This window comes from Chloroflexota bacterium, assembly GCA_020161265.1.
Lineage (GTDB): Bacteria > Chloroflexota > Chloroflexia > Chloroflexales > Herpetosiphonaceae > Herpetosiphon.
In genome coordinates this window covers 173014-288356 of sequence record JAIUOC010000008.1, presented here as the reverse complement: position 1 = coordinate 288356, position 115343 = coordinate 173014, and the positions used below count along the sequence as shown (strand labels likewise).

At 50.3% G+C, this 115343-nt stretch carries 105 protein-coding genes, 2 tRNA genes and 1 pseudogene (2 of these 108 only partly in view); 42 read left to right on the top strand and 66 right to left on the bottom strand.

The features are described from left to right. The 3 genes from LCH85_19000 to LCH85_18990 form a co-directional block, all read left to right on the top strand. Nucleotides 1–28 carry the 3' portion of an MBL fold metallo-hydrolase gene (locus LCH85_19000; GenBank protein MCA0354089.1) on the top strand. The gene continues 653 nt to the left of window position 1, outside the view, so the window shows 28 of its 681 coding nt (coding positions 654–681); its start codon lies beyond the left edge, outside the window; the stop codon is at nucleotides 26–28. A 207-nt stretch (nucleotides 29–235) separates the two neighbouring features. Then, nucleotides 236–1366 (top strand): WXG100 family type VII secretion target, encoded by a 1131-nt coding sequence (locus tag LCH85_18995; protein MCA0354088.1) that lies wholly within the window; start codon nucleotides 236–238, stop codon nucleotides 1364–1366. 94 nt (nucleotides 1367–1460) lie between these two features. After that, the gene (locus tag LCH85_18990; protein ID MCA0354087.1) at nucleotides 1461–1901 is read left to right on the top strand and encodes a hypothetical protein; all 441 of its coding nucleotides are present in this window, start codon (nucleotides 1461–1463) and stop codon (nucleotides 1899–1901) included. A 199-nt stretch (nucleotides 1902–2100) separates the two neighbouring features. On the opposite strand, the gene LCH85_18985 is transcribed toward LCH85_18990, so the two are convergent. The 4 genes from LCH85_18985 to LCH85_18970 all read right to left on the bottom strand — a co-directional run bounded on the left by LCH85_18985 (nucleotide 2101) and on the right by LCH85_18970 (nucleotide 5601). Beyond that, nucleotides 2101–3162, bottom strand: a complete 1062-nt coding sequence (locus LCH85_18985) for a M42 family metallopeptidase (GenBank protein MCA0354086.1) — start codon at nucleotides 3160–3162, stop codon at nucleotides 2101–2103. A 537-nt stretch (nucleotides 3163–3699) separates the two neighbouring features. Further along, nucleotides 3700–4479, bottom strand: coding sequence for a class I SAM-dependent methyltransferase (locus tag LCH85_18980; protein ID MCA0354085.1), 780 nt, complete (start codon nucleotides 4477–4479; stop codon nucleotides 3700–3702). A 161-nt stretch (nucleotides 4480–4640) separates the two neighbouring features. Continuing rightward, complete coding sequence (locus LCH85_18975; protein MCA0354084.1) at nucleotides 4641–5018, bottom strand: Asp23/Gls24 family envelope stress response protein; 378 nt, start codon at nucleotides 5016–5018, stop codon at nucleotides 4641–4643. 10 nt (nucleotides 5019–5028) lie between these two features. Continuing rightward, complete coding sequence (locus tag LCH85_18970; protein ID MCA0354083.1) at nucleotides 5029–5601, bottom strand: hypothetical protein; 573 nt, start codon at nucleotides 5599–5601, stop codon at nucleotides 5029–5031. 170 nt (nucleotides 5602–5771) lie between these two features. On the opposite strand from LCH85_18970, the gene LCH85_18965 reads away from it, so the two are divergent. Continuing rightward, nucleotides 5772–7238 carry a HAMP domain-containing protein gene (locus LCH85_18965; protein ID MCA0354082.1) on the top strand — a complete coding sequence of 489 codons (1467 nt, stop codon included), beginning with the start codon at nucleotides 5772–5774 and terminating at the stop codon, nucleotides 7236–7238. On the opposite strand, the gene LCH85_18960 is transcribed toward LCH85_18965, so the two are convergent. The 18 genes and pseudogenes from LCH85_18960 to dprA all read right to left on the bottom strand — a co-directional run bounded on the left by LCH85_18960 (nucleotide 7235) and on the right by dprA (nucleotide 28803). After that, nucleotides 7235–9175 carry a protein kinase gene (locus LCH85_18960; protein MCA0354081.1) on the bottom strand — a complete coding sequence of 647 codons (1941 nt, stop codon included), beginning with the start codon at nucleotides 9173–9175 and terminating at the stop codon, nucleotides 7235–7237. The genes LCH85_18965 and LCH85_18960 overlap by 4 nt on opposite strands. A gap of 225 nt (nucleotides 9176–9400) precedes the next feature. Then, on the bottom strand, nucleotides 9401–11329 hold the full coding sequence (locus tag LCH85_18955) for a protein kinase (GenBank protein ID MCA0354080.1): 1929 nt from the start codon (nucleotides 11327–11329) through the stop codon (nucleotides 9401–9403). 219 nt (nucleotides 11330–11548) lie between these two features. Beyond that, nucleotides 11549–13681: a protein kinase gene (locus tag LCH85_18950; protein MCA0354079.1), complete on the bottom strand. Its 2133-nt coding sequence runs from the start codon at nucleotides 13679–13681 to the stop codon at nucleotides 11549–11551. A gap of 15 nt (nucleotides 13682–13696) precedes the next feature. Next, on the bottom strand, nucleotides 13697–13951 hold the full coding sequence (locus tag LCH85_18945; protein MCA0354078.1) for an FHA domain-containing protein: 255 nt from the start codon (nucleotides 13949–13951) through the stop codon (nucleotides 13697–13699). A 267-nt stretch (nucleotides 13952–14218) separates the two neighbouring features. Beyond that, nucleotides 14219–14593, bottom strand: a pseudogene (locus LCH85_18940) (zinc ribbon domain-containing protein). Nucleotides 14594–14665: 72 nt separating this feature from the next. Continuing rightward, entirely contained in the window at nucleotides 14666–15760 is a 1095-nt protein-coding gene (gene hisC, locus LCH85_18935) for a histidinol-phosphate transaminase (protein ID MCA0354077.1), read from the bottom strand. A 68-nt stretch (nucleotides 15761–15828) separates the two neighbouring features. Continuing rightward, on the bottom strand, nucleotides 15829–16620 hold the full coding sequence (locus LCH85_18930; GenBank protein MCA0354076.1) for an inositol monophosphatase: 792 nt from the start codon (nucleotides 16618–16620) through the stop codon (nucleotides 15829–15831). An 87-nt stretch (nucleotides 16621–16707) separates the two neighbouring features. Next, a complete protein-coding gene (locus LCH85_18925; GenBank protein ID MCA0354075.1) occupies nucleotides 16708–19899 on the bottom strand; it encodes a hypothetical protein in 3192 nt (1063 codons plus the stop codon). 132 nt (nucleotides 19900–20031) lie between these two features. Next, nucleotides 20032–21015 carry a hypothetical protein gene (locus tag LCH85_18920; GenBank protein ID MCA0354074.1) on the bottom strand — a complete coding sequence of 328 codons (984 nt, stop codon included), beginning with the start codon at nucleotides 21013–21015 and terminating at the stop codon, nucleotides 20032–20034. A 101-nt stretch (nucleotides 21016–21116) separates the two neighbouring features. Next, nucleotides 21117–21578 carry a nucleoside 2-deoxyribosyltransferase domain-containing protein gene (locus tag LCH85_18915; protein ID MCA0354073.1) on the bottom strand — a complete coding sequence of 154 codons (462 nt, stop codon included), beginning with the start codon at nucleotides 21576–21578 and terminating at the stop codon, nucleotides 21117–21119. Between the two features lies 1 nt (nucleotide 21579). Further along, nucleotides 21580–22374 carry a Dam family site-specific DNA-(adenine-N6)-methyltransferase gene (locus LCH85_18910; protein ID MCA0354072.1) on the bottom strand — a complete coding sequence of 265 codons (795 nt, stop codon included), beginning with the start codon at nucleotides 22372–22374 and terminating at the stop codon, nucleotides 21580–21582. Between the two features lie 54 nt (nucleotides 22375–22428). Further along, nucleotides 22429–22977 (bottom strand): DUF1349 domain-containing protein, encoded by a 549-nt coding sequence (locus LCH85_18905; protein ID MCA0354071.1) that lies wholly within the window; start codon nucleotides 22975–22977, stop codon nucleotides 22429–22431. A gap of 56 nt (nucleotides 22978–23033) precedes the next feature. After that, nucleotides 23034–23924 (bottom strand): metalloenzyme, encoded by an 891-nt coding sequence (locus LCH85_18900; protein MCA0354070.1) that lies wholly within the window; start codon nucleotides 23922–23924, stop codon nucleotides 23034–23036. Beyond that, entirely contained in the window at nucleotides 23921–24760 is an 840-nt protein-coding gene (locus LCH85_18895) for a PHP domain-containing protein (protein MCA0354069.1), read from the bottom strand. The genes LCH85_18900 and LCH85_18895 overlap by 4 nt, the downstream gene beginning before the upstream one ends. A gap of 76 nt (nucleotides 24761–24836) precedes the next feature. Beyond that, nucleotides 24837–25928, bottom strand: coding sequence for a DUF4349 domain-containing protein (locus LCH85_18890; protein MCA0354068.1), 1092 nt, complete (start codon nucleotides 25926–25928; stop codon nucleotides 24837–24839). 126 nt (nucleotides 25929–26054) lie between these two features. Beyond that, entirely contained in the window at nucleotides 26055–27200 is a 1146-nt protein-coding gene (locus tag LCH85_18885) for an AI-2E family transporter (GenBank protein ID MCA0354067.1), read from the bottom strand. Nucleotides 27201–27229: 29 nt separating this feature from the next. Further along, nucleotides 27230–27673, bottom strand: coding sequence for a transcriptional repressor (locus LCH85_18880; GenBank protein ID MCA0354066.1), 444 nt, complete (start codon nucleotides 27671–27673; stop codon nucleotides 27230–27232). A 20-nt stretch (nucleotides 27674–27693) separates the two neighbouring features. Next, a complete protein-coding gene (dprA, locus tag LCH85_18875; GenBank protein MCA0354065.1) occupies nucleotides 27694–28803 on the bottom strand; it encodes a DNA-processing protein DprA in 1110 nt (369 codons plus the stop codon). Between the two features lie 108 nt (nucleotides 28804–28911). Between dprA and LCH85_18870 the strand changes: the two genes are divergently transcribed. Continuing rightward, on the top strand, nucleotides 28912–31833 hold the full coding sequence (locus LCH85_18870) for a PAS domain S-box protein (protein MCA0354064.1): 2922 nt from the start codon (nucleotides 28912–28914) through the stop codon (nucleotides 31831–31833). Nucleotides 31834–31869: 36 nt separating this feature from the next. Beyond that, nucleotides 31870–32076, top strand: a complete 207-nt coding sequence (locus LCH85_18865; protein MCA0354063.1) for a hypothetical protein — start codon at nucleotides 31870–31872, stop codon at nucleotides 32074–32076. A 73-nt stretch (nucleotides 32077–32149) separates the two neighbouring features. Here LCH85_18865 and LCH85_18860 read toward each other — a convergent pair whose 3' ends face one another. After that, a complete protein-coding gene (locus tag LCH85_18860) occupies nucleotides 32150–32827 on the bottom strand; it encodes a uracil-DNA glycosylase (GenBank protein MCA0354062.1) in 678 nt (225 codons plus the stop codon). Between the two features lie 147 nt (nucleotides 32828–32974). On the opposite strand from LCH85_18860, the gene LCH85_18855 reads away from it, so the two are divergent. Beyond that, entirely contained in the window at nucleotides 32975–35530 is a 2556-nt protein-coding gene (locus LCH85_18855; GenBank protein MCA0354061.1) for a CHRD domain-containing protein, read from the top strand. 53 nt (nucleotides 35531–35583) lie between these two features. On the opposite strand, the gene LCH85_18850 is transcribed toward LCH85_18855, so the two are convergent. Then, nucleotides 35584–35778: a hypothetical protein gene (locus LCH85_18850; GenBank protein MCA0354060.1), complete on the bottom strand. Its 195-nt coding sequence runs from the start codon at nucleotides 35776–35778 to the stop codon at nucleotides 35584–35586. Nucleotides 35779–36214: 436 nt separating this feature from the next. Between LCH85_18850 and LCH85_18845 the strand changes: the two genes are divergently transcribed. The 5 genes from LCH85_18845 to LCH85_18825 are packed head-to-tail and all read left to right on the top strand — an operon-like array spanning nucleotide 36215 to nucleotide 40788. Continuing rightward, nucleotides 36215–36850 carry a hypothetical protein gene (locus LCH85_18845; GenBank protein MCA0354059.1) on the top strand — a complete coding sequence of 212 codons (636 nt, stop codon included), beginning with the start codon at nucleotides 36215–36217 and terminating at the stop codon, nucleotides 36848–36850. Between the two features lies 1 nt (nucleotide 36851). Continuing rightward, the gene (locus LCH85_18840; GenBank protein MCA0354058.1) at nucleotides 36852–37778 is read left to right on the top strand and encodes a glycosyltransferase family 2 protein; all 927 of its coding nucleotides are present in this window, start codon (nucleotides 36852–36854) and stop codon (nucleotides 37776–37778) included. A gap of 16 nt (nucleotides 37779–37794) precedes the next feature. Then, nucleotides 37795–38571: a DUF2270 domain-containing protein gene (locus tag LCH85_18835; protein MCA0354057.1), complete on the top strand. Its 777-nt coding sequence runs from the start codon at nucleotides 37795–37797 to the stop codon at nucleotides 38569–38571. Next, complete coding sequence (locus tag LCH85_18830) at nucleotides 38552–39988, top strand: DUF1957 domain-containing protein (protein ID MCA0354056.1); 1437 nt, start codon at nucleotides 38552–38554, stop codon at nucleotides 39986–39988. The genes LCH85_18835 and LCH85_18830 overlap by 20 nt, the downstream gene beginning before the upstream one ends. After that, on the top strand, nucleotides 39985–40788 hold the full coding sequence (locus tag LCH85_18825) for a protein phosphatase 2C domain-containing protein (GenBank protein MCA0354055.1): 804 nt from the start codon (nucleotides 39985–39987) through the stop codon (nucleotides 40786–40788). The genes LCH85_18830 and LCH85_18825 overlap by 4 nt, the downstream gene beginning before the upstream one ends. On the opposite strand, the gene LCH85_18820 is transcribed toward LCH85_18825, so the two are convergent. From LCH85_18820 to LCH85_18810, 3 genes are all read right to left on the bottom strand, one after another. Continuing rightward, a complete protein-coding gene (locus tag LCH85_18820) occupies nucleotides 40769–41482 on the bottom strand; it encodes a class I SAM-dependent methyltransferase (protein ID MCA0354054.1) in 714 nt (237 codons plus the stop codon). The genes LCH85_18825 and LCH85_18820 overlap by 20 nt on opposite strands. Nucleotides 41483–41543: 61 nt before the next feature. After that, complete coding sequence (locus tag LCH85_18815) at nucleotides 41544–42314, bottom strand: hypothetical protein (GenBank protein MCA0354053.1); 771 nt, start codon at nucleotides 42312–42314, stop codon at nucleotides 41544–41546. Nucleotides 42315–42337: 23 nt separating this feature from the next. Next, a complete protein-coding gene (locus LCH85_18810; protein MCA0354052.1) occupies nucleotides 42338–43663 on the bottom strand; it encodes a hypothetical protein in 1326 nt (441 codons plus the stop codon). Nucleotides 43664–43803: 140 nt separating this feature from the next. On the opposite strand from LCH85_18810, the gene LCH85_18805 reads away from it, so the two are divergent. From LCH85_18805 to LCH85_18795, 3 genes are read left to right on the top strand one after another with little or no spacing between them, the layout of a single operon-like run. Beyond that, nucleotides 43804–44274, top strand: a complete 471-nt coding sequence (locus LCH85_18805) for a DUF3291 domain-containing protein (protein MCA0354051.1) — start codon at nucleotides 43804–43806, stop codon at nucleotides 44272–44274. Then, a complete protein-coding gene (locus LCH85_18800; GenBank protein MCA0354050.1) occupies nucleotides 44274–44747 on the top strand; it encodes a GNAT family N-acetyltransferase in 474 nt (157 codons plus the stop codon). Before LCH85_18805 ends, LCH85_18800 begins: the two co-directional genes overlap by 1 nt. Nucleotides 44748–44794: 47 nt before the next feature. Then, nucleotides 44795–45310, top strand: coding sequence for a hypothetical protein (locus tag LCH85_18795; GenBank protein ID MCA0354049.1), 516 nt, complete (start codon nucleotides 44795–44797; stop codon nucleotides 45308–45310). A gap of 47 nt (nucleotides 45311–45357) precedes the next feature. Here the strand turns inward: LCH85_18795 and pepF are convergent, their stop codons facing one another. The 10 genes from pepF to LCH85_18745 all read right to left on the bottom strand — a co-directional run bounded on the left by pepF (nucleotide 45358) and on the right by LCH85_18745 (nucleotide 54120). Continuing rightward, the gene (gene pepF, locus LCH85_18790; protein MCA0354048.1) at nucleotides 45358–47175 is read right to left on the bottom strand and encodes an oligoendopeptidase F; all 1818 of its coding nucleotides are present in this window, start codon (nucleotides 47173–47175) and stop codon (nucleotides 45358–45360) included. Between the two features lie 43 nt (nucleotides 47176–47218). Further along, the gene (locus LCH85_18785) at nucleotides 47219–47974 is read right to left on the bottom strand and encodes a hypothetical protein (protein MCA0354047.1); all 756 of its coding nucleotides are present in this window, start codon (nucleotides 47972–47974) and stop codon (nucleotides 47219–47221) included. Beyond that, a complete protein-coding gene (gene ruvC, locus LCH85_18780; GenBank protein MCA0354046.1) occupies nucleotides 47975–48472 on the bottom strand; it encodes a crossover junction endodeoxyribonuclease RuvC in 498 nt (165 codons plus the stop codon). 46 nt (nucleotides 48473–48518) lie between these two features. After that, on the bottom strand, nucleotides 48519–49670 hold the full coding sequence (locus LCH85_18775; protein MCA0354045.1) for a carotenoid 1,2-hydratase: 1152 nt from the start codon (nucleotides 49668–49670) through the stop codon (nucleotides 48519–48521). A gap of 79 nt (nucleotides 49671–49749) precedes the next feature. Then, complete coding sequence (locus tag LCH85_18770; protein MCA0354044.1) at nucleotides 49750–50331, bottom strand: hypothetical protein; 582 nt, start codon at nucleotides 50329–50331, stop codon at nucleotides 49750–49752. Between the two features lie 9 nt (nucleotides 50332–50340). Further along, nucleotides 50341–50904 carry a hypothetical protein gene (locus tag LCH85_18765; GenBank protein MCA0354043.1) on the bottom strand — a complete coding sequence of 188 codons (564 nt, stop codon included), beginning with the start codon at nucleotides 50902–50904 and terminating at the stop codon, nucleotides 50341–50343. 38 nt (nucleotides 50905–50942) lie between these two features. After that, a complete protein-coding gene (locus tag LCH85_18760; GenBank protein ID MCA0354042.1) occupies nucleotides 50943–51545 on the bottom strand; it encodes a hypothetical protein in 603 nt (200 codons plus the stop codon). Between the two features lie 22 nt (nucleotides 51546–51567). After that, the gene (locus LCH85_18755) at nucleotides 51568–52158 is read right to left on the bottom strand and encodes a hypothetical protein (protein ID MCA0354041.1); all 591 of its coding nucleotides are present in this window, start codon (nucleotides 52156–52158) and stop codon (nucleotides 51568–51570) included. A 101-nt stretch (nucleotides 52159–52259) separates the two neighbouring features. Continuing rightward, nucleotides 52260–53153: a thioredoxin family protein gene (locus LCH85_18750; protein ID MCA0354040.1), complete on the bottom strand. Its 894-nt coding sequence runs from the start codon at nucleotides 53151–53153 to the stop codon at nucleotides 52260–52262. Between the two features lie 112 nt (nucleotides 53154–53265). Then, a complete protein-coding gene (locus LCH85_18745; GenBank protein MCA0354039.1) occupies nucleotides 53266–54120 on the bottom strand; it encodes a peptidoglycan DD-metalloendopeptidase family protein in 855 nt (284 codons plus the stop codon). Between the two features lie 123 nt (nucleotides 54121–54243). On the opposite strand from LCH85_18745, the gene LCH85_18740 reads away from it, so the two are divergent. Continuing rightward, nucleotides 54244–55404, top strand: a complete 1161-nt coding sequence (locus LCH85_18740) for an acyl-CoA dehydrogenase family protein (protein MCA0354038.1) — start codon at nucleotides 54244–54246, stop codon at nucleotides 55402–55404. A 55-nt stretch (nucleotides 55405–55459) separates the two neighbouring features. On the opposite strand, the gene LCH85_18735 is transcribed toward LCH85_18740, so the two are convergent. Beyond that, nucleotides 55460–56095, bottom strand: coding sequence for a class I SAM-dependent methyltransferase (locus LCH85_18735; GenBank protein MCA0354037.1), 636 nt, complete (start codon nucleotides 56093–56095; stop codon nucleotides 55460–55462). Nucleotides 56096–56448: 353 nt separating this feature from the next. Here LCH85_18735 and LCH85_18730 point away from each other — a divergent pair, with 353 nt between their 5' ends. The 3 genes from LCH85_18730 to LCH85_18720 all read left to right on the top strand — a co-directional run bounded on the left by LCH85_18730 (nucleotide 56449) and on the right by LCH85_18720 (nucleotide 60132). After that, nucleotides 56449–58137 (top strand): AarF/ABC1/UbiB kinase family protein, encoded by a 1689-nt coding sequence (locus tag LCH85_18730; GenBank protein ID MCA0354036.1) that lies wholly within the window; start codon nucleotides 56449–56451, stop codon nucleotides 58135–58137. 188 nt (nucleotides 58138–58325) lie between these two features. Next, a complete protein-coding gene (locus LCH85_18725; protein MCA0354035.1) occupies nucleotides 58326–58634 on the top strand; it encodes a hypothetical protein in 309 nt (102 codons plus the stop codon). 103 nt (nucleotides 58635–58737) lie between these two features. Beyond that, nucleotides 58738–60132, top strand: a complete 1395-nt coding sequence (locus LCH85_18720) for a glucose-6-phosphate isomerase (protein MCA0354034.1) — start codon at nucleotides 58738–58740, stop codon at nucleotides 60130–60132. A gap of 86 nt (nucleotides 60133–60218) precedes the next feature. On the opposite strand, the gene LCH85_18715 is transcribed toward LCH85_18720, so the two are convergent. The 5 genes from LCH85_18715 to LCH85_18695 all read right to left on the bottom strand — a co-directional run bounded on the left by LCH85_18715 (nucleotide 60219) and on the right by LCH85_18695 (nucleotide 66506). Further along, nucleotides 60219–60638, bottom strand: a complete 420-nt coding sequence (locus LCH85_18715; protein MCA0354033.1) for a hypothetical protein — start codon at nucleotides 60636–60638, stop codon at nucleotides 60219–60221. Between the two features lie 94 nt (nucleotides 60639–60732). Continuing rightward, nucleotides 60733–61167: a hypothetical protein gene (locus LCH85_18710; GenBank protein ID MCA0354032.1), complete on the bottom strand. Its 435-nt coding sequence runs from the start codon at nucleotides 61165–61167 to the stop codon at nucleotides 60733–60735. Nucleotides 61168–61279: 112 nt separating this feature from the next. After that, nucleotides 61280–62464, bottom strand: a complete 1185-nt coding sequence (locus LCH85_18705) for a phosphoglycerate kinase (protein MCA0354031.1) — start codon at nucleotides 62462–62464, stop codon at nucleotides 61280–61282. Between the two features lie 155 nt (nucleotides 62465–62619). Next, nucleotides 62620–65094 carry a DNA translocase FtsK gene (locus LCH85_18700; protein ID MCA0354030.1) on the bottom strand — a complete coding sequence of 825 codons (2475 nt, stop codon included), beginning with the start codon at nucleotides 65092–65094 and terminating at the stop codon, nucleotides 62620–62622. A gap of 128 nt (nucleotides 65095–65222) precedes the next feature. Next, nucleotides 65223–66506 carry a hypothetical protein gene (locus LCH85_18695; protein ID MCA0354029.1) on the bottom strand — a complete coding sequence of 428 codons (1284 nt, stop codon included), beginning with the start codon at nucleotides 66504–66506 and terminating at the stop codon, nucleotides 65223–65225. Between the two features lie 440 nt (nucleotides 66507–66946). Here LCH85_18695 and gap point away from each other — a divergent pair, with 440 nt between their 5' ends. Beyond that, nucleotides 66947–67972: a type I glyceraldehyde-3-phosphate dehydrogenase gene (gap, locus tag LCH85_18690; protein ID MCA0354028.1), complete on the top strand. Its 1026-nt coding sequence runs from the start codon at nucleotides 66947–66949 to the stop codon at nucleotides 67970–67972. A gap of 229 nt (nucleotides 67973–68201) precedes the next feature. Here gap and LCH85_18685 read toward each other — a convergent pair whose 3' ends face one another. The 5 genes from LCH85_18685 to LCH85_18665 all read right to left on the bottom strand — a co-directional run bounded on the left by LCH85_18685 (nucleotide 68202) and on the right by LCH85_18665 (nucleotide 72468). Further along, a complete protein-coding gene (locus LCH85_18685; protein ID MCA0354027.1) occupies nucleotides 68202–68948 on the bottom strand; it encodes a response regulator transcription factor in 747 nt (248 codons plus the stop codon). 78 nt (nucleotides 68949–69026) lie between these two features. Next, nucleotides 69027–69923 carry a carbohydrate ABC transporter permease gene (locus LCH85_18680; protein ID MCA0354026.1) on the bottom strand — a complete coding sequence of 299 codons (897 nt, stop codon included), beginning with the start codon at nucleotides 69921–69923 and terminating at the stop codon, nucleotides 69027–69029. Further along, complete coding sequence (locus LCH85_18675; protein MCA0354025.1) at nucleotides 69913–70824, bottom strand: sugar ABC transporter permease; 912 nt, start codon at nucleotides 70822–70824, stop codon at nucleotides 69913–69915. The genes LCH85_18680 and LCH85_18675 overlap by 11 nt, the downstream gene beginning before the upstream one ends. A gap of 68 nt (nucleotides 70825–70892) precedes the next feature. Beyond that, nucleotides 70893–72182, bottom strand: a complete 1290-nt coding sequence (locus LCH85_18670; GenBank protein MCA0354024.1) for an ABC transporter substrate-binding protein — start codon at nucleotides 72180–72182, stop codon at nucleotides 70893–70895. A gap of 209 nt (nucleotides 72183–72391) precedes the next feature. Continuing rightward, nucleotides 72392–72468, bottom strand: a tRNA-Glu gene (locus LCH85_18665). Nucleotides 72469–72660: 192 nt separating this feature from the next. Here LCH85_18665 and LCH85_18660 point away from each other — a divergent pair. From LCH85_18660 to LCH85_18650, 3 genes are read left to right on the top strand one after another with little or no spacing between them, the layout of a single operon-like run. Then, on the top strand, nucleotides 72661–73116 hold the full coding sequence (locus LCH85_18660) for an ATP-binding protein (GenBank protein ID MCA0354023.1): 456 nt from the start codon (nucleotides 72661–72663) through the stop codon (nucleotides 73114–73116). Continuing rightward, a complete protein-coding gene (locus LCH85_18655; protein ID MCA0354022.1) occupies nucleotides 73113–73871 on the top strand; it encodes a guanylyltransferase in 759 nt (252 codons plus the stop codon). The genes LCH85_18660 and LCH85_18655 overlap by 4 nt, the downstream gene beginning before the upstream one ends. 14 nt (nucleotides 73872–73885) lie before the next feature. Beyond that, nucleotides 73886–74926 (top strand): oxidoreductase, encoded by a 1041-nt coding sequence (locus LCH85_18650; GenBank protein ID MCA0354021.1) that lies wholly within the window; start codon nucleotides 73886–73888, stop codon nucleotides 74924–74926. A 39-nt stretch (nucleotides 74927–74965) separates the two neighbouring features. Here LCH85_18650 and LCH85_18645 read toward each other — a convergent pair whose 3' ends face one another. From LCH85_18645 to LCH85_18610, 8 genes are all read right to left on the bottom strand, one after another. Then, entirely contained in the window at nucleotides 74966–75475 is a 510-nt protein-coding gene (locus tag LCH85_18645) for a YajQ family cyclic di-GMP-binding protein (GenBank protein MCA0354020.1), read from the bottom strand. Between the two features lie 67 nt (nucleotides 75476–75542). Next, a complete protein-coding gene (locus LCH85_18640) occupies nucleotides 75543–76343 on the bottom strand; it encodes a DUF4115 domain-containing protein (GenBank protein ID MCA0354019.1) in 801 nt (266 codons plus the stop codon). 316 nt (nucleotides 76344–76659) lie between these two features. Then, on the bottom strand, nucleotides 76660–76911 hold the full coding sequence (locus tag LCH85_18635; protein MCA0354018.1) for a hypothetical protein: 252 nt from the start codon (nucleotides 76909–76911) through the stop codon (nucleotides 76660–76662). Between the two features lie 28 nt (nucleotides 76912–76939). Beyond that, nucleotides 76940–77458, bottom strand: a complete 519-nt coding sequence (locus LCH85_18630) for an FHA domain-containing protein (protein ID MCA0354017.1) — start codon at nucleotides 77456–77458, stop codon at nucleotides 76940–76942. A 9-nt stretch (nucleotides 77459–77467) separates the two neighbouring features. Continuing rightward, the gene (locus LCH85_18625) at nucleotides 77468–78739 is read right to left on the bottom strand and encodes a VWA domain-containing protein (GenBank protein MCA0354016.1); all 1272 of its coding nucleotides are present in this window, start codon (nucleotides 78737–78739) and stop codon (nucleotides 77468–77470) included. Further along, a complete protein-coding gene (locus LCH85_18620) occupies nucleotides 78736–79905 on the bottom strand; it encodes a protein phosphatase 2C domain-containing protein (GenBank protein MCA0354015.1) in 1170 nt (389 codons plus the stop codon). Before LCH85_18620 ends, LCH85_18625 begins: the two co-directional genes overlap by 4 nt. Before the next feature lie 11 nt (nucleotides 79906–79916). Beyond that, a complete protein-coding gene (locus LCH85_18615) occupies nucleotides 79917–82241 on the bottom strand; it encodes a serine/threonine-protein kinase (protein ID MCA0354014.1) in 2325 nt (774 codons plus the stop codon). Between the two features lie 356 nt (nucleotides 82242–82597). Further along, nucleotides 82598–83740, bottom strand: a complete 1143-nt coding sequence (locus LCH85_18610) for a rod shape-determining protein RodA (GenBank protein MCA0354013.1) — start codon at nucleotides 83738–83740, stop codon at nucleotides 82598–82600. 357 nt (nucleotides 83741–84097) lie between these two features. On the opposite strand from LCH85_18610, the gene LCH85_18605 reads away from it, so the two are divergent. The 10 genes from LCH85_18605 to LCH85_18560 all read left to right on the top strand — a co-directional run bounded on the left by LCH85_18605 (nucleotide 84098) and on the right by LCH85_18560 (nucleotide 94043). Then, on the top strand, nucleotides 84098–84841 hold the full coding sequence (locus LCH85_18605; protein MCA0354012.1) for a response regulator transcription factor: 744 nt from the start codon (nucleotides 84098–84100) through the stop codon (nucleotides 84839–84841). Between the two features lie 42 nt (nucleotides 84842–84883). Beyond that, entirely contained in the window at nucleotides 84884–86680 is a 1797-nt protein-coding gene (locus tag LCH85_18600) for an LpqB family beta-propeller domain-containing protein (protein ID MCA0354011.1), read from the top strand. A gap of 69 nt (nucleotides 86681–86749) precedes the next feature. After that, entirely contained in the window at nucleotides 86750–87724 is a 975-nt protein-coding gene (gene corA / locus LCH85_18595; protein ID MCA0354010.1) for a magnesium/cobalt transporter CorA, read from the top strand. A gap of 218 nt (nucleotides 87725–87942) precedes the next feature. Beyond that, nucleotides 87943–88170: a hypothetical protein gene (locus tag LCH85_18590; GenBank protein MCA0354009.1), complete on the top strand. Its 228-nt coding sequence runs from the start codon at nucleotides 87943–87945 to the stop codon at nucleotides 88168–88170. A 54-nt stretch (nucleotides 88171–88224) separates the two neighbouring features. Beyond that, on the top strand, nucleotides 88225–89154 hold the full coding sequence (locus LCH85_18585; protein MCA0354008.1) for a hypothetical protein: 930 nt from the start codon (nucleotides 88225–88227) through the stop codon (nucleotides 89152–89154). Between the two features lie 91 nt (nucleotides 89155–89245). Beyond that, nucleotides 89246–89710 carry a GNAT family N-acetyltransferase gene (locus tag LCH85_18580; GenBank protein MCA0354007.1) on the top strand — a complete coding sequence of 155 codons (465 nt, stop codon included), beginning with the start codon at nucleotides 89246–89248 and terminating at the stop codon, nucleotides 89708–89710. Nucleotides 89711–89779: 69 nt separating this feature from the next. Next, a complete protein-coding gene (locus LCH85_18575; GenBank protein ID MCA0354006.1) occupies nucleotides 89780–90127 on the top strand; it encodes a metal-dependent hydrolase in 348 nt (115 codons plus the stop codon). A gap of 45 nt (nucleotides 90128–90172) precedes the next feature. Beyond that, nucleotides 90173–90331 (top strand): hypothetical protein, encoded by a 159-nt coding sequence (locus LCH85_18570; protein MCA0354005.1) that lies wholly within the window; start codon nucleotides 90173–90175, stop codon nucleotides 90329–90331. A gap of 36 nt (nucleotides 90332–90367) precedes the next feature. Next, on the top strand, nucleotides 90368–92011 hold the full coding sequence (locus LCH85_18565) for an NAD(P)/FAD-dependent oxidoreductase (GenBank protein ID MCA0354004.1): 1644 nt from the start codon (nucleotides 90368–90370) through the stop codon (nucleotides 92009–92011). Between the two features lie 172 nt (nucleotides 92012–92183). Beyond that, on the top strand, nucleotides 92184–94043 hold the full coding sequence (locus LCH85_18560; GenBank protein MCA0354003.1) for a DUF262 domain-containing HNH endonuclease family protein: 1860 nt from the start codon (nucleotides 92184–92186) through the stop codon (nucleotides 94041–94043). A 56-nt stretch (nucleotides 94044–94099) separates the two neighbouring features. On the opposite strand, the gene LCH85_18555 is transcribed toward LCH85_18560, so the two are convergent. Continuing rightward, nucleotides 94100–94324 carry a hypothetical protein gene (locus tag LCH85_18555; GenBank protein ID MCA0354002.1) on the bottom strand — a complete coding sequence of 75 codons (225 nt, stop codon included), beginning with the start codon at nucleotides 94322–94324 and terminating at the stop codon, nucleotides 94100–94102. A 222-nt stretch (nucleotides 94325–94546) separates the two neighbouring features. On the opposite strand from LCH85_18555, the gene LCH85_18550 reads away from it, so the two are divergent. Beyond that, nucleotides 94547–96166: a peptidoglycan DD-metalloendopeptidase family protein gene (locus tag LCH85_18550; GenBank protein MCA0354001.1), complete on the top strand. Its 1620-nt coding sequence runs from the start codon at nucleotides 94547–94549 to the stop codon at nucleotides 96164–96166. 432 nt (nucleotides 96167–96598) lie between these two features. Here the strand turns inward: LCH85_18550 and LCH85_18545 are convergent, their stop codons facing one another. From LCH85_18545 to LCH85_18525, 5 genes are all read right to left on the bottom strand, one after another. Beyond that, the gene (locus LCH85_18545) at nucleotides 96599–97714 is read right to left on the bottom strand and encodes a metal ABC transporter permease (protein ID MCA0354000.1); all 1116 of its coding nucleotides are present in this window, start codon (nucleotides 97712–97714) and stop codon (nucleotides 96599–96601) included. A 3-nt stretch (nucleotides 97715–97717) separates the two neighbouring features. Beyond that, on the bottom strand, nucleotides 97718–98638 hold the full coding sequence (locus LCH85_18540; GenBank protein MCA0353999.1) for a metal ABC transporter permease: 921 nt from the start codon (nucleotides 98636–98638) through the stop codon (nucleotides 97718–97720). After that, nucleotides 98635–99381: an ABC transporter ATP-binding protein gene (locus tag LCH85_18535; protein ID MCA0353998.1), complete on the bottom strand. Its 747-nt coding sequence runs from the start codon at nucleotides 99379–99381 to the stop codon at nucleotides 98635–98637. The genes LCH85_18540 and LCH85_18535 overlap by 4 nt, the downstream gene beginning before the upstream one ends. Nucleotides 99382–99504: 123 nt before the next feature. After that, nucleotides 99505–100422 (bottom strand): zinc ABC transporter substrate-binding protein, encoded by a 918-nt coding sequence (locus LCH85_18530; protein MCA0353997.1) that lies wholly within the window; start codon nucleotides 100420–100422, stop codon nucleotides 99505–99507. Nucleotides 100423–100493: 71 nt separating this feature from the next. Then, nucleotides 100494–101165 (bottom strand): metal-dependent transcriptional regulator, encoded by a 672-nt coding sequence (locus LCH85_18525; GenBank protein ID MCA0353996.1) that lies wholly within the window; start codon nucleotides 101163–101165, stop codon nucleotides 100494–100496. Between the two features lie 361 nt (nucleotides 101166–101526). Here LCH85_18525 and LCH85_18520 point away from each other — a divergent pair, with 361 nt between their 5' ends. The 4 genes from LCH85_18520 to LCH85_18505 all read left to right on the top strand — a co-directional run bounded on the left by LCH85_18520 (nucleotide 101527) and on the right by LCH85_18505 (nucleotide 103158). Further along, entirely contained in the window at nucleotides 101527–102264 is a 738-nt protein-coding gene (locus tag LCH85_18520) for a hypothetical protein (protein ID MCA0353995.1), read from the top strand. Between the two features lie 121 nt (nucleotides 102265–102385). Further along, nucleotides 102386–102461: transfer RNA gene (locus LCH85_18515), tRNA-Arg, on the top strand. Between the two features lie 136 nt (nucleotides 102462–102597). Further along, nucleotides 102598–102759 (top strand): hypothetical protein, encoded by a 162-nt coding sequence (locus LCH85_18510; GenBank protein MCA0353994.1) that lies wholly within the window; start codon nucleotides 102598–102600, stop codon nucleotides 102757–102759. Between the two features lie 102 nt (nucleotides 102760–102861). Then, the gene (locus LCH85_18505; protein MCA0353993.1) at nucleotides 102862–103158 is read left to right on the top strand and encodes a hypothetical protein; all 297 of its coding nucleotides are present in this window, start codon (nucleotides 102862–102864) and stop codon (nucleotides 103156–103158) included. Here the strand turns inward: LCH85_18505 and LCH85_18500 are convergent. After that, nucleotides 103155–104168, bottom strand: a complete 1014-nt coding sequence (locus tag LCH85_18500; protein ID MCA0353992.1) for a ParA family protein — start codon at nucleotides 104166–104168, stop codon at nucleotides 103155–103157. The genes LCH85_18505 and LCH85_18500 overlap by 4 nt on opposite strands. Nucleotides 104169–104346: 178 nt before the next feature. On the opposite strand from LCH85_18500, the gene LCH85_18495 reads away from it, so the two are divergent. The 4 genes from LCH85_18495 (at nucleotide 104347) to LCH85_18480 (ending at nucleotide 111526) form a co-directional block, all read left to right on the top strand. After that, the gene (locus tag LCH85_18495) at nucleotides 104347–105549 is read left to right on the top strand and encodes a hypothetical protein (protein ID MCA0353991.1); all 1203 of its coding nucleotides are present in this window, start codon (nucleotides 104347–104349) and stop codon (nucleotides 105547–105549) included. Nucleotides 105550–105640: 91 nt separating this feature from the next. Next, complete coding sequence (locus LCH85_18490; GenBank protein ID MCA0353990.1) at nucleotides 105641–106768, top strand: patatin-like phospholipase family protein; 1128 nt, start codon at nucleotides 105641–105643, stop codon at nucleotides 106766–106768. After that, nucleotides 106765–107244, top strand: coding sequence for a 2-amino-4-hydroxy-6-hydroxymethyldihydropteridine diphosphokinase (gene folK / locus LCH85_18485; GenBank protein MCA0353989.1), 480 nt, complete (start codon nucleotides 106765–106767; stop codon nucleotides 107242–107244). Before LCH85_18490 ends, folK begins: the two co-directional genes overlap by 4 nt. Before the next feature lie 391 nt (nucleotides 107245–107635). Further along, a complete protein-coding gene (locus LCH85_18480) occupies nucleotides 107636–111526 on the top strand; it encodes a tetratricopeptide repeat protein (GenBank protein MCA0353988.1) in 3891 nt (1296 codons plus the stop codon). Between the two features lie 207 nt (nucleotides 111527–111733). Here LCH85_18480 and pckA read toward each other — a convergent pair whose 3' ends face one another. The 3 genes from pckA to LCH85_18465 all read right to left on the bottom strand — a co-directional run. Further along, entirely contained in the window at nucleotides 111734–113314 is a 1581-nt protein-coding gene (pckA, locus tag LCH85_18475) for a phosphoenolpyruvate carboxykinase (ATP) (GenBank protein ID MCA0353987.1), read from the bottom strand. Nucleotides 113315–113419: 105 nt separating this feature from the next. Further along, nucleotides 113420–114292 carry an HD domain-containing protein gene (locus LCH85_18470; protein MCA0353986.1) on the bottom strand — a complete coding sequence of 291 codons (873 nt, stop codon included), beginning with the start codon at nucleotides 114290–114292 and terminating at the stop codon, nucleotides 113420–113422. A 311-nt stretch (nucleotides 114293–114603) separates the two neighbouring features. Next, a protein-coding gene (locus LCH85_18465) for a rod shape-determining protein (GenBank protein ID MCA0353985.1) crosses the window boundary here: on the bottom strand, nucleotides 114604–115343 show its 3' portion. It continues 262 nt past the right edge of the window; 740 of the gene's 1002 nt are visible here — the last part of the coding sequence; the start codon falls outside the window, past its right edge; it ends in the stop codon at nucleotides 114604–114606.

The window sequence follows — 115343 nt, the reverse complement described above, 5'->3', positions numbered from 1 at the left end:
TCTCAATCCAAGCGCAGTTGCCGTCTAACAAAACTTAGCACAATCATTTACCGAAGCCCTGTTTCAAGTCCTGAAGCAGGGCTTTTGGTATAGTGAAGTGCTAGAATAGCCTAGCACTAAATCACCCTTGACGACGAACAAACTAGCTTGTTATAGTGCTGCCTGAGAAATTTGAGTGGTGAAGTCCTCGCTTAGATTCCCCCTATCACCACGATCAGTTATTTTTAGGAGCACTATGCCTGCCCCAATTATTGCGGTGCACTACGACCAACTTGGGTCAATTGCCAGCCGCTTGAATACCAAACGCGATGCTATGCAACAACTACTTCAAACACTTCAGCACAGCATGCAACCGCTGATCGCTGGCGAATGGCAAGGCCAAGCTGCCCAACGCTGTTTTCAGGAGTTCGAGAGCGTAATTGTGCCAACCTATCAGCGCTTGATTAATGTATTTGACACTAGTGCCCAAGTAACCCTTGAGATTGCCAAATTAATGGAAGCGGCTGAAGCCGAAGCAGCGGCTCTCTTTTCTATAAATGCCAGCTCATCTAAAAATCGACTAATGGTAGACCCATTAGAACTCCCAGATTTACCGCATACAGAACCTTTAGATGGCAGTAAAACTTTAAAGCCTGAACTCATCACAATGCCATCGCCACCGCCACCGCCGACTCAACCTAATACGGGCGACGGAAGTGGGAAACATGGTGCAATGGGACAACCAACTGAGCAGGATAAAGCCAATCATTCTAAAATGAGTAGGGCTGCAACTCTTGCGCGATTATCCGGAGTTTTTTCAGAAACCGGCTATCATATGCAACATTTCCTGAATAATTCTGGAGAGCCACTCACTGTTTCCGTCGATGATATGCTTGATGATATGCCTGTATTTAAAAGTAAGGTTGAATTTAGGTATGAAAATGAAATTATTCCCCAAATTAATCAAAAACTTCGATCTGATTATCATGGCGAACCATTAGAATTTCATGTAACAATTCCTTGGAAATCCAATTTTTATCCTGATCGAAGTGAGAATAAAAATTGGTATTACGCAGTAGGAGGATTTAGTTATGCCCAAACTGCTTATGTTCGAGTAACTCCAGCTCTAGATGGAACTCCAAATGTCGAAGTTATTTCTCAAGTACATATGTTTGATCGATATAACTGGGATCAAGGGAAATCGGTTACCATTCCATCTTCAGGAATTGAATGGATTGATAATAGTACAATTGCAAATGATCATATTACAGATGAAGAAATGGGAAGGCTTCATGGGACTGGGATCGCACAAGAATACGATCTAACAGGGACATCGAGTGGTCAGAAGCATTTTTATACCTATGATTCATTTATTGGTCTAAAATAAATTTCTAATTGACTTACGATAGGATACATCGATGAAATATATTTTTTTCATACTAAGCATACTACTATTATCTAGTTGCGAGGAGAATAATCACGTGAATAACCAAACCAATCACGATGCTACGGTTGAGGCTGCTTTGCGTGATCTCAGTAGTCCCTTGAACCGGGCAGAGATTGAACGCTTTATGGGCTTTGAGATTCCTAGCCAGGCTACCAATGTGCATAGCCACGGTGAATCAGCTTTGGATACAATGGTGATTGTGCGATTCGATTTGCCTGCTGCTGCGCTCGATGCTTGGCTAACGACTCTACCGATTAGTGAATCACTCCAAACAACCCCTGACTCCTTTGCTTCACTGCCTGCCCCTTACCGTGAGGCCAAAGCTTGGTGGCAACTTGATAGTTTAAATCTTCAACCTGAACAATATCGCTATGTCTATCAATTCGTTAATGGCAAAAGCTATCAAATATTGGTGGTGCAATTATCGCCCGATGCCGAACTGCTAACAATTTACCTGCAAGTCTTTAATACCTAATAAGCATACGTTATCAAGATCCAATTTGGTACTGATAAGGGCATAGAGCAGCAGCCGGCTAACCAAGCTTAGCACATTCGTTGACCGGAAGCCCTGGTTCAAGCATTTGAATTGTAAAACGCAGGTTCCACGATGGAAAGTAAGCACTTCCATGGTGAAACCTGCATCTTTATATGGCAAGCTATAACTTAGAATAGATTTAGGCCGATTGTCCAGTTTTGATGTAATCGACAGTTGCTTGATCGAGCTTGCGCACCACGGCGGCCAGCAAGGTTACTACTTGATCAAAATCGTCGCGATGCAACAATGAAGCGTGAGTATGGATGTAGCGGGTTGCCACGCCCAACGCCAACGATGGCACACCAGCATTATTCAAATGGAAGCGGCCTGCATCTGTACCACCACCAGGCATCGTATCAAATTGATAGGGAATGCCCAATTCTTCGGCAGTATCAACCACCAAATCGCGCAGCCGCGGGTTTGGAATAACGCTACTATCCATCAATAACAAGACTGGGCCAGCGCCCATTTTGGCTTGAGCTTCATCTTTGCTAATGCCTGGGGTATCGCCTGCAATACACACATCGATCGCAAACGCGATATCAGGTTTGACAACATTGGCAAGGGTTGCTGCACCACGCAAGCCAACTTCTTCTTGAACGGTTGCACCGGCTACAACCGTGTTGGGCAAGCTTTGATTGGCCAATTCATGCAAGACCTCAACCGCTGCCGCACAACCAAAGCGATTATCCCAAGCCTTGGCCATAACAATTTTGGGGTTGTGCAAAGGTGTAAAAGGGCAGACTGGCAGAATTGAATCGCCTGGTCGCACGCCCCATTCACGGGCCTCAGCAGCTGAACTCGCCCCAATATCAATAAACATATCTTTCTTTTCGACCAATTTTTTACGCGCTTCAGGCGAGAGCACATGCGGCGGCTTTGAGCCAATTAAGCCAGCAATTGGCCCATTACGGGTTTCAATTTGCACCCGTTGCGCCAGCATCACCAATTCCCACCAGCCGCCAAGCGCTTGGAATTTAATAAAACCATCGTCGGTGATCCGCGTCACCATAAAGCCAACTTCATCGAGGTGACCAGCCAACAGAATCGTTGGGCTGCCTTCGGGGCCAGCTTTACGGGCAGCGACACTGCCAAGCTGATCATTAATTAACTCGCCATAGGGAGCCAAAGCCTCGGCCATAACAGCGCGAACTGGGCCTTCGTTGCCTGGTACGCCCGATGCATCGGTCAAAGCCTTCATGAGTGCTAAACGTTCATCCACAGTGATGCTTCCTTTGCAGTTAAGCGGTTGCTAGTAGCATTCTATGCTAATTTGCGCATAACCACAATTGACAAGTGCCTAAAAGCCGATTATGATCAACGACTGTGCATAATCGCAGCAATGTAGCCGTCGCTGGCGCAAGCTAGAGGCAACTTCCCGACCCTTCCGACCACCCGCGTGGTGGACAAGTTACCCTGTGAAACCGTAAACAGGGGCGCGAGTTTAGGTAACTGGCTCGTGACGCAAGCCGACAACAGCAAATATTCCCGCCATCGGCCATTTGGCTGGTGGTAAGGGCTGAAACGGTGGTGTAAGAGACCACCAGCATGCCTCAGCAATGAGCGTGGCTAGGTGACTGCGCTGACCCTTGAAGGGCAAGGTGTGTGGGACGGGCTAAACTTGTGAGAGAGGCAACTCGTTTGAATCACGGCGTTCGTTCACATCGCAGCGAAACCGGAACGTTGGGTGACACCCAATCGACTAGGGATCGCCCGCAACTGCGGAGATAGATGGCGGCTAATCCAGAATCGGGGGTATTGCAGCGCTGTGGTTATGCACATCACTTGCTCGCACTAAATACACTACCCGCAGCGCTTGCGCCAAATCAACCTCATTCCCATCACGATCCAAGCGAGCAACCACGCTTAAACCAGCATCCGCCAATAATTCAACAATCTGCTGATCACTATAGGCTGCCTGCAAATGGGTTTCGCTGCCACGTTGCCAAGCCTCAGCTTGGCGCTGAAACCAGACAATTCTTCCGATGCCAATCTGCGCCTCCTCATCAAAATCGAGCACATTGTAAATATATAAATCGTCGCGATCAACGATTACTTGGTTACGTTCCGGCCATGTGGCATACAACAAAGGCGTATTCAGATCGAATACCAACCAGCCCTGTGGGTTGAGCGAGCGAGCAATTTGCTGAAACAAAGCGCCGAGTTGGGTTGGCTCAAGCACATAATTCAATGTATCAAACAGGCTGATAATTAAATCGTAGCCTAGGCCAGCCTGCCATGTAGTTAAATCAGCCTGTTGCCAATTGACTGTGGCGTGATGCAACTCACTATGCAATCGGGCTTGGGCCAACATCGCTTCAGAGCGATCAATCGCTGTGACCTGATAGCCTTGTAAGGCCAAAGCCACCGCTGCATCACCTGTGCCACAGCCAAGATCGAGCACCGAACTGCCACGCCAAGCCTGCTGCTCAAGCCACGTCAAAAGCCAATTGAGCATGTGCAAGCTCAGCCAACTCTGGCCAGCTTGACGGTAAATTGTTGCATAATCGTTGTACATGGTTGGTATTGTATCCGATCCACGAAGGACACGAAGGTTCACCAAGGGCTAAAACCGCGCAGCACCCGACGATCGAATATCCAGCTTCCCGCCCCCCGATGCCCAGTCCCTGATCCCCAATTGCGATGTTCTATGCTCTATGTTCTATGTTCTATGCTCTTTTACCGATACCACAAACCAGCAATATGGATATGCACAGCGTGAACATTCAGCTCGGTATATTGCTGAATGCTTTCGATCACCCGTTTGCGCAGCGCATTGACAATTGGTGGCAACGATTCGTTGATAAACGGAATTAATTTGAGATGCAAGACAATGCTCGCTCGCTCATCAAAGCGGGTTTGCGGCTCCTCGTTCGATTTTGGCTCGTTTTCAGCCCGACCTTCAGCGACAAGCTCGGCGCTTTCAAGTTGGGTTTCATAGATGCCTTCGATCGAACCGCTGACCGACTGAACAATTTGACCGATCACACCGATATCGATCGTGGTTGTATGGCGATTACTGCGCACCGAGCGAACAATCGATTGTTGTTGAGGCATAGTTGGCTCCTTAACGAGTTGGGGTGGCGGTTGGTTGTGGGCTAGCGGTTGGCGCAGTCGCCCCTAAAGCGATTCGTAGCCGCTCCAAAGTACTGCCAATGCTGGCTAAATCTTGTTCAACGCTATCAAGCCGATTGGTCAAGGCCGCATTGGCAGGAATCGATTCAAGCTCATTTAGGCGTGATTGAATCGCCAATAAGCCATCAAGATTCGAGTCGATTTGTTTTTGCAGGCTATCAAGGTCGGTTTCGCGGGTATTGAGTTTGCTCTCAATCGTTTGCACGCGCTCGCGCAAGCCATCGACCGAGCCACGCAAATCGGCTAAGCCCCGCAAGGTCGCTGCCTGATCAGTCTGTTGGATGATTGCGGTTTGTTGGGCTTGTTCAAGCGCAGCGATCCGCCCAGTGCTATCGGGAAAGCTAACCCCAAAATTACGCGGGCCATACCACATCACCAAGAGCGCCAATGCCGCCCCCAGTCCAGCACTAACGATAATCGTCAAGGCCGAACCCACAAGGGTGGCCAAACATCCCCGTTTTTGTTTAATCACAATTGGTTTGGGAGCATCGCTTTGTTCGCTCATCGATTTGGCTCTCCATACCATCAATAGATGGCTGCATTTGGCTTAAATAATACTCGAATCTAGCCAATACTCAATATTGCCCAAAATGTAAAATATAGCTTAAACACGACCATAATCAAGGCTTAACTTTGGGCTGCTAGCATTGGGCAATTTGAGTAATGAGAATGGCTATGCAGTTGCACGCACGCGGTGGGTTGGCGCTCAATCAGCTAATTCGGTTGGTCTATCTGATGGCAATTGCCGTTGGGGTTTTGGGGCTTGGTTTAATTGGCTATGGCCTTTGGCTGGCGCGTTTCGATTGGTGGCATTGGTTTTTAATCAGCCTTGGGGCATTATGGCTGTTGCTCCACATTGGTTTAATCGTGATGCTGCAACGTAAACGCCGCGCAATTCAGCAATTAACTGCTGTCGTCGATGTGCTAGCAACCGCCGATTTAAGTGTACGAGCACCCAATTTAGGCACTGACGAATTGGGCGAATTAGCTCAATCGATTAACTTGGCCGCCGAGCATTTTACCAATTTGCTCGATACCCAGCGCCGCGAAACCCAGCGCGAACGGGCAATTTTGGCGGCAATCGACGATGGCGTGATCGTTTGCGATCAGCTTGGTCAGATTATTTTGCTCAATACTGCCGCCTACAACATTATTGCCATGGCCGAAGCTGAACGCCTACAAACCAACCACGAACAGCCCAATTTGAGTTTGCGCTTTTATGCTGCGCTCGAAGCTGTGCAACCAGCCTTGGATCAAGCACTTGGTCGCCCGCATATCAAGCCCGCCGAACGAGTTTGTTTTGCTGGTCGCACCTATCGCCTCAGTGCCAACCCAATTTGGATCGACGATCGACGGATTGGGGCGGTGGCAATTTTGCAAGATATTAGCGCCCGGGTTGAGAGCGAACGCTTGCGCAGCGATTTTATGGCTTTGGCAGCCCATGAATTACGTTCGCCGTTGACCAGCATTCGTGGCTTTGCTGATATGCTATTGTGGAGTAACCCCGAGCATTTTAGCGCCGAGGAAATTAGCTATATCGAAGGCATCGGGCGCAACATCCAACGCCTGACCGAGTTGATGAACGATGTGGTTGATTTGGCGCGGCTGGAAACTCAACGCAATGAGCATACGCCGCAGCCTGTCGATTTACGCCAGGTGTTGAGCGCAGTGCTTGATGAATTTCGGCCCCGCGCTGAGCGCAAAAAATTGCAACTAGATTGTTTATTGCCGAATGAATTACCGCTTTTGAGCCTCGACCCGCTGCATATTCGCCAAATTAGCCATCATCTAATTAGCAATGCGATCAAATATACGCCTGAACATGGCCAGATTCAGCTTGAAGTGCAACAACGGATCGATGATGTGTTGGTAGTCGTGCGCGATACAGGGATTGGTATTTCGCTACGCGAACAGCCGCGCATTTTTGGGCGTTTTTTTCGCAACGATAATCCACTTTCACGCGCCGCAGGTGGCACAGGCTTAGGCTTATCGATCGCTAAAGCCCTCGTAGAAATGAATCATGGTTCGATCTATTTTGAAAGCATCGAGGAAGAAGGCACAACCTTTTATGTGGCATTTCCCTTGGCCTTGGTATGTGAACCATTGCCCTACAATCCAGCCGCCCTAGCCGATGCAGCCTAGCGTGGCCCCCAACCTAGCCCAAATTTGTTGGCCTCGGAGATGGTAAAGGGCTTGGCTGGCCCGCCCTCGGTTGAGACAACCCACACATTGAAGCGCGGGCGATTATTTTGCAAATCGTCGGGCATGCCCCACTTCGCCAAAAAGACAATCCATTTGCCATCGGGCGACCAACGCGGCTGAGTTACCCCACCAAGCCCCTTGGTCAGCGGATGCGGATTGGAACCATCGGCGTTCATCACCCAAATTTGGCGGGTAATTGTGCGCTGACTATCGCCAGCCACATAGGCGATAGATTTGCCATCAGGCGACCATTCGGCATAATGTTCGTCGCGGTCGCGGGTTGGGTTAATAATTTTCAAGCCGCTACCATCGGGCTGAATAATAGCCAAACCTAGTTGCTCGATATTCTCAACAATATCGCGGCTGGTGAACACAATTCCTTGCTGGCCCCAAGTTGGCATTGTGCCCCACATTTTGGTTAATTGCTGGCCCTCGGTTTGATCAAGCGCTTGAATATAAATCGTTGAACTATTTTCCTTCAGATCATCAAGCCGCCGATGGGCATAGGCCAATTGTTTGCCATCAGGCGACCAACTTGGGTATTCACAACGCCCAGGGTCATTGGTCACGCGCCGCTGATCGCTGCCATCAACCTTCATCACATAGACTTGTTCGCGGCCATCGCGCTCGGAGGTAAAGGCGATTTGCCGACCATCGGGCGACACCACTCCACCATAATTTGAGCCAAGCGTCGTCAATTGCTGCGGTTCGCCGCCCATCGCTGGAATTCGATAAATTTGATAATCGCCATCATCTTCGCGCATGCCCACAAAGAAATAGCCAGTTAATCCGGCAATCAATGGCTGGATCGTCGAGGTTGGCGCGGGCGTAGCAGTCGGCGCGGGTGTGCTGGTTGGCGCGGGCGTTGGCGTGAACAACGGAGCCGAAGTCGCACTATTATTCAACAATGCTGGAAAATAGGTTTGCCAATTGGGCGAGGCCTCAGCCGCATTTTGTTGATTGAGCAAGCTCCAAATCGTTGCACTAAAGCCACCCAAACTAAGGCTGCCAACCAAACCTAACCCCAACCAATGTCGCCAAGTGCGGGTTTGAATCAACGGTTTGGTGCGAATGTTGGGCAACTTGGGGCTAGCTGGCTGCACCGAACGCCAAGCAGTCATCAATTCTAAAGCCAACTGGCCCGCCGATTGCTGACGTGCTGCTGGCTCCAAGGCCAACCCACGTAACAACGGCTGATCTAAAGCACTTGGCAAACTGGGGCGCAAGGCTGAGGGTGCAGGCAAGCTTTCGCCAATCAACCGCGCAGGAGCTGCCAGCGGTGCACGCCCAGTCAATAAGGCATAAATCGTCGCTGCTAGGGCATAAATATCCGAACGCGCATCAGTTTGGCCGCGATATTGCTCTGGCGGCGAATAACCAGCAGTCACCGCCCGCCGCAAACCCAAACTCGAAACCTTGAGATCACGCGCAATCCCAAAATCAATCAAGACTAAGCGACCATCAGGCGTGAGCTTGATATTCGATGGCTTAATATCGCGGTGCAGCACAGGTTGCGGCAGGGTGTGAATATATTGCACCGCAGTACACAATTGCTGTGCCCATTCAACCACCCGTTTGGGCGCAATCCCATCGTGCTCGGTTGCCAGCAACACACTTAGGTCAACGCCCTCGATATAATCCATTACGACACAGGCACGGCCTTCGTGCACAAAATGATCGCGAATGCGCGGCAACGACGGATGGGCAAGACCCGCCAAAATAGTGGCTTCGGCTTCGAGCATCTCGACAACTTCGGGTTCGGCGGCAATACTTTGTTTAACCGCACATAGCCCACCGATCTGTTGATCGTAGGCAAGCCAAACAGTGGCAAAACCACCTTTTCCAAGTTGTTCGACAAACCGATATCGTTCGCGCATAATCTGTTTAGGGGTCGGTTATTGGGGGCTGGGGATCAGTCTCCCGTGCCAATCCACTGCCCTTGCCAAACCTTTTAATCATTCCGATAGCCAAAAGCCTAGCGCCTCACATCTCTCCGCCTCTATGTTAAAATCTTGATCTGCGAAGGAAACGAAGTACACAAGCAGGTACAAGCCTAAGCTCTGACCCCTGATCCCTGATCCCTGGCCCCCATTATAAACGCATTACCATGATGGCCAGCGATCGTGGCGCGTGCCATCGGAGAGTGCTTCAACCTTGCCAGTTGCCAGATTTTGCAGATAAATGCCCCAATGATCGTTGCGATAGCTTTCAAACGCCAAATAGCGCCCATCCGGCGACCAACGCGGCCAACGATTTTTGCCAGTGCCAAGGTTAGTTAGCTCGCGTGGTTCGCCGCCGCTAGTTGGTACGGTGTAAATTTTGGTGCGGCTATCGTTATCGCCAGTCATAAAGGCAATCGTTTGACCATCGGGCGACCAATCGGCCCAAAAAGCACTATCATCGACGCTGGCCAACAAATATTGCTTGTTGGCGGTCAAATCAAGCACCACAATTTCATAGAGGCCGCTGGTTTGACTGTGAAACGCCAGCTTTGTGCCATCGGGCGACCAGGCGGGGCCACCTTGCCAGCCGCCTTCCGCCGTCACCCGCTGCACATTCGAGCCATCAGCATCCATAATATAAATATCAAAACTATTGTTATTGCTGCGATCACGGTCGCTTTCGAAGGCAATTTTGCTCCCATCAGGCGACCAACGTGGGGCACGGCTTTCGCCTGGGGCGCTGGTCAATTGCCGCTCATCACTGCCATTAGCGCTAATCGTAAAAATCTGCTCAAGCCCATCAACCCCATGCGAGTAGGCTACACGGCCATCGCTCCGTCGCCGTGAAGCAATGGCATTATCATCGTGATGCGGCACAACTTCGCTCACCGTGCCCGTCGGGATATCCAAACTGAGCAAGGTGTATGCGCCACTGTTGCCGTCACGCGAGGATATAATTAAATCGCCCTCGGCACTATCGGGCAAAGCACTGGGCTGAGTTGGCACAACGAGCGGTTGATCCGTTTGATTCGAACGATTGAGATACCACCAGCCCGCCCCGCCACCACCAAACAATAGAACAAACAGCAGTAGCCAAGGCCAAATCTGAGCTTGGCGCTGATTGATTACAGGCTGGGGAGTTGCCTGAATTGACTGGGGCGTAACGCTGGCATGCCCATAGCTTTGCTGTTGTTGTATCTGTGGATTGACCCGCGTTGGCGCTTCGGCATTGCGGTAGGGCGCGGCTTGCGGCACAATCGCAAAAGGATCGGCGATTGGCACCATTGGCGTATCGCGAATTCGCTCCAATTCGGCACGCACAGCCGCAGCCGAAGCAGGCCGTTGATTAATATGCAGCGAGGTTAATTGGGTAATCAAATCATCAAGTGCAGGCGAAACCCACTCAACACTTTGACTAACTGGCGGCAAACGCAAGCCACTGGTCACGCGCTCGTTGGTCAACAACACATACATCGTCGAGCCAAGGCTATATAAATCGGAGCGTGGCTCGGTTTGGCCGCCATATTGCTCTGGTGGCGCATAGCCAGGCGTGCCAATTTGAATCGTATCTTGGTGCTGACCCTCTTTGAAGCGCCGCACAATCCCAAAATCGATCAAAATAACTTTGCCTTCGGGAGTGCGCATAATGTTGGCAGGCTTGAGATCGCGGAAAATTAGTGGTGGGCGTTGGTTATGCAAATATTCCAACACATGGCACAACTCAATTGCCCAATCGATTACCTGTTGCTCGCCGAAGGGGCCGTTGAGCCGTTTTTGCAAGGCCGATAACGACTCGCCTGGCACATAGCCCATCACCAACATCCAACCATCATCAACCGCAAAATAATCAAGCACTGGAGCGAGATTGGGGTGGCTCAAACTGGCCAACGTGTGAGCTTCTTGCTGAAACAAATGCGCCAACGAATCGAGTTCATCGGGGCGCATATGAGCAGTAGCAAAATATTTAATCGCCACATTGCGCTGGCCCAAGCGACCATCGGTGGCCAAAAAGACCGCCCCAAAGCCGCCGCTGCCTAAGGGCCGCACAATCGTGTAGCGATCCTGAATAATTGTGCCACTTTTCAACATGCCAATTGCCTCACCACAGAGCTACTTAACCATAACATTGCTATTATAGTCGATTCAATCATCAAAATATAGTTTAAATGGTCAGGCTAGCCCAAATTTCTGCAGATTAATTCAGCGTTGTAATTGGCTGAAAAGCAATTTTTTAGCTATGTGCCGCCGTATCGATCAAAAAAAGCCCCCTGCCTGATTTACAAGCAAGGGGCTAACACTTAAACGTGGTTATAGTTCTTCGCGCAGATCAACACTCAGAATATTCAGCACTGTCCAGGGCGAGGCAATCGCGGTGCGGCTTGGGTTGCCAAACCAAAGTACTTGCGGTTGTGCACCAGCTTGTTCAGTGAATAGCACATTGCCATCAAGAATGAAGGTTTGCTGACCATTCCGCTGTTGAATGATCAAGGTATGTTCGGCGGTATCAATTTGGCCGTTGGTATAGGGCAAGCGAATATCTTTTAATTCGTTATCAGCCGTTTGATCGCGATGGAATTCGACGATTAGCCCTTGTGTTTCGTCTTGCCAAATGCCGCCCCAACTTGTCCCAGCCCGATCGGTTTCGCCACAGGGCGTAGCCATTGCATCAGCCAGCATAAAGCCCGTGCCCAAGGCCGTGACATCGGAGTAGCGGAAGGTTACGCTCAAGGTAAAGTTGTTGACCGGAAACAGCGTATCGGTAATCGTGCGCACAACTGGATAGCAGGTGGCACTGGTTGCCGCGAGTTGCAATTCGCCATTAGTTAATTGAATTGTGCCATCGCGAGTTTCGCCAGCCCACAAACGCGGCTCAAGTGTGCTGCCATTGAAGCTATCGCCAACGATTTGGCCAATTGGCGTGGCAGTTGGGGTAGCTGGCAAAGCAGTTGGGCTTGGTTGAGCGACAGCGGTGGCCGTGCCGCCAGCAATCGTGGTTTGTTGAGGGCCAGCCGTTGCCGTGGCATCAACAAAAATCTTAATTCGGTCGCGGCGTGCCTGAGTATCTTTATAGGTCGGGTCTTGGCGCAAAATTTCGTCATATTCGCTTAATGCCAAGCCATATTGACCAGTTTCTTCGTAGGCCATACCACGCTGATAGCGGGCATCAAGCGCATCATCAAAGGCTAATTGGGTTGCAACGGTAAATGTTTGAATCGCATCAGCGGTCGCCCGTGGCACATCGAGGGTTGGAATTTGAGTTGCAGGCGGAATTGCGGCCAAAGCGGTGGCGGTTTTGGCGCTATCACTTAGCAAAATCCCTTCATCACGGGTAACGGTCGGCAAGCCATTGTTGGCAACCTGCGTGGCATTAACAAAGGCATTGCCCTTAGGCTTGAATAATAGCCATGCGCCCGCTAATAAGGCCAAGCCAATAAACACCCCTAGCACAATCAACCCAGCCCGACTATTTTGTTGAGCTGGGCGTTTGGGCAAAATCGAAGGCGCTGGCCCAAGATCGCGATCAGGAATGAGCAATTGCTCAAGCATCGCCTGATCGTATTGAGCGGTAGAACCACGGCCAGGCGGCACCGGAATTGGCGAGCTTTCCGAGGGCACATAGCGTTGAGTTGGGCCATCGGCTGGTGTGCTAGGCAAAATCGAAGGCGTAAAGCCAATTACTGGCAAATCGCCCGCCGATTCATGGGTACTGCTGGTTTGGCTCAAAGCCACCACAAATTGCTCGATATTGGCAAAACGTTGTTGCGGTTGTTGGCTCAGAGCTTTGACAATCGCATGCGAAACCGCTGGCGAAAGATCGGGCCGTCGCACATCAGGCGGAGCAAAAGCCATTAGCGGCTGGGTATTGGGGTCAGTGCCAGTCAGCAAGTGGTGCAGCGTTGCGCCCAAAGCATAAATATCTGAGGCTGGCGTGGCCGTCGCGCCGCTCCAAATTTCGGGTGCTGCATAGCGCGAACCAGCGTTTTTGGGGCAGCCAGCGGGCAAACCACCAAGCAATTTAATGCGGCGGCCATCTTGCAGCACGATATTTTGCGGCTGAATATCGCCATGCACAAAGCCTTGGCTATGCAAATAGCGCAAACCTTCGGCAATTTGCTTGGCCCACGCCAGCACCACGCCCTCGCGCAAACGCGGCCCAAGCGCGACATCGGCCAAGGTTTGGCCACGCGGATATTCCAACACCAAATAGCGCTGGCCATGCTCCTCGAATAAATCATAGACCGAGGGCAAGGCCGCTTGGTTTAATTGCGCCAAGCGTTGCAACGAGGTTGCATCTAAAACACCATCATTGAGTTGGCGCAAGCCAACCTCGCGGCCTGCCATCTTGCCATCGACCGCCAAATACATCACGCCGCATTCATCGCGAAACAGCTCATTGCGTACTTGGTAGCGTCCTTGTTGAAACGTGGCCTGTCCACTCATAACTGCTACATCACACTAGCGTTGCCATTGCAACACACATCGTCCAAGGCGAATTTCATCGCCAACATTTAAATTAACTACTTGGCGAGCTTGGAGCCGTTGTTTATTCACGGTTGTTCCATTGGTGCTATCCAAATCTTCAAGTTGCACCACGCCAGCCCGCACAAAAATTCGGGCATGGCGACGGCCAACGCCATCGGCCAAGCCATTATGGGGGTTTAAATCAACATCAGGGTAATTATTCGAGACAGCATCTTCGCGGCCTACCACAATCTCGGCTTTGGCTGGCAAATTAATCCGTGTGCCCGCTGCTGTTACCAGCACAAACCCCGCCAACGATTGAATGCCAACCGCTGCCGGAACAACGGGCGCTGCCACAGGTGGTTTTGGCACAACGGGCGCTGGTGGTGGCGTGTAAACCGGCGCTGCTGGCACAACCGGAGCAGCTTGGACTGGCGGTGCATAGCTTGGCTGCACAGGTGCAGGAGCAACTGGTCGAGCGGCTGGAGCAGCAGGTGCGCCCGCCAACAACGAAGCACCACAGTTATCGCAAAAAGCCTCGCCAGGAATAACCGCCGCGCGACAGCTTGGGCAGCTTGGTGCTGCATTGGCAATCGGTTGCGGTGCGGGATAACTGGGCTGAGGCGCGGGCTGAACACTCGGTGCAACGGGCGCAGGCGCAACTGGCACAGCGGGAGCAGCGACAACTCCAACATTCAACGGCGTGCCACATTCATCACAAAAAGCCTCGCCAGGCGTAGCAATATGCTTACAGGTTGGGCATTGAACGCCACCTGCAACCGCACGCGGTGGGGTGACCGCCGCTGCCACGGTTGGCAAACGATGGCCACACATTTCACAAAATAACGCACCTGTTTGGTTGGTCGCATTACAGACAGGACAAGCAATCATACAACGATCACTCCACAATCATGAGACTCTGTGGCAACGATAGCACGCCGCGTTCCTTGATGTCAATGCAATTTAGCGATAACCCAAATCGGCTAACGCTGCAAGCAAGGCATCATGATGTTCTGGTAGGCCAATACTCACCCGAATACAATTGGCAAGCTCTGGATTGCGATAGTAGCGCAGCAAAATTCCCCGTTTGGCAAGGTCGGCTTTGAGTTGGGCAGCATCGCCACGCTCAACCCGACACAGAATAAAATTTGCCTGCGATGGAAATGGCGTAAGGCCATCGATTGCTTGCAAGGCAGCAAATAGGCGTTCTCGTTCGGCAACCATAATCTTGGCGCGGGCATTGAGTGCCTCGGTTTCGGCCAACGATTGCAACACCGCGACTTCGGCTGCAACATTGGTATTGTAGGGCTGCTTAATTTTCCACAAGTGGGTAATCAACCACTCGGGAATTAGCCCATAGCCCAAGCGCAACCCCGCTAAACCAGCCCATTTGGAAAAGGTGCGTAACACGACCAAATTGGGATACTGCCCAACCAAATCGGCGACACTCCCCGAACTAAACTCGGCGTAGGCTTCGTCCAACACGAGCATTGTTGGCAATTCCAATAGCCGTAGGACGTGTTCACGCGCTAAAAGGTTGCCAGTTGGATTGTTGGGCGATGGCAAAAACACCATTTTGGCCTGATGCTCAAGCACTGCCTCGGCCAGCGCCTCGATATCGACATCGAAGTTGGCATCGCGTGGCACTGCCACAAAACGCCCGCCAACCACGCCAGTATTGAAGCTATACATGCCAAAGGTCGGTGGGCAGGCAATCACCACATCGTTGGGTTGCACCAACACCCGCATCAACAGATCGATAATTTCATCTGAGCCATTGCCACACAAAATCCGTTCAATCGGCTGGCCAATAAATGGGCTAATTGCTCGCCGCAAACGAGTTTGATCAGGGTCGGGATAAATTGCATAAAACGGGCAATTGTGCAGGGCTTCGGCAACGCTGGGCGCTGGCCCGTAAGGATTTTCATTGGCATCAAGTTTAATAATTTGCTCAATCGGAATGCCCAATTTTTCGCTAAGCACATCGAATGGTTGAATCGGGGTATAGGCTTCGAGCGCCGCAATATCAGGCCGCACAAATTGGGTTACATCAGCCATCAGTTGGTTCCTTCGCTGAGGTGGCTTTAATCTGGCCTATGATACCATGGTGCGATCAAAGCTGCTGATTAAATAGCGCCTTGAGCCAAGTCGATCATTGCCCGCATATTGGCATAATTGTTATTGCTGGCAGCAAATAATGGCTCGTTGGCCGATGCTCCTTGGTAAAACCGCTGCCAATCGAATGGCCCGCCCGAAAATGTTGATAACTTACCACCAGCCCGCTCTAAAATTGGCCATGCTCCGGCAATATCCCACAAACTAGCATTGCCCAAAATTGCCGCACATGCTCGACTGCTAGCCACATAGCAAACATTGGCGGCGGTGCTGCCAAGCGAGCGCGTTTTGCCTGGATAAGTAATTTTGTAGCGACGATGGGCATTCGATGGCACGGCCATCCACGATTGGCTATCGAGAAAATCAGGGTTTTCGGCGTTGATCACTTGGCCATTGAGCGTTGCGGCTCCAGTCAATCCCGCCAAATAACATTCATCGAGCACTGGCAAATAGACGCAGCCAGCCGCCGGATAGCCATCGACCAATAAGCCAATTGAAACGCACCACACTGGCAAACGCTTCACAAACGAACCAGTGCCATCAATTGGATCAAGCACCCAAATCCGCCCGCTGTTGCTGGCTTGGCCGCCGCCCTCTTCGCCCATAATCAGATCATCGGGAAAGGCTTGAGCAATATGTTCGCGCAGCATCTGTTCAATTGTTTCATCAACTTCGGTTACCCACGAGTTATCAGCTTTGCGGCGGGGTGCGGCTGCATTGTAATCTTGAAAAATATCAAGGGCATAGGCTCCAGCTTGGCGTGCCCAAGTTTCCATTAATTGGGCTTCGTTGGATGATTGCATTGTTGTATCCTTTATTTGCGACCAACAAAGCTACCGCGATCAGCGCAATGCTGGTCACGGTGAGTGGCTTCGTCGTCACAGATTGAATTAGTCGTCGTCTTCGGCTTGAATCTCAGGGCGTAGAATGCGTACAGCATTGACTGCTGGATCAACCCGTAGATCACCTAGCTCTGGAAATTGTACCAGCAATAGCTCGCGGCCATCGCGGATGCGCGTTTTTTGCACCACACCCTCGCCATAGGGCACGCAATGCACCCGATCGCCTTGTTTGAAACGCGATTCGCTTGGCTCGGCGGCTTGATTGGGGCTTGGCCGCGTGATTGGCTGCGCTACACGGGCTTCAGCTTCGCGTTGCTCACGTAAACGCCGCGCTTTTTCAAGCATTGTGCGTGGATCGGCAGCAGCTTCCACGGGCTTGGCTGGTTGCTCATTACGTTGATATGGCCGCACTGGCTCGGCCAAGTTTGGCTGAACTGGCCGTTGCGCAGGTTGAAGCGGACGCTGTGGCGGCTGATTTTCGCGTGGCATCGGCTTGGTTGGCTGATCATTGCGCTGATACGGTCGCGCTGGTTGTTGCGCAGGTTGAAGCGGACGCTGTGGCGGCTGATTTTCGCGTGGCATCGGCTTGGTCGGCTGATCGTTGCGCTGATATAGTCGCGCTGGCTGTTCACGCTGAACTGGCCGCTGCGGCTGGCTTTCGCGTTGGGCAGGCCGTGAGCTTGGGCGCTGGGCCGCTGGTTTTTCTGGTGGGTTGCGCTGTTGAAACGGTGGCCGTTCGTAGGGCGGCGGCTCGTTGGCCACAGGCACAACCACTGAACCGCGTTCAGGCGGCAAGGGGTTGCTTGGCGCTGGCGTTTTGGGTTGTACCAATGGCTGGGTTGAGCGCTGCGCCTCATTGCGCCCAACGTTAGCCTTACGCCGTGACGGTCGGGTCAGGTTGGCCTTAGCTTTTTCAGGGCTAGGCGGCGCTGGCGGAGCTTCGTTGCGCACCGCTGGGCGTTGGTTGGTCAGCGGCTTGTTGGCTGGCGGTTGTTGGGCGGCCAAACGCATGGGCTGCGCAGGCAAAGCTGGTTGGTTTGGCACAGGATTGGTTGGACTACGCTTGATCGCCTCGCCTTGCTTGGGTAGTGAACGTGGCAGCGCAAACACATTGCCCCGTCCACGGCGGCGGGCATTCAAATCGTTGGTGCTAATCACCATCGATTGACGGCTCGCTCGCTCGACTCGTGGCGGTGCAACTTGGGCTGGCTCTGGTGGCATATCGGCGCGTAATGGGGCAGCGAGTGGCACCAAAATCTTTTCAAGCCAACGCAATTCGGCCTGTGCATAACTAGCATACAACGGGTCTTTGCTTAGGGTGCGAGCCGCCAAGCCAGCCAAATGCAGCCAAGCCTCAAATTGGCTATACAACTGCTCAACGATGCCGCGCCCGCCAGGTTGAGCCTCGACCAAATACAAGTGTTGATCGCTGACACAGGCAACCATCGCATCAGGTTGGCAGTGCAGCAATAATGGCAACACGCCTAGCAGGATTTCGCCCAAGCCAGCCCCAGCTTCTGGCGCAGCCAACCACAGCGCTGGCGCATTCCACTGAAGCTGAATCGGCGGCTCAAACGGCACACGCCGAATGCCGCCATCATCAGCCACGCTGCGCCGCGCCACAATTTCCTCGGTTGCCACCACACGACCAATCATTAATTCGATCTCGGCGCGTGCGCCATCAAGCGGGCGTTGACCAAATTGCTCGCGCACCGCAACACTACAGCGATGTTCAGCCAAGGTTGGCGCAACATCCTGCAAACGCAAGCCCAACGAACCATCATCATTCCAGCCAATCACCCGCCCACCGAGCACACTAGCGCCGCTAAATAAACGCCGCTCAACCGTCACCGAATCAAGCTCGGCCAAAAATGAGCCTTCGTGATCGACAATCTGCACAGGCACATCGCTAATTGTGGTTGGATGCAGCGTGGCATAAATATCGCTGCGCTGCTGCAAATTGGCGACTGGTTGCCAGGTTGGGCTATCGGGCAACTGGGCTAGCTGATTGCGCTGGGTCAAACGCTCAACTAGATCGCTCACTTCCCACGCGCTAATTTCGCTTTGTTGTAAGGGCCGTTCTTCAGCGGCGCAACGCAGATGACTACTGCTGATGTAGTTGTTTTGGGTGGCCACGGGCAAGGCTGGTGGCACAGTTGGGGTGAGCAAGGCTGGTTGAGCCAAGGCGGTTTGGGCAGCAATCGATTGATCGGTCACCAACACCACGGCGCGATGTCCGCTGGCGAGTAAACTTGGCAGGCTGGTAGCATTCACGCCACCCACCATCACCAACACATGGGCTGGAGCCGCCGCCCGTGGCACCAAACTCAAGCCTTGAGCTGCACCACGCTGAGCCAATATCGCCCGTTCTAAACTATCGGGTGCATCAAGCTGCACGCTTAAACCTGCTTGGCGCAAGGCTAAGGCTAATTTCAAAGCTGCATCAACTGGCTGCGTGCCACCATTCCACAAAGCCCACGTTAAGGGAATGCGGGCGGTATTGGCATAAACCAGCGGTGGCAAGTGGTCGAACACTCGCGCCAGTAATTCATCAATCTCGGCAACGGGCGCTAAACTGGCATAGAGCGTCAATGGTCGGGCACGCGGGCGCAAGCGTTCGATTCGGCGCATCAACCAACGGCAATGGCCAAAGATGGTGCTGCTGGCTTGATCAAAGGCTGGCAATACCACTCCATTGAGGTGTGGCCAAATATTCGACCAACCACGGTGGTGCGAACGCAGCATGCGTTGATGCAAGATTGTAGGGGTGGTCAAAATCAAACGCGGTGGGTTATGCGGTGGGCGGGTGCTTTGCTCAACCACCAAATGGGGAAAGCCGCCACCAAGCAGCGCATCAATATTATTCGCAGTTTGAGCCAAATCGTGCAAGCTAGCAGCATCAGGAGCCAACAGCAACAAACTACCTTGATTGGCGCTCACATGCTCGGCAGCCAACAGCAATAAACATGCTGGGCCAAGTGGCGCGGGTGCAACCAAGGCCAAGCCCAAGCCACGTCGCACGGTCGCCAATGCCTCAGCTTGCCAAGGCCAACCAGTTTCGCCGAGCAAGGCCCGCCAAGCTACCGCCAACTCCGGAGCCAAGGGCAGCGGTTGGGTGCTAGCGTCAGGCAAGGCTAATTCGCCACTCCTCAACAAAGGCGAGCGGCTGCTTTGGGCGAAACGTTGGGCAATTTGCTGCAACACGTCGCCAATTGGGGTTGAGGCAGACGATATACTCATAGCACCATTTTAACATGATCCTGAACAATTGAGCGAGGGGTATTTAGGCTGATTTATAGGATTGCTGGGTTCTGCATTCAATCGACAAATCATCATGGTTCGCCACCCTGCGTTTCCCTCCGGCGGAGTATTTCATCTCACTACACTCGACTCACTGTCCAAGAGCCTTGGATACCAAGCTAGATCAACCATACAGAGCGGCGCACCAGGTGGAGTACAATTGCTAAGGCTATTTGTTAGTGGAGAGTAGATTAATAATCGATGTCCATCGCCAATAATACTACTGATGAGGAGTGTGTCATCAGGAGTCATCCAAACTGGCTTAGTAGGCAACATTTCACCACTGTAATCATCAGGATCGATTGGACAAATTGCCTGCTGATCGCCAGTCTGAATATTGAGGATGTTGAGAAATGCCCCATTTGTTTGACGTGAGAGATACGCTACAAAACTGCTCGATGGAGACCACGCTATCGGACTTTCATATTCAATAGATGAAATTGTATGGATACGCTCCCCGTTCAGGGTGAATATCTCCAATGATCGTCCTGTTTCGCTACTAAAGCTACAAGCCATAGATTGATTATTAGGCGAACAATCAATCTGTGTCAATTGACCGTGAATCGGGATGGTGTGTTCAAGTTGAATGCCTAGTGCATCAGTAATAATCAATTCGTTGGTATTTGGCAATGCCCGAATGAGGTGCTTCCAATCAGGTGACCAAGCAAAGGCGGTATTGCGAACCGAACTTATAAGAGTGCTCTTCCCCGTTTGGCAATTGAGGCGATTTATTGTCCAATCATCATTATCCATCGCAAAAAATGCGATATGCTCCCCATCAGGAAACCATCCTAAACCATAACAATATGAATGGGGAACTATGAGTGGTGTAGTTGTAAGGGTTCGATAATCGATCTGATAAAGTTGATATTGCCCTTGTAGATCGACCCCTGTAATTAATAGCCTATCGCCTGTTGGTGACCAATAAGGTGATAACCAATGCTTTATTGTTGGAAGTGTCGGTATCCTCTGAACGGTACCATGCTTGAAATCAGGAATTACAGCAATATACATCGATGAGTCGTCAGAATCACCGAATCCCGTAAGTGCTAACATAGCATTGATCTTTCTTTGGGTCTAAGGTATGTTTCCTATAGCATTCCATCATCGTCCTCTGCTTGCCAGCAGCGTGGGAGAGGGGCGGGGGTGAGGGCATATCATCCCAAGCGTTTGCAAGCCTGAATTAGCTCATCGAGGCTAGCAACTTGGGGAATTTGGTAACGAGCGCAGATAATATCGACGTTGCCCTTGCGCCAAAAACCTTCGGGGCAGCAAACCACCACTTTTCCGCTACTCGCGAATAAGCCCAGTTCGAGCAAGCTGATGGGAGCTTGAGTTTGCGGCGCAAAATAAATCACAATCAAATCAGCGCAGGCAAGGCCGTCAAGCTCCCATTCAACTTGGCCGCGAAACAGAGGATTCTCGATCGTCTGCGCCCACGAGCTATCCCAAGCATCGCGGCGCGGGTTGAGCAGCAACACATCGGCGTTGGCCAATTGACGCTCGATTTCAGCTTGCCAATCGATCGCACTGCCCATATCGATCGAGCCAGCCAGAAAAATCGTGGGCATAGTTTTGGTGGCGGGCAAAGCAGTTGGTGGTTTGAGCACAACAGCCATCTCAAGCTCCTTTGAAGGCCAGCATTTCGAGCGCTGGTTGACGGTCGCCGTTGCAGGCGATGCGCCGTGGTGCAGGCAAAATCTCGATTGCAAAGCCCAAATGACGATATAAATCTAAAATACGTTGGGTTGCTTGATTCGATGCCAGCACAGGGCCAGGGTGTTGCGCTAGCCATTCAGCCAATTGCACTTGTTCAGCCCAGCTAAATCCTTGCTGGCTATAGGCGCGAAATGGCACATCGTAGGGTGGGTCGGCGTAAATTAAGGCTTGAGCCGGGATTTGCATTTCAATAAAATGGCCCTGCTGAAACTGCCATTGGCCCAATGTTTCGGCATAATGGCTAAAATCATAACAATAACGAATGCGTTTGTAGCGACCAAACGGTACATTAAACAAGCCACGCTGATTAAAGCGACATAAGCCATTATAGCCCGTGCGATTGAGATAATAAAATAACCCAGCGGCTTGGGCAGTTTGCTCAGCCCCAGCACGAATTAATTGATTGAATTGGTCGCGATAACGATAATACGATGTTTGATCGTTACGTAATTCAAAATCAATCACCAAGCCGCGCTGCAACCAATGATAAAAATTAATCACATGCTGATTAATATCATTCAAAAGTGCCTGTTGTGGTTGCAAACCCAACGCAATCGCCAAACCACCAACAAATGGCTCAACCAAGGTATAATCTTGATAGGTATGCCAAAAATCGCTCAGGCGGGGAATTAGCCAGCGTTTGCCACCAGCCCATTTGAGTGGTGGATTGAGCTGTGATAGGGATTGGGTCAGCATAGGCTTCCTGTTGGTCGATAATTTGCCCAACTATACCATACTGACACAAACATGCTATTCCTGTGCTAGTGCTTCGAGCTGAAAATCGCGAAATTCGGCAGTAAAACCGCTTTGGATGGGCGCGGCAGCCATCAGGCCAACTTGCACCGGCAAAGCGGGCGGAAAGTAGCCTAAACGCACCATCGTTGGGGTAGAATCAGCCTCAGTCGCATAGAGCACTTGGAGCGTATCGCCGTTGCGCGTGACCGTTAGCCAAAGTTCTTCCGGCGCTTCAGCCAACTTTACCACCGACCAATCCGAGTGTTCAAGCGTCAATACGGCACTCACATGGTAAACGCCATCGAGGTATTCAATGCCACATTTGAGCCAATTATATTCATCAAGCCGCACCATCAGCCCAGCTTGATCATATTGATTCTGATAGTTGGCCTTAACTCGCACACTACAGTTAAAGTTATTCTCGGCAACCTGATAGTAAAAATGGCCAGAATCATAAATAAAACCATAGTGGGTTGTGCGCCAAAAATCGCTTTTTGTTTCAGCCGTAACGCTCAGGACATCATCACTCAATGACCATTGTTGCGGTTCGTTTAACCATTGCATTAGGTTTGCTCCTTCAAAAAATAAGCTGGATCTGAGCAAGTACCGCTATTATAGCGCTAGATTAATAGATCCAGAATTAAGGGCGTGATTTGGCTAATATCTTCGACCTTGGCGGCAGCTTGGGCCTTGGCTCCCACTACCAATAGCGGCACTGGATTACGGCTGTGGCTGGTGTGCTCAATCATCTCAAGGTTGCCATGATCGCTAACCAAAATCAAGCTATCGCTGGGTCGCATTTGGCTGATGACCGACCCAAGCATGGTATCGATCAATTCAAGCGTATGTTCGGGGGTTTCGACAATCCGGCGATGACCAACGAAATCGGGCAAATAGCACTCGTAATGCACCAAATCGGCCAAACGCAGCGCTCGCCCAAGCCTCAAGCCTGCTTCGTGGGCAGTAATCGTGGGCAAGCCTGCCAATGCGCCCCATTGTTGCAAATAATAACCCGTAATGTCCCAAGTCACTGCTTGACCAGCTAGCCATTCGGGTGTGGCAGGCAAGGCTAAATCGACAACTTGAGCGGCGAGCGCGGCGGCAGTTGCCCGTTGCTCACGCTTGGCAACTAATTCCCAATAGCGATCACGATGGACGGTAGCGATCAAACTAGTACGGCCAAGTTGCTGGACTTTGGCAAACAAGCTTTGTTCGGCGATCATCGGGCGTTGCGAGGGCGCAGGATAGGCTGGATAATGCCTGCCCAACAAGGCCGAAGCATTCACGCCTGTCCATAAACTAGTATGGCCCGTGCCACTTTGCGGCAAGCCCTCAACCCCCAAAGTGGCATCAATCGCCCGAAAATAGAGATTGGGCTGATCAATCTGCAAATTACTGTGTGGCAAATCGCCCAGTAATTTGGTGAGTATTGGCAGATGGGCGGTTGTCCAGGGTGCGGCAGCATGCGGCAACAAACCAACGCCATCAATAAAACAGACAATCACGCTCATAGCACATCAATCCCAAAACGAGCCAAAAGATCGCGACAACGTGCGGCTGGCTGTGGGCTGAAAGGATCTTGCGGGCCATGCGAATCGCCGCCAGCACTGATCAAAAAGCCATGCAGCGCGGCCTGCTGCTCAAAAAATGCCACTTGCTCAGGGCTGTGCATTGGATAATAAACTTCGATGCCATCAAGCCCAATCGCTGCCAACGCCGCAAAATCAGCGGCAGTTGCTGGAATGGCATAAACACTTTTTTCGCGACCAGGGTGAGCTAAAATCGCCACGTCGCCAGCAGCATGCGCGACTTGCACAATCTCGGCTACGCTCAAGGGATTATAGGCCTCAGGCTGGTTGGTTAGTAAATAAGCCATGCCCGCCGATTCAGGATCAACGCCAGTTTGGCTGGGCCAGATGCCATCACGCACCAAGGCATGGGCCACATCGGCCAAATTGGCAGGCCGATCGACGGCAATCTGGGCTAGGCTTGGGAGATCATGGCCTGCCTTGCGCGTCTGGTCCAGCAGGTGTTGAGCATCGGCATGGTTGCGACGAACCACGGCCTCGCACAAACCCAAAATTCCAAGATCGTTAGGGTTTGCGCCATACACCAAGGTATGCCAAAGTTTACCATTGAAGGCACTATCGAATTCAACGCCGCCAATAAAATCCAAGCCCGCTGCTTGCGCCGCCTCAGCAAAGGCCGTCACTTGGCTGGTCGTATTGTGGTCGGCGATGCCAATAACCTGAATGCCAGCCGCTTGAGCCGCTTCAATTAATCCGGTGGGTGTCCAATACGAATGATGAGGTGTCGCAATGGTGTGACAATGTAAATCGAGCAACATTTGAGCCTCCCAACACAAAGGGCCAAGAGCATTAGCTCTTAGCCCTGCGATGGCGTTGCCAAAATGGTACCACAATTTAGGGTTGGTTGATGGAAGGATTTTGGGTGGTGATTGGGAGATTTTGGCTTTGGCTATATTTACGCCATTTGCGCCAGCCAAACCAAGCGGCCAAGACCAACGGCAACCAAATTGGAATCCATACCGCCCAGACAACCAAGGTTTCGGCAACATCTTTGCCAATTTCCAACACGTCGTCCCAAGCGCCAGTTGCGGCGGCGAGTGGTGTCCAGCCTGGACGTTCGGCTTTAGCCAAGGCATTGCGAATATTTTGGCCAATATCAATTTTAGCAAACATGCTGTAGTCAGCAGTTTTTGGCCGAATCAACAAGGTAACCATGCTCATCGAAGCGCTATCGCTCAGATATTTTTGGCGACCTTTGATCACTTCGATTTGGCTTTCGTATTGCATTAATGTTTCGTTGATTTGAATTGTATCGGCGATGGTTTCGGCTTTGGCCAGCAATTCACGAATACGGGCGGCGGTGGCTTCTAAGTTGGCTAAGCGTGATTGATTATCGACAAATTCTTCGGTTACATCTTGGCCAGAAACTTCGCGGCGCACAACTTCAAGCTTATTTTCTTCAAAGGCATTTAGGGCTTTTTCAAATTGGGTAGCCGGAACCCGAAAGGCTAGCGAAATATAGGCTTGATCTTCGTCATTGCTGCTGGCATCATCGGTCGCAACAATGTAGCCACCCAAACGCAGCACCATATTTTCAATTTGGGTGCTGGCCAAACGCATTTGCTTATAATCGATTAACGCTTCAACATCAGCATTTTTAATCACCAAACGATCAGCAGCTTGGTTGGGGGCGGCACTCGGTTCTTGTGATTTTTCTGCATCGGCTGGCGCAGCCCCACCAAGTGCCGGAGCAGCAGCATTCTCAGATTCAGTCATTAAACCATCGGTAGTTGTTTGACGGCTAAGGTCAGCTGAAGCAGGAGCAGAATCGGCAGAGCCGCCGTCTAGCGCATAAGCAACAGTTGAAACTTTATTTTCTGTAGCATTACCAGAACCATTCAACAATTTTGATACGATCCAAAAGAACACAAAGACAGCAGCGCCAATCGCCAATAAACGTTTGTGTGAACGAATTTGGGCTAACATACCAATTTCCTTTCGCGGGATGGGTCAAATTTTGGATTGTCGCGACGTTTCTATAGCATCAACGTTACGAATGTTCAATTTGTTCCCGACTAAATAGCTATTTAGCCATCCACTTGGAAATTGATGCTAAATACCTTGACGTTTGCGCAAAGCTGGGCGACGACGTAGTTGGGTTCGCCGAACGACTGGAGCTTTAGACTGCGTGGCTAGGGGTTCCACAGCAGGTTGAGCTTCGCGAATCCGTTTGATCCAAAATTCCTCGACTAAAGCTTGGCCAACCACTGCCAGAGGAATCGCAATCACCCCGCCGATAATCCCCAAAAGCTCGATCCCACTAAACAAGGCCAAAATCGTGATCACTGGATGGGTTTCGACTGCATGGCCCATAACTTTTGGCGCAATGATATGCACCTCAATATTACCAACAATCAAATGCAACACCAGCACCCAAACCGCCAACATCGGCTGCACCGTGAAGGCCACCAGCATAGTCAAAATGGTGGCCACGAAACCGCCAACATAGGGAATTAGCTCAAGCATGCCGCCGATTACGCCCAAGGCGACCGGATAGGGCACGCCTAGCATCCACAATCCCATGCCAAAACAGACGGCGTAGAAGGTGGCAACCGTCAGTTGCGCCCAAACCCAACGCCCAAGGCGGCGGCCAATCACATTGGTCACATTGATTAAGCGTTCTTGAAAGCGGTTCGGAATCATCAACTTGATAAAATTGCTGGCAACATTGGCGCGGCTAACCAAGAAAAAGGCTAAAACCAAGACCACAATAAAATTAATGATTACGCCCATCAAGGTGCGACCAAAAGTGAAGGCTGCGCCACTAAACCCGCCAACCACCGTGCCAGCGTAATGCGCCGCTTGACCAGCCAAATCACCAGTTGGCAAGGTTTCGCGCAAAGTTGGAAATTGCTGAGCCAACCAAGCACTGGCTTGTTGGGTTGGCTGACGTACCAAATTAGGGAATTGCTCAGCCAGAAGTCGCACCTGTTGACTAACCATTGGCACCAGCACAAAGCCCAAACTAATAAACATCGCAATAATAATCGTATAAATCACCAAAATTGTGACTGGACGGGCGATACGCAATTGTTCAAAGCGTTGCACGACCCCCGAAATTGCCACTGCCAGCAGCACCGCCACAAAAAACAGCACCAACACATGATTCAGCAGAATCGTAATCCAGACCCCTGAAAAAATCAGTAGTGTCCAGCCGACGGTGCGGGCACTGACTCGCACGGTTAATTCTTTGGGCATATGTGCTACCTTCCATCGACCCGAAACACTTAGCCTAACCGTGGGTTTAGCCGCAGTTCGGGGCGATTATGTTGACATTGACCACACAGGCCAAAGGCTTCGAGGGCATGGCCTTGAATCACAAAGCCAGTCGATTTCCCAAGCTGATTCAAAATGCCATCGAGATCGCAGGTATTAAAAGCAACCGCAGTGCCACAACGGGTACAAACTAGTTGATGTTGATGGGGGTGGGCTGGCAAATAGGCATGATCACCTTCATCGTGGTGAATCCGAGCCAACCAATGGCTTGCCGCCAGCATATCCAAGGTACGATAAATCGTGGCACGACCAACATCGGGCAATTCGGCCACGAGTTGTTCGGCAGTAAACGGCTCGCGACGGCTGGCAATCGTGCGAACAATCAAGCGCCGTGGGCCAGTCATGCGACAACCTTGCTCGTTCAGCGAGCGTAAAACATCATGTTCCCAAGCCATACAAAAATTTCCTTACTAGGTTATGAGAGATCATAGGGTGCAGGCGTTTCGCGAGCAAGCACATAATGCATTCCACCAACATGGCGAACCATGCCTTTGAGTTCCATCAAGCCCAAGGTTGCCGCCAGATCATGGGCCGCTAATCCACACGAGCGCCCTAATTCGTCGATGTGGGTGGGCTGGCCACTCAAATAGGGCAAGAGCAAAGCCTCAGCGGGAGTTTCGGGCACAATCGTACTGACCGTTTGTTGGGCTTGAGCTTGATGCAGATTCAGTTGCTCCAGCAATTGCTCGACCGAACGCAAGGGTGTTGCCCCATCGACGATTAATTGATTTGGCCCGTCGCTGCTATGGCTGAGAATCGAGCCAGGCACCGCAAACACATCACGACCTTGTTCGAGCGCAAAGCGGGCAGTAATTAATGCGCCGCTACGTTCGCCTGCTTCAACCACAATTGTTGCCAAACTTAGCCCGCTAATCAAGCGATTACGAGCAGGGAAGTTACCACTCAATGGCTCAGTCGTCGGGGCATATTCCGAAAGCAAGGCTCCCTGTTGGCTCACATCAGCTGCTAATTGGCGATGTTGGGAAGGGTAAATCTGTTGGAGTCCACTGCCAAGCACCGCCAAGGTGCGACCATTATTATCTAAAGCGGTGCGATGGGCGATTGCATCGATGCCCAAGGCCAACCCTGAAACCACCGTCAACCCTGCGCGGGCTAACTCGCCAGCAAACTTATAGGTGACCTCACGTCCGTAGGGGGTAGGGTTACGTGTTCCGACGATCGCCACCGCCCAACGATCAGTTTCAATCAGCGAACCACGCATGTACAGCAACGGTGGCACAGGCTCGATCGTGTGCAACATCGGCGGAAAGTCCGGATCGGTTTGCAACACAACCGTGATGTTTTGTTCAGCAATCGTGCGTAGCTCAGCCTCAAGGTCTAAATGCTGCTGCGCATGCTGCAAGGCTTGAATGCTGCGGCGATCCAAACCTGCCGCCCGCCAATCGTCGAGCCTAGCCGACCAAGCTGCCGCCGCCGAGCCACAATGCTTAATCAAAGCTTGGAGGCGCTGTGGTCCTATACCAGGAGTGAGATTAAAGGCAATGTAGGCATGACGTTCATCCATTGCAGACTCCCACACATGTGTAACGCTTTAATTATACATCAGTCGAGTTGGTAGCAAAAGCAAATAGGAATTGCGGGCGGTATCAAAAGCTATGAGCTTCACGGTATAATGAAGCTATTATGGCTTTTTTCCACCATGGCCGAGTTTATGAATAGTTTTAGCGCTACGTCCTTCCAACCAGCTATGGAGCAACCAACGCTCGCTGAATTAACCCAAACTATCGCTCGTTTAGAGGCTGAGCTAGCTACTACCAAGCAGGCCTTGCTCGCCAGCGAACAGCGTAATCTGCAATTTTTTCAACAAACTCAAGCGATTGAGTTAATTGTTGAGCCAGATACTTGGCGGGTTTTAGCGGCCAATGCCGCTGCTTGCCGTTTTTATGGCTATAGTCAAGCTGAGTTTAGTAACATCAACGTTCGCGACTTAAATGTATTGACCAGTAAAGAACATCGGGTGGCAATTCGTAATGGTGAGCTTGGTGGTAGCAATCGCTATGAGTTTCGCCATCGTTTACGTTCAGGAATGGTCTGTGATGTTGAAGTTTATATCACTCCCTTTGAATATCAACAGCAACCAGCCTTATTTTGTTTAATTCACGACGTAACTGCCCATAAACAGACGATTCGCCAAATGCAGCGCCAAAATGCCTACCTTGGCTCGCTTCACGATGTGACCTTGGCGTTGATCGAGCAGGCCGCGCTGCCCGATTTGCTCGAAATTATTTTGTGGAAGGCAAGCGATTTGGTCGGCAGCGAATATGGTGTGATGTATATTCGCAGCGCCGATGACCAAGCCATGGAATCTGTCGTGAGCCGCGGGGCAATCAACGTGATCCAGCGCATCGAATTAGGCCAAGGTGCAGTTGGCAAGGTCGGCCTTAGCGGTCAGCCATTAATTATTGATGATTACACTGCCTGGAGTGAGCGTTTATTTACGCCGCAAGATGGTTTTGGCAATGGCCTGTTGGTATTACCATTATTCCGTGAACAAACGGTCGCTGGCGCACTAGCGATTATCTATGAGCCAAGTCAGATTCAAATTAGCATTACGATGCTTGAAATGGTGCAACAATTTGCCCGCTTTGCCTCGCTTGCACTGGAGAAGCATATGCTCTACACCGCAGCCCAAACTGAACTGGCCGAACGTCGGCGGGTCGAACAGCAGTTGCGTTCGCTCAATGAGCGGTTTGAATTGGCCCAAACGGTGCTGAATGGCGGCATCTACGATTGGGATATGATTCAGCAGACCACGGTGGTGAATCGGAGCTTTACAACGGTGTTTGGCTATACCAGTGAAGAGGTTGCCAGCAGCCCAACCTGGTGGGAAGAACATCTGCACCCCGATGATCGCGAGCTGTTCATCCAACGAACTGCCGATATTTTTGCTGGCCATAGCGATGTTTTTTCAGCCGAATATCGCTTCCTCGATCAACATCAACATTATCGCTTTGTACAGGATCGCGGCCATGTGCTGCGTGATCCCAATGGTCAAGCTTTGCGCATGGTTGGCACGCTGATTGACATCTCCGAGGAATATCGCCATATTGTTGAGATGCTGCCTTTGCCGCTGTTTGTGGTGCAGGATGATCGGATTGTCTATGCCAATCAGGCTGGGCTGGCGTTGACCCAAACCACCAGCAGCGAATTATTAAGCCAATCGGTACTTAGTGGCTTGCGCCCGCAAGATCCTGATGATTTTTATGTGCTGATTCGCCATGCCAGTACTATTCCCACCAGTTTTATTGAAACAACCTTTTTGCGCCGCGATGGCACGCCAATTTATGGCGAATGTTCCACCTCAGCAATTTTATTTGAGCATCGAAATTCAGTCCAAGTGATTATTCGTGATATTAGCGAACGCAAGCAGGCCGAGCAAAAACGCCTAGAAATTGAACAACACTTTTCAGAAACTCAAAAATTAGAAAGCCTTGGCGTGTTTGCTGGCGGGATTGCCCACGACTTCAACAATGTTTTTATGTCAATCCTTGGTAATACTCATTTAGCCATGCTCGAACTGCCTGAGCAAGCCAACCTGCGTCCACTTTTAGCCGAAATCGAACAATCGGCCAAACGAGCAGCGCAAATCACCAAGCAAATGGTCGCCTACACCGGCCAAAATCTTGATGTGCGGCGTAGCCTGATGATCAACGAATTAGTTCAAACCTCAATTCGTTTGCTCCCCTCAAGCCTGACCCAGCAACGTCATATTCAGAGCAACTTAGCTGATAACTTGCCGCTGATCGAGGGTGATCAACAACATCTGCGCCAAGCGATCAGTAATGTGCTGATCAATGCACTTGAAGCGTCGAGCAGCGGAACGCTTACGGTTACCACCAGCTTGCGCGATTTGCAAGGAGCACCCGAGGGCCACACCTACACCACTGGTACATTTTTGCCCGCCCAATATATCGCGATCGAAATTAGCGATCAAGGCTTAGGGATGGATCATGCGACGATCTCGCGCATGTTCGACCCATTTTTTACCACCAAATTCACTGGACGCGGGTTGGGTTTAGCGGTTACTTTAGGGATTGTGCGCGGCCATCGTGGTGGCATTGCGGTCAAGAGTCGCCCTCAACAGGGCACGACAATAGGAATTTATCTGCCAATTATGACAGCAGTACAAACCGAGCTAGCCAGCGAACAACCAGCCTTAGTCGATTCTGGCCCAGGCAAAATTCTGGTGATCGACGACGAGCCTGATGTACGAATCGTGATTGATCGGATTTTACGCCGTTTGGGCTACGAAACCTTACTAGCCGAGGGTGGCAATCGTGGCATTAGCCTCTTCCGCGACCATCATCACGAGATTGCGGGCGTATTTCTCGACCTGACGATGCCCGATCTTGATGGCCAAAGCACCCTAGCAGTGCTCAAACAGATTCAGCCCGAGATTCGCGTGGTAATTATGAGCGGCTATAATGAACAACAAGTGAGCCAACAATTTGGTACTACTGGTACAACCCAATTTCTAGCAAAACCATTTATGATTGAGGAGATCCGCGATAAGCTCACGGCATTACGGCTCTAGCCATGCCGCGTTGGCAATTTTTTGAAAGGGGCAGTTATGTCTCGGCGTTCTCCCAAACCATCACCATGGCCACGGCGGTTTATGTACATTACGGGCATTGTGATGGTTATTTTTTTTGTGGTAGCAGTGACGGGCTTATACAGTAATAATTTTGCCCTCGCCTTCCCGATGTTTGTTGGTTTGACGGCGTTGATGTTGTTTATGATTATTTTGCTCTTTTTACACAACCGCCTCAATCGCTAGCCAAACCAGTGCGTTGTTTCAAGGCCAAGGGCTGATTGCAATCATCACAATCAGCCCTTGGCAACGTTTTAAGTTATAAATTTGGAATTTGCCAATCGATTGGGCTTTGGCCATGAGCCTCAAGTGCCATGTTGATTTTAGAAAATGGACGACTACCAAAAAAGCCATTATCAGCCGAAAGCGGCGAGGGATGCGCCGATTGAATAATCGTGTGGCGGCTCGTGTCGATTAAGCTGGCCTTCTTTTGGGCATAGGCTCCCCACAACACAAATACCACATGTTCTGGTTTGGCATTGACTTGGCGAATCACGGCATCGGTGAATTTCTCCCAGCCGCGATTTTTATGCGAGTTGGCGATATGCGCCCGCACCGTCATCACCGCATTGATCATCAACATACCTTGTTTGGCCCATGGCAGTAGGTAGCCATTATTCGGCACAACACAACCAAGATCAGTTTTGAGTTCCTTGAACATATTTTTGAGCGATGGTGGCGCTTTGATTCCAGGTAGCACCGAGAAGCATAGGCCATGGGCTTGGCCTGGGCCATGGTAAGGATCTTGCCCCAACAATAGCACTTTAGTTTGTTCAGGCGAGGTTAATTCTAAAGCCGAAAAAACTTGATCTGCTGGTGGAAACACCTGTTGTTCAGCCCGTTCGGCGGCAACAAATGCTTCGAGATCATTCCAATAGGGCTTGCTGGTTTCGTCGGCGAGCACTGGTTGCCACAAAGCCGGAATCGTTAATGCCATCGCTGTTGTCCTCATATTCACACAAAGTTGGCTCTTGCATCTGCACAAGTTGCCCATATCATACAGCTTAAGAATCACTCAAGCCTGTGTCAATGGTTGTCACAAGCCTAGAGTACCCGAAGTTTGCTTTGCGGAAGGAGTATCTGTGTGTTGAATCGGTTTCGAACACCTCGCACGTTCTCGCTCTTAACCTTGCTCTCGTTGTTTAGCCTTGTCGTTGGCCTCAATTTGGCCCAAGCCGCCCCGCGTACCATTCAAGGTGGCGGTGGCTTTACCCCAGGCAATTTGGTGGTAGTACGGGTTGGTAATGGTAGCGGTTCGCTTTCAAGCGTTTCCACAGCAGTATTTCTCGATGAGTACACCACCAACGGCGATTTTGTGCAAACTGTGCCCATGCCAACCGCCTTAAATGGCAATAACCGTCGCCTCACCATGTCGGGCACGGCAACCTCGGAAGGCTCGCTCAGCCTTTCAGGCGATGGCCAACATCTGCTACTGGCAGGCTATGATGCTGATGTTGGGATTGGAGCAATCGCGGCTTCCTCAAGTAGTACATTCAACCGCGTGGTTGCCAAAGTTAGCCTGAGTGGCCTGATTGATACGACCAACGTGATTACTGATTCCTATAGTGCTAACAATATTCGTGGCGCGACAGGTAACGGCGATAACCTTTGGGCAACTGGCACAGGCAACCCGGGCGGAGTACGTTTTCTGAATGGGATGGGCACGACCACGACCTTGATCACCCCAACCAACACGCGGGTGGTGCAGACCTTCGGCGGTAATCTCTATTTTTCATCATCATCAACAGGCTCGCGCGGTATTTTTCAAATTGGCACTGGCTTGCCAACCAGCGCTGGTCAAACGATTATGCCAATCGCCAGCGCCACCTCGCCCTATGGCTTTGCCTTTTTAGATCGCGAACCAAGTGTGGCAGGCGTTGACACGTTATATGTCGCCGACGATGGCACGAACTTGCGTAAATTCTCATTCGATGGCACAACCTGGACATTGCAGGGTGTTTGGGGTATTGCAAGCACCGGGTTTCACCTTGCGGCCCAAGATAATGGAGCCAACGGTGTTGATTTATACCTGACGCGTGGCACCAATAGCCTTAGCAAATTGACCGATACTGCAGCTTATAACCAACCAATTAATGCTGCTGCCCTAAATCCAATTGTTCCGGTTGGGGCCAACACGGCGTTTCGTGGAATTATCGTCGTGCCCAGCCCAGTTCAGGCTACGCCAACTCCGACTGAAACTGCGACAGTAACGCCGAGCGAAACCCCATCGCCAACCGCCGTGGCAAGCTGTTTGCGCTTTATGGTCAGTTTGGAAGGCTCGCAGGAAGTACCACCAAGCGGCAGCAATGCAACTGGTGGTGGCACAGTCGATGTTGATACCGTCAACAACATTTTGAGCTATAACCTCAGCTATCAAGGCTTGAGCAGTACCGAAACTGCTGCGCATATTCACGGTTTTGCGCCACGCGGAGCCAATGCTGGCGTTTTAGTTGGCTTGAGCACTGGCTCGCCCAAAGTTGGCATCTTCAACTACAGCGAAGCTCAAGAAGCCAGCATTTTGGCCGGCCAAGCCTACGTTAATATTCATACCAATAGTTTTCCTGGTGGCGAAATTCGCGGCCAAATTGACGGAGCAACCATCAATTGTCCACCGCCAACCGCTACGCCAACCGAAACTGCAACCCCAAGCAACACGCCAACCGCGACTGCTACGCCAATCCCAAGCTGTTTACGCTTTATGGTTAGTTTGGAAGGCTCACAGGAAGTGCCACCAAGTGGCAGCAATGCAACTGGTGGCGGCACGGTCGATGTTGATACTGTCAACAATATTTTGAGCTATAACCTTAGCTATCAAGGCTTGAGTGGCACTGAAACTGCTGCACATATCCATGGTTTTGCCCCACGTGGCGGGAATGCTGGCGTTTTAGTTGGTTTGAGCACCGGCTCACCCAAAGTTGGCATTTTCAACTACAGCGAAGCCCAAGAAGCCAACATTTTGGCCGGCCAAGCCTACGTTAATATTCATACCGATAATTTCCCGGGTGGCGAAATTCGCGGTCAAATCGATGGTGCGACAATTAATTGTCCACCGCCAACCGCAACCCCGACCGAAACTGTTACGCCAAGCGCTACGGCAACTGCGACGGCAACAGGCACGGCCACGCCCAGCTTAACCCCAATCATCACTCCACCACCAAGCTGTATCACCATGACGGTAAGCGGCAGTGGTTCGCAAGAAGTGCCACCGAATATTAGCAATGGCATGGTGATGGGCATCATTGAAATTAATACGGTTGCCAATACGATCAACTACAATCTCAGCTACCACGATTTGAGCAGTGCCGAAACTGCTGCCCATATTCATGGTTTTGCGCCGCGTGGCTCAAATGCTGGCGTATTATTCAACCTGCCGCTTGGTGCAAGCAAAGTTGGCTCGGTCAGCTACGCCGAAAATCAAGAAGCCAATATTTTAGCAGGCCAGACCTACATTAATATTCATAGCAACAATTTCCCGGGTGGCGAGCTTCGCGCCCAACTGGATGGCGCAACCGCATTATGTGCTACGCCAACACCTACGGTAACCAATACCCCAACTCATACAGCAACCCCAACGGCCACAGTGACTACTACTACTGTGCCGCCAACCTTTAGAATCTATCTGCCATTGACCATGAAATAAACATCAAAAAGCCGCTGGATCAGCTTGATCCAGCGGCTTTGAATTTAATCGGGTTAATGCCAGAAATTAATTCCCAAGAAGCCGAGCAGGCCGCCAACCAACAACGTGCTAGTCAGGGTTACGCCCAAAAGCATAAACAGCACCAAGGCTGCTAATACATAGCCTGCACTGAAAAAGAACATTCCTTCCCAACCAACATCGTGAGGCGGTAAATCGAAGAGTTTTGAGGGTTCAGGTGGTTGTTGCATGAATTAGGCTACCTCAGGGTGGTCACGCTGATTTCGGCAGGGCGGAGGGCCGGGACTCCCACCGCCGCACGCCAGTCACGGACACACCAGACCACTTCTGGTCTATGAATTCGATTATAGGGTGGTTTAAAACAATTAACTATGGTCAGATTGCCATAAGCTCATGGCCCAATTGTTGTGGAAAGTATACAAGATTGTGCAATTTGTCAAAACGATGCTCCTTTCGGAACCGCCAAAAACGCGCAGATCAGGAATATTCAATGTTAAGCCACTGGTTGCGACCAATTGAGCTTGCAATCGAACCAACCAAATAGCTGAAATTATCGTTGGGATGCAAAATTCATCGATAATCATTATGCCGAACAACAGATTTCGCCGAACTACGGCCATCTGCTATACTGTAGGGATAGAAAGCCACCTGCATTTAGGGAAGACCATGATGGATAAGCTCCCACATACGTTTTATCGCCGCCGTTTTGTTGATGGTCGCCATCATGTGTTCCATTCGTATGGATTCGGGCGGGTTGTCCGCAACGATGCTGAGTTGTTAGTCTATGATTGGTCGCTTGGTACGCCACAACGGATTACCGATACGCTGGGTTGGGGCAGCGACGCGCCGCGCACGCGTTTGTTTGATCAACGAGCGTCCCGCGCCTTTGGGCGTTCTTGGTGGTGGCGTTCACGGCCACTCAACATCACCAGCATGTATGATGAACGCGGCAATTTGATTGTGCAGCGCATCGATTTTGCCAGCAAAGCCATGGATATTAGCGGCAGCTTTTACCAAACCGATCTCTACCTCGATTGTTTTGTAGCCGCCAATGGCATAACCCACGTCGTTGAAGATGAAGATGAAGTGATCGAGGCCGAGGAAGTTGGTTTGCTCAGCCAAGCTCAACGAGTGATGATTGAAACTGAACTGGATACAGTGCGCAATTTGCTGCGCAATGGCACATGGCTGAGTTGGCTCGAAGCCGCCGCTGGCGCACCATTTGATCGCACATTTTTGCCCAAAGCGCGTAATTACGATGGTTTCTGGCAATCGCGGGCAAGCTATTGGCCGGAGGATTAACATGGCGCTCGATTGTAGTGTCGTGATTATTTCATGGAATGTGGCAGATTTGTTGCGCCAATGTTTGGCCTCGATCAGCCAATCGCTAGCAGGCAGCAACTATAGCTACGAAGTGATTGTGGTCGATAATGCTTCGCACGACGATTCGGTGATAATGGTGCGTCAAGCATTCCCCAAGGTTCAAATCATCGAAACGGGAGCCAATTTAGGCTATGCTGGCGGGGTGAATATTGGGGTCGATGCCGCCCAAGGCCAATGGGTTTTGGTGCTCAACCCTGATACCGTGATGCAAGCCGAGGCAATTCCTCAGTTGCTTGATTGGGCGCAACAGCAGCCCGCTGCCAGCGTAATTGGCCCGCAACTGCGCTACCCCGATGGCTCAATTCAATCGTCGCGCAGACGACTACCCACCAAAGCTAGTTATTTTTTTGAAAGTACCATCCTCGAACGCTGGTGGCCCAATAATCCTTGGGCGCTGGCCTATCGCTGTGCCGATCAGCCCGATGATCAGCCGCAACAGGTCGAATGGCTCATGGGCGCGGCCTTATTGGTGCGTAAATCGGCAATCGAGCAAGCCGGCTTGATGGATCGACGCTTCTGGATGTATTCAGAGGAAGTTGATTGGCAAGCCCGCTTGGGGCGTTTTGGGCCAATTTGGTATGTGCCGCAAGCAGTGATCGTCCACCACGAAGGCAAATCCAGCGAACAAGCCCCAGCACGCAAACATTGGGCCTTCCAAGAATCCAAATTGCGCTATGCCGCCCTGTACGAAGGGCCACTATTTGCCACCTGTTTGCACTTTTTCTTGGCCAGCAGCTACCTTTATGAACTAGTAGTTGAGAGTTGCAAATGGCTGCTTGGGCACAAACGCGAGCTACGTTGGCAGCGCATGCAGATTTATTGGCAGGTGTTGCGCCATTTTGGCTAGGCTTTGACATTTACCCATGGCCTCGTATAATGCCTATATGCGACCTTCACGTTCGGCCCAACAGGCAGCCCCCCCAGCAGCGATGGTTCATCTCTACCGTGGTTTGATGGATCGCGCAGTGACATGGCGTTCGCGGATCGATACGCCAACCAACTGGGCGGTGGCAATTACGGGTACTGTTTCGAGTTTTGTGCTGGGCGATGCCAATCATCATCATGCAGTTGTGCTGCTAACAATTGTCTTCTGTATGGGCTTTTGGTTTATCGAGGCACGGCGCTATCGCTATTACGATTTATGGGCAACTTGGGTTCGCATCCTCGAAACTGATTATTATGTACCATTGCTTGGTCAAAATACCCTCGCAGTTGATCAATATTGGCATAAATTGCTGCTGACCGATATGAACACGCCGCATTTTAAGATCACAACTTTAGAAGCCTTGGGGCGACGGTTACGCCACAATTACATGGCGATTTTTCTGTTTTTGCTGTTTATTTGGCTGCTCAAGCTGATGATTCATCCGCAAATTACCAATCGGCCTTCACTCGAAACCTTTATCTACGATGCGAGTTTAGGGCCATTCAACGGTAAATTTGTGATTTTATCGGTCTTAGGGTTTTATGCGCTCTTGATCATCGTGGCATTAATTACGATTCCCCGTTGGGGCGCTCGCACCGAAATGGTGAGCCACGAACGGGTATTACGGAAGTTAGCGCTGCCAGAAGCCATGCCAGTAGGGAAAGCCAAACGACGGGGAGGGCGACGCAAATCATATGGAAAAGCCCACGACTGACCAACCAACCGATCTCTGCATCATTATGCATGCCCATGCGCCGTTTGTGCGCCAACCTGGGCCATCCAGCCATGGCGAAGAAGAGTTGCATGGCCTGATGGCCGATTGTTATATTCCGCTCTTGCGTGGCCTCGCCGACTTGATCGAGCAAAATAAAGCGGTCAAAATGGGCTTGGCCATCAGTCCAATTCTGTTGCATCAATTGAATGATCCGGTTGTGCAAAAGCATATGCTGCATCATCTCGATGAGGCGATTGTTCAGGCTGAGCGGCGGCTTGAAGCAACCAAGGGCGACGAGCACGAAGCCTATCTAGCCCAATTTTATTTACAACTGCATCAACGAACCTTGCATGTCTTTGAAAAGCAGTGGAGCCGCAATATTGTGGCCATGACCCGCGAGTTGGTCGAGGCTGAGGCGCTAGAAGTGCTGGGTCATACGGCAACCTATCCAGTACCACATTTGTATGATCGCCCAACCTTACGCACCCAAGTCGAAATTGGCACGATCGCCCTGATGCACTTGCTCGGCCAAACGCCAAGCGTCTTGTGGAGCGCCGAAGATCCAGTTTCGCCAGAGTGGGAGCAGATTCTCAAGCCTTTGGATATGCGGGCATTGGTCGGCACGGCCAACCCTGAGTTACGCGGCCAAGCCCTTTCGTGGCTTTCCGAAGCTCGTCAAACCGCTGTGATTACGCCCGATCAGCGCTTGCTGACGCATATTCGCTCGGTTGGCTTGGGCTATCCCGGCGATCCATTGTATCGTGCACCGATGGAAATTCCCATGGATGATGGCATGCTGAGCCGCGATGGTAGCGCCTATGATCCATTTTATGCCTATGCGCGGGCACGAATGCATGCGCGTCACTTTACTGCTGTGCTCAGCGAAACCGCCAGTAACGGTCAGCCCTTGGTGATTGTGGCCGATATGGAATTATTTGGTAGCGGCTGGTTTGAGGGTGGTTTGTGGCTGCGCACCTTGCTCGAAGAATTGCCTAGCCATTTTCGCTTGGTTACGCCTAGCACCCTGCTCAAACGCCATAAACCCAGCGTGGTTGTGCCACCACAGCATTTTGCCGGAATTATCGATGGCCGATTGAGCGCCGCCCATCGCCAATTACAGGCGGCAGTGGCGCAGTATCCCCAAGCCTATGGCGACCGCGAACAAGTGCTCAACCAAGCTGCCCGCGAATTTTTGCTGGCGCAATCAGGCGATTGGGATCGTTGGGTTGGTACGCCTGGCGCAGATTATGCCAATGCTCGGCGTAGCGAACACCTGCAAAAGTTCGATTGGCTGATGCAGTTATTGCCGCATGAAACCTTGTTGCCAGTTGCCGCCCGTGAATTTGCCGCCTTGCAAGAGCGCGATAATCCTTTTCCAACCCTGAATTATCGTTTGTTTGGAAATTTTGAACGATGACAACCTACACTTGGCTTGGCCACGACCAGCCACATCTTGATACACTGTTCGTTCAAGACCTTGGGGCGATGGTCTTCGCCAGTTTTGGCGGGGTGGTCGCCCAAGGCGCTCGGAAAAATGAAGATGCTGCGGCAATTTTCATCGATTCTGCTGGCGGATGGGAATTGGCGGTGGTAATCGATGCTCATCATTCAGCCCAAAGTGCCCTGTTGATTTTAGAAACCTTGGTTGGAGCCGAAACCCAACTGCGCGAATGCTTGAACCAACCCTTGAATCAAGCCTTTTTTAGCTTGGATCGGGCTTTACTTGATATCTTTCGCAGCAATCGCTTTCGGGCGCGGTGTGCCGCAATTCAAGGCGAGGCCTCGTGTTTATTCGTGGCCCGCAAAGATGAATATGTTTGGTATTGGGCAGTTGGCGATTGCATTGGTTATATTTTCCACCCCAGCATTGCGCGGCTCGGCGAGATGCAACTCAACCAACGCCGCTTCTACGAATGGATTGGCAATGTCAATACTTGGGATGGGGTGTTGCCTTCGTACTCCACTGGCATGCGTTTGCTCCAACCTGGATTGACCACGATTATGTTAACGACTGATGGCTTGCTGGAGTGTGGCACACGCCCGTTTGAAAACCCAACCACCTTGTATAACGCGGTTTGTTGGGAGCAGCACAGCCTGCCACGAGCCGCCCGCGCCTTGCTCGAACGAGTACAAACTGAAGGCGGTCGCGATAGTGCCACCGCCATTTTGTGGCAATTTGATAGCACATGGACTGGAATTAATCGCGATTTCCGCTAAACACATGGGCCAAGCCCCCCCAAATTGACTGATGCTCAGCCTGTAGCCCAGCTTGTTTGAAGGCTTGCAGCACATGCTTGCCATCACCAAACCGTTGTGCTAGCGGCGCAAGCTGGCGATAGGGGTAGCTTGGCGCACCCAAACTACGAGCAAAAAAAGGCACAATCGTTTGCAAATAGATTTGGCCTAAGCTGCTCAACCATGAACTGCCTGTACCAACCTCAACCAAGCTAAACCGCCCATTTGGTCGCAACAAGCGCCGAATTTCGCTAGCAAAGCGCACCAACTCGCTATAACAAAAGGTTTTTAATCCAAAACAACACACCACTCGATCAAGGCTTTGGCTAGCTAGTTTGTTGGCAAACATATCAGAATTGTGCACTTCAATCCGCTCAAGTAAGATCGGATATTTCAAGGGTTGCGCTACCAGATCGAGTGCAATCAACGAACCATGCCCTTGCATTGCTTGCTCCAGCCATGGCCAAGCCTCGCCACCGCCACACAGCAAATCACCAACCACCATACCTGGCAGAATCTGCGCCGTAGCAACACATCGTTTGCGCCAAGCATTGATAATACCCAAGCTGCTGAGCGAGCTGACTTGAGCATAGGAAGGAGCCATTTGTTCAAATAGTGCGTGTAAATCGTTGCTATCAAACTGATCGACCAAGCCATAGTTGGGTGCTGAAATCATCGTGGAAACCTCTCTAATAACTGCTTGGTTTCCACGATAGTGCGCGGCTGTTACACCAACGTTACAAGGCTTCGTTGGCTAAGCGTTCGATCAGCGCCTGCATCGTTGGATCAACTTGGGTATGTTGAGCCAAGAACGTGACGATTGCCAAAGCCGCAGCTGGGCTAGCCTGATAGCCTTGCACCCATTGGGCTAATAATGGTTTAAGTTCAGGCAAACGCTGCTCAATTCGGCGTTCATTGGCAAAAGCATCGCCAGCAGGCAGGCTGAATGTTGGCAAATAATTTAGCAATTCCAAGACCCGATCAACCGCAAAATGTTGGATAAAGCGCTGGGCCGAAAGCCACTCGCCACGCTGATAGCGGCATAAACCAACATACAAACAGGTCAAGGCTTCGCCTAACAACCATGCGGGCTGATGTTGATTGGTTGCTGGCATTGCCAGTTGGGGCAGCGCAATTGCGGCCTCAGCATGCGGCGCTTTCCAGATAATTTGGCCTGGCGCAAAGGGGATTTTGGGCAATTCAGCTGGCTCGAAAATCGCAAATTCACAGAAAATCTCATCGCTATACAGCAATTTATAGCCATCAACCGTATTTTGGAAGGCATAGCTAATTGGCTGAATTGCGGCTAACCAACTCAGATCATTCATAAAAAGCGGCTTTGTGCCTGGCTCGACAATCGCAAAAAAATCCAAATCCGACCATTGATCAAGCCGTTCGCGCTCTAAACCAACCGAGCCAAGCCCAATCAGGACTAACCCATGGCCGCTAGTAGCAAGTGCTTGACCGATCGCAGCGAGCCGAGCTAAAAGTTGGGTTGGGGTGGGCATGAATTTACTCCATCAAACATCGATTAACGTCGCTGATAGATAATAACCCGATCGGCAATTGTATGGAGTTGTTGCCATTGAGTTTGGTCAGCAAATTGCTGGGCAGGCCAACCCATTCGCTCAGAATAATGCTGATCCCAAACCACTAAAGTGCCTGAGTGCATTGTTTCTGGCTTGGGCACGCTCCACCAAAGTTTATTAGGGGCAGGCAGCGGTAATTTTTGAAAATAATAAAACCACACATGGGTAGCATAAATTGGTTGTGCTTGCGGCTGGTTTTGGGTGATCCACGTTTGGGCTTCAAGGCTGGCCTGCGCCTCAAGATCGACCGGAATTGGCCGAAGTTGGGCTGGCCAGCGCAAAGCTATAACCACGAATAAACTCACCAAAGGCCAAAAAAGTTGGGCTGGAGCCAACCAACGATCAAGCAGCAGGTGTAGCGACTCAAGCCATTGAGTCGCCCAAAGGCCAATCACAAAGGCAATTGGCAATAAAAAATAACTATAACCGCCCGAAGCAAACAAGCCAAAGCGATAGATCACGACATGGCTCAGCCCATACAGCACACTTGGCCAAACGATAAACCAAAGCTGACGCTTGCGCCAACTCCAAGCAGCTCCAGCTAAACCCAAAAGCACCAATGGCCAGCCAATCCCAGCTAATAAATCGGGGCCAAAATGCCACCATGTGCCTGAACCATACAAATCGGTTGGTTTTGGCTCGAAAAAAATCATCCATGGGCGATTGCCTAAAACCAGCCAGCACAAGCCATAATAGGCCAGCAATGGCAGACCGCTCACGAGGGTTGAGCGCCAATCACGCTGCGATAGCCGATATAGCCCCCAAAAACCAAGCAATAATAAGCCTTCATGGCGCATTAATGGCAAGCAGCCAATCGCTAAGGCCGCCCACTGCCAACGTTGATTAAGGCTGCAATAGGCGGTTAAGCCCAAACAAACTGCAAATGGCAACACGGTCGTGGCATAAGCGAATTGGCTGACCCAAGGCTGAAGATAGACAAACAGCGGCACAAGATACCAGTAGCGAAATTCCAACTGGCGAGCAATCAAAAGATAAAGGCCTGCTGTAAATGCGGTCATGAGTACGGCAAAAGCTCGCGCAACGTACAGCCCACCGAGCGCTGCTGGCATATAAAAGAGCGTATTGCCAAAACGCCCCCATGTATCTAAAACGAAGGCTGGTCGCTGCCAAGCCCGTTGCGCAATCACAATATGGCCAATTTCATCTTGCACAATTGTGCTCAGCGGCGAGAAATAAGCCAACATGCCAATCCAGATCGAGCCAAGCCCAAGCAACAAACCACCAATTAGCCAATAGCGCCGCTGCATACTTCAACTCCTATGATTTGAGCAATTCAGCCTTGCATAGTAGCACACAACTCCGTCGTAAGCCGCATGGAGATTGTGACGGCCTATGTCACAATGCTCGTGTTTACTTGCAACCGCACTGCGGCAATCAAGGAGGGTCTATGGCCGACTATCAGCTTGCCCAACTTAATATTGGCACAATCAAAGCCCCGTTAGATACGCCACTCATGGCCGATTTTACCAATAATTTAGATCGGATTAACGCCTTGGCTGAGAATTCTGAGGGGTTTGTTTGGCGCTTGAAAGACGATTCGGGCAATGCCACCGATTATCGCCCACTCGACCCGCTAACGATTGTCAATATGTCGGTTTGGCAAGATATAGATTCGTTGATGCAGTATGTCTACAAATCGGAGCATGTGGCAATTATGCGGCGGCGCAAGGAATGGTTTGAGCGCATGGAAACAGCGTTTATGGTATTATGGTGGGTTCCTGCTGGCCATGAGCCAAGCGTGGCCGAGGCCTTAGAGCGATTAGAACATTTGCGCAATAACGGCGAAAGTAGCTATGCGTTTAGTTTTCGTAAGCCCTTCGCTGCACCAGATAGTATCCAAGCTGTAGAGGCCCAATAATGCCAGAACTTAGCCTACGCCCGATTGAAGCAGCCGATCTAGCTAGCTTTTTCGAGCATCAACAAGATCCGCTGGCAATTCACATGGCCGCCTTTACCGCCGCAGATCCCAGCGATTATGCTGCATTCCAAGCGCATTGGCACAAAATTATGGCTGATGATCGGATTATCAAACGCTCAATTATCTGGAATCAGCAACTGATCGGGCATATTGCCCAATTTGAACAATTTGGCGAACCAGAATTGACCTATTGGCTCGATCGCACCTATTGGGGACGAGGGCTGGCCAGCCAAGCGCTCGAATTATTGCTCAACGAAATTCCCACGCGACCTTTGTTTGCCCGGGTTGTGCAAGATAATCATGGCTCGCTGCGAGTACTAACCAAAGCTGGCTTTCAAATTATCGGCGAAGACACAGGTTTTGCCAATGGTCGGGGCTGTGACGTGGCCGAATATGTGCTACGGCTTGATTAATCATCGTTCGGGTTGGAAGAGTGTTCTTATTTTAGGAGGATAACGCAATGTCTCAACCACAAATGCCACCCCAAGGCAGTTTTCAATTGCCACCACATTCAAATTACCCAGGCACACCTACCAATCAGCAAGCTGGCGGCAGCAAAGCCAAAGCACTCTTGATTGGTTTGGGAGCAGTTGTTTTAGGCGCGATTGTTTGGGGCTTATTGGCCTATTTCACCCAGCGAATTTTTGTGTATGTGGCAATTTTGATTGGCTTGGGGATTTCCTATGCCATGATTTCGCCGCTGCGCAAACCAGTATCAAAAGCTGTGCTCTTTTCGTTGGTTGTTCCAGCAATTCTGTTTACCTTGCTCTCGTTGGAATTGGGCAATCTGATAACCTTTGTCATGACCTTTCAACGGGATTTTGAAATTCCTTTGGGTGAATCCATTTCGCTGGCTGTTGATTTTATGTTGAGTGAAGAATGGTTACCCACCAAAGATCACATCTTAACCGTTGTCTTTGGTTTGTTGGGGGCTGGTTACGGCTTCTACAACAATCTCAAACGTGCATTAAGCTAATTCGGCAACGCGGGGCTGTGGAATTGCAGCCCCGCGTTTGTCTTTAATTATTGATTGCCCAGCAATTGTTCTAGGCGATCAACATAGCTGGCCAGCACGCGGAAGGCGGCTTCAACTGGCTCAGCGGAAGTCATATCGACCCCAGCCAATTTCAGTGCATCCAATGGCGCTAACGAGCTACCAGCACTGAGGAAGGCCAAATAGTTAGCTTGGGCATCGGGCTTGCCTGCCAACACACCCTCGGCCAAAGCATGGGCAGCAGCAATCCCCGTTGCATATTGATAGACATAGAAGTTGGCATACATATGGCCTGAGAAGGTTGCCCAGGTAATCCCCATACGATCAGCATCGGGCACAACTTCCTCGCCATAGCCTTCACGGAACAGATCGAACATGATGCCGTTGAGAGTTGCAGCGGTTAATGGTTCGCCACGCTGACCACGCTCGTGGATTTCGAGCTCGAATTGGGCCAAAATTGGCATGATGAAGAAATAGCGGTGGAAGTTGCTCATGGCTTCTTCGATCAAGGCAATTTGGAAATCGGGGTCTTGGTTGGTGTTGAACAGGTGGTTGCGCACCAAAGCTTGATTGAAGTTTGAAGCTACTTCAGCCACAAACAAGCCATAGTTGCTATAAATCGTTGGCTGGTTTTGCCAAGTCAAATATGAGTGCATGGAGTGGCCAAGTTCGTGGGCCAAGGTGCTCATCCCAAAAATATCGTTGTTGTAGTTCATCAAGATATAGGGTGGCGTGCCTTTCCAGCCACTCGAAAACGCCCCGGCACTCTTGCCTTTATTTGGGTAAATATCAACCCAACGATCTTCCAACAGGCCACGTTTGGCAACGCTGGTGTAGCCTTCGCCCAACGGCTGCATCCCTGTAATAATCCAATCGACGGCTTCGGTGTAAGGGATTTCAAGCTTTTTGGTGGTTAATGGCGCTTTGATGTCGTAGACATGCAATTGATCATAGCCCAAGGCTTGACGGCGTAAGCGCCAGTAGCGATGCCAAGTTGGGTAGTTTTTGCGCACCGTGGCAACCAATTGATGAAATACATCGGTTGGGATGTTGTTTTCGCCAAGTGCGGCGGCTAAAGCTGAGCTATAGTTGCGCACGCGAGCATTGAACACATGCTGTTTGACACAAGTTGCCAAACAATTGGCCATGGTATTTTTGTTGGCCAAATGGGCATCGCTGTAGTTTTCAAAGGCTGTGCGCCGCACTTCCCGATCAGGATCGGTGACCAACAGGCCAATTGTGCCTTGAGTTAGCTCTAATTCAAGCCCATTAGCGCTATGGGCTGCGGGATAGGCCAAATCAGCATCGGTCAAAATGCGATGGGTTGAACTGGCAGAATCAAAGGCATCGCTGACCAAGCCCAATACTTGTTCAACTTCGGCTGAACGCACATGGGCTTGCCGCCGCTCAACATCATGAAAATATTGACCATAGCGAGCCAAATCGGTGTTTTCGGCTTGCCATTGCTTGAGCGTTGCAAAGCCAATCGCAATAATTTCTGGCTCGATAAACGCCGAGCTAGCCATGGTGCGCGAATAAACCCCCAACACCCGATCCATTTTGGCTTTGGCTACTTGGTCGGTGGTATCGACGTTATAAAACAGGCTGGCATAAATATAGAGCTTGCCAACCCGCTCGTTAAGCTGATCGGAATAATTCAGCGCGGCTAAAAGCGTTGCTGCGCCTTCAGCCAAACGGCCTTGGTATTGCTCGATGTCGGCGATCGATTGGGCATAGGCATCAAGTGCTTGTTCCCATTCAGCATCAGAAGCAAAAACTTTGGTTGCATCCCAGGTATCGGCGAGGGCTACTTCCTGACGGGTTGGCACTGTTGCGGCGGTTGTCATTCCAAAACTCCTTCAACACACAGGCTATTGCAATTGGCAACGATTATTCATCGTCATCATCAAAATCATCGTGATCATCGCCAAAATCGTCCTCAATGTCACCGTTCGCAGGGCGGAGATTCAGGCGATGCAAAAGGCGCACAGCAAGCGGCCAGCCAGCCGCCGAAAAGTGCATTGTTTGTTTGTCGTGGCGCTCGGCCAACAATTCAAGCATTGTGCGGTAGGCAGGCGGCAAGCTAAATTCAACAGGTAAGCTGTAGCTGCCATCAGCATTCTCAGTGTTATCAATTTCAATATCGGCTTCGTAAGTTGCGTGAGCATAGCCCAACAATAGCGCCGTATCTTCCTTGAGCGGGGTCAATTGGGGCGTGCCATTGGGCAAGCGCTCAATTCGAAAATAATCGCCGCTGGTACGTGAACGCCGCCGTCGGGCTACGCGATGTTCTTCAAACGCCACAAACAAGCGCGAGCCATTGGTTTGAGCTTCAACTGCTTGCCATGTCAAAGTATCGCTATCAAAGTGAAACCATTGATCGCGTGCGCCAGTTTCGATTTGCAGCAAATTGCCTGGAGCTTCGACCGTCGGCAATTCTGTCAAACGATCGATTTTATCTTTGAGCGTCACCACGCGATAGTTGCGAGTGCGCAAACGGGCAATTAAGCCTTGACCACGCGCCGAGGTTAGGGTAAACGAATGCCCATTGACCGTGCCCTCACCGCGTAAAATCGGAATCATGGCGGTATCTGCAATTAAAAAGGTATTAACCCTGACTTCTTCAAGATCTGGCCGACGAACCATCTAGGAATCCTCCTGAATGCGGTTAAGATACGGTGCTGCGTAGGCATGGCACATGGCAACGGCAAGGGCATCGGCGGCATCATCGGGCTTGGGAATATGATCCAAATTCAGGGTCATTTGCACCAGATGTTGCATTTGCTGTTTGTCGGCGTTGCCATATCCGACCACGGCCTGTTTCACAGACAACGGTTTATATTCAAAAATTGGCAATTTGGCTTGGCGCAAGGCCAACAAGGCCACCCCACGTGCATGGCTTACGGCCATCGCAGTTGTGACATTTTTAGCAAAAAACAATTCTTCAACTGCGGCAACCGCTGGCCGATAGTGGGCCAAAACATGAGCTAAATCATTGTAAATGCTCACCAAGCGATCGGGCAGCGGCTGTTTGGCGGGCGTGGTAAACGCGCCATAGGCAACCATGGTCAAATCGCTGCCATCGGCATCAATAATGCCCCAACCCATAATTGCCGTGCCTGGATCGATCCCGATAATCCGCATTGCTGATCCTCAATGATTATGCTGATTGCATTATAACGGCTTTCGCTTATTCGGCACGCCCGCGGTCGCTATCGCCGTAGCCAGTCAATTCAACATAGCCAAAACCTGTTGTGTTGCCACTAATCTCGACCGTACCTTCCCAGTAGCGCACGGTTAATGGCAGTTCTTGGTTGGCAAGTTGCGGCGTAATCGTCAATTCAAGCTGCTCGCTGGGCAAACTCAAGCGCCATTGGGCTGGATATTGTGTCCCTTGATCGCTTTGCCATTGCTGCAATACCTCTAGCTTGATGCTATCCCGCTCAAGCTTGCGCGTTGTACCATCGGCTAAGGTTAATGTGCCCGTCGAATAGGGGCTAATCGAGCCATCAGCATTACGAATATTGAAGTAGGTTATTTCGCGTTGATCATCAAGCTGAATCGAGAACCAATCCCAACCTACCGCCTGATCTTCGAGCGCACTTGTACCCCATTCGTGATCCATCCAAGCCTTGCCAGTAACCGCAATTTCGCGACCATCGATCTGCAATGTACCAGTCGTAGTCATGTTGGTCAGCGAATAGTAATAGGATGCATTGCCAAGCTCAGCACCTTTTTGGCTCAAGCCACGATCGCCTTGCAAGGTTGGGGTTTTACTCGATTGCAGGGTTAAATCGAGTTTGACTGGGGCTTGCTCTGCCCGTAGTTGCATGGTCATACCTTCGGGGCCACTGCCAAGCGCTTGCCAATCCTCGACAAAAACCTTGAATGGATCACCCGTGGCATTGGCCAATTGGGGATTGCCGCGCATAAAGCGTTCAAAGGCATAAAAGCGTTGATTCGCCACATCGGTCAAGGCGAAGTGCGCCATATAAATATCGCTGGTAGCCAAACTGGCGGTGCGGCTAATTACTTGGTCGGTGGCCGCAGAACGAAAAAAGGTCAATTGAAAACCAAAACGCTGGCCATCAGCACTCGCCAAATTGCCAGTGTAATACCACCATTCAGTCCGATAGCCTGGGTGCGAGCCATGATCGGCGGGAAACTCAAATGGACGTGGCTCGGTTGCTCGCCGATAATTGCCTTGACTGGATTGATTGAGCATACCAACCGCACTAATCGAGGCTTGAATTTGGGTTTGAGTCGGTTGTAAAACCCACCAAACAGCGCCGCCAAGCAAACCGACAATCACCAATATACTTAATATCAAACGTATTCGCATACGAAAACTCCTTGAAAACAGCAACGCATCCAGCATTGGACTGGATGCGGCTCATAGCAATCGTATCACGAAAATCGGCTTAAAAGAGCCAATACAACAACAATATTGCCAAGAAACTAATACCAACAAATGCCCCGATGATTCGGCGTTCAATTTTTGGGGTAGCATTAAAATCAAACGGCACTTGATATTCATTAGTGGCGGGTAGATATTGTAGAATCAACGGCCAAAGCTTGACAATATTATTCCACTGCAGCGGATTGATAATTAAAATCTCGTCGCGTAAATTGGCATTGGTCAGGCGGCGAAGATTTGGCTCAGGCAAATTGGCATACGGTTGACTTAAAATCAGATAGGGCATGGCGATACCCATCACCCCTTGCAATGTCCCAACTCCAGCAACATGGGTCCAATCAATTATCACTGGTTTGCCTGAATGTTTGATAATCAAACTCTGTTCAGTTACACGGATAAACTGATTCAAGCCACGCGCAATCCATGCGATGAATCCAACCAAAAACAACAAACCTAGGCCAAGATCAACATTTGGCGTTGTTAGTGCTTGAATCGTAATCACGATGACCAGCACACTAGCTAGCCCAACAAACCCCAAGCTTGCCCACCAATACCGTGGGCGAATGGTTAATAAATATCGTTGCATTGTAAAACCCTAGCCCCAAATAATAATAATTGGAATAATAATTACTCCATACACAAGCACTTGTTTGATAAAGCTTGATAAACTAAACGTAAATGGCACGATTAAAGCTTTATTCGATATTGGCGACATTTTTTGTTCAGCTAGCAGTTTGATTTGCTCATAATTACCCCATTCATTTAAAAGCAACACCCGTCGATTATATGGTTTTGGCACAATCGAAGGGTAGAGCGAATCTAATAACTGGACATCACGATCAAAAAGGATATATTCAATTGGCCGATTGAAAAACATAAAATATTGGATAGCAGAAATATCCTTCCATTCGGCAGTTCTGGTGGGATTGAATAATCTTTTGACAGTAATTCCCCGATCATCAATAATTAACTCTCTTCGGTAGTCACTGATTGCTCCATAGAAATATAATATACCCATAATGATAAAAAATACTGAAAATCTTTTCATATCAAAGATTACTTTAAATATAATTGGAGTGGCAATTGTCATACATCCGGAAAATAACATTATGAATAATTGTCGCTTATAGTTAAGTGCTCTGAAGGTTATTGGTTGCATAAGTTCATTCTCCTTAAAAAATATATTATTATTTTCGATTAAATCAATTTATAGATCATATATCCAATTGCAAATAAACCAATATTTCCAAAAGTGAAATACAAATCTATTTTCTCGTAATATAAGAAATTCGCAGAATAGCGTTTAATTTCTGGCATCACATAAAAACTAGTATTATTTTTAGAAATACGATGAAAGAGCGTTTCAAAGAGGTGTTGGTGTTTACTCCAGCCTTCCAAGGTAATTGCGCGATTTTGCTGTTCAGGCGCAAGTTCTGCTAAGCTAACTTGCGGAAAGCGAGCAATCGGTTCGCGTAGAACAATATACGGAATTGATGTAAGCACCAGACCTTTAGCAATGCCCAAAGCTTCAATATTGCTCCAAGGGATCAATGCCCGTTGCCAGCCCCGCCGAATCAATAAACCTGTATCGGTAATCCGCAATAAAGCAGTTGCATAGACAATATTTAAGGGTAATTTCGCTGTAAAGAGCCATATTAGCCACAAGATTGAAAGTTCGAAATATTTAGTACTTGCTAATACTAATCCCATAAAAACGATCAGATAGGTAATTCCATAAAGCCGCGAAGCTGACCGAAATGTTAAATTAACTGGATTGATTGAATCATTCTGAATTGTCATTTAATGTCCTCTATCACGCTCATTATTTCAAGATTAAATAGGCAAAAATAAATCCAACAATCAATATTGACCAAACAACGATCTGTTGATACGAATAAAAAAACTTCAGGCTTTTGGAAAAATCGGGAGTCACTTGCCATTGATCGGTCGTAGATGCCAGACTGGCATGTAAGGCTTTAGCAATAATTTCGGGGTTATCCCAACCTTCTAGGGTTAATGTGCGCTGTCGTTGTTCTGGCGTTAGTTCTTTTAATTTCACGCTTGGTAAGCCTTTAATCGGCTGATGCAAAATAATATAGGGCAGATAGCGCCGTCGGCCAATTGAGCCAATGCCAAACGATTCAATGTGCTCCCAATTAACTTCAAAACGTTGCCAACCACGTCGCATGACCAAGCCACGAGCACTCAGATCGAGATAAGAAATAACATTCATGCCGAATTGAATCAGCAGAAGCGGATATATAATCATATTCGAGTAGGTAATTAATGGCACACTGGTCTTCGTTGGTATCCAGAAATTGAAGACTACCAAGATAAAATATAGAAAGACAGCAAAAATCTGCCAGCGATAATATGGCACACGTAGACGTTGTTTGATCAGTGAAGATTGCATGGATGTTCTCTCATTACTCATCAGAATCGTGATTGTTTACGTTGGGGGATCAACAAGGTTGCAGCAGCAACGCGGTTGCACTACTGCTGCACGGATTTGGGCTAAATCCCTTGGGCTAAGATCGTATCGATCATCGGGCCAAGTTCTTCGGTTGTAATTCCACCCTCATATTTATTGACAATCGTGCCATCTTTGCCGAGCAAAAACAACCATGGCTCGCTTTGCAAGCGCCATTCGGCCATGGCTGGGACTAATAATGGTGGATTAGCTTGGACAGATTCGCTAAAGGGAAATTTATAGACTTCCACATGGATAAAATTCATCTTTTCGCCATAGGTTTTCTGTAAATTGCCCAACACTGTGACGCTCGGGCCACAGGTGGCGGTTTTGCAAAAGCCAGGTGTGCCAAACAAAATCGCGGTGGGCTTGCCGCTCGTAATCGCATCGGCAATGCTCAATTGATACAAGGCCGGATTGGGATTTGGATCAGAGCTGATTTGGCTCAGATCTGGCGCAGTTTTGACGGTTGGTGTATCGACGGCAATCGCTTTGCTACCAATCGCAGGCGTAGGATCTTGGGCCAAAACCGAGAGCCGCAAGGTACTGACGGTTGGCTCTTTGCCAGGCAAGGTTGCCTCAACTTCAACGCCCCAATCACCAGCCTTTTTAAAATCAGGGTAGGTTACGTAAATACCAGCGGGCAAGCCTTGGCCAAAGTAATCGGCGCTGCCTTCACCAGCCACTTGAGTTTTCTCAGCATCGGTTCCATCAAGATAATACAAGCGCAACTTGACTTGCACATTGGGATCGTTAATCGGTGAACCATCGACGATCAAGCCGATTGGCAAGCGATTTGGGCCAACTACCAAATTAGATGCTGCCAAAACTGCCTGAACGCGGCTTTTGGCCACCGGAGTTGCGGTTGGTGTAGCTGCACCACAGCCCACCAAGCCAACAATAATCACACCATAAAGAACCCGCCACCAGCGCTGCATACAATTGCTCCTCATAGATTAGGTATCTGTTTAACTAGTTGCCAGCGCCGAAACCCTGACGCTATTCACTCTAGCACAGATTTGATTTTCGCCTATCCGTTAATCAATCTAGTTAACACGCTCCGCCTAAGTTCTGGGATGGATCGGGCGTAGTGTTACGGCCATTGCGCCAATCGTTCAAATAAGGCACTGGATTGAGTGTCCCCCGCCGAATTTGCCAATCATCGGGGCTACTGGGGTAGGAGATGCCGAAATGAAGATGCGCAGGGGTTGAACGGGCATTGCCACTTTGGCCAACCCAACCAAGCAACTGGCCAATTTCCACGCGATTGCCAACCGTAATCCCATCGGCAATACCTGATAAATGCGAGCCATAGTAACGAATTCCGTCGTCGCCAATCAGCGCAATCGATAAGCCGCCACGTAGCGCAGGATCGTCATTGCTTGAGTCCCATTCATCGCGATAACTGACAAAATCAATAACTCCGCCCGTGACTGCCACAAACGCTGTACCAAGTGGTGCAAAGATATCGCTAGCCGGATAATCGTGATGACACGACCCGAACGTTGCAACATTGGCAGGTTGAATCGGAAAAACATATACAAGCGTGCTTGCAGGTGGCTCGGTTGAGAGTGGTGGTGCAATGGTTGGTGCGTCTGTTGCCACAACTGGGCTGGCGGGTAGCGAAGTATTACTAGGAATCGGGCTTGGGGCAAACGTAGGTTGAATAATTGTTGGTAGCATTTCAGGCGTAAAGGTCGCTTGAATCATGGTTGGCAGCATTTCAAGCGTTGCAGTCGCTGAGGGTTGCATGACCGTAGCGATTGGCAACTGCGCTTGGAGTGTCGCGGTAGCCACAGGTGTTGGAAAGGTTGTTGGTGAACTTGTTGGGGTATCCGTTGCTTGAGCAGATGGCGCAGGAGTTGAGGTTGCTTGCATACACCCTTGCAATAGCAGCACAATCATGATCCTCTTGCCAAAAAATGGTATATAACGCATAACCTACCTCACTTAATACCAAGCCAGCCGCTTAAATGGGCTATGCTACAATCGGGCTACGATTGCGATGCCCAAAGCAAGGAGGCTGTGATGTCGCTCTATTTTAACGCTGAGCATGAACTGTTTCGCCAAACGATTCGGCGGTTTGTTGAACGCGAAATTAACCCGTTCGTCGAGCAATGGGAGCATGAACGGGCTTTTCCAGGCCATGCCTTATTCAAAAAATTAGGCGAATTAGATGCGTTGGGCGTTTCCTACCCCGAAGCCTATGGCGGCGCAGGCTTAGATTATTGGTATAACGTGGTGTTGGCCGAGGAATTAGGCTACGCTGATTGTGGTGGCGTGCCCATGGCGATTGCGGTACATACCGATATGGCCACGCCCGCCTTGGCCGAATTTGGCAGCGACGAGTTACGTCAGCGCTTTTTGGCTCCCGCAATTCGTGGCGAAATGATCGCAGCGGTGGCCATTTCCGAGCCTGATGCTGGCTCCGATGTCGCGGCGATTCGCACGCGGGCGGTACGCGATGGCAATGAGTATGTAATCAACGGTCATAAAATGTGGATCACCAATGGCACACAGGCCGATTTTATTACGCTTTTGGCCCGCACCAGCGACGAACCTGGCTATAAATCTATGTCGCTACTGATCGTCCCAACTAATACTCCAGGCTTTCATGTTTCCAAGAAACTAGAGAAATTGGGCAATCATTCCAGCGATACGGCGTTGTTGGCATTTGACGATGTGCGCGTGCCAGTCGCCAATCGCATCGGCGAAGAAGGCCAAGGCTTTGTATTGCAAATGCAGCAATTTCAAAAAGAACGCTTGATTGGCGCGGTTTCGGCGGTTTCGGCCATGGAACGCATTGTTGAAATGACCAGCAACTATTGCCGTGAGCGTCAAACATTTGGCAAGCCCTTGATTGAAAACCAATATATTCATTTTCGTTTAGCCGAGTTATTGACCGAGATTGAGGCATTGCGTCAACTCAATTATCACTGCACTCGTTTGCTTTTGGCAGGCCACGACATTACCAAAGAGGTTTCGATGGCCAAACTCAAGGCTGGGCGCTTGGCTCGCGAGGTTGCCGATAGCTGTTTACAATTCCACGGTGGCATGGGCTATGTTGAAGAATATCCGATGGCGCGTTATTTTCGTGATGCCCGTTTGCTATCAATCGGCGGTGGCGCTGATGAAATTATGCTGGGGATTATTGCCAAATATGCGGGGTTGTTGCGCAAACGTGGTTAGCTGAAATAAGCCACATCCATCAAGTTTGCTGTTGATGGATGTGGTCTATTTTGATTTAGCGAGCTTGGAAGATTGCCAAATAGGCTGGATGCCAAGGCAAATTGCGCCATACCACGGCTGGAGCAAATGGCGAGTAGGTTTCGAACACAGTTTTAAAGCCTGCTGCCTCGGCTACTCCGCGAAATTCACGGCCACTTGGCCGATAAATATGGGTTGGGTCGGCATCATATGAGCCACGATAAATCCGCGCTTGCAAACGATTGCCGATTGTTGGTAAATGCGCGACAAACAAACCACCCAATTGCAAGCGTTCGCGAATCGCGGCAACTGCCAATGCGGGTTGCTCCAAATGTTCAACTACATTGATTGCCGTAATCACATCGAAATTAACGCTGAATGGAATTCCATCCAAAATGCTGCCAACGAATAATTTGGCTTGGGGCAGGCGTTGCTGAGCTTGAGCCACGGCATAGGCCGAAATATCAGTGCCAAATGGCTCAAACGGCGGGGTCATCGATTGCAAAAATAAACCCAACCCACAGCCAATATCCAACAATCGCCCAGTTTGGCGAAAGCGCAACACATGGCGACGAATATAGCGATCGCGTAAGGTATCAACCAGACTTTTGCGCCCAGCCTCAGGCCGCGACATGGCATAATAGGCCTGATCGTAAGCATTTCCATCGGGCATTGGACAAACCCTTTCAATTAATAATTTACAATTCTCTATAGTTTTGACGCTGATTAAGCAGATTAATTGCCAGCACTCAGTGTAGCATCTATTTGATCCACGAAGGACACGAAGGACACGAAGGACGGAACCGCGAAGAACGCGAAGCGCACGAAGGTTAGGGGTTTTAGCCACAGATTGGAACAGATTGACCCAGATTATTTTCCTATAGCCCAACGCCTATAGCCCTAATCTCTCTGCGCCTCTGCGTTAAATTGACTGACCCCTCGTTTCCAACTCCTATGTTCTATGTTCTTTGCTCTATGTTCTATCTTCCCTAACGCTGGCCGCGCTGGCCTGCTATAATACTGAGTATGAGTAAAACTGAGTTGGTGTCGTTGCCGAATGTTCCACGTCGCCGCCGTTTCTTCCGCGTCGCGTGGTTTTTTGTGCGCTTAGTCGCCCATATTATCGTCTGGGATCTGTTGCTTGGACGGCAGTTTTGGTTTCGCTGGTACGCGGATCGCACGCGGATCGAGCGCTATCGGCGGTTTTCGCGACGTTTTCGCGACTTGGCGATCGATCTTGGCGGCGTGATGATTAAGCTTGGGCAATTTGCTTCAACACGGGTTGATGTGTTGCCGCCAGCAGTGGTTGAAGATTTGATCGGCTTGCAAGATGAAGTTTCGCCTGTGCCATTTCGCTTGATTCAAGCTACGATCGAACACGAATTAGGCCAACCACTCGATCACATTTTTAAAACGTTTGAGCGTGAGCCAATCGCTGCTGCTTCGTTTGGTCAAGTACATTTTGCCACGCTTCACGATAACCAACCAATTGCTATCAAAATTCAACGTCCACAAATTGAGCAATTTGTCGAAATTGATATTGCTGCACTGCGCTGGGTTGCTAGTTGGATGCAATATTACGGCCCGATTCGCCGCCGTACCGATTTACCTGCACTGATCGAAGAATTTTCGCGGATCACCTTGCGCGAACTCGATTACCTAAGCGAAGCTGATCACGCCGAGCGCTTTCAGCGTAATTTTACTGGCAACGATCACATTTACGTGCCAAAAATTCAGCGCGATTATTCAACTGAACGCATTTTGGTGATGGAGCGAATCGAGGGCATCAAAATTTCCGAATATGCTGCGCTTGATGCCGCCGGAATTGATCGGCTGGATTTGGCCGAAAAGCTGTATTTGGCCTATTTGCAACAATGCTTTACCGATGGTTTTTTTCACGCCGACCCGCACCCAGGCAATTTATTTGTGCGCCCGATTGGCGAACGTTTGGCAAATGGCAAACAACCTTTTGTAATCACCTTCCTCGATTTTGGTATGGTCGATTCGATTCCCCAAAGCGTGATGGATGGCCTCGCCACAATTGCGGCTGGCGTGGTGATGCGTGAACCACAGCGCATGATCGACGGCGCACGCTCGATTGGCGTGGTCATGCCCAATGCCAACGATCAACAATTGCGCCAAGCCTTAGAAATTTGGTTTTCCTACACCTATGGCCGCACGATTCGCGAACTGCAACAAATTGATGTTGAGGGTTTTGTCGGCGGATTAAGCGAATTGCTGTATGATTTGCCGTTTCAGTTGCCCCAATCGTTGCTGTTTTTGGGGCGCACAGTCGGCATTATCGGTGGCGTAGCAGCTGGTTTAGCGCCCGATTTTGATATTTTCAGCGTGACCAAACCATTTGCCTTGCGTTTTATTCGTGAGCAAACCAGTGGCCGCGATCTACGTGAGCGGGTCATTAACGAAGGCCGCGAATTAATCACTGATCTCAGCCAAATTCCGCGCCATGCCAAACAATTTTATGCCAAAGCCGCCCAAGGCGATTTGCAAGTACGCACCGAAATTGTGAAATTAGAGCGTACCACCAAACGGATCGAACGGGCATTTAGTCGGCTCACCGCAACCATCGCCGCCAGCGCCCTGATGATCAGCGCGAGTATTTTGCAAACCATGCAGATTGATAACCCTTGGATGTGGTGGCTGGCTGGTGGTTTGTTGGTTTGGGCGTTGTTGCCACGCTTTAAAGATATCTGATCCGCGCAGGGCATGAAGCGCACAAAGCTTGAAACCACGAAGATCGCGAAGAATGCGAAGGCTGTTGTAGCCACGAATTGCACGAATTGCACGAATGATCTTTGTTATAGCCACAGATTAGCACAGATTGTTACGATGAGGTTATGGGCTTTTGACTTTTGATTTTTGCCTTCTCTCAGGGAGTACTCATGAGTTTTTTTCGTAAGCTTTTTGGTGGTGGCAGCGGCCAAGCTAGCAATGATGCGGGAATTTATTTTCAGGTGCGCTGCAAACGTTGTGGTAGCGTGATTCGGGTGCGGATCGATAGCCGCAACGATCTTTCCCAGCGCGACGACGATGATAATTTGTTTGTGCGCAAAACCTTGGTCGATGATCGTTGCTACAGCCGTATTGAGCTTGAAGCGCTGTTTAGCCCCAAACGCCAATTGCTCAATTGTGAGATTAATGGTGGCACGCTTGTGGCTGGTGAAGAGAATACTACCACCAGCACGCGCTGAGTGTGGTACGATGGGCAAAGTTGGCCGCTGGGCAACGAAGCCTTGCAACTGCACCGCCGCAGCCTACGACAAAGACCCAATTTCGCAAACAATAAGGAGTGTCATGAGTACTCAAGCTATTCGCTTTGATTACAACAATGTGATGGCCGATGTGATTGGTGAACATGGATTGACTGAGGCTGAAATTGAGGCAGCATTGCCCCATGCCGCCGCCGCGATTGAGGCTGTTTATGCGCAACGCGCCGATCTCGGCTGGATGGATTTGCCCTATCAAGATACCAGTGAAATTATTGCTCAAGCCCAAGCTGTGCGTGCCCGCGCCGATACCTTGGTGGTTTTAGGCATTGGTGGCTCAGCACTTGGCCCAATCGCAACCCAAACGGCTCTCCAGCACCCATTTTATAATAATTTGCCACGTGAATTGCGCCGTGGCCCTACTCTATTTGTTCCCGATAATGTTGACCCCGAATTAAACGCTGGCTTGCTCGATGTGCTTGATCTTGAGCGCACCGTGTTCAACGTCATCACCAAATCGGGCACGACTGCCGAAACCATGGCATCTTTCATCTACTTCCGCGAAGCCTTGGCCAAACGCCTCGGCAAGGATAAATTGGTTGATCACTTGGTATTGACGACTGATCCCAAAAAGGGTGCCTTGCGCCAAATTGCTGATCGCGAAGGCTACCCAACCTTGCCCTTGCCAGCCAGCGTTGGCGGACGCTTCTCGGAACTTTGTGCAGTTGGCTTGTTCCCAGCGGCAGTTACCGGGATTGATATTGATGAATTGTTGGCAGGCGCAGCCTATGCCGACAAACGCAGCCAAGAGCGCGACCCCCGCAAAAACCCTGCCGCAATGTGTGCCTTGATTCAATTCTTGCTCGATAAAAAAGGCAAGAATATGGTTGTGATGATGCCCTATGCCCAACGTTTGCGCGATGTAGCCGATTGGTTCCGCCAATTGTGGGCTGAAAGTTTGGGCAAGCGGGTTGATCGGGCGGGCAATGTGGTCAATGTTGGGCCTACGCCAATCAAATCGTTGGGCGCAACCGACCAACACTCACAAGTGCAATTATATGCCGAAGGTCCATTCGATAAATTAATGCACTTCTTGTTTGTTGAGCAGTTCCAAGTGGAAGCACCGCTGAGCAATGCCTACCCCGACATCAACGAGCTTTCGTATCTCGATGGCAAGAGCTTTAGCCAATTGCTCAAAGCCGAGGGCGAAGCAACCCAGTTGGCAATTGCCGAAGCTGGCCGCCCCAGCATGGCCCACTATTTCCCAGCGGTCAATGCCTTTACGCTTGGGCAATTCTATTACATGCTCGAAATGCAAACCGCCTTTGCTGGCGAGTTGTACAACATCAACGCCTTTGATCAACCAGGAGTTGAGGCTGGCAAAATCGCCACCTACGCCTTGATGGGTCGTGAAGGCTACGATGCTCGCCGCCACGAAATTGAACAAGCTCGTGGTCGCAGCCGCAGCGAATTCATCATCTAAAATTGCTCGACCAGACCTGCCATGCTGATTGCATGGCAGGTTTTTTATTTAATGATTGCTGATTAATTGCTTGTGATGCTTACGCGCTATACTAATCGTAGGAATTGTTGTTTAATTTTAGGCCGAGACAGATAACCAAGAATCGGCATTGCAATAATGACCAAGGCACTTTCAACCCACGAAATGCGTTCACGCTCGAATACAAATCGACTGAGCAAACTAATAATCGTGAGGATCTCGACCATCAAAAGCCCGCGATAGCCCCACGATCGAAATTTTACAAACCCAACACCAAAGCCCAAACGGCTAATAGTGACTAACAGGAAGAAGGCTGGCCACAACAGACTTAATGGTTGATTTCCGCTCAGCCTATTTGTATAAATCATAACGGCAAGAAGTGAACAGCCCCCAATCGCCGCAACAATGCTGATAATGGCATTGTAAAAGAAAATCAGGGCAATTGGCCAACTCAGTTGGTTTTGCGGGTTATGCGGAACACGATACATAGCGATTTCCTCTCAACTCAAACGATAACGAATGTACGCAGCATTGAATAGCTTATGGCATTTTAATAATGCTAAATAAATTATCTTCTAGTCACTATGACGCTTTGGATGCTGCAAATGTACGCCATACCTTGGGCCGAAAAAGATAGCCTAAAATCACTAGGGCGATGATTCCAATACTAATGACTATCAAATCTAATATTTGAATTTTATCGAAAGATAAAACCTGCACAGCACTAATAATAATAAGTATTTCAATTGAAATACTGCACCAATAGGTCCAGCGGCGCAATCGCAGTAATCCAATAAATAGGCCTAAACGGCTCGTATTAGCAATAAAGATTAGGCAAAACCAAAGGGTATTTGCAAGATTATTGCTGTTCAAGATACGTTGATGATCGAAGATAACATACATCAGAAAATAACAGCTAGGAATAGCACCAACCGCCCCTATAGCCCCATAATACATGCTTATAAAAAAGATTGGCCATTGGCTAATTGGTTTTACATTGTGCGGCACTTCATACATACAAACTCTCCTATCGAATCGCAGAATGCTTGCACTTCAAAGGTTGTTGCTAACAAAAAGCCCCACAGAATCAAGCGTTCTGTAGGGCTGCGTACTTGAGTAAGCGAGCAAGTTATTTATCGTTAAGCGCGGCAATACCTGGCAGCACTTTGCCTTCAAGCAATTCGAGGCTAGCGCCACCACCAGTTGAGATGTGGCTCATCTTTTCGGCTAAGCCCATTTGCTCAATCGCCGCAACTGAATCGCCACCACCAATGATTGTGATCGCGCTGCTATCAGCCAAGGCTTGAGCAACAGCGCGAGTGCCAGCGGCAAATGGCTCTAGCTCAAACACGCCCATTGGGCCGTTCCAAATGACGGTTTTGGCTTCGCTGACCACTTGCGAGTAGGTTTGGCGGGTTTCTGGCCCAATATCGAGAATTCGCCAGCCATCGGGCACATCGTCGATGCTCAGCACTTGGGTATTGGCTTCGGCACTGAAGGCATCAGCAACCACTACATCGCTGGGCAACAACAACTTCACGCCACGGCCTTGAGCTTCGTCGATCAAACGGGCGGCTTCAGCTACGCTATCGGCTTCGACCAACGAAGCGCCAACAGCCTTATTTTGCGCCAACAAGAAGGTATTGGCCATGCCGCCGCCGATCAGCAATGAATCGACTTTGCCCAGCAAGTTTTCGATCACGCCGATTTTGTCGCTAATTTTTGCGCCACCAATGATCGTGACGAAAGGTCGTTGAGGATCATCCAAGGCTTTGCCAAGCGCGGCCAATTCGGCTTCCATCAAGAAACCAGCCACGGCTGGCAGGAATTTGGCGAGGCCTTCGGTTGAGGCATGGGCGCGGTGGGCCGCTCCAAAAGCATCATTCACATAAATATCGCCAAGTTTGGCCAATTCTTCGGCCATGGCAGGATCGTTTGATTCTTCGCGGGGATCAAAGCGGGTATTTTCCAGCAACAGCACTTGGCCTGCTTGCAAGGCTTGGGCAGCAGCTTCGGCCTCAGCACCAGTCGTTGTCTGAATATAGTTCACTGGGGCATCCAGCAGCGATTGGAGATGATCGGCAACTGGCTTGAGCCGGAATTCTTCAGCCACTTTTTTCTTTGGGCGGCCCAAGTGCGACATCAAAATCACACTTGCACCTTGTTCGAGCAAATAGTTGATCGTAGGCAACGCTGCCCGAATCCGAGTGTCATCAGTGACTTTACGGGCTTCATCAAGCGGCACATTGAAATCCACCCGAACCAAAGCTCGTTTTCCGCTCCACGCTACATCACGAATGGTCTGCTTGTTCACAAGCGATCTCCTTGTACAAGGCTATAGGCGATAGGCTATCTGGGCGCTATCAGTGCTACGAACCAAGAACCGCATAGCCTATGCTCCCCATAATAAACGATTTTGTTGATCTGCTGGGTAGCAGGCTCTACGCCACAGGTGCAGAAATATCACCGTTATTCGTCGCCGCCAGCCTTCGCTCCCTGTTCAGGATTGAGCACCTCGCGCGAACGACTGCCCTCAGCTGGCCCAACAATTCCGCGCTGTTCCAGCAGTTCGATCAATTGGGCAGCTTTGCTATAGCCAATCCGCAAACGCCGTTGCAGCATCGAGGCCGAAGCGCGTTGATGTTGGCGCACCAATTCAATCGCCTTGGGCAACAGTTCATCTTGCTCGTCGGCTTGCAAAAATACATCGCCCATGCTGGTTTGGCTGCTTGGCGCAGGCTTGGATTGGGGGTTAGCAGCATCAGGCTTGGCTAATTCAGGTGGAATTTGCATGCGCCAGAATTGCACAACGTTTTCAACTTCACCATCGGAAACAAAGGTTCCTTGCACCCGAATCGATTTGGCAGCATCGACCGCCAGATAGAGCATATCGCCACGGCCAAGCAATTGCTCGGCTCCAGGCGTATCCAAAATAACCCGCGAGTCGATTTGCGAAGTCACGGCGAAGGCGATCCGCGTGGGGAAGTTGGCCTTGATCAAGCCTGTTACGACATCGACCGAGGGCCGTTGAGTCGCCAAAATCAGGTGAATTCCGGTGGCACGGGCCATTTGGGCCAAGCGACAAATCAAGGTTTCAACTTCATCAGGAGCCAGCATCATCAAATCGGCCAACTCGTCGATGATCACCACAATATAGGGCATTGGCTCAAGGTCGGGGCGCTTGCGGGCAGCTTGCATATAGCTTTCGAGATTGCGAAAACCACCCTTGGCAAAAACCTTGTAGCGCCGTTCCATCTCGCGCACCGCCCACTTGAGCGAACTAACCACCCGTTCAAGCTCGGTTACCACCGGCGTGAGCAAATGCGGAATATTGTTGTAAACGATCAATTCGACCATTTTGGGGTCAACCATGATGAATTTTAGCTCATTGGGCGTGTGTTTCATCAACAGCGAAATAATGATCGAATTGATACAAATACTTTTACCTGAGCCAGTGCTGCCCGCTACCAGCAAGTGCGGCATTTTGGCGAGGTCGGCAATCACTACATTGCCCGAAACATCTTTGCCTAGCGGAATTTTGAGCTTGCCGCGTTTGGTATCAAACTCTTCACTGCCCAGCACATCACGCATAGCCACCGTGGCAATCGCCGAATTGGGAATTTCGATGCCAACCACCGAGCGGCCAGGCACAGGTGCTTCGATCCGTAACGATGGCGCGGCTAGCGCCAATGCTAAATCATTTTGGAGACTGGTGATTTTGTTAATTTTGACCCCGATTGCTGGTTGGAGCGCAAATTGCGTAACTGCTGGACCAGTGTTGGCCTCAACCACCCGCGCCTCAACCCGAAACGAGGCCAAAGTTTCCTCGATAATCCGTGCTTTTTCGCGCTTTTCTTCATCGCCAATTTGGCCTTCAACAAACTCATCGAGCGCATTGAGGGTTGGCAACGGCCAAGCACGATGGGTCAGGGCTTCATCTGGCTCGATAAAGTTGGGGTCTTCAGCATTGGTTTTTGGCTGATTGGGTTTGGTTTGATCGTCGGCGGGCTTGAGCCGTTTGGTTGGAGCCATACTGCCAGCTGCATTTGGCGCAACTGGTGGCGGAGCAACTTCCTTGCGGCGGGCAGGTCGATTTGGCTCTGGAAGATCGCGATTAAACAAACTGGCTTGGGCGGGGCGCTCAGCAATTGGCGTAAGCACCACCTCTTGGTTAGTTGTATCTTCAAGAATCGCTTGACGACGTTTGTTGCTGACCTTAGGCATGGCTTGCGGTGCGGGCAATTCCAGCGGCCTGAAATGCTCCTCAGGATAATCATCAAACATTGGCTCACGCCGAACGGGCGAACCCAACAAGCGGCGACCTAAAATACGCAAACCGCCAGTGTAGTAGAACAATGCTGCCATAATTTGGCGCAGCGTCAGATTAAAGGTCAGCATAATCCCAATCAGTCCAATCGTGACTGAAAAGAGCAATGCCCCACCCTTGCCGATGCCGCTGATCAAAATTGTCAGCAAGGTTTGACCAACGACCCCACCGCCAGCACCAACATGAAACTCAGGGTGTTCGCGATGAATTTCATAGCCCGGATATTCCAGCAGCATCAACAGCGAAAGCAACACCATCAGCGTGCCAAGAATATTCGCGCCGCTCAAACGACTATCGCTAAATCGCTCCTGAAAGATCATCAGGCCGCCCAGAATGCCCAGCGCCACCGGAACCAGCACCTTACCAGTGCCAAAAGCCCGCGCCACAGCGGTATTCCATTGCGTGCCAATCACCCCTTGATCGCCGCTAAATGTACTGAATAGCAAGGTCAATAAGCCCAAAAATACCAAAATAACCGCAAAAATCTCACGCTGAAGATTTTGGGGAATTTGGATTTGCGGGGTGATTGATTGTTTGGCTGCGCCCCGTTTGCGGGCGGTTGCAGCGGTTGGCTTTTTGCCACTTTGGCGCTTTGGCGCAGATTTTCGCGTTGACATTGCTACTCTATCCCCAAGTGATGTACTCAATTCGTTGGTGTTTGATTGCTTCGATTATAGCACACACGGTCGAATTGAGCAGACTGTAACTACGGGCCTGCAAACGCTTTTTAGGCCGTCAGAATGAGCTAATTCATGTTATTTAGCACCTGTGGAATCCAAACCCGCTGGCGAAAATGATCAACTAAATCGCGGTAGGCATAAAAACTAGGTTTATACAAACTGACTGTGCCGTTGAGATCGTAGGCTCCGTTGCCGTCGTAATTGATATGCACAACGCCCCAAGCCTCGCTGGCAGGCGGAAAATCCTCGTACTTGAACCAAAACCAGTTGGCAATTTCGGGGCGACCATAGATCGTTGCCACAAATTGACGCATAAAATCGGCTTGGCGTTGCAATTCGCTAGGATTTTGGGGGTCGCCACGGGTGCCAATTTCGGTCAGCCAAAGTCGGCTGGTTTGGTCGAAACTGCGGATCGTGGCAATCAGGCTATCCAAACGTGGCCCAACTAAATGCAAAAAGTCGTTATCGCTGATCAAGCGGCGCATCTCGGCGGGATACGGATGATAAGCCACGCCATCGATCGGATATTGGCCGTTGTGGCTATTAGCCCAATTGCTGAACGGCGCTGCTTGGTAGAGCGCTTGCAAGTAGCCGCGATCAGTGCGGCCCGATTCGTTGGACGTTAATGGGTGCAAACCGCCAATGATCAGCGGCGTTTGATCGTTGCGGCTGGCATCGCGCAAAATTCGATAGAGTTTGGTGATTGTTTGAGCCAGATAATAGGGATTCATCTCATCTTGCTGGCCATTAGTATCGCCAATCAGCCCAAAATAAAAATTTGGCTCGTTGAAAATCTCATAGGCATCAATCCGGCCACGATAATAATCGGCAATGCTGATCGCACGTTCGAGCCAGGCTTTTTGATAGGCATTTACGCCACAACCGATTGGGGCTGGTGGGCAAGGCGCAAGCTCGCGGTCGGGATTGCTGGTGGGAATGCTGCCTGAAACCGTGCCACCATCAAAATGCTGTACTCCGGCCTGCGGGCCACGCAAAATATCAGTGCCTAGCAAGGCCAGCACCTTCAAACCACGGCTATGCGCGGCACTGACAAAATAATCAGCCTGAGCTAAATTAAAACTTCCATAACTTGAGCCATCCCATGCGCCGTGAAACTCGAAGCGCACCCAACGCCCGCCCATCGCCACAATTTCATCAAGCATGCGATCGATAAAGGCTTGGTTGGCAGCATTCGGATAGGCTGGATTGGTATTCCACTCATAGGCTGGGTCGCGCACGACAATGCCCCACCAATCGCTTGGTTGGTCGGCGGGTGGCTCGGCATGGGCTGGTGGTAATATTCCGAGTAACCAGCTAAGGCTGATTATCACAATCAAAAAACGACGCATATTGTAAGCTCCATGGCAAAGAGATTTAGGTTTTGTTTTGATCCACGAAGGACACAAAGAGCACAAAGGTTGAAACCGCGAAGAGCGCAAAGGACGCGAAGGCTTTAATTTTTTAGCCACAGATTCACACAGATTTTAATGATCATTATGTTCTATGCTCTATGTTCTGTGTTCTGTGTTCTATGCTCTATGTTCTATGCTCTATGTTCTGTGTTCTGTGTTCTTTGTATTCTAGCCCTGAATCGCCCAAATGGCATGATCATGCACTATTTAGCTGCATCCACTCGGCTTTTGGTAGGTGTTCGATTCTTGACCGATTAAGCTTATAAACCTTCACCAAAGCAGAATGACAGTAACCAGCGAATGTGCTATAGTGGTGCAGAACGGCCCAGAGCCGTGAAAGCATTCTTAATTTGGTGCGAAATAATAAGGAGTCACTTGTGGCACGAGTAGCAATCAACGGCTTCGGTCGCATCGGTCGCCAAAGCTTCAAAACCATCTTGGATCACTATCGCGATGAGTTGGAAATTGTTGCAATCAACGACCTGACCGATAACCAAACGTTGGCCCACCTGCTCAAGTACGATTCAACCTATGGTTCATTCGATGGCGATGTTACCGCCACTGAAGATACAATCAGCGTTACCTTCGCCGATGAAGAAGAGCCAATGGTCATCAAGGCCTTGGCCGAGCGCGATCCGTCAAAATTACCATGGGGTGAGCTAAACGTCGATATCGTAATTGAATCGACTGGGATTTTTACTGATGCAACTAAAGCCAAAATGCACTTAGATGCAGGCGCAAAGAAAGTTATCATCAGTGCTCCCGCCAAGAACGAAGACATCACCGTGTGTATGGGCGTGAACGAAGAAAACTACGACGCTGAAAAACATACGATTGTCTCGAATGCATCATGTACCACCAACTGTTTGGCTCCAGTAGCCAAAGTGTTGAACGATAAGTTCGGCATTGTGCGTGGCTTGATGACCACCATTCACTCATACACGATGGACCAAAATCTGCAAGACGGCCCCCACAAAGATTTGCGCCGCGCTCGCGCCGCTGCTTTGAACATGGTTCCAACGACCACGGGTGCTGCTAAAGCGGTGGCTTTGGTTATCCCTGAGTTGAAGGGCAAATTCGATGGTTTCGCCGTGCGTGTGCCAACCCCAACCGTTTCGATGGTTGACTTTGTAGTTGAATTGGCCGAAGGCGCAACCGTTGAATCGATCAACAATGCTTTTATTGAAGCCTCAGAAGGCGCAATGGAAGGCGTGTTGGGCGTAACCAATGAAGAATTGGTCTCATCAGACTTCATCGGTACTTCATACTCAAGCGTGGTTGACTTGAGCTTGACCATGGCAATGGGCGACAAGATGGTCAAAGTTGTTGCTTGGTACGACAACGAATGGGGCTATGCTACCCGCATCGCCGACCTCACCGCCTACATCGCAGAAAAGCTCTAAGTTTTATTCATACCTAAAATACTGATCGCGCTGGTGGTTTTCGAACTTCCAGCGCGGTTTTTTACAGCTGGAAGTTGGAGATCGGGGATCGGGGACTGGAAGTCTTTTCTTTGATCCACGAAGGACACAAAGAGCACGAATAATACTCCGATAGCTAATAGCCATTCTAAAACAAAGATCGAGCTACTCCTAGCCCGATCCCCAACTACCAACAACCGATCCCCACTACTTACAACGAGCCACCATCGGCCAATTTATAGCCAACCCCCCGCACAGTCAGAATACGGCGAGGCTTGGATGGTTGCTCTTCAATTTTCTCGCGCAAGCGGCGGACACACACATCGACCAAATTAGTTTGGCCAACATATTCATAGCCCCAGACTTCGCGAAACAAGACTTCACGATCAAAAACTTGGCCTGAGTTAGCCGCCAAGAAATAGAGCAACTCAAATTCCATCGGCGTAAGATTAACGTCCTCGCCCGCGAGCAGCACTTTATGGCGTGGCTCGTCAATTTCTAAATCGCCGATGCGCACAATTGGCGAGGCCTTGCGATGTTGATAGCCTTCGACCCGCCGAATAATTGCCTCAACCCGCGCTTGTAACTCAGCAGTGCGAAATGGCTTAGTAATATAATCATCAGCGCCCAATTCAAAGCCATGCACCACATCATCAGTGCCATCACGAGCAGTAATGATAATAATTGGCACATCGGAGCGCGAACGAATCCGTTCAGTCACCGTAAAGCCATCAACATACGGCATCATTACGTCAATCAGCAAGAGTTGATATTCGCCATCGCGATACATTTTGAGTGCTTCGAGGCCATTGGAAACCGTGACAAGTTGATAGCGCTGGCCACTTAATGCCACCTCAACCAAGCGCAAAATTGCTGGATCATCATCAGCAACCAGAATTTTACGTTGATGGGGATTGTTATCTTCATGGCGTTCGTTGGTTCGGTTAAGCAGCCGCATACGAGCACTCCTTGCACAGTTAACCAATCTTTATCTATGCTACCAAGAAAGTGCGCTTTCGGCTAGGGCTATCGGGGCTTAACCTTTGACAGTACCAGCAGTGAGTCCGCGAATCAGTTGGCGTGAGAAAACCAAATAGAGCACTAAAACTGGAGCAATTGCCAAGGTCAACATCGCCAGCAAGGCGCTCCAATCGGTTTGGAACTGCCCAAGAAATTGTTGTGCGCCCAGCGTGAGCGTGCGCGAAGCCTCGCCTGGAGCCAAAACCAAGGGAAACCATAGATCATTCCAAATTGGCAGCATCACGAAAATTGCCAAGGTCGCGAGGGCTGGGCGCATCAAGGGCAGAACCAGCCAAAATACTTGATATTCGTTGGCTCCATCCAGCCGCGCTGCATCCTTGAGGTCAGTTGGCACTTGGCGCATATATTGCGAAAGCACAAAAATTGCCATCGGCAAGCCTTGAGCGCTATACACCATAATCAACGACCAAATCGTATCTTGTAGATTCAGGGTAACCATCAATTTGAGGATACTAACGGTTGCTAAACGAATTGGAATCATCAGGCCAATCAGGGCATATAAGGTCAAAAAGCCCCGCCCGCGAAAACGATATTCGGTTAGACCAAAGGCTGTCATCGCGCCCAATAGCAAAATTAGCAAAATCGAGCCAAGCGTCACCATTAAACTATTGCCAAGATAGCGAAAGATTGCCGTTTGTTCAAAGACAGTGGTATAGCCAACCGGATCAAAGTTTGCGCCAACTGGCAGCGAGTAGGGTTGTTGAAAAATTGCTTGCGAGCCTTTGAATGAATTCATTACTACCAAAACTACTGGTGCAATTGCCAATAGGGTATAACTGCCCAACACCGCATGCACCAGCAATGGTGTGAGCCAGCGGCTCGGGCGTAGTGCGTTTGGTGATGTTTTGGGTTGCGCCATTGGCGGTTCACTCACAAGCGAATTAGAGCTCATAGGTTACAACCTTACGTTGCCAGCCCAGCAAATACAACAGGCTACCAAATAAGATGATTAAGAAAATGATCACGGCAATCGTCGTGCCCATGGCATAATCGCCAAGTTGCAGTTGGAAGCCATAGAAGGTGCGATAGAAGAAGGTTCCGAGCAAATCGGTCGAGAAGTTTGGCCCGGCCAGTGCTCCCTTGGCGGTATACACCAAGTCGAAAGCATTAAAATTGCCAATAAAGGTCAAAATGCTCACAATCCCAACGGTTGGCAAGATTAGCGGAAACTTGACTCGCCAGAACAATTGCCAAGCACTCGCTCCATCAACTCGCGCTGCTTCCAAAATATCTTGGGGCACGGCCAAGAGTGCCGTCATAAAAAAGAGCATGGGAATACCGACAAATTGCCAAATTGAAATTAAGGCAATTGTTGGCAACGATGTGCTTTCTAAGCCGAGCCATGGCCGATAGCGCACCCCCAAAAATTCACTAATGGCTGGGGCAATGCCCCAAGTTGGGCTAAGAATTAGTTGCCACACAAAGCCCACAATCACAAACGAAAGCATGGTTGGCGAAAATAGTAGGGTGCGGTAGATGCTGCGCCCACGTAGGTTTTTGCTATCCAACAGTGCTGCCAACAACAAACCCAAGGGGTTTTGCAACACCATGTGTAATATAAAAAAGAGCACGGTATTTTTGAGCGCCCGCCAAAAATAGGGCCACCACTGGCTATCGGTAAATAAGCGTTGATAATTACTCAAGCCAACAAAACTCTCGCCATTAGAGCTAAACAAGCTCAAACGCAAGGTATCAAGCAAGGGAAAAACCATCACAATACTATACAGCAACAGGGCTGGCGCTAGAAATACCGCAATATGCCAGCGTGGGCGCGATTTGTTGGGGCGCAGCATAGGCAAACTCTTTCAACAAGCCAGCTACCTCGCCAATAATTTAGCGAGGTAGCCTTACTTTGGGCAAACTAGGGCTTTTTGTACCAATTATCTAAGCCCTTTTGCAGATCTTGGGCCGCATCTTCAGGCATAAACGAACCATCAATCACCCCAACGCTGATCCGCCAGAGTTCGTTTTCGAGGTTTGGCTCGCCACGTGAGAGAATTTGGTAGGAATTACGGATGGTCGATTGACACTGTTTGCGCCAATCAACAAAGGTCTGGGCCAAGGGATTCTTCAAGCTCACCGGATAATCCGAGAGGCTGAAGAAACCAGGCAAGGCATTGCTGAATTCACCAGCAAATTCTGGCCCTGTCATCCACTCAAGGAAGATTCGGGCTTGAGCCATGTGGGCAGTCTTGGCGTTAATCCCAATCCCAATATCGGTATGGTCGCTGATAAAACATTGATCATTGGCTTTAGCAACTGGAGCTTTGAATGCACCAAGCTCGAATTTAGCATTTTGGTTGAAGTAGCTAATATCCCAGGAGCCAGCGGGGTAGATTGCCCCTTTGCCTGAGGCAAACAACATCTGGGCATCGGCATATTTGACCGCTTCAAAGCCATCGGGCAAATAATCGCCCCAGCGTGCCAAATCCTTTAGGGTCGAAACATAAGCAGCATCGGATAATTTGGCGCTGCCATCGATCAAGGCTTTACGGCCATTTTCACCAAACCAATAATTTGGCCCGATGTTTTGGAAGCCCATGGTTGCTGATTCCCATTGCTCGGCAGTGCCCATCACCAATGGCGTATAGCGGCCATCTTGCTTAATTTTATCGAGCACCGCGAAAAACTCATCGACGGTTTTAGGTTCAGTCAAACCCAGCTCGTTAAAAATCGCTTTGTTGTAGATAAAGCCATGGATCACCGAAGCCATCGGCAAGCAAAAGAGCGTCTTGCCATCGTCGGTTTGCCAAGCGCTCTTGGCCACATCGCTAAAATGGGCAATGCCTTGTAAATCGTCGAGTGCAGTCAAATGCCCAGCAGTATACAAACCTAATGAAACATCAAAAGGCCGACAGGTGATCAGATCGCCAGCTGTGCCAGCTTCTAATTTGCTATTGAGCGCTGCATTGTATTCGGTGGGCGCGGTGGGCCGAAACTCCACATGAATATCAGGATGGCTCTTTTCAAATAGCGGGATAATCTGCTCAGTCCAGACCTTTTGGTCATCACTGCGCCAGCTTTCAATCGTCAGCGTGACCCGATTGGGATTGGTGGTAGGAGCTTGGGTTGCGCTGCCGCCACCACACGCGGCTAAAACGGTCGTTAATAGGCTAACCAAAGCGAGTTTCCAACGCCATTTGCGAACCATAACGTACTCCTGTCTAGGACGTTGCGGATTGTTGAAGTTTTGACAATAATGCGGGCAATGATGCAGTGAGGATTGAATAAACTTTATTATTTCATTGGATTTAGTAATGTAGACAGTACCATAATCGATTAAGAATTGTCAAGTTTTGGTTAAATGGAGTGAGGTAGGAGTTAAAACAAAGCACTCACTGCGTGGACAGTGAGTGCAAATGGTGACGCATACGGGATTCGAACCCGTGATCTTCACCTTGAAAGGGTGACGTCCTAGGCCGCTAGACGAATGCGCCGTTTGGTTTAGGGCTTGAGTATTCTACTCGTAACAGCGTATTTTGTCAAATGCTATCATCACCGCATAATTAGCCCGATATTCATCATCCATCAGTCCCGTTCGGCGACCATGATCCCACAGTAGCATAAGCACAATAGTTGCCCAATGGTATTATTTGGGTTCAAAAGTTTGTTTTAATTGCGAGTGACGTATGTTCAAACCCCAAGCGGTGCTTCTAATTGGTTTGCAAGCCAGTGGTAAATCAAGCTTTTATGTGCAGCAATTTCTGCATAGCCATGTGCGAATCAATCGCGATATGCTACGCACCAACCATCGCGAACGCAGCATACTAGAATGTTGTTTGCGCATCAAACAAGCCTTTGTAATCGATAAAATGAACCTTGAGCATGCTCAACGAGCAGCTTATATTCAGGCTGCTCATGCTGCGGGATTTAGCGTTGAAGGTTATTTCTTGCAATCCGATTTGGCTGCTTGTTTAGAACGCAACCGTCAACGCACTGGACAACAGCACGTACCTGAACTGGCCATTCGTGGCTCAATTAAGCGTCTAGAACTGCCGCGATTAGACGAAGGTTTCGATCATTTGTGGCTAGTACACCAATTGCCAGACCACCAATTTCAGCTTATAGCATGGGAGGAGCAATGAACTTTGATCAACTTGATCAGTTAATGCGCGTTTATGAAACGATCAACGATCAAAGTGTGCTGCCAAATATTTGGATGGTTGCACGGATTGATGGGCGCTCGTTTACCCGCCTAACCAAAGACGTGATGAACTATCAACGCCCATTTGATCAACGCTTTCGTGATGCAATGATTAGCACCGTGAGCCATTTGTTGGATTGTGGCTTTCCTGTGCTTTATGGATATACCCAAAGCGACGAAATTTCGCTGCTTTTGAGTTATCGTTGCGATGTATTTGGCCGTAAATTGCGCAAATATTGCTCGATTTTGGCGGGTGAAGCAAGTGGGCATTTCAGTTTAGCCATTCAACAACAGGCGAGCTTCGATTGTCGAATTTGCCAATTGCCCACCAATGAATTAGTTCATGATTACTTTCGCTGGCGCATGGAAGATGCTCACCGTAACGCACTTAATGCCTATTGCTACTGGACATTACGCGATCAAGCGCTTGATCCACAAACAGCCCATATGCAAATAGCAAAGCTGTCGGTTGCCAAAAAAAATGAGCTACTATTTCAAAATGGCATCAATTTTAACGATCTGGTTGCCTGGCAAAAACGCGGCGTTGGGTTATATTGGCAAACCATCGATCATCAAGGCTTTAATCCACAAACTCAAATGCCAACAATTACCCAACGGCGTAAAATTCATGTTGAGCTTGAATTACCCCAACGCGAAGCCTATATAGATTTACTAAAAAGCCTTTTTGATCGTTAATTTTGGAGGTATCTATGCCGATTAATCTAGCTTTGGTAGGTTTTGGCATGGCCAGCCAAGTGTTTCATGCCCCGCTCATTATGGCCGAACCACGCTTAAATTTACATACGATCGTGCAGCGCAGCAGCCAAAGCGCTCGCGCCAGCTATCCCCATGCTCACGTCGTCAGCGATCTAGCTGAGGTGTTGGCTGATCCAGCGATTGAATTGGTGGTGATTGCCACACCCAATCTAACCCACGCCGACTTAGCAGCTCAAGCCTTGAGTGCAGGCAAACATGTGGTGGTTGATAAGCCCTTTACCCTCAATAGTCAACAGGCTGACCAATTAATTGCCCTCGCTCAACAACAGCAACGCGTGTTGAGTGTCTTTCATAATCGGCGTTGGGATGGCGATTTTCTAACCGCTCAAGCAGTGATTCAGGCTGGCTGGTTGGGGCGTTTAGTCAGCTACGAATGCCATTATGATCGCTATCGACCACAACTAAAACAAGGGGCTTGGCGCGAACAAGCAAGTCAAGGCAGTGGCATTCTCTATGATCTTGGCGCACATTTGATCGATCAGGCCTTGGTGTTATTTGGATTGCCCCAATCGATTACGGCTCAGCTTGCCAAGCAACGCGAGGGTGCGCAAACTGTCGATTATTTTGATCTGCGCTTGGGTTATGCTGAGTTACAAGTCACGCTCAAAGCAGGTATGTTGGTGCGTGAATTGGGGCCGCGCTTCAGTCTCCATGGCACAAACGGCTCATGGATCAAGTATGGCATTGATCCCCAAGAAGTAGCCTTGAAAGCAGGCCAAGCTCCAAATAGCCCAAATTGGGGCCAAGAACCAACAACCGATTGGGGTATGATCAACACGGAGCTGAATGGTTTAACGCTGCGTGGCACAGTTGAAACCATCGCAGGCAAGTATCCGGCCTATTATCGCAATGTGGCGCAAGCCATTCAAGGCGAGGCCGAGCTAATCGTTCAGGCCAACCAGGCTCGAAGCGTGATTCGGCTGATTGAGTTGGCCGAGCAAAGTGCAGCTGAACAACGCACAATCGGCATTTAAACGCTAGCACCAGCCTCAATCAAGGCTGGTGCTAGGTTTTTAGCGATAATTATTGAATTGTAACGGCAATGGAAAATCGTCGCCGCGTTCGCGGAGCAAGCTCATCACTGCTTGTAATTCGTCTTTGCTTTTCGATGAAACCCGCAACGAATCGCCTTGGATACGAGCTTGAGCCTTGGGAACCTCGGCCTTAATCAATTTTTGAATTTTCTTGGCAATATCATCGGCGATGCCTTTACGCAAGGTAATAACTTGGCGAATCTTCATGCCGCCAATTTCCTCTGGCTCGCCAAAATCGAACATTTTGATCGAGAGATTACGCCGCAAAGCCTTGGTTTCGAGCAAATCACGAACTGCATTTAATGCCAATTCGCTGCTGGTAACAATCGTAATATCCTTCTCGCCAAGCGTAATATCGGTATTGGTATCTTTCAAATCGTAGCGCGTACCTACATCACGTTTGGTTTGATCAACAGCATTGATTAATTCTTGGCGATCAAAATCTGAAACAACATCAAAACTAAATTCAGCCACAAAAAGCCTCCCCATATGCTTGCTAGATTTGCGAATGCAGCTTTAACTATACCCCAAGAATCGTCAACAGCATTCAGCAAGTTTAGTTAGGCGTATAGATGGTGGTCACAACTTGGTTGGGTGCACCCATGCGGACTGGCGGCTTGCCATTGTGAATCACCTCAACCACGGCAGCGTTACCAGCCTTAACCTGAATCGTTTGCTGCGCCGAGAACGTCTGCGTCCAGCCGTTATTTTGAATCCCTTCAATCGTATTTTGGCCATCAACCAACACTTGCAACCACGACGAACCGCCATCAATCCGCAAGACAACTTGGACTGGCACATCCTGAGTTGGAGTTATCGTAACCGTTGGGGTTGCCAATGGATTGATTGGCGATGGGACAGAACCATCGGGATTGGTTGGTTGAGCAGTTGGGGTTGGCAATAAGGTTGGAGTTGCAATCGTTGAAGTTGAGGTTGCGCCGCCAGCGACCTCATTACTATTGAGTGTCGTAAGCCCAAGCGCATTCAGCGTCAGATAGCCAATGACGACCAACGCCAGCACCACCAAAATTACCGTCCAAAGACTGGGCAGAAAAATCGTGTTCCGACGGGGCGGCACTGCGGCTGGCACAATCCGAATCGGGGTTGAAGCACCACGCTCAATCCGATACAGATCGATCAACTCATCTGCGGGCAGATTCAAATATTGAGCATAATTGCGAATAAAACCACGGGCATAAACATCGCCCGGCAGATGATGATATTCACCATTTTCGAGGGCCGCCAAATAGCGTTGGATAATTCGGGTTTCACTTGAAGCTTGAGCCAGTGAAATGCCACGGGCTTCACGGGCTTCGCGAAATCGAAGGCCTAATCTGTTTTGTCCAGCGTTTGTCATGCTTTGCCTTGTGCCATGATGATGGTTGTCTGCATGCTGGTATTCGTCCATGGGGAACGGAGTGGATGAAGGTGCAGTTGTGGCAACGCTGCCACCAAGCAATCTCATGTTCACTATAACTGGGCCCAATCGGACGAATGTCCGTAAGAAACAAGCCATGCTTGCCTCAGCCACAGCGCATTATACCACAGCCACTTTTGCGCTCTGTGAAAAATGAGAAACTAGGATTAACAATCGTTAAGAATCCCTTGATGCTGGCTTCTACGATTATCAAAGCCAGCGCCAAGGGATTCTTATTATGCGATGTGGGTTAAACTTATGCGTCGCGGAAGAAGTCGATGACGTTGCCGCGTTCTTCTTCGCTGACCATCATTTCGATAAACGTTACCCGATGCCATGGATAAATCACCGATTGCACCCCACCTGCAATATAGGGCACATCTTTGCCATCACGACGGCGCATATTGCTGACCCGAATAAAGGCATCGGTTGGCTGGGGATCTTCTTCCATCTCAGCAATAATTGGATCTTCACCGCTCAAGTGCAAAATAACAACCCGTGTACCCATCGAAAACTCCTTCAATCAGCTACAACATTTATTGGCTAGTCAATTCAATTCGTAACAGAATATTGCCCAAACGAACTTCATCGCCATGGCGCAAAGCTTTGGGACTATTAGCCGCCAGCTTTTCACGGTTGATAAAGGTGCCATTTGAGCTACCTAAATCTTCGAGTGTGCAGACATTGCCGCTTTGAATGCGGATAATTGCATGGCGACGCGAAACGCCAGCCTCTAAACCGCCGTCGGTCGAAAGATCAATATCGGGGTAAAAACTACCCTTGCTGTCTTGGCGACCGATCACAATTGGTTGGTTGGTGTTGAAGCCAAGCTTGCGCCCACTATTGAGAATCACCACCCGCAACACCGGAATCGCTGTATCACGCGGTGGCGCTGGCGGCGGAATGACTAAATTACCAGAGCCACCCGCCATGGTTGCCGCACCCAGTGAGGCGGTGGTCTCACGAATGCGCGAAGGCAAAAACGACGAGCCACAATCAACGCAAAAGAAGGTGCCTGGTAAATTTTCGGTTTCACACGCTGGACACTTAATCATAACAACTTCCTATTGCTCTCCGCCCCGTTCGCGAGCGACCAAGCCACGAGTGCCGTATTTAATCCGTTTGCGACCCTCGTCGCTGGTAGTGCCGCTACGCAACAGGCGGGTGGCTTCTTCTTGAACGGTTTGGGCGAGATCAGTTTGGCCCGATTCGAGCAAGCGCGTGCCAGCCATGCGTAACTTTTTAGTCGCTTCCTCGATGTTGCCTTGCTCAACATGCTGCCAAGCCGAGGCTTGCAAGCGATAGGCCACGGTACGTTCAAGCCAATGTTTGACTACGCCATCAACATCAGGCCGAATTTGGTCGGCAGGCCGTACCGGCAATTGTACATCGACCTTGGTTTGCAAAGCTTGGCTACTGATGCTGGGCACTTCGTAAAACATCTCGATCCGACAGATCGTTTGATTGCCTGCGGGCAGCGGCGGCACGACCATCTCCAGTAAAAAGATTTGATCTTCGCGGCCAACCCACTCGCCCAGTGGCATGCGCCAAAGCGTTTCGTTGTGCAATTGTGGGGTGAGCGCCGCAATAAATGGGCGCACCCGAAACAGCGAACGAATTTCAGCCTGCGGGTGCAGATGGAAGCGCATTTCAACTTTATGTGCCATCACATTTTGCAAACGTTTGATCTCTTCGGAGAAAACGTTGACAATTTGCTGAGCATTGGTGATATATTCGGTGCGGCTGTTTTCGGCTGAGGCGATTGTTTCGAGCAGATCTTCATTCCACTCATCGCCAATGCCCAAGGCCGTAATTCCGATGCCTTTGGATTGAGCACGCCGCGCAATTTCGACACAGCGGCTTTCATCGCCATAGGTACGGCCATCGGTCAACAAGACCATACGGCTGATACCACGGCTCATCATGGGGCGTGAAATTTCCTGCAAGCCCATCATCATGCCCGTGGCCATTTCAGTGCCACCTTTGGCCTCGATCATACCAATCGCGCGTTTAATTTGGTCTTTATCGTTGGGACGTTGGCAGGGCACAACCACTTCAGCCCGATCGTTGAACGACACCACCGAGAAATAATCTTGGCGATTGAGCTGATTAACGACGTTATTACAAGCCTCTTTGACTTGGTAAAGCCGTTCGCCGCGCATCGAAGAGCTACGATCAACAATAAAACCAAGGTTGACCGGAATCGCCAAATCGGCATCGGGAATGCCAGCAGGCGAGGCTTCGACCAACAAATAAACAATTTGCGGATCGTTACTTTGGGCAACTGCTGGCCGCCCAGGGGTGATGCGCAGTTGAACCATTGCTTGGGTACTCATCGGAGCGCTCCTTGGCCTTGCAAGGGTGGCAATGAAACAACCACCGCGCTAATGTTATCTTCGCCGCCGGCTAAGTTGGCGCGGGCAATCAAACGCTGGCAGGCATCTTGCGGCCATGGCGTTTCGTTGATGATTGCGGCCATCTCATCGTCGTCAACCATACTCCATAAGCCATCGCTACACAATAACAAATGGCTGATACCCTCAAGGCTTTGGTAGATTGAATCGACTTGGATTTCCGGATGTTGGCCAACGGTGCGATAGAGTTGGTTGCGCAGCGGGTGATTGCGGGTTTCTTCTTCGGTCAATTGGCCCATCGCAATCAAGCGCCCCACGGTGGAATGATCAGCGGTGATCAGGCGGAGTTTGCCATCGCTCATGGCATATAGGCGGCTATCGCCAACATGGGCAATATACAAACCATCGCCAACCAACAAGGCAGCGGTGCAGGTTGTGCCCATATCAGTGCCACGCGATTGAGCTTCGTTCCAAATGCGGGTGTTGGCATCTTGCACGGCGCTCATCATCAGCAAGGGCAATGGGTTACCAGGATCTTCATCGGCCATTGCTGGCAAGGCCATTTGCTCCAACACCGCGATCATCACGGTTTCGATCGCACGGCGCGAGGCGATTTCGCCGCCTTCATGGCCGCCCATGCCGTCGGCAACCACAAACAGGCCCACGCTGATATCGTGCTCGCCATCGGGCAAACTCATCAAGTTTGTGTAAACACTATCTTGATTATTACGGCGAATGCGGCCAATATCGCGGGCGGCCCAACTGGCTAGCCCACGGGTTGAGACCGCTTTAGCAACGATCGGCGCAGCACTAATATCGCGGGTTCCGAGATAATTCGTGCCATCAGGATCGCGCTCAGGCAGTTGCTCAGGGTCAAGTGGTGCGGTCGTTTTTTGCGAACGCTCAGTTGCCACCGCGCCAGCAGTTTGGGCTGCTGGCAATTCGGCAAGTGGCTCGGCGCTGATCAATGGCTCGGTTGGTAGCTCAGTTGCTGCAACCGCAACAACCTCGGTTGGCGTTTCGGCTAATGCCTCGCTAGCAACCGGGCTAGCGACAGCAACAGCTGATTGATCGGTTGTAGTAGAAGCTGGATCAAGCGTGCTTGGCTCAGTTGAAGTACGCCCGAATAATTTACGAAAAAATCCCATGGCGGACTCTCCTAAGCACGTAAGGCATAGACCTGGTGATCCATCGACCCGATATAAACGACCCCTTCGACAACCGCTGGGGTAGAAACGATTGGGCCTTCGCAGGTATGGGTCCAAACTGGCGTACCCGAGCCAGCGTCGAGACAATAGACCGTGCCATCAGCCGCCCCAATATAGATTCGGCCTGAATCGGCAACGGGTGATGAAACGATTTGTGCTCCAGTATTATATTGCCAAACTTGTTTGCCATTTTTGAGATCGACAGCATAAATATTGCCGTCAATCCCGCCAACAAAAGCCCGATTACCGATGATGATTGGCGATGAATTGACGTAGTGGCTGGTGCGGAACTTCCAGATCGGCCAACCACCTTCAAGGTCGAGGGCATGCAAATTATTATCCATACAGCCAACTAGCACCATCTTATCGTTGGCCGTAGCGCTTGAAACAATCCCACCTTGGAGTTTTTGCTTCCAACGAATGCCACCCTTGAAGAGATCAAGTGCCACAATACTGCCATCGCCCGAGCCAAAAATCACCATGTTACTCGTCAAACAGGGCGATGAGCGAATCCATTGCCAGCCGCGATAGCGCCAAATTTGGCGGCCATTGGTGGCATCAACCGCATACAAGTGGTAATCGTCGGAGCCAAAATAGACCAAGCGATCTTGCACGCGGGGCGATGAGCGCACCGGTTTTTCGGTACGAAAGACCCAGCGTTGCGTGCCAGCACGAGTATCAAAGGCATAGACATTGCCATCATCCGAGCCAACAATCACCATATCATCCCAAACGGTGGGAGTTGATGAGATGCCGCCCTCGGTTGGCTTCTTCCAGCGAAATTCCCCGCGCTTAGTATCAATTGCATAGAGGTTGGTATCGTAGCAACCAATATAGAGTGTGCCGTTGCGCACAAATGGCGACGAACGTACTTCATCTTCGCAGCGGAACTTCCAAAGCACCTCGGCAGTTTTGCCGCCACGGCGAATGGCTGCCCCAAATGCGGGAGTTGCTGGTGCTGCCACTGCTACCCCAGCGGGTGCAAAGCCTGGCACGCTCAACAAAACTGATTGGAATTCAGCCGCCGAACCCCAGCGATTGGCCATATCGTATTCCAGCGATTTCATCACAATCGCTTCAACCTCTGGCGAAACGGTTGGATTCAATTGGCGAATCGGGCGATCGCCGAAGGTAAACGGGGTTTCCAAACGTGGGTCAACGTTGGTTAGCAAATGGTGCAGAGTTGCGCCCAAAGCGTAGACATCGCCACGCGCTTCGGCAATCCCGCGATATTGTTCAGGCGGCGAGTAGCCTTCCGTGCCAATCATCGTGCCTTTTTTATCGGTACGGGTAAAGACCCGCGCAATCCCGAAGTCGATCAGCACAATCCGATCGGTTGGAGTCACAATGATATTCGATGGTTTTAAGTCGCGGAAGATAATTGGCTCAGGTTCGTGGCCATGCAGATAATTCAGCACGTCGCAGAGTTGAATTGCCCAACGCCCAACTTGTTGCTCTTCCAAGGGGCCGTTGGTTTTTTCGAGCACGGTTTCGAGATCATGACCCTCGATTAATTCCATCACCAGATAGGCGCGGCCTGCTTCCTCAAAGAAGTCGTAGACTTTGGGAATGGCTGGATGGTTAAGCGTAGCCAACAAACCAGCTTCGCGTTCGAAGTTCTTCAAGCTCAATAAACGGGTTTGCGAATCGAGCGAGCTTTGGAACATCTCTTTGATCGCGCAAAAACGGGTCACATCTTTAAAACGAGTGTCGCGGCCTTTATAGACCACGCTCATCCCGCCGATACCCAAAACGCCTTCAACCACGTAACGTCCTTCAAGCACCGTACCAGCTTTGAGCGCTGGTGAACTCGATTGGGCGCTGGATTGCTCGGCAGGTTTGGCTCCAGGCTGTTGCAAGCGGGTTGCATCAGGGTTAGGCGCACGATTGCGAATATCCTCAGTGCCAACCCGTGAAACCCCTTGATTGCGTAAAATTGAGCCAACTCGATTGCTAACGCTACGGGTAGCATCAGGATTTTGATTGATTCCACGGGTGGCATCGGGGTTTTGGTTGATTCCACGGGTGGCATCAGGATTGACCGGCGGAGCGATGCTGCGAGTTGAATCATTGCCCGCAGCGATTAAGCCACGAGTCGAATCGGCATCGGCTGGAGCAATCGTGCGGGTTGCATCTAAGCCGCGAGTCGAGTCATCGCTGGTTGGTTGTGGAGAGAAAGTACGTGTTGCATCATCGGCCTGCCCGCTTGACGAGCCAGCATCTGGCCCATCGATTGGGGTTAAACGCGATGTCCCACCTCGTTTGATTAACGCCATACAGCCCCCTTGGCTTTAAGGAACGATCAATGCGCGGCTTGCCGAAGTAGGGGTGATGTTGTAGGACAGCAAATAAACAAGAGCATAATAATAATTGCTACCAACATCCCAACCCACCTACAACTACTGCATCTCGCAGGAGCTTCTTCAAAGGTTTTGGTTGAATCAATCCAAGCACCTTTGTAGGAACAATGTTGATCAAGCTTATCAAGAAAGAAAATGTTACGATGTATTATACGAAATCGCCCGAAGGCGGGCAAGGTAGTTGGTTAGGCAATTTTAATTAACGTGCTGGGTCTGCGGGTGGTTTATTCAGCGCAACCGATCGTCAAATAGTCCCCAGTTGATCTAGTACCTTAATTAAATGACCAACGTTTACTGCGAATCGACACGCTTAGCACAACACCTATGCCCATCAACACTGTCAGGGTAAACGAGCCACCATAGCTCAGAAACGGCAACGGAATCCCGGTCATCGGCATCATAATTAAATTCATGCCAATATTTTCGAGGCAGTGCACCAACAGCAAGCCAGCAACCCCAGCCGCCATCAAACGCCCAAAGGGGTCACGTGCTCGCTCAACTACCCGCCAAATTTGCCAGATGACGATTAATTGCAGCACAATCACCACTGCCGCACCAATAAAGCCCAATTCTTCCGCCGTTACCGCGAAAATAAAGTCGCTCTCTTGAACTGGCAAATAGTTTAATTGGCTTTGCACCCCGCGTAACAAGCCCATGCCGCCAAGGCCACCATTGCCAATTGCCAAACGCGATTGAATAATTTGCCAACACGCTCGCATCCGAAACTCTAAATCGGTTTCGCAACGCTCAGGGGTTAAAAATACGGTCAAGCGTTCGCGCTGATATGGATCAAATTTCAGCCAAGCGAGTACTATTGCTGGCATTGCAAGCAGGGTCAATAGGCCATATTGCAGCCAACGGGTATTGGCGACCAACGACATCACCAGCCAAATGCCGATCATCACCATACCTGAGCCAAAGTCAGGCTGAAGCATAACCAAACCCAGTGGCACAGCCAAAATCACCAACGAGATAAAGACCGATTTCCATGGGCTAGGCTCATCGCCGTGCTTGCTCCAAAATGCGGCAAGCGCGATGATCACCATCAGTTTGGCTGGCTCGGTTGGCTGAAACGAAAGTTGACTTGAGCCGATCCAGCTTTGCGCACCATATTTAACTTGGCCTAGCGCCACCACCATGCCCAAAAGCCCAAGCGCAGCGATATATAAAATAATTGCCAATGAACGCAGCAATTGATAATCTAACAGGGCCAAACTAAACATCAAACTAATGCCCAGGATAATCCAGACAACATGTTTAGCAAACGAAGAACCCAGCCCAAACACCAAGGTTCCGGCGGCTCCAACTGTGGTGGTATACACCATTGGTAAGCTAATTGCTAGCAACAGCAACACAGCCACAACCATAATTGGATTGAACTCGCGCCAGGAACGAGCGCGAATGCTAGTGGACATAATAACCCTCCTGACTCAAAATAATACCATATTGGTTGGATAGTTGAGATCACCCATGACCAATCATGGTTGGCCTGAGCCAGCGCAGCAGCATTATATCAGTTACGATTCGTGAGCTAACCAAGGCGATCGGCTAAAGTAGGGCTTAAAGTCGGATGAGCAATTATTAATTGTCATCAAATTGTTGGGAATAAGGCTAGCCGATTCGCTATAATTCAGTGTATTATCAGCAGATAGCATCATCTGCTATCCCACTAGCGTTTAACCTCTATCAATGCTGATGCTCGTCGTCGTGTATAATTGCGCATATCATCGCTTACCGAGGGTATGCCTAGGATTCCAGAAAGAGTGGATCGTATGCAAGCATCTGCGGAAGGCCCGCGCCGACGTGGCGATTCGGTCGCCAAAACCAATATTGTCTTGGTTCATGCCCATACAATTTATCGTGAAGGCTTACGCTATCACTTTGGCCAAGTACCACGCTATAAAATTATTGGCGAGGCCAGCAATGGCCAGCAAGCCATTCGTTTGGTCGATTATAGCAACCCCGATATTATTGTGATGGATGTTGATTTACCTGGGGTCAACGGAATTGAAGTCGCCCGCACAGTTAAATTAAATCACCCCAATATTGGCGTAATTTTGCTCAGCGATATTAACGATCAAGAAGGTATTGTAAAATCATTGCGAGCAGGCGTGGCCGCCTATCTTTCACGCACCATCGATTGGGATGATCTGATCAATTCGGTCGATATGGTGCGTTCGGGCAATTATCCCATTAACGATTTGGTGCTGAATACCCCAGCGGTCGCTGCTGCTGTGATGGATTCGTTTCGCCAATTGACCATGGATACGCATACCGAGCATGTTTACTCGCCAATGTCGCCGCGTGAAATTGAAGTTTTGGAATTGGTCGCGGCGGGGCAAACCAATAAAGAAATTGCCGCCCGCCTCGAAATTAGCAATCAAACCGTCAAAAATCATATTTCATCAATTTTGCGCAAATTGGCAGTTAACGATCGTACCCAAGCTGTGGTATTTGCATTACAGCGCGGCTGGATTAAAATTGTGCAAAACGATAATTCGTTTTCTGGGATGTAATTGCGGCGTTCGTGCCGTTTTGGATTGTCCAAGGAGTGTCGTTTGAAGTTGTTGTTACGGCAACGTGTGAGTTTAGCCTTGGTTGTTGTGGCGCTCGCAGCATGTCAACAAGCCCCACAGCCCACTGCTCGCCCGTTACAAAATGAGCTAACTATTCTCGCCTTAACTCCGACAGGCACGGCTACTCCAACGGCTACGGTGACATTAACGCCTGCACCTGCGTCGCCAACTACCGCGCCTTCGGTTACGCCAACTCGCACAGTTGGCCCTTCGCCAACCAAAGGTGCTACACCAATTAACCCTTCAGCAGTTATCCCACTGTCAACACCACAGGCAACACCGCTGAGCACGCCAACTGCCAATCAGAGCAGCAGTTTTTGCACGCAGAATTTTGGGGCAGTAACTGACGAGCGATTTAGCGCCCGCCTAAATAATGCTGGGCTTGATCGCACGACCAATGGCGATCGTTTATTCTTAGAATTAACCTCAAGCAGCGGCCCAGTCAATGGGGTGGTGCGCTGTGTGCCTCCAGCTGCGGCCCAATTGCTCTCAGGCGATAGCGCCATTGCCAGCGTGATTCAAATCGATCTGCCATTATGGCGACACGATGATCTCTGGCGTTCATCGTCGGTCACGCTGACCAAAGTGCTAAAACTTGATACGCTGCAACATGTGCGCTCAGTCGTTTCGCAATCTAGCAGCGATTCAGCTGGAGTACTCATTGAAATTGGGCTTGATCAAGCCTTGCCATTTACGGTGCAGCTCGATGGCGGACGCTTAAATGTGGTGATCGCTGATAGCGCCAGCGCCACACTAGGCGATGATCCACTAGCCAAGAGCAATGGCTCAGCCGCCGCGCCAAAACAACCAGTTGTCTTTGCCAGCAAAGGCGATTTGTATCGCTACGAAAGCTCACGGGTTGTGCCAATTACCACAACCTTGGCAATTGAAAGTGCTGTGGCAATCAGCCCTGATCGTACCCAAATTGCCTTCTGTCGCGCCAACCCCGATGGCTTGCCAACCCAAGGCGCACTCTGGACAAGCACAATTGATGGCGATAATGAAACCTTGGTCGCCGATGTTGGTGGTTGTGCCGAGCCTGCTTGGTCGCTTGATGGCGGGGTCATTTGGTTTACTGCACCTTGGAGCGATGCGGCCCCCGATAGCTATCGGCTCTGGCAGGTAACAGCCAATGGTGGTGATGCGAGCGCGGTCTCGCCGCTCGATGAGTGGAGCCGCCGCATGCCGCATGCCTTGCCCGATGGCTCTGTGCTGACGGTTGGCCATACCGATGGCGGTCAAGGTGGATTATTGATTAGTAATCCAATAAGTGGCACTGATGGATTGCTCGGCCAAGCTAGTTTGGGTAATTATCGCAGCGTTGGCCAAGCTCAAGTTTCGGCTGATGGCACCCGGATTGCCGTCGAAGCACTTCGAGCTGATGGTGGGGCCGATCTCTTGGTGCTCGACCAAACTGGCAAGCAACTCGATGCAATTATCGGCCAATGGTGGGTACGACCGCTCTCGTGGAGCAGCGATAACACCCTTTACTACTTAAATGTGGCTTGCCGCAGCGGCCAAGTATTGAATTATAGTTTGCACAGTCGCCAAGGCAGCAAAGATAGCCAAATTGTCAAAGGTGCAACCCTTGGCGATTTAGGTGCCGTCGCAGTGGTTGATGATGCGCTGTTGTATGTTCGGGCTTTACAATCGCCCGACAACGAACGCGGCCCAGAGCCTGTGATTAGCGGCCCTAGCGAGTTGTGGTTGTATGATCTTTCGAACGCAGCCCGTACCCGCCTGATCGCCGCCGATGATGGAATTACCAGCGTCAAATAAGCCGAGATTGAGTCGATAGTTTGGGGCAAGTCGCAGGACTTGCCCTTTTTGTGAGCAAAGCGGGGGTCTATGTTTCAAGCACTGTATAGCTTGCCCGACCGACCATTACGTAAAATCAAGACTGTTGAAGAAATTCGCGAACTGCATGCCAGTGGCGAGGGTATGCTGTGGGTTAATTTATATGCTTGTCAGCAAACCGAATATGACACTTTCTTGCGCGAGATGTTTCATTTCCATCCGCTAGCAATTGAAGATACGCTTAGCACCGGCTATCAACCGCCCAAAGTTGATGATTTTGGCGATCATCTATTCATCATTGTGCATGCGCTTGCCGTAGGCGAAGATGTTTCGCGCTTGAGCACTGATGAACTTAATTGCTTTTTAGGCCGTAATTTTGTTGTAACAACCTCGCATGTGCGCTTGGCTGCCTTGGATACGGTTTGGGATCGGGCGGTGCGCGATGGCCGAATTTTGGAGCGCGGAGCTGATTTTTTGGCCCATGCCGTGCTTGATGCAATTGTTGATGAATTTCTGCCGTACCTTGATCGGATTGATGAAGAGGTGGATTTTCTCGAAGATAGCATCATTCAAGACCCCAAACCAAGTGCTTTACGCCGCATTTTGGAGCTAAAGCATAGCATTTTGGCCTTACGTCGGGTTGTATCGCCGCAACGTGAAGTGATGCAACGGCTCTCACGCGGCGAGTTCGACCTGATTTCGCGCAATTGTGAAATTTATTTTCGTGATATTTACGACCACTTGGTGCGCATTACCGACCTGAGCGAAGGGGTGCGCGATGTGGTTGGCAGCACCTTGGATACCTACCTCTCGGTTTCCTCGAACAAAATGAATGAAATTATGAAGGCACTAACCATCGTCAGCACGATTTTTCTGCCGCTAACCCTGGTTACCTCGCTGTATGGCATGAATTTTGATCTGATGCCCGAACTGCACTGGCGCTACGGCTATTTGATGGTTTGGGCCATTATGCTAGCGATCATCGTTGGCATGCTCTGGTTTTTTCGGCGGCGACGCTGGCTCTGAGCTACGAACTAGCCACGTAGCTAGCTGATTGAGTTTTTAAGTGCCAACCCTTGCATGCTCATAGTAAGCGATCAACAATTAATAAAGCCTCATCATTTCTTCACACTGATGACATTGTATGACACAGAGGCATGCGATAGTATCTAGGTGGAAGGTATTGTCGTATTAATGGTTGAACGTCGGCGTTGGCCCACGATTTTGCTAGCAGGAACACACCAATGCAACCGCGTACTCGCCTCATTCTAAACCCTTGCTTGGGTGCAATGCCCGCACCAATCGGCTTGATGCCAACCACTGCCCCAATCGACAGGCTTGAGGGAACGATTCTTTTTGCACGGCGGTTATTCTTGCATAATCAGGCTTCAGACCGATCAACAATCGGTTTATTTGCCCTGATGCGGATCGCAACGCTCGGCTATACTTTGGTCATCCTGCTGCCAAACTAAGTGCTTGGTGCGCTTGCGTTTTGGTAGCAGCGTCAGCGTTTATAGGGGGGAACCATGAGCAACTGGGAAAAGAAGTTTGGTAAGCGCGATTTACCAACACCACCAGCATGGGTCAATTTTTTCAATCCACAGCAATGGCAAGATTTTCGCCAAATCGTGGAGCGTTATTTGAAAAACCTTGGTTTGCCAGTGCGACCTGAAAATCAAGGCTTTGTGGTGTTAGCTGACCATGCAGGGTGGAGTAAAGATACCCGCATTGGGCTAAGCTCACTGGCTCAAAAATGCTATGCCCATCCCCAATCGCAATGGCTGGCAGTTGTTACCGATCACTTTGAGGCAATGCACAAGGGTTTTGAAAACGAAGTGCTATTGCAAGATGAAATAAATGATTTTGAAAGTATTCGCGATTTGTTGGCAATTCGCTTGTGGGCCTTGGAGCCTGAATTGCGCGAAAAGCTGATTTATCGCGAAGATTTACAGGATATTTGCTCGGTGCTGGTGTTTGATTTGCCCACCACGATTCGTAGCGTTAGCAGCGACGAGGCGATGGCTTGGGGCAAAACCAACGAGGAATTGTTTGCAGTTGCTCTGGAAAATTTGCGTGGGCGTGAGTTGCGCCTCACCGAACATGAATTGGACGATGGCATTAATGTGCTAGCTATCACTGGCGACGATTTCTTGATTGGCTCGCAAAGCCTGTTGCTTGAGCAATACCCACAATGTATCGGGCGCTTCGGCTCATTGGTAGCAGTGCCCAATCGCCATGTGGTGCTGTGCTATCCAATTAACGAGCCAATTGCCTTAGAAGCTTGGACGAGCATGCTGCCTGTGGTTGAGGGCATGTATCGCAATGGGCCTGGCTCGATCTCTAATCAGGTTTTTTGGTACGATAACGGCGCATTTACCCACTTGCCCCACTCGCAAGAGCAGCAAGCGGTGCGCTTATCGCCACCAACCACCTTTTTAACCACCTTTCAGGAATAGAATAAGCCTCCTTGAAATTCAATCGCCTGCTGTTGCCAGAGAAGCCAACAGCAGGTTTTTTGTTATTTACTTAATTATTTAGGAGCATCCAATGGAGCTACACATCCGCCGTTATCAGCCAGCTGATGCCGCAATTGTCTGGGAGTTACACAACCTTGGCTTGCACATGATGGGGGCACATCTTGGCAATGGGCTACGCGATGCCGATGTTTTAGCAATTGAGGATTATTATCTAGCAACTGGCGGCGAATTTTTGGTTGGTGAATTGGCTGGGCGAGTGGTAGTAATTGGTGGTTTGTTGCCGACTGGCGTGGGCGAGGCTGAGGTCAAACGCATGCGGGTGCATCCCGATTATTGGCGGCGCGGTTTGGGCGAACAGATGTTGCTGGCACTTGAGCAACGAGGCCATGAATTGGGCTTTAAACGACTTCATTTAGATACCTCAGTGCCGCAACTGCCAGCCCAAAAACTTTATGTCAAACATGGCTATCAGGAAATTGGCCGAGGCCTAATCGGTACGCTTGAAATTATCTATTATGAAAAATGGCTTGCATAAGAATAATCAAATGTTCACTGGTGGAATTATTGCTATACTGCCAATAATGATTCATGTGTGGAGCCGCCGATGCCAACCATATTTAGCCATGTTGCCCCTGCCTTGGTAGTTGGTTTAGCGCTTGGCCGCGAACGAATTAGCCGCCCATTGTTAATTTGGGCTTCGATTGCGGCAATTAGCCCTGATTTCGATGGAATTAGTTTTTGGCTAGACATGCCACGTGGCACATTATTGAGCCATCGTGGTTTTACCCATTCGGTTGGTTTTGCCACGATCATTGCTAGTGTGGGCGCATTTTTCGCGCCTCGTTTGGGTTGCAAGCGTTGGGTTGCTGGCTTAACTCTGTTTTTGGCGGTGCTCAGCCATCCACTCTACGATATGCTAACCAACGGCGGGAGTGGGGTGGCGTTGGGGTAGCCCTTCAGCAGCCAGCGGGTTTTCTTCAATTGGCGACCAATTGCGGTGGCTCCAATCAGCGCAGCACGGCTTTTTTCTGCGCGGGGCTGGAATGTCTTGCTTTCTGAATTAACTTGGATTTGGTTGCCATGGCTTGGTATTGGCCTGATGTTGGCTTGGCTACGGCAGCGCTATGATACGTCCAAAGCCCAAATGCATGCGTAGCATAAACAACCTCGATAGTCTGGAGTAATGCTAAAAATGGCGCAATTTGATGCGATTGTGGTTGGCGGTGGGCATAATGGCTTGACCTGTGCCTGCTATTTGCAAAAGGCCGGAATCAAAACCCTAGTGATCGAACGACGAGCGATCGTCGGCGGCGCAGTTTGTACCGAAACCATGTTTGGTGGCTATAAGATGGATGTTGGCTCATCGGCCCACATTATGATTCATCTAACTCCGGTGGTGCGCGAGCTTGAGCTGCACAAATTTGGGCTTGAGTATATTGATATGGACCCATTTGCTTGGTATCCATTGCCCGATGGCTCAGGTGCAATTGAATTTTGGCGTGATTTAGACAAGACGTGTGCTTCGATTGAGAAAATTTCACCCAAGGATGCCCATGCTTATCGCCAATTTGTGGCGTTGTGGGGGCCGCTCAATGAAGGGGTTTTCGATGTATTTCTCAAAGCGCCATCGCCTGCCAACTTAGGCCGCCAAATGCTAACGGGCCAATTCAAAGGCGAAAAAGGCACGCATCCGCTGGATATTCTGCGGCGCTTATTTACCTCGTATGGCCATTTGATCAACGAAACGTTTGAGAGCGAGGCCATGCGTGCGGCCATGGGCTGGCTAGCAGCGCAATCTGGCCCACCACCGCACGAAATTGGCACTGGCGATTTTGCAGGCTGGCACGCGATGCTGCATGAGAGTGGCGCGAAACATCCGCGTGGTGGTTCGGGAATGTTGACCCAAGCCATGGCGGCACGCTTCAAAAGTGATGGCGGCACACTGCTGCTTGATGCTCCAGTTGAGCGCATTGTGGTGCAAAACGGTGTCGTGCAAGGCGTACAATTAACCTCGGGCGAAACCTATACCGCCCCAACGGTTATTTCCAATGCGCATGTGCAAACCACCTTATTAAAATTGGTCGAACCTGAGCAACTGCCAAATGGGCTGGCCGAGCGGGTTGGCCGCATTCGCGTTGGCAATGGCTTTGGTATGGCAGTGCGTTGTGCTGCCGATGAATTACCCGATTATCTGGCTGCGCCTTCTGGTGGCCGCCCACATCCTTCGCATCATGGTTTGCAATTGCTTTGCCCTTCGATCGATTACCTGAATCGCGCGGTTAGCGATTATGATCGCGGCGTGCCAGCGACCGATCCAGCGGTAATTGCCATGACATTTAGTGCAATCGACCCCGATGTTGCACCCAAGGGCAAGCATACGCTGTTTTTGTGGGGTCAATATCATCCATATCAATTAAGTAATGGCGAAGATTGGGATAGCATTGCTGATCGTGAGGCCGACAAATTACTCGAAGTCGTGTATCGCTATGCTCCCAATATGCGTGGCAAAATTAGCAACCGCTATGTGCAAACCCCGCTAACCTTGGAGCGCACCTTTGGCATGTTGCGCGGTAATGTGATGCACGTCGAAATGTCGTTTGATCAGATGTTTGCCTTCCGCCCGCTGCCTGAGCTTTCAGAATATCGCGTGACGGGAATCAAAGGCTTATATTTGACCGGAGCTAGCACCCATCCTGGTGGCGGCGTATTTGCGGCCTCGGGCTATAACACCGCCCAAACTGTGCTCAAAGATCGCCAGCCATCACGCCAATGGGTTGGCTGGACGTTGGGAGCGGCTGCCGCTTTGGGTGTGGTAGCTTGGGCCAAGAAGAAGTAAATTGCGAAAACAAACCGCCAAGCTCCAAATCTTGGCGGTTTGCTGGTTTAAGCTTTAGTGTGATCGCAATTTAATCACTAATAGTTCTTATTGATCCAAGCCAGTTTCAATTGTGGCAAATGTTTGATAATCTAATACCAAATGTAAATGCTGATTGAAAGCCAAGGGTGCTATGAACAAAAAAACCTTAACGAGCTTGTTTGCCGAATCAATCTACCAAATTCCAGATTATCAGCGTGGTTATGCTTGGGAAGAAAAACAGTGGAGAGATTTCATTCAGGATATTGATGCATTAGTGGATGAGCAGGTAACTAGTCATTATACCGGCACCGTCGTTGTATACGAAGGCCGCGACGCTGAAAAACGACCATATGGCCGAACCCGACTAAAAGTGCTTGATGTGGTTGATGGACAGCAGCGATTAACCACCACCTGTCTCTATCTTTCGGTAATTATTCGCACACTGATTCAGCATGGCGAATTGGACTACGAGCGCGATATTGCCGATTTTCTGTATGCAGGCGCAACCTGCAAGCTGAACCTCAATAATGAAACTGGCGATATTTTTTATGACCTGTTAAGAGCTGGGCACGTCAATACTCCGCTTCAGTCGCCACATCAGCATCGGCTCGTCGAAGCCCATCGTCGCTTTCAACACCACATTAGCGAGCAGTTACAGCAACGAGGTGGCGCTGGGGTCGCTTATCTCAAAGAATTGCATTATGCGATCACCCAAAAACTCAATTTTACCTTCTATGTGATTGAAGAAGAAGCTGAGATTGGCATGACCTTCGAGTTGATGAACTCACGGGGCAAAGATCTTTCAGTGCTTGAATTGCTTAAGAATTATTTGATGCACTGGGTTTCGCGCAATGAAAACAACCCTGCAGATCGCGAAGCCCTCACCAAATTAATCAATCGCAGTTGGAAAGACACCTACACCAACCTTGGTGCAAGTTCGGGCAACAATGAAGATCAATGTCTACGCATCGCTTGGACGCTCTATTGCAGCCATTCCCCAGCTAACTGGCATGGGTATGAAGGCTTCAAGGCTGATGAATACATCCCGCTGAGAACATTTAGTAAACGCACGAAGGCCGAGACAAAAATATTTATCGAGCGCTTTGTGACGGGGCTTGCCGAAGTTTCACATCATTATGCCAGCATTATCAATCCAACCACCACCACAGCCCTATTCGAAGCTGAGCGGATTTGGCTCAGCAAGATTCGGCATACGGGCAATATTGCCAATTTCTTGCCCTTGATGGTGGCAGCCCGCAAGCAATACCAAGCAGGGCAGATTAGCGAAGGCGCGTACATCGACATGCTCAAGGCACTCGAATGCTATGCCTATCGTGTATTTCTTTGGGCAGCCCGACGCAGCAATGCTGGTAAATCAAGCTTCTATCGTTGGGGATACGAGATCTTTACTCAGTCACAGCCAATTGCTGATGTCACGCGCTGGATTCATCAACTGACCCGCTACTATGCACCTGAAGATGATTTTATCAACGGCAATGCCAACCCCAGCGATTGGTATAGAACTCGGAATCGCTTGAAGTACACGCTGTTTGAGTATGAGTTGCATCTACTTGCGACCGAGGGGAAAAACAGCGAACCACGCCTTGGCTGGGATCAACTCAGCGATTCGACAATTGAGCATATTCTGCCGCAGAATCCAGCAAAACATTCGCATTGGAATGGCGTATGGAACAAAACCGCCTTCAATGCAAGTGTCCACGATATCGCCAACCTTGTGCTTACCCACAATAATGCCAGCTATAGCAACTTTGAATTTGCCCGCAAAAAAGGCCAACCAGGCCTAAGTCCCAGTTATAGCGATTCTGATATTCGCCAAGAGCGGAAACTCGCGGCCTTTGCTGATTGGACTCCCAAAGAGTTTGCTGAACGCCGAAATGAGTTGATCATATGGATCAATCAGCGCTGGAAAACCGTCGGCGAACCCGACAATGCAGCTTTGGATGTCAACGACGAGGCTGATGACGATGGCATCGAGCATCAAGAAGGATAAATTAATCAGCAAACCGCCAAGCCATAAACTTGGCGGTTTCTCGCTCCAAATACAAATTAATGTTTTTGCGAACGTTTGTAGGCTCGAACAACCCAGAGAATCGAAAGATTCATTAGTGAAAGCAGCACAAAGATGCTCAACCCCAATAGAAGGCTATTATGTAGCAATAGTTTGATCACAAAGCGAAGTAAGACTGCCCCAATCGTATAAATAATCAAACCTGCTGCAATTGCTCGACCCTTACTCCAATGCCTTGGCGTTGGTGGTGGCGCTTGATACATACTCTCTCCTTACATCACAATCCTCAACTCATTATACAAAGATTCTCCTACGCAAAAAGCGCATTCTCGGCCAGCAAGCAGGGTAAAAATTGACAAAGTATTAAGCATAGGCTATGCTTGCCATAACTGCGTGGGCTTGGCAACGCACATTCATGCCATAATGCATGCCGATAGCCGTGATTGCTATCAGCAACCAAGCACCATTCGAGGAGTCTTCGTTCCATGACAGAGAAGCGAACTCCGCGGCGACGTGTTCAACGGGCACAAACGCAAAACAACGCCGAAGTTATTTTGCTACCAGCTCCTAACCACACCACTACCGCATTTCGCCAAAAATCTGATACTGGCCGGATTGAGTCACTCAATCGTGGTGGCCGCTCTGCCCAACGACGGCGCAAGCAAGAACAACGCGCGGCCTCAATTGCGCGATCTTCGCTGGCGCAAATCGCTGGCACACCTACTCGTGCCCCACAAGCAATTTCTGAGCCAAAACAACCACGGCGCTCATTCAAGGCCGCCGCTCAATCGGTGCGGCAGCGTTTGCAGCTTCAACGCCGTTTGGTTGCGCATAGCGTGATCCTGTTGGCCGCCTGTGTAGTGGCTTGGGGTCGCGGTTTTCCACTTAATCCAGTTTCTGATAATGCCACTAATCAAGCAATTCCTGAAGCTTTAGCCGCTGCCCAATTGGTCGATGAAGTTGAAGCAGGCAATTTCCAACGGGTTGTGATCCCAATTTCAGCCACTCAGCCCCAAAGCGTTGGTGGCGGTGAGCATGAAGTTGTGGTCGATGTTGGCCCTGCCTTAATCAAACCAGCGCCTGAACGTGGCCCGGCCTTTGTTGCAACCCACTTGGTTGCCAACGAAGAAACCATCGCCGATATTGCTGCCAAATATACAATTACCCCAGAATCGTTGATTGCGGCCAATAATTTAACTGGCCCAGTCGCGATCGGCGAAACCTTGCGAATTCCACGGGTTTCGGGGGTTCCGCACACAGTCAGCGAAGGCGAAACGATCACCGATATCGCCGAACGCTACAGTGTTGGTGCTGATGTGATTATGACCTTCCCACCCAACGGCTTAGATCAGGGTCAAGCCTTGATTGCTGGACGCGAAATTTTCGTGCCAGGAGCATCGTTGGCGGGCGTGCAAAATGTTTCAGTGCGCGGCGCAATCGATTCAATCAACCAAAAATCACAAGCCGCCGCAATTGTGCTGGCTGATCGCACCAATTTGCGTGAAGGCCCAGGCACGGCCTACGAGAAAATCGTCAAGGTCAATGCTGGCGAACGCTTACAATTAATCGCCAAACACGAAGTTTGGGTCAAAATTCGTCAAAGTGATGGTGAAGTGGCCTGGGTTGCCCGCGAAGTTGTGAGCATTCCCGAGGAAGTTTGGTCGGCCTTGGAAGAGACCGATAACTTTCCGCCGCCACCACCACCACCACCTGTTTGGGTTTGGCCAACCTATGGCGACTTGACCTCAGGTTTTGGCTATCGCAACTTTAGCGTTGGGCGCTTCCATAACGGCATCGATATTGCCAACCGCAAAGGCACGCCAATTTCCGCTGCCCGCCGTGGCACGGTGATCGAGGCTGGTTGGTGTAGCGGCTATGGCTATTGTGTCAAAATTAGCCATGGTTCTGGGATGGTCACCGAATACGGCCATATGATGTCGAATCCGGTGGTTTCCGAAGGCCAAGAGGTCGAGGCAGGCCAGTTGATCGGCTATATGGGCAGCACCTATGATCGGGCTGGCGGTGGCTACTCAACTGGGGTTCACCTGCACTTCACAATCAAGATCGATGGTACCGCAGTTAATCCGCTCAAGTATCTACCCTAATTCAACCAACTGTTGAGCTAGCGCCAGTGCCAATCGCATTGGCGCTCTTTTTTTGCCAAAAATGATCGTTCCAGCGTGCCGTTGGATTATCATTCATCGGCAATCGCCACCTGCGTTCCTAAATATTTATCCTGTGGAAGCCTTGTTCACCACTCTTCCGTCCCGCCTCAAGGCGGGAGACGCAGGAGGGTTTTCATCCCCCTGCACCCCCAAATATTTATCCTGTGGAAAGTTATGATTATTGCAACACCCTAACCTTGGTGCTCTTTGCTACAGATTGTTGATCCGTAAACCCGAGACCCTTATTTTCTATCCTTCTGTTATAAACAATCTCCAACTAACAATCAATGAGTAGGAATCAACAAAACAAAAGCCTACTCGCCATTGAGTAGGCTCTGCTAGGTGGGAACCGTGGCTAGCGGAAGGGCGGTGCTAGGCACGACCTAATTGCAAGACTTGCTGACTCCGTTCACGCCCACTGGTCGTCAGTTCAAGTTGTTGGCCTTGGCAGCGCACCAAGCTCCGCCGCTGAGCCAGATCAAGCACCCGTTGAGCAAACTTGTTATTCCATTTCAATTCGCTTTGCAAATGGCCAATCGTGCTTTCATGGGCAGCTTCGGGGCTACCTTCGTGTTGCAACAGGTGCACCAAGAGCGTATCAGCAGCAAATTGAATTCGTTGGCGAGCCAAGCGCTGTGCCCGAGCAACCAAGCCTTGTTTGGGGCTAAACAACAAGGCCAAGCCAAATTCAACTCCAGTAATTGTGGCAATTGCGCCTGCAACCGAGCCGTTGAGCATAAACGCTAAGCCAAAGCCAGCAACTGCGGCAATCGCGCCAGCCGCAATCGCCAAGCCAATCATCCACGGCAGGCGGTCGGTCAGCAAATAGGCTGTGGCCGCAGGCACAATCATCAAGGCCACTACCAAAATCGCCCCAACAGCGGTAAATGCGCCAACCGTGGTAATTGAAACTACCGCCATCAAGCCATAGTGAATGAGAATTGGCGAAAAACCAAGGGTTGCTGCTAAGCCAGCATCAAAAGTGGCCAATTTGAGTTCTTTATAAAACACACTAATAAAAATCAGATTAATCAAACATAAGCCGCCCATAATCCAGAGCGATTGCGGCCCTAAATCAGTTTCGCCAAGATACCAATGGTCAAAGCCGACAAACTCGATGTTGCCATAGAGCACCGCATCGGCATCAAGGTGAACATCGGCATAATATTTCGAGACGAGGAAGGTTCCCAAGGCAAACATGGCTGGAAACACAATCCCAATTGCCGATTCGCCGCCGACGCGCTGGGTATTTTTGAGCAACTCAACCAAGCCTACGGTAATCAGGCCTGCTAAGGCTGCGCCAAAAAAGCCTGCCAATAAACTTGGGCCTTGGGCAATAAAATAACCTGCTACTAGGCCTGGCAAAATCGCATGGCTAATCGCGTCGGCCAGCATCGCCATGCGCCGCAAAATCAGGAAACAGCCAAGCGAGGCACAGGCAGCTGCCACCAAAATTCCAGTCAGAATAATTGCAAACGTGCTACTCATGGCCTATTCTCCTTTGGCTGGCTGAATTTCGCGGCTGCGTGGTTCGTTGTTCAGCGAATGGTTTTGACGGATTTTCGACCAAACCAAGCCACGGGCTGGCGCGAACAAGAGTGAAATAGCCACAATTGCTGTTAAGCTCAGGATAATCATCGGCCCAGTTGGCACATGCTGTTGCCCAAGGCTGAGCATGGTTCCGGCGATGCCTGCACTTGCACCAAACACGCCTGACAGCACCAACATCACGCTTAATCGATGGGTCCATTGACGCGCTGCAACCGCTGGCCCCACCAACATGGCCGCCATCAACACGACCCCAACGGTTTGCAAGCCAATTACGATTGCCACTACAATCAAGCTGGTGAGCAAAATACCGAGTCGATTAGGCGGAAAGCCAAGGCTAGCCGCAAAAGCGGGATCAAACGCCAACAACTTAAATTCTTTATACAGCAACACCAAACAGCCCAGTGCCAAACCACCTAAAATGCTCATCGTTAGCACATCGGTGGCAACCAAGGTCGCCGCTTGGCCAAACAAAAAGCGATCAAGCCCAGCTTGGTTGGCATCGTTGCGCTTGGCAATATAAGTCAGCAGCAAAATCCCAACCCCAAAAAAGACGCTCAGCACAATCCCCAAGGCGCTATCTTCGCTAATCCGGGTATCACGCACAATACGATTGATCACCAGCGTGCCAACCCAACCAGCAATGCCCGCCCCCAGTAAGAGCACAATCGGCGCTTTGGAGCCAGTCAATAAATAGGCGATGGCGATGCCAGGCAAGGCGGCATGCGAGAGCGCATCACCCAGCAAACCTTGGCGACGCAACACCGCAAAACAGCCTAAAATTCCGCTGACAATGCCTAAAACCATTGCTCCCAAGGCCACATTGCGCAAGGTGTAATCGCGAAATAAATCTAAGATACTCATGCAGCACCTCGAATCAGGCTTTGGGTTCGGCCACCATAGGTTTGGCTAATATTTTCGGGTGTCCAAATAGTTTTCATTGGGCCAGCAGCGATCATGCGTACATTCAACAACGCCACCCAATCAAAATATTCAGGCGCTGAATCAAGGTCGTGGTGCACGCAGATTACGGTTTTTCCGTCTGAGCGCAGTTGTTGCAATAGGCTGATAATCGCGCGTTCGGTCACTGCATCCACGCCCACAAATGGCTCATCCATCAGATAGAGTTGGGCACGTTGAGCCAAGGCGCGAGCCAAAAAGACCCGTTGTTGTTGGCCGCCGCTGAGCTGGCTAATTTGGCGTTGGGCAAAATCGGCCATGGCCAGTTGCTCTAAACAATGCAGCGCCCATTCGCGGTCAGCTTTGCTGGGCCGTTTGATCCAACCGAGTTGGCCGTAAGTTCCCATCAGCACCACATCTAAGGCGTTGGTTGGAAAATCCCAATCGACGCTGGAGCGTTGCGGCACATAGCCAACCATCCGCCGTGCTTTGGCATAAGGCTGGCCAAACATCTCGACCGTACCAGCCGCCACCGGCATCAAGCCAAGCGTCGCCTTAATCAAGGTTGATTTGCCAGCGCCATTTGGCCCAACAATTGCCGCCAACACGCCGGTTGGCACACTCAAATCAATATCCCACAACACCGGCTTATCTTGGTAGGCCACAGTTAGATCGTGAATTGCAAGCGGTTTTGCACTAGCGTTCATATGGTTTGGCTCCTTGAAACGTTGGAGATCGGGGTTTGGGGACTGGGGATCGGTGAATTTTTGACATAAACACTATTTCAGATATTTTCCGATCCCCAAGCCCCAACAACCGACCTCCAATTATTACTTCAACGCATTAACAATCGTGGTGACGTTATGGCGCACCATGCCGATATAGGTTCCTTCTTCAGTGCCAGCATCGCCCATGGCATCGGAGAACAACTCGCCACCGATTGCCACATCCCAGCCGCGTGATTGAACGGCTTTTTGGACAGCATTAATCGTGGTTTGCGGCACGCTGGATTCGACAAAAATTGCTTTGATTTGGCGAGTTTGAATAAATTCGGCTAGGCTTTGCACATCGCCTGCCCCCGCTTCGCTGGCCGTACTCAACCCTTGCAAACCGCGCACCTCAAAGCCATAGGCTGAGCCAAAGTAGCCAAAGGCATCGTGAGCCGTAATCAGCACGCGGCTTTGGCTGGGCACGGTTGCAATCAAGGCCTTAACTTCCTCATCCAAAGCGGTCAGTTCTTGGGCATAGGCAGCGGCGTTGCGCTGATAATCGGCAGCGTGGGCTGGATCATAGCTTGCCAAAGTTTCAACGATGATGGCAATCGTATCGCGCCATAAAATTACATCGAACCAAACATGCGGGTCGAAAGATTCGCCACCAGTCGCATGCAAACGGCTTTGATCGATTTGGCTGGTGACGGCAATCGTTGGTTTTTGGCGATTGAGCTTTTCGAGCATATCGGTCATGCGGCCTTCAAGCTCCAAGCCGCCATAAAAAATCAAATCAGCATCATCGAGAATCCGCACATCGCCAACGCTGGGTTTGTAGAGGTGTGGGTCAACACCTGGCCCCATCAAGCCAAGCACTTCGACATGCTCGCCGCCAACATGCTTGACGACATCGGCAATCATGCCCACGGTTGCAGCCACCCGTAGCGGCGGATTAGCACTGGTTTGTTGGGCAAAACTGCTAGGGCCACAACTTACCAGCAGCAATACCAGCAGCACCAAAAGATTTTTTCGTTGCATAGAACTACCTCATTTTAACGATACAACAAACTATTTAGGCATACCTAAAAGACTCAAGTAAAAAAGAGCGTCTAAATTGAACGCTCAATTTGAACTTGAATCCGCGTTGCCAAGCGTGAATCAAGCACCTGTTGAGTTTGCTCAGCGCCAACCCACAAGGTCAAGGGGCCATCAAACGGCGCTCGGGCAATAATCGTAATAACGTTGTTGGGAGTTAAACCAAGATCAGCCAAGTAGCGCAAGCGAGCAGCATCACGATCTTCAACTTCGACGATCCGCGCAATTTGATTCAGCTCCAACAAAGCCAAGGAGCATGAATCACGCTGCGGAATACTGCCATCGCGGGCCGGAATTGGCGAACCATGGGGATCAAATTGGGGATGCCCCAAATATTCGGCAATTCGTTCTTCCAGCGCTTCAGAAAGCACATGTTCCAAAACTTCGGCCTCATCGTGAACTTCATCCCACGACATGCCGAGGGCTTGCACCAAATAGAGTTCTAGCAAACGATGGTGGCGAATCATCTCAAGCGCGATTTTCTCGCCGATCTCGGTGAGGCGCACCCCATAACGAGCCTGATAATCAACCAGTTCTAAACTTTCGAGCTTTTTGACCATCTCGGTAATTGTGGGCGCACTAAACCCGAAGTAACTAGCCAGCCGACCGTTGGAGACAGGCGCTTCCTCTTGTTGAAGGGTATAAATTGCTTTCACATAATCTTGTACGCCTGCCGTAATTCGCATAAACCTATCAATCCTTTCTTTTAGGTACTACCTAAGTATAAAGTTAATTGGGGTTAAATGTCAAGTAGTGAGCGTAATGTGATCCACGAAGGACACGAAGCCACGCGAAAGGCCGAAACCGCGAAGAGCACGAAGAGCACGAAGCCACACGAAGGGACGCAACATTTAGGTTTTGAGCCACGAATTGCACAAATTCCACGAATAGTTTCATCCCTCATAATTCATCCTTCATCCTTTCCTTCAGCTTCATCCCTCATAATTCATCCTTCATCCTTTTCTTCATACGCTCTTCACAGCCGTGGTTTATGCTAGAGCCATATCGAACAAGCGACGAATGCAATGGTACAAAACGGAGGCTTTTATGAAAACGATTGGAAAATGGCTGGCAATTGTGGCAATCGCTTTTGCTTTGGTGTTTGTCGGTGGACGCTTAACCAGCACCCAAGCCCAAACACCCACCACCCCTGATAGCACCCAAACTCAACCAACTACCCCCGATAGCACCACGGCCAATCCAGGCCAAGGCTTTGGGTTTGGCAAGCGTGGCGGGCGTGGCGGTGGTATGGGTCAACGCGGTGGCATGGGCATTCATCATCAATTGGTTGAGCAAACCGCAGCCTTGACCAAACTGACCACGGCTGATGTGCGCACCAAATTGGTTGAAGGCGCTTCATTGACCGAAATTGCTACCGCCAACGGCAGCAGCGAACAAGCAGTGATTGATGCAGCCGTAGCTCAAATGGAAACCAACTTGAGCGAAGCCGTCACCAATGGCAAAATTACTGAAGACCAAAAGGCCGAACGTTTGGCAACCGCCAAAACCGAAGCCCCAACCTTGATGAACCAAAAAGGCGTTGTCGCTGACAAAGGCCCAGGTCGCGGTGGTCGTGGCCAACACCTGTTGGTTCAAGCAACCGCCGATGTAACAGGCCTAACCGTTGAGCAAGTTCAAGCCGAAGTGCAAGCAGGCAAAACCTTAGAGCAAGTTGCTCAAGCCAATGGCAAAACCGTTGATGATATTATCGCCAACTTGCGCACCAAAGGCGAAGAACGCTTGAACACTGAACTCGAACGCGCTCGCGAAGCCTTGACTAAATAAGCCAGTTCGCCATCGGTTTCCTCCACACAGCATTGAGAACAGCCAACAGCGGATGGAATTCCATCCGCTGTTGGTTTTAAGATTTGCAACAAAGCCCAATTTCGAGTATTCTATAGACGTTGCGACCGTAGCTCAGTGGATAGAGCATTGGTCTTCGGAACCAAGTGTCGGGGGTTCGAGTCCCTCCGGTCGCGCCAATCGCACCTACTTACTAATGCAGTGAGTAGGTGTTTTTTATGGCTTTGCAAAGGCCTAAAACAATGTGACGCTGTTTGTCACAAAGAGATGCGATACTAGCCTCAGTTCTAACGCAATGTTAATTCGGAGGCAGCTATGTTGAACATCCAAACCCAACCATTCAATCGCTCATTGGCTTTGGCAATTATCGCCGCGTTGGCCTTGTTGATTTTGGCAACCAGCGTAATCAACCCAGCTCCATTATCGGCAGCCTTCGAGCCACAAACCCCAGCTGTTTGCAGTTTTTGTGGTCAATAAGCTAGTCGTTTGAGCCAGAAGCACAATGGTGTGATTATTTTCCCCCTTAAATTCCCCATGCTATACTTCCCCATAAAGTCGTTGTTCATTTAAGGTAGCGTCATGACAATTGAATTTTGGAGCTGGCTGGTTTGTGGCTTGGTGCTGCTTGGTTGTGGCATTCTAGCTTGGCAGATCAGCAATGGTCGGCGACGGCGCATGATTACGTTTGTGCTGTATGCCGGGTTATTTGGGCTTAATTTGGCTGGGGCTGAATTTATTGCGCGGGGGCTTGATCAACTGCTTGGTTCGTGGTTGACAGTCAGCCCAAACAACCTAGCTCGTTTGCGGCTTGGTTTTGCAGGCATTTGGCTCGTTGCAATTGTTTTTGGGTTGCAGCGCGTGCGCAAATATTCCTAGCGGCGAACTCCCGAAGCTAATTCTTGGCGTTTATATTTGCAATGATCACAAAAATACACCCGATAGCCTGCCAACATCACTTGCTCTAATAAGCGCCCACAATGCGGACATTCCTCGCGCACAGGGCCACGAAACATGGGCTTTTCTTCGGCTTGTAAATTACCAACCAGCGATGGTTCGGGTGGCGGAGGCGGGGTTTCAAAGGCGGTGAATGGACGAGCCGCAGCAACTGGATTGACCACAGGCTCAGCCATAGGTTTGGCTTGAAAATTAAACACATCGCCCAATTTTTCGACCAACGCTGCATAATCAATCGCCCCATTCGAGCGTGGATCATACTCATAGATCGTTTTACCTTCGACCGTCGCCTCAGACAACCGCACATTGACCCGAACTGGATCAGTTACGAGCGTGCCATATTCCTCACGCAACGAGGCCAGCAAACGGTGCGATTGGCGATTACGCGCATCGAACATGGTGGGAATAATCATGCGTAATGCGCCCATTGTGCCTTTGATACGGGTGATATTCCGGCCTAGTTGGCGCAACCCTTGCAGAGCTAAGTGTTCCAAAGCGGTTGGCACGATAATATCTGAGGCCGCCATCAAGGCATTCAGGTTAAGCACGGTCAACGAAGCGCTACAATCAATAAAGACAAAATCATAGTTGCGCACAACTGGACGTAAGGCGATTTCGAGCACCCGACCCCAATCTGGGCGTTTGCCAATATCCGATTGTGCTTGCAATAACGCATCGCTTGAGGCAAGTAAGTCGATGTTGGGGCGTACTTGCACGACACAATCAGGAATTTTCTTGTTATCGATCAAAACATCGTACAGGGAGCGGCGGGGTTCGGCATGCCCAAAACACATACGAACATTGCTTTGTGGATCGACATCGATCACAAGCACTGAAGCACCTTTGAGGGCAAAGCCGGCGGCTACATTCACGGTGGTAGTCGTCTTGCCAATACCGCCCTTGAAGTTGGTGACGGCAATTACGCGAGGCATAGGATACAACTCCTGAGTATACTGCAAGCAGTGTACGGTAGAGTGTAGGCAACGTCAAGCAGCCATAATCCAATTATTAAGATTCACCTGTGGGCTAGCCATTGGGGGGAATCAATCGCCAAGTGCAGTATGCTACAATGAACCAACAATGAAATAACCCGACACAGAGGTCGTTACGATGGCAAAGCTTAAAAATTACGTAGTCTCCTTGGATGATGTGTCCACCGTCGAAGAACTCAAGGCCGCCTTGCGTGAACGGCGTTTGGTTGGCGTAACCCAACTAACCCTCAATGGTCGCAATTGGGGTGATGCTGTCGCGCATAGCTTGGCTCGCTCACCGCACATGGCCACCGTGCGCGTGCTCGATCTCAGCGAAAATCAATTAACTGATGATGCTGTGATTGCTTTGGCTCAATCGCCCCACTTAAGCCAATTGCGCACCCTGCGCTTGCAACGCAACCAAATTGGCGATGCTGGCTTGATTGCCTTGGCTCAATCGCCCTACCTGAGCAACCTCAACGAATTAGAGCTTTATCAAAATGCAATCGGCGCTGCTGGCGCTCAAGCACTCAGCAATTCGACCAGCCTGACCCAACTAACCAAACTACGGCTTTATCGCAATCAACTAGGTGCGGCTGGCGGCGCGGCCTTGGTCGAAGGTCAAGCCTTGGTTAATCTCCAGTTGCTCGATATTGATCATAACGATTTGGGCGATGCTGGAATTAGTGCCTTGGCCGCTGCTCAACATCTGACCCAACTAACCTCGCTTAATTTGAGCAACAACAATATTGGCCCAGCTGGCGTGAAGGCGCTGGCCGAAGATGAACAATTGGGCAATGTAACCCATCTTGATCTCAGCGATAATGATGTAGGTTTTGCTGGAGCCAAGGCCTTAGCCGATTCGCCCTATCTGCGCAGCATTGTGACGCTCAATTTGGCCTCAACCAATATTGATGCGGCTGGTATTAGCGCCCTTGCGAATTCGCCAGTGCTTGCCAACACCGAACGTCTTGATTTGCGCTCGAATGCAATTGGCGACGCTGGTTTGAGTGCCTTAGCCCAATCGAGCCATGTCACCAATCTCAAGGCCTTGTTACTCAACGATAATGCGATTGGCGACGCTGGAGTCCAAGCTTTGACCACCAGCACCAGCCTTGGCAATTTGGCGGTGTTGTATCTCGCCGATAACGCAATTGGCGATGCTGGCGCAACCAGTTTGGCCAATACAACCAACTTAGGCCAACTGCAAGAGCTTGATTTATGGGGCAATCAACTAAGCCGCAGCAGTCAAGAAGCCTTTAGTCAATCGCCAGCGCTGAATAATTTGGTGCTGCTCGATTTAGGCATTAGCGACGAAGAAGACGAAGACGATATCTTCTAAATCGCTTGGCCTCAACTGACAGATCGATCAGCATTGTCGAACATTGAGCAATGCTGTTATTTACTGTTGGTTTTCAAGCTGCGAGGTTGTTATGGCAAAAAGAGCTTTGGTGCTTTCGGGCGGCGGTGGCCGTGGAGCTTATCATGTTGGGGTGATGCAAGCTTTAGTCGAACGCGGCTGGATGATCGATGGGCAAGGGCCAGATATTATTGCTGGCACATCGATCGGCGCGGTCAACGGGGCGGCTTTGGCCTCAGGTATGACTGTGGCTCAATTGCGCCAACGTTGGCTGAATATGCACTCCGAAGATGTTCAGCAGCTTTCAAGCGATCTGCCGACGATTAGCCGACCACTGATGCGCTTTTTGCTACGCTCGATTTTGACCTCTGACGAGCATGGCGGCGATGATCAGATTGAGGCTGAAACGCCAGAAGCCGATCGCAATTTGCATAGCCCCAGCATTTGGCATAAATTTCGCAGCATTTTTAGCACCACGCCGTTTAAAAGTTTGCTTGATACCACGCCATGGCGACACACCCTCAGCGCTTGGATGAATTTTGAGCGCATCAATAGCCCCGCTGCACCAACCCTGCTGTTGACCGCCACCGATGTTCGGCGCGGCACCTTGCGGGTATTTTGCAACCATAAACTTGATGGTCAAGCCCAAGATCAACTCAACATCGAGCATATTATGGCTTCGTCGAGCATTCCAGCGGTCTATCCATGGACACAAGTTGGCGAAGATATGTATTGGGATGGCGCGGTTTTGGCCAATACGCCACTCGGCCCAGTCATTGAGCATGCTGGCGGCGATGTTGAAATTATTGTGGTAATGATGACCCCATGGGATGCCGACCCCAACGATGGCGACCAACACCTTGAAGCCATGCCCAGCGATTTGGCTCAATCGTTGTGGCTGACGCTGGATTGGGCATTGTTGGCCTCATATCGTGCATCATTTAAATTGCTCAAGGTGTATAACCAAATTGCTGAGGCAGCGCAACGCCTGACCGCCGCCGCCGAAAAAACTGGCGATCAATCACTGCGCTGGCCTGGCACGATGCCCTATCGCGTAGCCGAGCCATTAGTGATTGCGCCCCAAAAACTCATGCCCTTAGAATGGATCGTCGATTACGAGGGCAAAAATCATCAAGCTTTGTTTGAAATGGGCTATCGTGATGCCTTACGAGCCTTAGATCAACGCCAGGAGCAAGCGTGACCACCGTTTATTTAGCCATCGGTAGCAACCAAGGCGATCGTTTAGCCAACTTACAAGCGGGATTGGCCGCTTTAGCCCCCGCTGTCCAACTAACCAATTATTCTAGCGTCTATGAAACCGCAGCAGCCTATGTTGAAGATCAACCGCCGTTTTTGAATGCGGTGGTTGCTGGCACGACCGAATTAGCGCCGCATGCGCTGCTGGCCTTGCTCAAGCAGATCGAGCACTCTTGTGGCCGCCGACCAGGCTTACGCTACGGCCCGCGCCCACTTGATCTTGATATTTTGTTGTATGACGAGCTTGAATTGAAAACCGATGATTTGATTATCCCCCACCCTCGCATGTTTGAGCGTGATTTTGTGTTGCGACCCTTGGCCGAAATCGCGCCTAGCCGCGTCAACCCCGAACAGCTCGCCCAAGCAACTCAAGGCAGCGTCTTAGCAATCGCCTACCCAGCCGAGCAACTATCCCTATAACCGCAATCGCAGGGTCAGGAATTTTATTTGTAACCGCGAAGGACGCGAAGAGCACGAATGTTGGATTTATTGGTTCCTTGAGGTTTATCGAACTGTGAGCGAACCACGAAACCAGCCTTAGCGCCCTTCGCGTTCTCTGCGGTTACAACCTTCGTGCGAGAAATCAGAAATTTTATTGGGAACCGCGAAGAGCACGAATATTGGATTTATTGATTCCTTGAGGTTTATCGAACTGTCGGCGAACCACGAAACCAGCCTTAGCGCCCTTCGCGTTCTTCGCGGTTACAACCTTCGTGTTCTTCGTGGATTAAAACTTGTGTTGCTCGTAGGCTACCATTCGCAGTTAGGCCATGATAGGATAAGCCTGTGTTGCTAGCCGAGGAGCCGCCCCATGAGCCAACCAAACATCCTCACCCTCGAATGTACCGCTGCCGCCGCTGATTCGCCCGATTTAGCCCAATGGACGTTGCGCTTCAATCAATTGACTGCCAGCGGCCCGTTGCCTGCGCTGCCAACCAAAGAGCAACGCGCCGATTTTCAATGGTATTTTGAAGACTACTTGAAATGGCCATTTGAAGGCTTTCTTATACGAGCCAAACAGGTTGAAGCAGATTTAACTACAGTTGGTAAAGTGCTGTTTAAAGCGATTTTCAAATCAAGCGCCGATGCCGCCGAAATCTATGCTGAGTGGATGCAGGTTGATGCTGGTGTGCCAACCTTGCAAATTTTAAGCGTGATTCCCGCCGTGCTGAGCGTGCCATGGGAGTTGCTGCACGATGATTTTGGCTTTTTGAATCAACGGCGGATCAATCCAGTCGCAATCTATCGCACCGTTTCTAGCGTTCGCTCAAAAATTGCCGCCCAGCAATTTGCCATGCCGTTGCGGGTGCTGGTAGTTGTGGCACGGCCTGATGATCAAAATTTTCTCGATCCGCGCAGCTCGGCCCAAACCATTTTTGGCCAGTTACAAAAATTAGAACAAACTGAAAAGCTCAAGCCTGGCATGATCGAGCTGGAGTTTTTGCGCCCGCCAACCTACGATCAACTGGCGCGTCGCCTGCAAGATACCACAAAACCTGTACATATATTGCATTTCGATGGTCATGGCGGCTTTCCCAAAATCCAGCCAACCAGCACGCTCTATAAATCGGCCAACGTGCCGCAAGGGGTTTTATCGTTCGAAAAAGCCGATTATAAAGTTGATACGGTCGAGGCTCGTCGCTTTGCTGAGTTGTTGAATGGCGCGGGCGTGCGCTTGGTCTTGTTGGATGCCTGCCAAACCAGCGTGATGGATACCAGCGCCAGCGACGATGCCGAGTATCAACGCCAACAGGCTTTGAGCAGCGTGGCAACCCAGTTGTTGACGGCGGGCGTGCCTGCAGTGGTGGCGATGAGCGCCAGCGTGCTGCCCATCACGACGGCAATCTTTTTTGGCGAATTCTATGGATTGATCGCCAAGGGCGAGCCGGTGCCTGTAGCCTTGGAGCGAGCACGCCAAGCCTTGCAAAGCCAGCCTGTGCGCCTGTACCTCGCCCGTAACGCCGAACAAGAACTTGATCCAATTAGCTTGGCCGATTGGTGGTTGCCGCATTTTTATCAGCAAGCAGCGATCAATCTCACGCCAACCAGCAAGCCAGCGCGACCCAAGCCGACCAAGCTTTCGGGCTTCGTCGAAAACCCGCATCAACGCCCGTTTGTTGGCCGCGCCAAGGAGTTGTTGCAGCTTGAACGGGCTTTGCTCAAGGGCAAAATTGCCCTGTTGCATGGCTTTGGCGGCATTGGCAAAACTCGCCTTGCCAGCGAAGCTGCTGCATGGCTGACTCAAACCAAGCTCTATCACGGCGCATTGTTGCTCTCGTTTGAACATGGCGGCAGCCAAATTGCCTTGCTCAGCGCGATTGCCCGTCATTATGAGTTGCCCGAAACCGATTCGCACGATTTGCAGGCAGCCTTAAAGCGCTTCAAGCCACACCTACGCAACAAGCCATTGCTGATTATCGCTGATAATTTGGAGAGCATTTTGCCCAACGCGGGCAATGTTGAGCTGAATGTGTTGGAAGCCCAAGAACGCCAAGCTTTGTGGGATTGTGTGCTAGGCTTGCGGCAAGCAGGTGCAGGCATCATTTTGACCTGCCGTGATTATGATTTGCGTGATAGTCGCTTGGAGCAAGGCCAATACACCAGCCTGATTGCCATGCGCGGCTTGGATGCACCTTCAGCTTACAGCTTTGCCACAGCCTTGCTCGATGATTTGGCGATTGATCGGCGGCGTGCGCCAAAATTGCAACTAAGCAGCCTGTTGGTGCGGCTCGATCATCACCCGCTGGCCATGGGCTTGACCTTACGTGCCTTGCGCGACCCTAGCTTGAGCATCCAGCAACTACTGAGCGACTATAGCAGCGCCTTAGCCCAATTCACCGATGAAACTAGCCCCAACCAACGCCATAGCTCGCTCGAAGCCTCGCTTAACTATTCGCTGCAACGCCTCAGCCCTGAACAGCGTGAGTGGCTGGCTAAGCTCACGCCATTCGAAGGCGGTGCATTAGAACCATTCCTTTTAGAAATCACTGAAATTCCTGCTGAGCAGTGGCAACAACTCCGTGCCGCCCTTGAGCATGCGGCATTAATTGTGCCTGTAGCAATTGCAGGTGTTGGAGTGACATTTTTGCGTTTTCACCCAACCCTCACGCCCTATCTGCGTAAATATCACCCCGCTAGCACCGAGCTAGAGCAACGCTTCGCCGTGCGTTATTACCAGTTGTCAAGCTATTGTTATGAGCAAGATCTCCAAAACCCGCAAGCAGTCCGCGGCTTGGTGCACTATGAACTGCCCAACTTGCAACGGGCAATCCACGGGTTGTTGGGCTTCAAGGAGATTAATGCCGCAGTGGATATGGCAACGAATTTGAATCGCTTTTATGATATTTTTGGTATGCAACGTGAACGCACGCTGCTCAATCAACAGCTTGCCCAGCATATGGTGGTGAATACACAGCTTTCTGAAGCTGAATTTTTGCATGAATCAGAGTTTGGTGAGGCAGACTATAGCCAAGGTCGTTATGATCGAGCACTGCAACGCTTTGGGCAACTCTTAGCGCGGATCGAGCAGCAGCCAGCTGATCAGCCACATGGCGTTGGTTCCTATCAGCATTGTCTAACGCTTGGGCGAATCGGGCGTTGTTTATTCCGCTTAGGCCAACCTGCTCAAGCCCAAGAGTTTCAGCAGCAAGCCTTGACCATGATCGAGCACTTGCTCAGCCAACAACCAGATAGCACGACCTATCGGCAACAAAAGGCTGTTCTCTTGACTGAGTTTGCCGATTGCCAACGCGATCAAGGACAATTTGCCCAAGCCAAAAACTACTATGAGCAAGCCCTAGAAATCAATAAAATACTTGATGATCAGCGGGGTCAAGCGGTAAGTTTAGGCCAACTAGGGAATTTAGCGCTGCGCCAACGCCAGTATGCTGAGGCCACACAAAAGTACGATGCAGCTCTAACCATCTACCAAAAGTTGAATGAGCCAAGTGGTGAGGCGATTATCTATCATCAACTTGGAGTGGTTTCCCAAGAGCAAAAAGATTGGTCGAACGCCGAACAATACTACCGCCAGAGCCTTGCGATCGAAGAAAGTCTGCGCAATAACCTTGGGGCAGCCCAAACCTGTAATCAACTGGCAATTGTGACGAAATCAGCAGGCAAGCCAAACGAAGCAGAAGACTGGTTTAAGCGGGCATTACGAACCCCTGATCTGCCAGCATTTGAGAAAGCCACAACGCTCAATAATCTCGCTAATCTGATTGCCGATCAAATCCAAGCCAGAGCGTGGTCAACTAGCCGATTGGCCGAAGCCCAAGCCTATGCTGAACAAGCACTTGCCATTCGTAAAGAGCTCGATCCAGCTATCGCTGAAATATGGAAAACATTTGGTATTCTCGCCAACATAGCCGATTTAGCAGGCCAATCAGTGCAAGCGACAGAGTATCGCCAACAAGCACGCATTGCCTATTCCGCCCATGCCGCCAATCGCTGGCATATTAATCAACAAGCTGGAAATTTGATCGCAGCAATTGTCGCTGCAACTCAAGGGAATCAGGAAGTACGCACAGCAGTTGAGCACTTATTACCACAACTAGAAGCAGGTGGTTGGGTCATTAGCCATGCAATTCAGCGCATCTGGGCAGGCGAGCGCGATTGGCATGCACTGTGTGCCGAGATCGACCCCAATTCAGCATTGTTGATCTTACGGGTACTTGAGGAGCTAGAAAAGGATGAAGGATGAGGGATGAAGGATGAATTTAATCGCGAAGGGATCAGGAATTATATGTTGATCCACGAAGGACACGAAGTTACACGAAGCTAAGGTTGATTGAGTGGTTCACTGATAATTGTAGAAATTTCAGGCAACCACCTTACCCAACATTCGTACCCTTCGTGTCCTTCGTGGATCAAAACTTCATGACCTTCGTGTCCTTCGTGGATCAATAACCTACGCTTGTGGCCCAGCGTTTACCACGGTTTCGCCAGCCCGTTCGGCGTATTGCTCGAAGTTCTTGCGGAAGCGGGCGGCCAAGTCATCGGCAACCCGATCGTATTCGCTGGCATCGGCCCAAGTTTGGCGGGGTTGCAGCACGCTGTTATCAACGCCTTCGATTGCCACAGGCACATCGAGATTGAATCGGGCATCGTGCCACATTTCCACAGCATCGAGTTTGCCAGCCAAAGCGGCGTGCACCATCGTGCGGGTATCGCGCAAGCTCATACGCTTACCAACCCCGAACGAACCACCAGTCCAGCCAGTATTGACCAAAAATACTCGGACTTTGTGTTCGCGCATTTTTTGGCCGAGCAAATCGGCATACACGGTTGGGTGCAAAGGCATAAACGGTGCGCCAAAACAGGTGCTAAATGTTGCTTGTGGCTCCGAGCCAACGCCAGTTTCGGTGCCAGCCAGCTTGGCGGTATAGCCCGACAAGAAGTGGTACATCGCTTGCTCAGGGCTGAGCTTGGCGATTGGCGGCAAAACCCCAAAGGCATCAGCGGTCAAGAAGATGATGGTTTCTGGTTGACCGCCCATACCCGTTTCGCTGACGTTGGGAATATATTCCAAGGGATAGGCGGCGCGGGTGTTTTCGGTCAACGACGCATCATCATAATTGGGATCGCGGCTATCGCTGAGCACCACGTTTTCGAGCACCGCCCCATAGCGAATCGCATCGAAAATTTCAGGCTCCGATTCGCGGCGCAAGCGAATACACTTGGCATAGCAGCCACCTTCGAAGTTGAATACGCCGTTAGCGCTCCAACCATGCTCATCATCGCCAATCAAAATCCGCTCGGGGTCGGCTGAGAGCGTGGTTTTGCCCGTGCCCGAAAGCCCGAAGAACAAGGCCACATCGCCCTTGCTGCCAATATTGGCTGAGCAGTGCATTGGCATCACGCCTTGGCTTGGCAGCACCATGTTCAACACCGTAAAGATCGATTTCTTGATCTCGCCAGCGTATTCAGTGCCGACAATCAAAATCAATTTTTCATCGAGATTGATCATGGCGGCGACTTCTGAGCGCGAGCCATCGACCGCTGGATCAAGCTTCAAACTTGGCAAGTTGAGCACCGTCCATTGGGGTTGTTGATCGCTGCTGATCGCATCGCGGAACAATTGCTTAGCGAACAAGTTATGCCAAGCATACTCGGTCACCACGCGAATTGGCAACGCATACGCTGGATCAGCCCCAGCACTGGCATCTAAAACAAACATCTCACGTTCGGCCATGTGCGCCAACGCCTTGGCCTTGATCGTGGCATAGGTTTCGGGCTTCATAGCTTTATGGAATTTCGTCCAGTGCATTGACGCGGCTGCTGGTGTTTCCACCACAAACTTATCATCTGCAGAACGACCCGTGCGTGCGCCCGTGGTGGCAACGACAGCCCCAGTAGCCGATAAAACGGCTTCGCCCCGTTTGAGAGCAGCTTCCACCAATTGCGGCACCGTTAAGTTGCGATAGGCTTGCTTGACATGTAAATTAGCGCCTACAGTGTCGCCTTCACTTAATACGGCTCGTTCGGTCATGAGATGGCTCCTTTAGATAAAGAGAAATAAAAATAAGCTGCCGTAGCGGCTACAACCAGCACAAGCGCGTTCAACTTGCGCTTGGTGAGCCAGCTAGCGTAGCAGCTACAACACCGATACATCGTTAATCGAGAGGCCAAAGCGGCTGCCAAGAAACTCAGCAGCACGGCGGCACATTACCATGCGTGAAAGAAAAATTTCAAAATAATCCATCACCGAGGCCATCTCGGTGTCGATCGTTAATTGCAGTGTAACACGGCGTTGCTCAGTATCAACCCGTAAAAATGATTTGGTCGCGGCGTAATTAACCCGATCATGAATATCAAAAGTGGTGGGATCGCTGTTTTGTACCCGCGAACGATGCACATCAGATTTATCGGCCAAAATTAGTGCCGCCGCCACCGTTGAAACCGCATGGCCGCGTTCTTCCTCGTGATTGCCAATCGCGCCCATAATCGTAATGATCTCGTCGATTGGCATGTCGAGGCTGCTCAGAATATCTTTGGCCAAAATTGCCCCAGTTTGGCCATGATCATTGCGATTGATGCTATTGCCAATGTCGTGCAACAAGCCCGCAATTTCGGCCAGCTCAATTTCGCGAGCCGAAAATTTTAGGCGGCGCAACACATTCGCCCCAATATGGCCGACCAAAGAAGCATGACGACGGCCATGCTCGGTATAGCCAATCAACTTGAGCTGCTGGTTAGCGGCATCAAGGTAGGCATAGGTATGGGGATGATTGCGCACTTGGGTAATCGTCACACGGCGGGGATCAGCCTTGGCTAATTCGCTGGCTGGAGCCTGGACAGGTTGGCTAGTTAATTCGGCGACCATTGCCTCACGTTGGGCAACCGCAGCCTCAATTTTAGGAGCAACAACATCGCGCATACGGTCTTTCGTATCAAGCGAAAGCGTATCCGCTGAGTGGCTTAGCTTCTCGACTTCATCGGCGAGCCGCGCATCGTCGCGCATTTCCATAGAGAACCTCGCTGAAGCAACAACAGTAGCTCCGGGCTACTCAGTTCATTACTTCAATGAATGGGCCAGCAATCACTGCCAGCTTGCATAAACGTCAATTGCCAATGCGATCATTCAACGTTGAATAATCATGGTTGGGGGCTAGTTGTTGGGGATCGGGGGCTGGGAGATTTGAGCAAACCCAAAATTCACCGATCCAAAACCATAAAACAACGGCTGGTCGTTGGAGATCAGGGGCTAGAAATCAATTTAGCAAATAGCTATGATTGAATCCCAAGCACTACCGATCCCCGACCCCCAACAACCGACCTCTAATTTATATCACTCCCCGACAAACTTTCGCGGAGAATTTCGAGATTTTCTAGGGCAAGACCTGTGCCGATGGCCACACAGTTGGCGGGCTGGTCGGCAACATAACAGGGCACACCCGTAACCTCAGTCAACAATTCGTTGATCCGGCGCAGCATCGAGCCACCGCCAGTCATCACCATCCCCTTATCAATAATATCCGATGATAATTCGGGTGGCGTTTCGACCAAGACCGAGCGCACCGCACTGATAATCGCCTCAAGTGGCTCTTGGATAGCATCGGTAATTTCGTTGGAATCGACCTCGATCGTGCGCGGCAAGCCAGCAACTTGGTCGCGACCGCGTACTTGCATGGTCAATGGGCGGTCGAGCGGCAAGGCTGAACCAATTTCAATTTTAATACTTTCAGCCGTGCGTTCGCCGATCATCATATTATATTTACGTTTGATATAGGCGGCGATGGCTTCATCGAACTTATTGCCACCAACCCGTACCGAATTGCTCACCACAATATCGTTGAGCGAAATCACGGCAACTTCAGTTGTACCACCACCAATATCAATAATCAAGTTGCCAGATGGTTGAGCCACCGGAATATTCGCGCCAATCGCAGCAGCAAGTGGCTCACGAATCAAATAGGCGCGGCGTGCGCCAGCTTTACGAGCGGCATCACGTACAGCCCGCATCTCGACGGTAGTTACCCCAGCTGGAATACAGATCATCACATCGGGCTTGCCAAAGC

What these genes read in the sequence shown, in the direction of transcription:
- LCH85_18995 (MCA0354088.1), top strand. Translation starts at nt 236, where the DNA reads ATGCCTGCCCCAATTATTGCGGTGCACTACGACCAACTTGGGTCAATT.
- LCH85_18985 (MCA0354086.1), bottom strand. Translation starts at nt 3,162, where the DNA reads ATGAAGGCTTTGACCGATGCATCGGGCGTACCAGGCAACGAAGGCCCA.
- LCH85_18980 (MCA0354085.1), bottom strand. Translation starts at nt 4,479, where the DNA reads ATGTACAACGATTATGCAACAATTTACCGTCAAGCTGGCCAGAGTTGG.
- LCH85_18975 (MCA0354084.1), bottom strand. Translation starts at nt 5,018, where the DNA reads ATGCCTCAACAACAATCGATTGTTCGCTCGGTGCGCAGTAATCGCCAT.
- LCH85_18970 (MCA0354083.1), bottom strand. Translation starts at nt 5,601, where the DNA reads ATGAGCGAACAAAGCGATGCTCCCAAACCAATTGTGATTAAACAAAAA.
- LCH85_18965 (MCA0354082.1), top strand. Translation starts at nt 5,772, where the DNA reads ATGCAGTTGCACGCACGCGGTGGGTTGGCGCTCAATCAGCTAATTCGG.
- LCH85_18960 (MCA0354081.1), bottom strand. Translation starts at nt 9,175, where the DNA reads ATGCGCGAACGATATCGGTTTGTCGAACAACTTGGAAAAGGTGGTTTT.
- LCH85_18955 (MCA0354080.1), bottom strand. Translation starts at nt 11,329, where the DNA reads ATGTTGAAAAGTGGCACAATTATTCAGGATCGCTACACGATTGTGCGG.
- LCH85_18950 (MCA0354079.1), bottom strand. Translation starts at nt 13,681, where the DNA reads ATGAGTGGACAGGCCACGTTTCAACAAGGACGCTACCAAGTACGCAAT.
- hisC (MCA0354077.1), bottom strand. Translation starts at nt 15,760, where the DNA reads ATGGCTGATGTAACCCAATTTGTGCGGCCTGATATTGCGGCGCTCGAA.
- LCH85_18930 (MCA0354076.1), bottom strand. Translation starts at nt 16,620, where the DNA reads ATGCAATCATCCAACGAAGCCCAATTAATGGAAACTTGGGCACGCCAA.
- LCH85_18925 (MCA0354075.1), bottom strand. Translation starts at nt 19,899, where the DNA reads ATGAGTATATCGTCTGCCTCAACCCCAATTGGCGACGTGTTGCAGCAA.
- LCH85_18920 (MCA0354074.1), bottom strand. Translation starts at nt 21,015, where the DNA reads ATGTTAGCACTTACGGGATTCGGTGATTCTGACGACTCATCGATGTAT.
- LCH85_18915 (MCA0354073.1), bottom strand. Translation starts at nt 21,578, where the DNA reads ATGGCTGTTGTGCTCAAACCACCAACTGCTTTGCCCGCCACCAAAACT.
- LCH85_18910 (MCA0354072.1), bottom strand. Translation starts at nt 22,374, where the DNA reads ATGCTGACCCAATCCCTATCACAGCTCAATCCACCACTCAAATGGGCT.
- LCH85_18905 (MCA0354071.1), bottom strand. Translation starts at nt 22,977, where the DNA reads ATGCAATGGTTAAACGAACCGCAACAATGGTCATTGAGTGATGATGTC.
- LCH85_18900 (MCA0354070.1), bottom strand. Translation starts at nt 23,924, where the DNA reads ATGAGCGTGATTGTCTGTTTTATTGATGGCGTTGGTTTGTTGCCGCAT.
- LCH85_18895 (MCA0354069.1), bottom strand. Translation starts at nt 24,760, where the DNA reads ATGTTGCTCGATTTACATTGTCACACCATTGCGACACCTCATCATTCG.
- LCH85_18890 (MCA0354068.1), bottom strand. Translation starts at nt 25,928, where the DNA reads ATGTTAGCCCAAATTCGTTCACACAAACGTTTATTGGCGATTGGCGCT.
- LCH85_18885 (MCA0354067.1), bottom strand. Translation starts at nt 27,200, where the DNA reads ATGCCCAAAGAATTAACCGTGCGAGTCAGTGCCCGCACCGTCGGCTGG.
- LCH85_18880 (MCA0354066.1), bottom strand. Translation starts at nt 27,673, where the DNA reads ATGGCTTGGGAACATGATGTTTTACGCTCGCTGAACGAGCAAGGTTGT.
- dprA (MCA0354065.1), bottom strand. Translation starts at nt 28,803, where the DNA reads ATGGATGAACGTCATGCCTACATTGCCTTTAATCTCACTCCTGGTATA.
- LCH85_18870 (MCA0354064.1), top strand. Translation starts at nt 28,912, where the DNA reads ATGAAGCTATTATGGCTTTTTTCCACCATGGCCGAGTTTATGAATAGT.
- LCH85_18865 (MCA0354063.1), top strand. Translation starts at nt 31,870, where the DNA reads ATGTCTCGGCGTTCTCCCAAACCATCACCATGGCCACGGCGGTTTATG.
- LCH85_18860 (MCA0354062.1), bottom strand. Translation starts at nt 32,827, where the DNA reads ATGGCATTAACGATTCCGGCTTTGTGGCAACCAGTGCTCGCCGACGAA.
- LCH85_18850 (MCA0354060.1), bottom strand. Translation starts at nt 35,778, where the DNA reads ATGCAACAACCACCTGAACCCTCAAAACTCTTCGATTTACCGCCTCAC.
- LCH85_18845 (MCA0354059.1), top strand. Translation starts at nt 36,215, where the DNA reads ATGATGGATAAGCTCCCACATACGTTTTATCGCCGCCGTTTTGTTGAT.
- LCH85_18840 (MCA0354058.1), top strand. Translation starts at nt 36,852, where the DNA reads ATGGCGCTCGATTGTAGTGTCGTGATTATTTCATGGAATGTGGCAGAT.
- LCH85_18835 (MCA0354057.1), top strand. Translation starts at nt 37,795, where the DNA reads ATGGCCTCGTATAATGCCTATATGCGACCTTCACGTTCGGCCCAACAG.
- LCH85_18830 (MCA0354056.1), top strand. Translation starts at nt 38,552, where the DNA reads ATGGAAAAGCCCACGACTGACCAACCAACCGATCTCTGCATCATTATG.
- LCH85_18825 (MCA0354055.1), top strand. Translation starts at nt 39,985, where the DNA reads ATGACAACCTACACTTGGCTTGGCCACGACCAGCCACATCTTGATACA.
- LCH85_18820 (MCA0354054.1), bottom strand. Translation starts at nt 41,482, where the DNA reads ATGATTTCAGCACCCAACTATGGCTTGGTCGATCAGTTTGATAGCAAC.
- LCH85_18815 (MCA0354053.1), bottom strand. Translation starts at nt 42,314, where the DNA reads ATGCCCACCCCAACCCAACTTTTAGCTCGGCTCGCTGCGATCGGTCAA.
- LCH85_18810 (MCA0354052.1), bottom strand. Translation starts at nt 43,663, where the DNA reads ATGCAGCGGCGCTATTGGCTAATTGGTGGTTTGTTGCTTGGGCTTGGC.
- LCH85_18805 (MCA0354051.1), top strand. Translation starts at nt 43,804, where the DNA reads ATGGCCGACTATCAGCTTGCCCAACTTAATATTGGCACAATCAAAGCC.
- LCH85_18800 (MCA0354050.1), top strand. Translation starts at nt 44,274, where the DNA reads ATGCCAGAACTTAGCCTACGCCCGATTGAAGCAGCCGATCTAGCTAGC.
- LCH85_18795 (MCA0354049.1), top strand. Translation starts at nt 44,795, where the DNA reads ATGTCTCAACCACAAATGCCACCCCAAGGCAGTTTTCAATTGCCACCA.
- pepF (MCA0354048.1), bottom strand. Translation starts at nt 47,175, where the DNA reads ATGACAACCGCCGCAACAGTGCCAACCCGTCAGGAAGTAGCCCTCGCC.
- LCH85_18785 (MCA0354047.1), bottom strand. Translation starts at nt 47,974, where the DNA reads ATGGTTCGTCGGCCAGATCTTGAAGAAGTCAGGGTTAATACCTTTTTA.
- ruvC (MCA0354046.1), bottom strand. Translation starts at nt 48,472, where the DNA reads ATGCGGATTATCGGGATCGATCCAGGCACGGCAATTATGGGTTGGGGC.
- LCH85_18775 (MCA0354045.1), bottom strand. Translation starts at nt 49,670, where the DNA reads ATGCGAATACGTTTGATATTAAGTATATTGGTGATTGTCGGTTTGCTT.
- LCH85_18770 (MCA0354044.1), bottom strand. Translation starts at nt 50,331, where the DNA reads ATGCAACGATATTTATTAACCATTCGCCCACGGTATTGGTGGGCAAGC.
- LCH85_18765 (MCA0354043.1), bottom strand. Translation starts at nt 50,904, where the DNA reads ATGCAACCAATAACCTTCAGAGCACTTAACTATAAGCGACAATTATTC.
- LCH85_18760 (MCA0354042.1), bottom strand. Translation starts at nt 51,545, where the DNA reads ATGACAATTCAGAATGATTCAATCAATCCAGTTAATTTAACATTTCGG.
- LCH85_18755 (MCA0354041.1), bottom strand. Translation starts at nt 52,158, where the DNA reads ATGCAATCTTCACTGATCAAACAACGTCTACGTGTGCCATATTATCGC.
- LCH85_18750 (MCA0354040.1), bottom strand. Translation starts at nt 53,153, where the DNA reads ATGCAGCGCTGGTGGCGGGTTCTTTATGGTGTGATTATTGTTGGCTTG.
- LCH85_18745 (MCA0354039.1), bottom strand. Translation starts at nt 54,120, where the DNA reads ATGATTGTGCTGCTATTGCAAGGGTGTATGCAAGCAACCTCAACTCCT.
- LCH85_18740 (MCA0354038.1), top strand. Translation starts at nt 54,244, where the DNA reads ATGTCGCTCTATTTTAACGCTGAGCATGAACTGTTTCGCCAAACGATT.
- LCH85_18735 (MCA0354037.1), bottom strand. Translation starts at nt 56,095, where the DNA reads ATGCCCGATGGAAATGCTTACGATCAGGCCTATTATGCCATGTCGCGG.
- LCH85_18730 (MCA0354036.1), top strand. Translation starts at nt 56,449, where the DNA reads ATGAGTAAAACTGAGTTGGTGTCGTTGCCGAATGTTCCACGTCGCCGC.
- LCH85_18725 (MCA0354035.1), top strand. Translation starts at nt 58,326, where the DNA reads ATGAGTTTTTTTCGTAAGCTTTTTGGTGGTGGCAGCGGCCAAGCTAGC.
- LCH85_18720 (MCA0354034.1), top strand. Translation starts at nt 58,738, where the DNA reads ATGAGTACTCAAGCTATTCGCTTTGATTACAACAATGTGATGGCCGAT.
- LCH85_18715 (MCA0354033.1), bottom strand. Translation starts at nt 60,638, where the DNA reads ATGTATCGTGTTCCGCATAACCCGCAAAACCAACTGAGTTGGCCAATT.
- LCH85_18710 (MCA0354032.1), bottom strand. Translation starts at nt 61,167, where the DNA reads ATGTATGAAGTGCCGCACAATGTAAAACCAATTAGCCAATGGCCAATC.
- LCH85_18700 (MCA0354030.1), bottom strand. Translation starts at nt 65,094, where the DNA reads ATGTCAACGCGAAAATCTGCGCCAAAGCGCCAAAGTGGCAAAAAGCCA.
- LCH85_18695 (MCA0354029.1), bottom strand. Translation starts at nt 66,506, where the DNA reads ATGCGTCGTTTTTTGATTGTGATAATCAGCCTTAGCTGGTTACTCGGA.
- LCH85_18685 (MCA0354027.1), bottom strand. Translation starts at nt 68,948, where the DNA reads ATGCGGCTGCTTAACCGAACCAACGAACGCCATGAAGATAACAATCCC.
- LCH85_18680 (MCA0354026.1), bottom strand. Translation starts at nt 69,923, where the DNA reads ATGAGCTCTAATTCGCTTGTGAGTGAACCGCCAATGGCGCAACCCAAA.
- LCH85_18675 (MCA0354025.1), bottom strand. Translation starts at nt 70,824, where the DNA reads ATGCTGCGCCCCAACAAATCGCGCCCACGCTGGCATATTGCGGTATTT.
- LCH85_18670 (MCA0354024.1), bottom strand. Translation starts at nt 72,182, where the DNA reads ATGGTTCGCAAATGGCGTTGGAAACTCGCTTTGGTTAGCCTATTAACG.
- LCH85_18660 (MCA0354023.1), top strand. Translation starts at nt 72,661, where the DNA reads ATGTTCAAACCCCAAGCGGTGCTTCTAATTGGTTTGCAAGCCAGTGGT.
- LCH85_18655 (MCA0354022.1), top strand. Translation starts at nt 73,113, where the DNA reads ATGAACTTTGATCAACTTGATCAGTTAATGCGCGTTTATGAAACGATC.
- LCH85_18650 (MCA0354021.1), top strand. Translation starts at nt 73,886, where the DNA reads ATGCCGATTAATCTAGCTTTGGTAGGTTTTGGCATGGCCAGCCAAGTG.
- LCH85_18645 (MCA0354020.1), bottom strand. Translation starts at nt 75,475, where the DNA reads ATGGGGAGGCTTTTTGTGGCTGAATTTAGTTTTGATGTTGTTTCAGAT.
- LCH85_18640 (MCA0354019.1), bottom strand. Translation starts at nt 76,343, where the DNA reads ATGACAAACGCTGGACAAAACAGATTAGGCCTTCGATTTCGCGAAGCC.
- LCH85_18635 (MCA0354018.1), bottom strand. Translation starts at nt 76,911, where the DNA reads ATGGGTACACGGGTTGTTATTTTGCACTTGAGCGGTGAAGATCCAATT.
- LCH85_18630 (MCA0354017.1), bottom strand. Translation starts at nt 77,458, where the DNA reads ATGATTAAGTGTCCAGCGTGTGAAACCGAAAATTTACCAGGCACCTTC.
- LCH85_18625 (MCA0354016.1), bottom strand. Translation starts at nt 78,739, where the DNA reads ATGAGTACCCAAGCAATGGTTCAACTGCGCATCACCCCTGGGCGGCCA.
- LCH85_18620 (MCA0354015.1), bottom strand. Translation starts at nt 79,905, where the DNA reads ATGGGATTTTTTCGTAAATTATTCGGGCGTACTTCAACTGAGCCAAGC.
- LCH85_18615 (MCA0354014.1), bottom strand. Translation starts at nt 82,241, where the DNA reads ATGGCGTTAATCAAACGAGGTGGGACATCGCGTTTAACCCCAATCGAT.
- LCH85_18610 (MCA0354013.1), bottom strand. Translation starts at nt 83,740, where the DNA reads ATGTCCACTAGCATTCGCGCTCGTTCCTGGCGCGAGTTCAATCCAATT.
- LCH85_18605 (MCA0354012.1), top strand. Translation starts at nt 84,098, where the DNA reads ATGCAAGCATCTGCGGAAGGCCCGCGCCGACGTGGCGATTCGGTCGCC.
- corA (MCA0354010.1), top strand. Translation starts at nt 86,750, where the DNA reads ATGTTTCAAGCACTGTATAGCTTGCCCGACCGACCATTACGTAAAATC.
- LCH85_18590 (MCA0354009.1), top strand. Translation starts at nt 87,943, where the DNA reads ATGCAACCGCGTACTCGCCTCATTCTAAACCCTTGCTTGGGTGCAATG.
- LCH85_18585 (MCA0354008.1), top strand. Translation starts at nt 88,225, where the DNA reads ATGAGCAACTGGGAAAAGAAGTTTGGTAAGCGCGATTTACCAACACCA.
- LCH85_18580 (MCA0354007.1), top strand. Translation starts at nt 89,246, where the DNA reads ATGGAGCTACACATCCGCCGTTATCAGCCAGCTGATGCCGCAATTGTC.
- LCH85_18575 (MCA0354006.1), top strand. Translation starts at nt 89,780, where the DNA reads ATGCCAACCATATTTAGCCATGTTGCCCCTGCCTTGGTAGTTGGTTTA.
- LCH85_18565 (MCA0354004.1), top strand. Translation starts at nt 90,368, where the DNA reads ATGGCGCAATTTGATGCGATTGTGGTTGGCGGTGGGCATAATGGCTTG.
- LCH85_18560 (MCA0354003.1), top strand. Translation starts at nt 92,184, where the DNA reads ATGAACAAAAAAACCTTAACGAGCTTGTTTGCCGAATCAATCTACCAA.
- LCH85_18555 (MCA0354002.1), bottom strand. Translation starts at nt 94,324, where the DNA reads ATGTATCAAGCGCCACCACCAACGCCAAGGCATTGGAGTAAGGGTCGA.
- LCH85_18550 (MCA0354001.1), top strand. Translation starts at nt 94,547, where the DNA reads ATGACAGAGAAGCGAACTCCGCGGCGACGTGTTCAACGGGCACAAACG.
- LCH85_18545 (MCA0354000.1), bottom strand. Translation starts at nt 97,714, where the DNA reads ATGAGTAGCACGTTTGCAATTATTCTGACTGGAATTTTGGTGGCAGCT.
- LCH85_18540 (MCA0353999.1), bottom strand. Translation starts at nt 98,638, where the DNA reads ATGAGTATCTTAGATTTATTTCGCGATTACACCTTGCGCAATGTGGCC.
- LCH85_18535 (MCA0353998.1), bottom strand. Translation starts at nt 99,381, where the DNA reads ATGAACGCTAGTGCAAAACCGCTTGCAATTCACGATCTAACTGTGGCC.
- LCH85_18530 (MCA0353997.1), bottom strand. Translation starts at nt 100,422, where the DNA reads ATGCAACGAAAAAATCTTTTGGTGCTGCTGGTATTGCTGCTGGTAAGT.
- LCH85_18525 (MCA0353996.1), bottom strand. Translation starts at nt 101,165, where the DNA reads ATGCGAATTACGGCAGGCGTACAAGATTATGTGAAAGCAATTTATACC.
- LCH85_18520 (MCA0353995.1), top strand. Translation starts at nt 101,527, where the DNA reads ATGAAAACGATTGGAAAATGGCTGGCAATTGTGGCAATCGCTTTTGCT.
- LCH85_18510 (MCA0353994.1), top strand. Translation starts at nt 102,598, where the DNA reads ATGTTGAACATCCAAACCCAACCATTCAATCGCTCATTGGCTTTGGCA.
- LCH85_18505 (MCA0353993.1), top strand. Translation starts at nt 102,862, where the DNA reads ATGACAATTGAATTTTGGAGCTGGCTGGTTTGTGGCTTGGTGCTGCTT.
- LCH85_18500 (MCA0353992.1), bottom strand. Translation starts at nt 104,168, where the DNA reads ATGCCTCGCGTAATTGCCGTCACCAACTTCAAGGGCGGTATTGGCAAG.
- LCH85_18495 (MCA0353991.1), top strand. Translation starts at nt 104,347, where the DNA reads ATGGCAAAGCTTAAAAATTACGTAGTCTCCTTGGATGATGTGTCCACC.
- LCH85_18490 (MCA0353990.1), top strand. Translation starts at nt 105,641, where the DNA reads ATGGCAAAAAGAGCTTTGGTGCTTTCGGGCGGCGGTGGCCGTGGAGCT.
- LCH85_18480 (MCA0353988.1), top strand. Translation starts at nt 107,636, where the DNA reads ATGAGCCAACCAAACATCCTCACCCTCGAATGTACCGCTGCCGCCGCT.
- pckA (MCA0353987.1), bottom strand. Translation starts at nt 113,314, where the DNA reads ATGACCGAACGAGCCGTATTAAGTGAAGGCGACACTGTAGGCGCTAAT.
- LCH85_18470 (MCA0353986.1), bottom strand. Translation starts at nt 114,292, where the DNA reads ATGGAAATGCGCGACGATGCGCGGCTCGCCGATGAAGTCGAGAAGCTA.